General features: G+C 59.0%; 89 protein-coding genes, 3 tRNA genes, 4 rRNA genes and 2 pseudogenes (2 of these 98 only partly in view). 46 read left to right on the top strand and 52 right to left on the bottom strand.

Annotated features, from left to right (window positions below; all coding sequences use genetic code 11):
- On the bottom strand, positions 1–834 hold the 5' portion of the coding sequence (gene epsC / locus AB4N84_RS11950; RefSeq protein WP_074752534.1) for a serine O-acetyltransferase EpsC. It extends 111 nt beyond the left edge of the window; only the first 834 of its 945 coding nucleotides appear in the window; it begins with the start codon at positions 832–834; its stop codon lies off the left edge, out of view.
- A 217-nt stretch (positions 835–1,051) separates the two neighbouring features.
- Here epsC and AB4N84_RS11945 point away from each other — a divergent pair, with 217 nt between their 5' ends.
- From AB4N84_RS11945 to AB4N84_RS11905, 9 genes and pseudogenes are all read left to right on the top strand, one after another.
- Positions 1,052–2,053 (top strand): D-cysteine desulfhydrase, encoded by a 1,002-nt coding sequence (locus AB4N84_RS11945; protein ID WP_460046487.1) that lies wholly within the window; start codon positions 1,052–1,054, stop codon positions 2,051–2,053.
- Positions 2,054–2,279: 226 nt separating this feature from the next.
- Positions 2,280–3,077, top strand: a complete 798-nt coding sequence (gene tcyJ, locus AB4N84_RS11940; RefSeq protein WP_074752437.1) for a cystine ABC transporter substrate-binding protein — start codon at positions 2,280–2,282, stop codon at positions 3,075–3,077.
- Positions 3,074–3,742, top strand: a complete 669-nt coding sequence (tcyL, locus tag AB4N84_RS11935) for a cystine ABC transporter permease (RefSeq protein WP_074752438.1) — start codon at positions 3,074–3,076, stop codon at positions 3,740–3,742. Before tcyJ ends, tcyL begins: the two co-directional genes overlap by 4 nt.
- Positions 3,743–3,745: 3 nt before the next feature.
- Positions 3,746–4,489: an L-cystine ABC transporter ATP-binding protein TcyN gene (gene tcyN, locus AB4N84_RS11930; protein WP_460046485.1), complete on the top strand. Its 744-nt coding sequence runs from the start codon at positions 3,746–3,748 to the stop codon at positions 4,487–4,489.
- A gap of 568 nt (positions 4,490–5,057) precedes the next feature.
- On the top strand, positions 5,058–5,792 hold the full coding sequence (locus tag AB4N84_RS11925) for a hypothetical protein (protein ID WP_460046483.1): 735 nt from the start codon (positions 5,058–5,060) through the stop codon (positions 5,790–5,792).
- Positions 5,793–6,389: 597 nt separating this feature from the next.
- A pseudogene (locus tag AB4N84_RS11920) lies at positions 6,390–6,740 on the top strand (ABC transporter permease subunit); the annotation flags it as partial.
- Positions 6,741–7,418: 678 nt separating this feature from the next.
- Positions 7,419–7,673 carry an acyl carrier protein gene (locus tag AB4N84_RS11915; RefSeq protein ID WP_460046482.1) on the top strand — a complete coding sequence of 85 codons (255 nt, stop codon included), beginning with the start codon at positions 7,419–7,421 and terminating at the stop codon, positions 7,671–7,673.
- A gap of 761 nt (positions 7,674–8,434) precedes the next feature.
- Positions 8,435–9,061 (top strand): class I SAM-dependent methyltransferase, encoded by a 627-nt coding sequence (locus AB4N84_RS11910; protein ID WP_460047000.1) that lies wholly within the window; start codon positions 8,435–8,437, stop codon positions 9,059–9,061.
- 165 nt (positions 9,062–9,226) lie between these two features.
- Complete coding sequence (locus AB4N84_RS11905; RefSeq protein ID WP_460046480.1) at positions 9,227–9,712, top strand: hypothetical protein; 486 nt, start codon at positions 9,227–9,229, stop codon at positions 9,710–9,712.
- A gap of 48 nt (positions 9,713–9,760) precedes the next feature.
- Here the strand turns inward: AB4N84_RS11905 and AB4N84_RS11900 are convergent, their stop codons facing one another.
- From AB4N84_RS11900 to AB4N84_RS11890, 3 genes are read right to left on the bottom strand one after another with little or no spacing between them, the layout of a single operon-like run.
- Entirely contained in the window at positions 9,761–12,889 is a 3,129-nt protein-coding gene (locus AB4N84_RS11900; RefSeq protein ID WP_460046479.1) for an efflux RND transporter permease subunit, read from the bottom strand.
- Positions 12,886–13,953, bottom strand: coding sequence for an efflux RND transporter periplasmic adaptor subunit (locus AB4N84_RS11895; protein WP_460046477.1), 1,068 nt, complete (start codon positions 13,951–13,953; stop codon positions 12,886–12,888). Before AB4N84_RS11895 ends, AB4N84_RS11900 begins: the two co-directional genes overlap by 4 nt.
- Entirely contained in the window at positions 13,950–15,041 is a 1,092-nt protein-coding gene (locus AB4N84_RS11890) for an efflux RND transporter periplasmic adaptor subunit (protein WP_460046998.1), read from the bottom strand. Before AB4N84_RS11890 ends, AB4N84_RS11895 begins: the two co-directional genes overlap by 4 nt.
- A gap of 192 nt (positions 15,042–15,233) precedes the next feature.
- Here AB4N84_RS11890 and AB4N84_RS11885 point away from each other — a divergent pair, with 192 nt between their 5' ends.
- Entirely contained in the window at positions 15,234–16,400 is a 1,167-nt protein-coding gene (locus tag AB4N84_RS11885; RefSeq protein ID WP_460046476.1) for an AAA family ATPase, read from the top strand.
- A 267-nt stretch (positions 16,401–16,667) separates the two neighbouring features.
- Here AB4N84_RS11885 and AB4N84_RS11880 read toward each other — a convergent pair whose 3' ends face one another.
- The 4 genes from AB4N84_RS11880 to AB4N84_RS11865 form a co-directional block, all read right to left on the bottom strand.
- Positions 16,668–17,687: an ABC transporter substrate-binding protein gene (locus AB4N84_RS11880; RefSeq protein ID WP_460046475.1), complete on the bottom strand. Its 1,020-nt coding sequence runs from the start codon at positions 17,685–17,687 to the stop codon at positions 16,668–16,670.
- An 88-nt stretch (positions 17,688–17,775) separates the two neighbouring features.
- Positions 17,776–18,642, bottom strand: coding sequence for an ABC transporter permease (locus AB4N84_RS11875; RefSeq protein ID WP_074752449.1), 867 nt, complete (start codon positions 18,640–18,642; stop codon positions 17,776–17,778).
- A gap of 164 nt (positions 18,643–18,806) precedes the next feature.
- The gene (locus tag AB4N84_RS11870) at positions 18,807–19,688 is read right to left on the bottom strand and encodes an ABC transporter ATP-binding protein (RefSeq protein ID WP_074752450.1); all 882 of its coding nucleotides are present in this window, start codon (positions 19,686–19,688) and stop codon (positions 18,807–18,809) included.
- 47 nt (positions 19,689–19,735) lie between these two features.
- On the bottom strand, positions 19,736–20,632 hold the full coding sequence (locus tag AB4N84_RS11865) for a TauD/TfdA dioxygenase family protein (RefSeq protein WP_460046473.1): 897 nt from the start codon (positions 20,630–20,632) through the stop codon (positions 19,736–19,738).
- Positions 20,633–20,901: 269 nt separating this feature from the next.
- Here AB4N84_RS11865 and AB4N84_RS11860 point away from each other — a divergent pair, with 269 nt between their 5' ends.
- Complete coding sequence (locus tag AB4N84_RS11860; RefSeq protein WP_460046472.1) at positions 20,902–21,054, top strand: hypothetical protein; 153 nt, start codon at positions 20,902–20,904, stop codon at positions 21,052–21,054.
- 146 nt (positions 21,055–21,200) lie between these two features.
- Here the strand turns inward: AB4N84_RS11860 and AB4N84_RS11855 are convergent, their stop codons facing one another.
- From AB4N84_RS11855 to AB4N84_RS11840, 4 genes and pseudogenes are all read right to left on the bottom strand, one after another.
- Complete coding sequence (locus AB4N84_RS11855; RefSeq protein ID WP_460046470.1) at positions 21,201–21,983, bottom strand: MetQ/NlpA family ABC transporter substrate-binding protein; 783 nt, start codon at positions 21,981–21,983, stop codon at positions 21,201–21,203.
- 355 nt (positions 21,984–22,338) lie between these two features.
- A pseudogene (locus AB4N84_RS11850) lies at positions 22,339–23,166 on the bottom strand (sigma 54-interacting transcriptional regulator); the annotation flags it as partial.
- Positions 23,167–23,267: 101 nt separating this feature from the next.
- A complete protein-coding gene (locus AB4N84_RS11845) occupies positions 23,268–23,849 on the bottom strand; it encodes an alpha/beta hydrolase (protein WP_460046468.1) in 582 nt (193 codons plus the stop codon).
- 371 nt (positions 23,850–24,220) lie between these two features.
- Positions 24,221–25,297, bottom strand: a complete 1,077-nt coding sequence (locus AB4N84_RS11840) for a fatty acid desaturase (RefSeq protein ID WP_460046467.1) — start codon at positions 25,295–25,297, stop codon at positions 24,221–24,223.
- Between the two features lie 126 nt (positions 25,298–25,423).
- On the opposite strand from AB4N84_RS11840, the gene AB4N84_RS11835 reads away from it, so the two are divergent.
- The gene (locus AB4N84_RS11835; protein ID WP_460046465.1) at positions 25,424–26,431 is read left to right on the top strand and encodes an AraC family transcriptional regulator; all 1,008 of its coding nucleotides are present in this window, start codon (positions 25,424–25,426) and stop codon (positions 26,429–26,431) included.
- On the opposite strand, the gene AB4N84_RS11830 is transcribed toward AB4N84_RS11835, so the two are convergent.
- On the bottom strand, positions 26,432–27,142 hold the full coding sequence (locus AB4N84_RS11830) for a Crp/Fnr family transcriptional regulator (protein WP_460046464.1): 711 nt from the start codon (positions 27,140–27,142) through the stop codon (positions 26,432–26,434).
- Between the two features lie 104 nt (positions 27,143–27,246).
- On the opposite strand from AB4N84_RS11830, the gene AB4N84_RS11825 reads away from it, so the two are divergent.
- Entirely contained in the window at positions 27,247–27,783 is a 537-nt protein-coding gene (locus AB4N84_RS11825; protein WP_460046462.1) for an Mpo1 family 2-hydroxy fatty acid dioxygenase, read from the top strand.
- 43 nt (positions 27,784–27,826) lie between these two features.
- Here the strand turns inward: AB4N84_RS11825 and AB4N84_RS11820 are convergent, their stop codons facing one another.
- The 6 genes from AB4N84_RS11820 to dibA all read right to left on the bottom strand — a co-directional run bounded on the left by AB4N84_RS11820 (position 27,827) and on the right by dibA (position 34,300).
- Complete coding sequence (locus AB4N84_RS11820) at positions 27,827–28,816, bottom strand: sulfate/molybdate ABC transporter ATP-binding protein (protein ID WP_074752457.1); 990 nt, start codon at positions 28,814–28,816, stop codon at positions 27,827–27,829.
- Between the two features lie 3 nt (positions 28,817–28,819).
- A complete protein-coding gene (gene cysW, locus AB4N84_RS11815; RefSeq protein ID WP_460046460.1) occupies positions 28,820–29,692 on the bottom strand; it encodes a sulfate ABC transporter permease subunit CysW in 873 nt (290 codons plus the stop codon).
- A gap of 12 nt (positions 29,693–29,704) precedes the next feature.
- On the bottom strand, positions 29,705–30,526 hold the full coding sequence (gene cysT, locus AB4N84_RS11810) for a sulfate ABC transporter permease subunit CysT (protein ID WP_074752459.1): 822 nt from the start codon (positions 30,524–30,526) through the stop codon (positions 29,705–29,707).
- Positions 30,527–30,767: 241 nt separating this feature from the next.
- Positions 30,768–31,778 carry a sulfate ABC transporter substrate-binding protein gene (locus AB4N84_RS11805; RefSeq protein WP_074752460.1) on the bottom strand — a complete coding sequence of 337 codons (1,011 nt, stop codon included), beginning with the start codon at positions 31,776–31,778 and terminating at the stop codon, positions 30,768–30,770.
- Between the two features lie 129 nt (positions 31,779–31,907).
- Positions 31,908–32,090, bottom strand: a complete 183-nt coding sequence (gene oscA / locus AB4N84_RS11800) for a sulfur starvation response protein OscA (protein ID WP_074752461.1) — start codon at positions 32,088–32,090, stop codon at positions 31,908–31,910.
- Positions 32,091–32,377: 287 nt separating this feature from the next.
- Positions 32,378–34,300 (bottom strand): phosphodiesterase DibA, encoded by a 1,923-nt coding sequence (gene dibA, locus AB4N84_RS11795; RefSeq protein WP_460046458.1) that lies wholly within the window; start codon positions 34,298–34,300, stop codon positions 32,378–32,380.
- Positions 34,301–34,480: 180 nt separating this feature from the next.
- On the opposite strand from dibA, the gene desA reads away from it, so the two are divergent.
- A complete protein-coding gene (desA, locus tag AB4N84_RS11790; protein ID WP_074752463.1) occupies positions 34,481–35,665 on the top strand; it encodes a delta-9 fatty acid desaturase DesA in 1,185 nt (394 codons plus the stop codon).
- Positions 35,666–35,807: 142 nt separating this feature from the next.
- The gene (locus AB4N84_RS11785; protein ID WP_074752464.1) at positions 35,808–36,785 is read left to right on the top strand and encodes a GGDEF domain-containing protein; all 978 of its coding nucleotides are present in this window, start codon (positions 35,808–35,810) and stop codon (positions 36,783–36,785) included.
- A gap of 45 nt (positions 36,786–36,830) precedes the next feature.
- On the opposite strand, the gene AB4N84_RS11780 is transcribed toward AB4N84_RS11785, so the two are convergent.
- The 4 genes from AB4N84_RS11780 to gabD form a co-directional block, all read right to left on the bottom strand.
- A complete protein-coding gene (locus AB4N84_RS11780) occupies positions 36,831–37,271 on the bottom strand; it encodes a hypothetical protein (protein WP_460046457.1) in 441 nt (146 codons plus the stop codon).
- Between the two features lie 188 nt (positions 37,272–37,459).
- A complete protein-coding gene (locus AB4N84_RS11775) occupies positions 37,460–38,680 on the bottom strand; it encodes an HDOD domain-containing protein (protein WP_460046997.1) in 1,221 nt (406 codons plus the stop codon).
- 156 nt (positions 38,681–38,836) lie between these two features.
- Positions 38,837–40,117 carry a 4-aminobutyrate--2-oxoglutarate transaminase gene (gene gabT / locus AB4N84_RS11770; protein ID WP_074752467.1) on the bottom strand — a complete coding sequence of 427 codons (1,281 nt, stop codon included), beginning with the start codon at positions 40,115–40,117 and terminating at the stop codon, positions 38,837–38,839.
- A 298-nt stretch (positions 40,118–40,415) separates the two neighbouring features.
- The gene (gene gabD / locus AB4N84_RS11765; RefSeq protein WP_460046455.1) at positions 40,416–41,858 is read right to left on the bottom strand and encodes an NADP-dependent succinate-semialdehyde dehydrogenase; all 1,443 of its coding nucleotides are present in this window, start codon (positions 41,856–41,858) and stop codon (positions 40,416–40,418) included.
- Between the two features lie 340 nt (positions 41,859–42,198).
- Between gabD and AB4N84_RS11760 the strand changes: the two genes are divergently transcribed.
- Positions 42,199–42,275, top strand: a tRNA-Arg gene (locus AB4N84_RS11760).
- Positions 42,276–42,390: 115 nt separating this feature from the next.
- On the opposite strand, the gene AB4N84_RS11755 is transcribed toward AB4N84_RS11760, so the two are convergent.
- The 13 genes from AB4N84_RS11755 to tagH form a co-directional block, all read right to left on the bottom strand.
- A complete protein-coding gene (locus tag AB4N84_RS11755) occupies positions 42,391–43,116 on the bottom strand; it encodes a DUF4431 domain-containing protein (protein ID WP_460046454.1) in 726 nt (241 codons plus the stop codon).
- A 218-nt stretch (positions 43,117–43,334) separates the two neighbouring features.
- A complete protein-coding gene (gene tagQ / locus AB4N84_RS11750) occupies positions 43,335–44,264 on the bottom strand; it encodes a type VI secretion system-associated lipoprotein TagQ (RefSeq protein WP_074752470.1) in 930 nt (309 codons plus the stop codon).
- A gap of 83 nt (positions 44,265–44,347) precedes the next feature.
- The gene (locus AB4N84_RS11745) at positions 44,348–46,072 is read right to left on the bottom strand and encodes a formylglycine-generating enzyme family protein (RefSeq protein ID WP_460046453.1); all 1,725 of its coding nucleotides are present in this window, start codon (positions 46,070–46,072) and stop codon (positions 44,348–44,350) included.
- Entirely contained in the window at positions 46,065–47,267 is a 1,203-nt protein-coding gene (locus AB4N84_RS11740; RefSeq protein WP_460046452.1) for an ABC transporter permease family protein, read from the bottom strand. The genes AB4N84_RS11745 and AB4N84_RS11740 overlap by 8 nt, the downstream gene beginning before the upstream one ends.
- Positions 47,267–47,983, bottom strand: coding sequence for an ABC transporter ATP-binding protein (locus AB4N84_RS11735; RefSeq protein WP_460046451.1), 717 nt, complete (start codon positions 47,981–47,983; stop codon positions 47,267–47,269). The genes AB4N84_RS11740 and AB4N84_RS11735 overlap by 1 nt, the downstream gene beginning before the upstream one ends.
- Positions 47,983–51,075, bottom strand: coding sequence for a protein kinase domain-containing protein (locus tag AB4N84_RS11730; RefSeq protein ID WP_460046450.1), 3,093 nt, complete (start codon positions 51,073–51,075; stop codon positions 47,983–47,985). Before AB4N84_RS11730 ends, AB4N84_RS11735 begins: the two co-directional genes overlap by 1 nt.
- A gap of 11 nt (positions 51,076–51,086) precedes the next feature.
- The gene (locus AB4N84_RS11725) at positions 51,087–51,818 is read right to left on the bottom strand and encodes a PP2C family protein-serine/threonine phosphatase (RefSeq protein WP_460046448.1); all 732 of its coding nucleotides are present in this window, start codon (positions 51,816–51,818) and stop codon (positions 51,087–51,089) included.
- Positions 51,819–52,472 (bottom strand): type VI secretion system-associated protein TagF, encoded by a 654-nt coding sequence (gene tagF, locus AB4N84_RS11720; RefSeq protein ID WP_074752476.1) that lies wholly within the window; start codon positions 52,470–52,472, stop codon positions 51,819–51,821. It lies immediately after the preceding gene.
- Entirely contained in the window at positions 52,469–55,972 is a 3,504-nt protein-coding gene (gene tssM, locus AB4N84_RS11715) for a type VI secretion system membrane subunit TssM (protein WP_460046446.1), read from the bottom strand. Before tssM ends, tagF begins: the two co-directional genes overlap by 4 nt.
- A complete protein-coding gene (locus tag AB4N84_RS11710; protein ID WP_460046445.1) occupies positions 55,969–57,300 on the bottom strand; it encodes a DotU family type VI secretion system protein in 1,332 nt (443 codons plus the stop codon). The genes tssM and AB4N84_RS11710 overlap by 4 nt, the downstream gene beginning before the upstream one ends.
- A gap of 6 nt (positions 57,301–57,306) precedes the next feature.
- The gene (tssK, locus tag AB4N84_RS11705; RefSeq protein WP_460046444.1) at positions 57,307–58,641 is read right to left on the bottom strand and encodes a type VI secretion system baseplate subunit TssK; all 1,335 of its coding nucleotides are present in this window, start codon (positions 58,639–58,641) and stop codon (positions 57,307–57,309) included.
- A gap of 15 nt (positions 58,642–58,656) precedes the next feature.
- A complete protein-coding gene (gene tssJ, locus AB4N84_RS11700; protein ID WP_460046443.1) occupies positions 58,657–59,163 on the bottom strand; it encodes a type VI secretion system lipoprotein TssJ in 507 nt (168 codons plus the stop codon).
- A 56-nt stretch (positions 59,164–59,219) separates the two neighbouring features.
- A complete protein-coding gene (tagH, locus tag AB4N84_RS11695; RefSeq protein WP_460046995.1) occupies positions 59,220–60,584 on the bottom strand; it encodes a type VI secretion system-associated FHA domain protein TagH in 1,365 nt (454 codons plus the stop codon).
- Positions 60,585–61,054: 470 nt separating this feature from the next.
- Between tagH and tssA the strand changes: the two genes are divergently transcribed.
- The 9 genes from tssA (at position 61,055) to tssI (ending at position 73,024) form a co-directional block, all read left to right on the top strand.
- Positions 61,055–62,074: a type VI secretion system protein TssA gene (tssA, locus tag AB4N84_RS11690; protein WP_460046442.1), complete on the top strand. Its 1,020-nt coding sequence runs from the start codon at positions 61,055–61,057 to the stop codon at positions 62,072–62,074.
- A gap of 105 nt (positions 62,075–62,179) precedes the next feature.
- A complete protein-coding gene (gene tssB, locus AB4N84_RS11685; RefSeq protein ID WP_074752482.1) occupies positions 62,180–62,710 on the top strand; it encodes a type VI secretion system contractile sheath small subunit in 531 nt (176 codons plus the stop codon).
- 15 nt (positions 62,711–62,725) lie between these two features.
- Positions 62,726–64,219: a type VI secretion system contractile sheath large subunit gene (gene tssC / locus AB4N84_RS11680; RefSeq protein ID WP_074752483.1), complete on the top strand. Its 1,494-nt coding sequence runs from the start codon at positions 62,726–62,728 to the stop codon at positions 64,217–64,219.
- Positions 64,220–64,296: 77 nt separating this feature from the next.
- Positions 64,297–64,785, top strand: coding sequence for an Hcp family type VI secretion system effector (locus AB4N84_RS11675; RefSeq protein ID WP_460046441.1), 489 nt, complete (start codon positions 64,297–64,299; stop codon positions 64,783–64,785).
- 78 nt (positions 64,786–64,863) lie between these two features.
- On the top strand, positions 64,864–65,385 hold the full coding sequence (tssE, locus tag AB4N84_RS11670; RefSeq protein ID WP_460046440.1) for a type VI secretion system baseplate subunit TssE: 522 nt from the start codon (positions 64,864–64,866) through the stop codon (positions 65,383–65,385).
- Entirely contained in the window at positions 65,382–67,241 is a 1,860-nt protein-coding gene (gene tssF / locus AB4N84_RS11665; protein ID WP_460046439.1) for a type VI secretion system baseplate subunit TssF, read from the top strand. The genes tssE and tssF overlap by 4 nt, the downstream gene beginning before the upstream one ends.
- Positions 67,205–68,284: a type VI secretion system baseplate subunit TssG gene (gene tssG / locus AB4N84_RS11660; protein WP_460046438.1), complete on the top strand. Its 1,080-nt coding sequence runs from the start codon at positions 67,205–67,207 to the stop codon at positions 68,282–68,284. Before tssF ends, tssG begins: the two co-directional genes overlap by 37 nt.
- On the top strand, positions 68,277–70,955 hold the full coding sequence (tssH, locus tag AB4N84_RS11655) for a type VI secretion system ATPase TssH (RefSeq protein WP_460046437.1): 2,679 nt from the start codon (positions 68,277–68,279) through the stop codon (positions 70,953–70,955). The genes tssG and tssH overlap by 8 nt, the downstream gene beginning before the upstream one ends.
- A 131-nt stretch (positions 70,956–71,086) precedes the next feature.
- On the top strand, positions 71,087–73,024 hold the full coding sequence (gene tssI / locus AB4N84_RS11650; RefSeq protein ID WP_460046436.1) for a type VI secretion system tip protein TssI/VgrG: 1,938 nt from the start codon (positions 71,087–71,089) through the stop codon (positions 73,022–73,024).
- Between the two features lie 21 nt (positions 73,025–73,045).
- On the opposite strand, the gene AB4N84_RS11645 is transcribed toward tssI, so the two are convergent.
- Genes AB4N84_RS11645 through AB4N84_RS11630 form a run of 4 tightly spaced genes read right to left on the bottom strand, consistent with a single transcriptional unit; the run spans position 73,046 to position 75,531 of the window.
- Positions 73,046–73,471 carry a GTP pyrophosphokinase gene (locus AB4N84_RS11645; protein ID WP_460046435.1) on the bottom strand — a complete coding sequence of 142 codons (426 nt, stop codon included), beginning with the start codon at positions 73,469–73,471 and terminating at the stop codon, positions 73,046–73,048.
- Complete coding sequence (locus AB4N84_RS11640; RefSeq protein WP_460046994.1) at positions 73,468–73,662, bottom strand: hypothetical protein; 195 nt, start codon at positions 73,660–73,662, stop codon at positions 73,468–73,470. Before AB4N84_RS11640 ends, AB4N84_RS11645 begins: the two co-directional genes overlap by 4 nt.
- Positions 73,663–73,690: 28 nt before the next feature.
- Positions 73,691–75,052, bottom strand: a complete 1,362-nt coding sequence (locus tag AB4N84_RS11635; protein ID WP_460046434.1) for a PAAR domain-containing protein — start codon at positions 75,050–75,052, stop codon at positions 73,691–73,693.
- Positions 75,053–75,096: 44 nt separating this feature from the next.
- The gene (locus AB4N84_RS11630) at positions 75,097–75,531 is read right to left on the bottom strand and encodes a DUF1795 domain-containing protein (protein ID WP_460046992.1); all 435 of its coding nucleotides are present in this window, start codon (positions 75,529–75,531) and stop codon (positions 75,097–75,099) included.
- A gap of 350 nt (positions 75,532–75,881) precedes the next feature.
- Between AB4N84_RS11630 and AB4N84_RS11625 the strand changes: the two genes are divergently transcribed.
- From AB4N84_RS11625 to AB4N84_RS11605, 5 genes are all read left to right on the top strand, one after another.
- Positions 75,882–77,579, top strand: coding sequence for a molecular chaperone HscC (locus AB4N84_RS11625; protein ID WP_460046433.1), 1,698 nt, complete (start codon positions 75,882–75,884; stop codon positions 77,577–77,579).
- 20 nt (positions 77,580–77,599) lie between these two features.
- Positions 77,600–79,417: a hypothetical protein gene (locus AB4N84_RS11620; protein WP_460046432.1), complete on the top strand. Its 1,818-nt coding sequence runs from the start codon at positions 77,600–77,602 to the stop codon at positions 79,415–79,417.
- 214 nt (positions 79,418–79,631) lie between these two features.
- Entirely contained in the window at positions 79,632–80,330 is a 699-nt protein-coding gene (locus AB4N84_RS11615; RefSeq protein WP_460046991.1) for a sulfotransferase family 2 domain-containing protein, read from the top strand.
- Positions 80,323–80,982 (top strand): adenylyl-sulfate kinase, encoded by a 660-nt coding sequence (gene cysC, locus AB4N84_RS11610; RefSeq protein ID WP_460046431.1) that lies wholly within the window; start codon positions 80,323–80,325, stop codon positions 80,980–80,982. The genes AB4N84_RS11615 and cysC overlap by 8 nt, the downstream gene beginning before the upstream one ends.
- A gap of 108 nt (positions 80,983–81,090) precedes the next feature.
- Entirely contained in the window at positions 81,091–82,221 is a 1,131-nt protein-coding gene (locus AB4N84_RS11605; RefSeq protein WP_460046430.1) for a mechanosensitive ion channel family protein, read from the top strand.
- Positions 82,222–82,396: 175 nt separating this feature from the next.
- Here the strand turns inward: AB4N84_RS11605 and AB4N84_RS11600 are convergent, their stop codons facing one another.
- Complete coding sequence (locus tag AB4N84_RS11600) at positions 82,397–83,884, bottom strand: YdgA family protein (protein ID WP_460046428.1); 1,488 nt, start codon at positions 83,882–83,884, stop codon at positions 82,397–82,399.
- A gap of 217 nt (positions 83,885–84,101) precedes the next feature.
- Here AB4N84_RS11600 and AB4N84_RS11595 point away from each other — a divergent pair, with 217 nt between their 5' ends.
- Entirely contained in the window at positions 84,102–84,794 is a 693-nt protein-coding gene (locus AB4N84_RS11595) for an HAD-IA family hydrolase (RefSeq protein ID WP_074752501.1), read from the top strand.
- Between the two features lie 31 nt (positions 84,795–84,825).
- Here AB4N84_RS11595 and AB4N84_RS11590 read toward each other — a convergent pair whose 3' ends face one another.
- Complete coding sequence (locus AB4N84_RS11590) at positions 84,826–85,791, bottom strand: LysR family transcriptional regulator (RefSeq protein ID WP_460046426.1); 966 nt, start codon at positions 85,789–85,791, stop codon at positions 84,826–84,828.
- A 313-nt stretch (positions 85,792–86,104) separates the two neighbouring features.
- Here AB4N84_RS11590 and AB4N84_RS11585 point away from each other — a divergent pair, with 313 nt between their 5' ends.
- The 5 genes from AB4N84_RS11585 to AB4N84_RS11565 all read left to right on the top strand — a co-directional run bounded on the left by AB4N84_RS11585 (position 86,105) and on the right by AB4N84_RS11565 (position 91,156).
- Complete coding sequence (locus tag AB4N84_RS11585; RefSeq protein ID WP_460046424.1) at positions 86,105–86,983, top strand: amino acid ABC transporter permease; 879 nt, start codon at positions 86,105–86,107, stop codon at positions 86,981–86,983.
- Between the two features lie 20 nt (positions 86,984–87,003).
- A complete protein-coding gene (locus AB4N84_RS11580; RefSeq protein ID WP_074752505.1) occupies positions 87,004–87,768 on the top strand; it encodes an amino acid ABC transporter ATP-binding protein in 765 nt (254 codons plus the stop codon).
- Between the two features lie 22 nt (positions 87,769–87,790).
- Complete coding sequence (locus tag AB4N84_RS11575) at positions 87,791–88,612, top strand: ABC transporter substrate-binding protein (RefSeq protein ID WP_074752506.1); 822 nt, start codon at positions 87,791–87,793, stop codon at positions 88,610–88,612.
- 197 nt (positions 88,613–88,809) lie between these two features.
- Positions 88,810–89,994: an MFS transporter gene (locus AB4N84_RS11570; protein WP_460046423.1), complete on the top strand. Its 1,185-nt coding sequence runs from the start codon at positions 88,810–88,812 to the stop codon at positions 89,992–89,994.
- Positions 89,995–90,151: 157 nt separating this feature from the next.
- On the top strand, positions 90,152–91,156 hold the full coding sequence (locus AB4N84_RS11565; RefSeq protein WP_074752508.1) for an aldo/keto reductase: 1,005 nt from the start codon (positions 90,152–90,154) through the stop codon (positions 91,154–91,156).
- Between the two features lie 115 nt (positions 91,157–91,271).
- Here AB4N84_RS11565 and lapD read toward each other — a convergent pair whose 3' ends face one another.
- Together lapD and lapG are read right to left on the bottom strand one after the other, a co-directional pair.
- On the bottom strand, positions 91,272–93,215 hold the full coding sequence (gene lapD, locus AB4N84_RS11560; protein ID WP_460046421.1) for a cyclic di-GMP receptor LapD: 1,944 nt from the start codon (positions 93,213–93,215) through the stop codon (positions 91,272–91,274).
- Between the two features lie 27 nt (positions 93,216–93,242).
- Positions 93,243–93,953: a cysteine protease LapG gene (gene lapG, locus AB4N84_RS11555; RefSeq protein ID WP_460046420.1), complete on the bottom strand. Its 711-nt coding sequence runs from the start codon at positions 93,951–93,953 to the stop codon at positions 93,243–93,245.
- A 327-nt stretch (positions 93,954–94,280) separates the two neighbouring features.
- On the opposite strand from lapG, the gene AB4N84_RS11550 reads away from it, so the two are divergent.
- The 6 genes from AB4N84_RS11550 to AB4N84_RS11525 all read left to right on the top strand — a co-directional run bounded on the left by AB4N84_RS11550 (position 94,281) and on the right by AB4N84_RS11525 (position 102,395).
- Positions 94,281–95,024: a GntR family transcriptional regulator gene (locus tag AB4N84_RS11550; protein WP_460046419.1), complete on the top strand. Its 744-nt coding sequence runs from the start codon at positions 94,281–94,283 to the stop codon at positions 95,022–95,024.
- A gap of 184 nt (positions 95,025–95,208) precedes the next feature.
- The gene (locus tag AB4N84_RS11545) at positions 95,209–95,961 is read left to right on the top strand and encodes a thioesterase II family protein (protein WP_460046418.1); all 753 of its coding nucleotides are present in this window, start codon (positions 95,209–95,211) and stop codon (positions 95,959–95,961) included.
- 681 nt (positions 95,962–96,642) lie between these two features.
- On the top strand, positions 96,643–97,419 hold the full coding sequence (locus AB4N84_RS11540; protein WP_074752513.1) for a DUF3050 domain-containing protein: 777 nt from the start codon (positions 96,643–96,645) through the stop codon (positions 97,417–97,419).
- A gap of 49 nt (positions 97,420–97,468) precedes the next feature.
- Entirely contained in the window at positions 97,469–98,413 is a 945-nt protein-coding gene (locus AB4N84_RS11535; protein ID WP_460046417.1) for a diiron oxygenase, read from the top strand.
- A complete protein-coding gene (locus AB4N84_RS11530; protein ID WP_460046416.1) occupies positions 98,410–101,862 on the top strand; it encodes a thioester reductase domain-containing protein in 3,453 nt (1,150 codons plus the stop codon). The genes AB4N84_RS11535 and AB4N84_RS11530 overlap by 4 nt, the downstream gene beginning before the upstream one ends.
- A 41-nt stretch (positions 101,863–101,903) precedes the next feature.
- Positions 101,904–102,395, top strand: a complete 492-nt coding sequence (locus AB4N84_RS11525) for an SRPBCC family protein (protein ID WP_460046415.1) — start codon at positions 101,904–101,906, stop codon at positions 102,393–102,395.
- Between the two features lie 108 nt (positions 102,396–102,503).
- Here the strand turns inward: AB4N84_RS11525 and rrf (AB4N84_RS11520) are convergent.
- The 8 genes from rrf (AB4N84_RS11520) to AB4N84_RS11485 all read right to left on the bottom strand — a co-directional run bounded on the left by rrf (AB4N84_RS11520) (position 102,504) and on the right by AB4N84_RS11485 (position 110,930).
- Positions 102,504–102,619 (bottom strand): 5S ribosomal RNA (rrf, locus tag AB4N84_RS11520).
- Between the two features lie 106 nt (positions 102,620–102,725).
- A 5S ribosomal RNA gene (gene rrf / locus AB4N84_RS11515) occupies positions 102,726–102,841 on the bottom strand.
- A 155-nt stretch (positions 102,842–102,996) separates the two neighbouring features.
- Positions 102,997–105,889: ribosomal RNA gene (locus AB4N84_RS11510) — 23S ribosomal RNA — on the bottom strand.
- 248 nt (positions 105,890–106,137) lie between these two features.
- Positions 106,138–106,213, bottom strand: a tRNA-Ala gene (locus AB4N84_RS11505).
- A gap of 26 nt (positions 106,214–106,239) precedes the next feature.
- Positions 106,240–106,316, bottom strand: a tRNA-Ile gene (locus AB4N84_RS11500).
- A 64-nt stretch (positions 106,317–106,380) separates the two neighbouring features.
- Positions 106,381–107,917: ribosomal RNA gene (locus AB4N84_RS11495) — 16S ribosomal RNA — on the bottom strand.
- The 16S, 23S and 5S rRNA genes sit together here with 2 tRNA genes alongside, the layout of an rRNA operon.
- Before the next feature lie 600 nt (positions 107,918–108,517).
- A complete protein-coding gene (locus AB4N84_RS11490; protein ID WP_460046413.1) occupies positions 108,518–109,738 on the bottom strand; it encodes a CaiB/BaiF CoA transferase family protein in 1,221 nt (406 codons plus the stop codon).
- 10 nt (positions 109,739–109,748) lie between these two features.
- Positions 109,749–110,930 (bottom strand): acyl-CoA dehydrogenase, encoded by a 1,182-nt coding sequence (locus tag AB4N84_RS11485; protein WP_460046412.1) that lies wholly within the window; start codon positions 110,928–110,930, stop codon positions 109,749–109,751.
- Positions 110,931–111,104: 174 nt separating this feature from the next.
- Between AB4N84_RS11485 and AB4N84_RS11480 the strand changes: the two genes are divergently transcribed.
- The 4 genes from AB4N84_RS11480 to AB4N84_RS11465 all read left to right on the top strand — a co-directional run.
- Positions 111,105–112,001 carry a LysR family transcriptional regulator gene (locus tag AB4N84_RS11480; RefSeq protein WP_460046410.1) on the top strand — a complete coding sequence of 299 codons (897 nt, stop codon included), beginning with the start codon at positions 111,105–111,107 and terminating at the stop codon, positions 111,999–112,001.
- 435 nt (positions 112,002–112,436) lie between these two features.
- Positions 112,437–113,558: a Re/Si-specific NAD(P)(+) transhydrogenase subunit alpha gene (locus AB4N84_RS11475; protein WP_460046409.1), complete on the top strand. Its 1,122-nt coding sequence runs from the start codon at positions 112,437–112,439 to the stop codon at positions 113,556–113,558.
- Between the two features lie 11 nt (positions 113,559–113,569).
- Entirely contained in the window at positions 113,570–113,905 is a 336-nt protein-coding gene (locus tag AB4N84_RS11470) for an NAD(P) transhydrogenase subunit alpha part 2 (RefSeq protein ID WP_074757614.1), read from the top strand.
- Positions 113,905–115,343 carry the 5' portion of an NAD(P)(+) transhydrogenase (Re/Si-specific) subunit beta gene (locus tag AB4N84_RS11465; protein ID WP_460046408.1) on the top strand. It continues 7 nt past the right edge of the window, so the window shows 1,439 of its 1,446 coding nt (coding positions 1–1,439); the start codon lies at positions 113,905–113,907; its stop codon lies beyond the right edge, outside the window. The genes AB4N84_RS11470 and AB4N84_RS11465 overlap by 1 nt, the downstream gene beginning before the upstream one ends.

The raw sequence follows: 115,343 nt of genomic DNA, 5'->3' as shown, positions 1-115,343 counted from the left end.
GATGATGCGTCCCAGGATGGTCGCGCCCGCATAGATCACCACGTCATCCTCGACGATCGGGTGACGCGCATGGCCTTTCTGCAATTGGCCGTCTTCGTCGGCCGGGAAGCGTTTCGCGCCAAGCGTCACGGCTTGATAGATACGCACCCGCTCGCCGATGATCGCGGTTTCACCAATGACGACACCTGTTCCGTGATCGATGAAGAAGCTGGGCCCGATCTTCGCGCCGGGATGAATGTCGATGCCGGTCGCCGAATGCGCCAGCTCCGAACTGATCCGCGCCAGCAGCGGCAGGCCGTTGTTGTACAAGTGGTGAGCAAGACGGTGATGGATCACCGCAAGAATTCCCGGGTAGCACAGCAGCACTTCATCAACACTGCGCGCGGCCGGGTCGCCGTGATACGCCGCCAGCACGTCGGTGTCGAGGATGCGGCGGATCTGCGGCAGTGCGCTCGCGAAATCCTGGATCAGTCGCTCGGCGTGTACATCGGCGCAACTGGCGTCCTCGCCACGCTGACGAGCGACGTACCGCAACTCAAGCCGCGCCTGAGCCAGCAGCGAGTTCAGCGCTACGTCCAGCGTGTGGCCGACATAGAAGTCCTCGCTCTCTTCACGCAGGTCTACCGGCCCGAGCCGCATCGGAAACAGCGCGCCACTCAAGGCTTCGAGAATGTCGCGAAGGGCTTCGCGGGAGGGCAACTCACGGCCTCCCTTCTCGCCGCTGACACGGCCGTTGCGGGTGCGCCAGTCATCGCGTGCAGCGCGCAACTCACCCACAATCCGCTGCAACTGCCAGTGGCCGGTCACGCCCTGGGCGCACGCCTCGGGAGACAATTCGGGAATAGTGCTCACGCAGGTTTCTCCTCATTTCGACGGCTCGTCAGGCTGGACATGGCCGAAGGTTGAGCCACTGTACGGCAAACATTTGGAGCAAAAAAATAACAATTTTAGTGAGGCTTTTGCCTGAGGGCCGTAGGAAATCGTCAGGTTGCCCTGTAGGTGTCGTCTGCCTATAGTCCAGCGACTCACTTTAAGACGTACCGATATCACCATGATCAAACAACAGCTCGACCGTTTTAACCGCCTCGAACTGCTCGGCGCGCCTACCCCCCTGGAGAAGCTCGAACGCCTGTCAACCTGGGCCGGACGCGACATCTATGTGAAACGCGACGACATCACGCCACTGGCCATGGGCGGCAACAAACTGCGCAAGCTGGAATATCTGGCGGCGGACGCACTGGCGCAGGGCGCCGACACGCTGATCACGGCGGGCGCGATTCAGTCCAACCATGTTCGCCAGACGGCCGCGCTGGCCGCAAAACTCGGCCTGGGGTGCGTCGCCTTGCTGGAAAACCCCATTGCCACCGAGGACAGCAACTACCTGGGCAACGGAAACCGGCTGCTGCTGGACCTGTTCGACGTCAAGGTCGAATTGGTCGAGAACCTCGACAACGCAGACGAGCAGTTGCAGGCGCTCGCGGCCCGGTTGCGCAACAGCGGCAAGAAACCGTATCTGGTGCCGATTGGCGGATCCAGCCCCATCGGTGCGCTGGGCTATGTCCGTGCCGGGTTCGAACTCGCTGAGCAGATTCGACAGAGCGGCGTCGAGTTTGCCGCCGTGGTGCTGGCCTCCGGCAGCGCCGGGACGCACAGCGGCCTGGGCCTGGCGCTGGCAGAAGCGCTGCCGCAACTGCCTGTGATTGGCGTTACCGTGTCTCGCCCGGAAGAAACCCAGGCACCGAAGGTTCAGGGATTGGCCGAGCGTACGGCTGAACTGCTGGGCGAGCCGTTGCCCTCTGCCTTCAACGTTCATTTATGGGACGAGTATTACGGCCCACGTTATGGCGAGCCCAACGCAGGCACGCTGTCGGCGATCAAGCTGGTGGCGAGCCAGGAAGGTCTGCTGCTGGATCCGGTCTACACCGGCAAGGCCATGGCCGGGCTGCTGGACGGTATCGGCCGGCAGCGCTTCGAAGATGGACCGATCATCTTCCTGCACACCGGCGGTGCGCCTGCGTTGTTTGCGTACCCGGGCGTTTTTTCGGGGCAATGACGAGTCTGGCGGTCCCGCACGAACACCAGACGCTGCATATGCACAAAATAAATAAGCGATTCGTTTTTAATTATTTTTAATCCTAAACCAGTGCTTCTATGATCGCGCCGAACCACCGTATGAATACCCGGCAGAGCACTGAAAAAGCTGGATAAAAGCGCGGTGCCAAAGTAGCTTCGTCAGGTCTGAAGCTTGCCTGACATTCCAATTAAAACAGGGGACTCACATGAACATGTCTGCAATCCGCCGCACCTTCCTGCTGTCGGCATTCAGCCTGGTGCTGGGCACCGGTCTGGTGACCCAGGCCGTCGCTGGCGAGCAATTGGCAACCATCAAAAAGAACGGCACCCTCAACGTCGGCCTGGAAGGCACTTACCCGCCGTTCAGCTTCGTGAGCGAAGACGGCAAGCTGACCGGTTTCGAAGTTGAGTTCTCCGAGGCGCTGGCCAAAGAACTGGGCGTCAAGGTCAAGCTGACCGCTACCCCATGGGCAGGCATTCTGGCCGCTCTGGATTCCGGGCGTCTGGACGTCGTGGTCAACCAGGTGACCATCTCCGACGAGCGCAAGAAGAAGTATGACTTCTCCGAACCGTACACCGTGTCGGGCATTCAAGCACTGGTGCAAACCAAGAACGCAGGCGTCATCAAGACCGCTGCCGATCTGAAAGGCAAAAAAGTCGGCGTAGGCCTGGGCACCAACTACGAAGAATGGCTCAAGGCCAACGTCCCGGACGCCATCGTCAAAACCTATGACGATGATCCGACCAAATACCAGGACCTGCGCGCAGGCCGCATCGACGCCATTCTGGTCGACCGTCTGGCTGCGCTGGAACTGGTCGCCAAGACCAAGGACCAGCTGGCCGTTTCCGGCGAACCATTCTCCCGTCAGGAAGCCGGCATCGCAGTGCGCAAGGGCGAACCAGAACTGCTGGACGCGCTCAACAAGGCCATCGACAAACTGCGCGCCGACGGCACGCTCGCCAAGCTGTCGCAAAAGTACTTCAAGGCTGACGTGACCAAATGATTCCAGAGAGCCTACAGCTCGCGCTGGACTCCGCGCCCTTTTTGCTCAAGGGTGCGTATTACACGGTGGGTCTGAGTCTGGGATCGATGTTTTTCGGATTGGTGCTGGGCTTCGGCCTGGCATTGATGCGTTTATCGAAGGTCTGGATCATCAGCGCCATCGCCAGGGTTTATGTGTCGTTCTTTCGCGGCACGCCCCTGCTGGTTCAGCTGTTCATGATTTATTACGGCCTGCCTGACCTCGGCATCGAACTCGATGCCATCAGTGCAGCCCTTATCGGTTTGTCGCTGAACATGGCCGCCTACGCCTGCGAGATCCTGCGCGCAGCGATTGGGGCCGTGGACAGAGGGCAGTGGGAAGCTGCCGCGAGCATCGGCATGACCCGCGCGCAGGCCATGCGCCGCGCGATCCTGCCGCAAGCCGCGCGCACCGCCTTGCCACCGTTGGGCAACAGCTTCATTTCGCTGGTCAAGGACACCGCCATGGCCGCCACCATCCAGGTACCGGAGGTGTTTCGCCAAGCGCAGCTGATTTCCTCGAGAACACTTGAGGTCTTCACCATGTATTTCACCGTCGCGGTGATCTACTGGGTGTTGTGCACGGTACTCGCGCACGTTCAGAACCGTCTGGAAGCACGGGCCAACCGCCACGACGTGGAGTCTTGAGGCATGATCACCGTTGAAAAACTGACCAAGGAATTCAAGGGCAACCAAGTCCTCAAGGGCATCGATTTGAACGTCGAGCCCGGCGAAGTGGTCGCCATTATCGGCCCCAGCGGGTCGGGCAAGACGACCTTTCTGCGCTGTCTGAATTTTCTGGAAGAACCCACCAGCGGGACCATCGTCGTTGGCGATATCAAGGTCGACAGCAGCAAACCGATCAGCCAGCAACAAGGGCTGATCCGACAACTGCGCCAGCACGTGGGCTTCGTGTTCCAGAACTTCAATCTGTTCCCGCATCGCACCGCGCTGGAAAACGTCATCGAAGGACCGATCGTGGTCAAGAAGATGCCCCGCGAGCAGGCCGTCGAGCTGGGGCGCACCCTGTTGGCCAAGGTCGGTCTGGCGGGCAAGGAAGATGCGTATCCGCGTCGTTTGTCCGGTGGGCAGCAGCAACGCGTGGCCATCGCCAGGGCGCTTGCCATGGAGCCAGAGGTGATCCTGTTCGACGAACCCACCTCGGCGCTGGACCCTGAGCTGGTGGGCGAAGTGCTCAATGCCATCCGGGCATTGGCAGAAGAAAACCGCACGATGGTCATCGTCACGCACGAGATGAGCTTCGCGCGTGACGTCGCCAACCGCGTGGTCTTCATCGACAAAGGCGTCATCGTCGAACAAGGCGAGGCCAAAGCGTTGTTTGCCAACCCGAAAGAAGAGCGAACTCGGCAGTTTCTGGAACGCAGCAGGAATTAGTCCTACATCACACGTATAAAAAGACGGCGCTAGTAAGCGCCGTTTTCTTTGCCCACAACATTTAGAAAAGTATGGACCTACCCAAACTCCCTCTAATACGCCCCTCTAATCGCGCCCATTCTTATCCATTACTTGAATGTATTGCACGCCGCGTAACCCCCTCTTCAAAGTCCCTGTAACACCCCACCAAATCTTTACAAATAACGCTGGCGTATGCCGTTGCACCCATGAGTCCTACATCCCGGCAGAACCGCCCGTTCCGAATAGGACGGTGCCCCGCCACTTGCCACTGACAAGCAGGATACTTCCGTAAGAAATGTCCTTTTCTCCGGTTCACACGCCGTTACGCCTTTTTTGCCGTTGACATAAACGCGGCAACACAATTACCTCGATAGCAACTTACATAGCGCTCTTGAACAAATAACAAGCCCGAATTTGGATCCGTTTGTAATGTTTGCCAACACCGTGCATCGAGCGTGTACTAATCGCATCGATTTCAAGTAGCTATTGCGATGACAAACATCGCGGCACGCCTTATTCAGGCTTCACATTCAATGAGTATTAAAAGATGATCCAGACCCCCGTCAGCTACACGCCTGTCACGCTCCTGGCCCCCTGCCTGCCGCAGTCCATCAAACAAGGCATCGGTGCGCTGGCAGCGACCAACCTGTTGGTACACATCAATCCCTATCCCGAAATGGAGTGCGGTGACCTTATCGAGCTGTTCTGGGGAGACTGTTACGTTGCGTCAACACTTCTATCGGCTTCCGACATCGGTCATACATCCGTCCTACATGTGCCGGAGAGTTTTCTAAGAAGCGGGAAGGTAAAGACCTATTACACAGTCACCAAAATAGGCGGCGAGCCCGTGAAATCGCCGTGCCACAAACTCTGGGTCAAACTGGAGACTCCTGGCGGTCATTTGGTCAGCCCGGACGGCGAGGAAAATCAGGGCCTGGCACCGGTGAGGTTTGCAGACGCCACCCTGTGTCAGGGCCTGGCGCCGGAACAGTTCAAAAACGGTGTAGATATTATACTTGAGCCCTATATGGCCATGGAGGTTCATGACGAGATCACCCTGCGCTGGGGAGACCTGCGGATGGATTTGCCTGCGCTCACCGAGAGCGAGGTGGGCCAGGAACTCACTGTTCACGTACCCGCTACCTTGATCAGCGAAGCAGAAGACGACCCACACCAAGAGATCACCTACTGCGTCATCGATCGGGTGGGTAACAATTCGCGATGGGCACCTGCGCGTTCAATCAAAGCACGTACAAGAGATTCGGACATTCCTGACGATTGAAACACCGCATCAACCGGTGGATCGCGGGACCGGTGCAGGGACCGCGATTCGCCGCTCGCTGGAAACGTGGCCCATTTCACAGATGTGAAGCGAAACGGAAAACTCCCACAGCATCGAGCAACCGATCCTACAGATACGCTCAGGTCGAGGGAAAACAGGGCTGCTAGCCTCGGAGAAACCCTTCAGGAGGCGTTCGCCATGCGCTGCAAACCTGTCGTCAAATACGTGATCCTCATGCTGGTTTTCAGCTCATGCCTGGCGTATGCGCAAACCGCGTGAACGGCCATCGAATCCGCCTCCAACCTTCTATGCTTATTCCTAAATGCTAGTTTATTTAATTTTTATACACGCTTAGGGTATATGCACCGGACCACCGGACCATCGCTAGTTATCTGCCGCCATTGCGGTTTTGATTCGAGGTTCGAATGGTCAAGCACCCCTATCCCCGTGCTCTCGCTCGTGCAGGTCACCACCATGACTGAACTGAGCGCTCTGCCTGTCCAGCACACCCTGGACATTGCTCCCCCGTTGCTGCCCGCCACCGTTCTGCGTAACGATGCCCAAGCGCTTGCTGCCGCCCAGGAACTCGCCGCCCTCGCGCGCATCGCTGAAGTCAGCTTGCGGGAAGTGGACCACGGCCTGATCGAAGCCGCCCAAGCCATGGGCTGCCGCCGCTGGCACATCGTCTGGCACGTGCTGTTGCCCGAAGCGCTGCCCGGGATTGTCGGCGGCTTCACCATCACCCTGGTGACCATGATCAACTCCTTGGCCATGGCAGGCGCCATCGGCGCAGGCGGCCTGGGTGACATCGCCTACCGCTATGGCTATCAACGTTTCGACACGCAAGTGATGCTCACGGTGATCGTGCTGCTGGTGGTGCTGGTGGTGCTGGTGGCTGTGATTCAGCTGGGCGGGGACAGGCTGGCGGTGCGGTTGAACAAGCGGTGATTGCGTAGGAATAATCAGCTCCCAAGGTAGGACCGCTCCATTTTGCTTCGAAGCAAAAAACAGTGACATCAAACCCGCTAGTCTCGGGCCACTTTTACTGGTTTAGTGACTGACAGATGGAAGAGAAGGATCTATCGGAGGCTGTTTTCAGTGAGTTTCACCAGCTGAAATCCAACGGAGTCGATCTAGGCTCACCTAGCTTGGTGAGGTTCAACCTCCAGAGCTCGATCATGACCTCCTGTCCGGTTACGTTGATATTGCCTCCACAATCCTGGGTAAACGGGGGCCCCGGGCTGGAAGTTATTAGCGGTATGCGCATTGCGGACACTACGCTTCCGGACACTACATTCGAAACGCTCTGGAATTGCACGAAAGAACACTATGGGCTTACGGTGGCTACGGCAATAGTCTCCACTGCGGGCATCCCGATCAGCAAAACAGCGGTCGGGGCTTGGGTCCACACCGGTTCTAGCAAGACGACCAACATCGCCAGCCTGGTCGGCATGCGCTTTTTTCCGCGTACTCTCATAAGGCAACCCACAGTCGCCAGAATGGCCAAAGCCACCTTCGGTACGGTAAGAGTCTTCGGTGTAATTGGAAGAGGAATTCCTTTCGTAGCGGCCGGATTAGCGGTATTTGATCTGGTGAGCATAGGACTGTGCGCGTATGAGGCTAAAAATGGACGCTGAAGCAAATCGAGACGAGCTGACCCAACGGATCATCGAACTCTTCGTCTCGATCATCGGCTTCATTCCACGCGAAGCGGTATCGGCTCAAACCAACTTCATCAAAGATTTCGACATCATAGATGACGACATCACCTGCTTCATGATGCAGGTGAAGTGGCGCTATAAGCTGGACCCACGTCTCGCAGACTGGGAGCAGATCGAAACCATCAATGAAGTCGTCGATCTGGTTCTTGCTAAGCGCTGAACATTACTCATTGCCCCCCGATCTGGCGCGCAGCGGCAGTAAACCCAGCCCCCTTGATCGTTCAGGCAAACCGCGTTGACCCAATCTGCTGCCGCTTCGCGCCAGATCGCGGGACAAGCCACGCTCCTACGCCCTGTGGGCAGAAGCGGGATCGCGGCCAACCCCACGGCCTTCGGACAGAAGCAGGGCCGCTGTAGACGCCGGATTTTTATCTGACGGTATACCGTCTGTTTTGATTCTGGCCGCAGGCCGTAGGAGCGACCGGGGTGGCGCTCCACCTTGCCCGCGATCTGGCGCGCAGCGGCAGTAAACCCAGCCTCCCTTGATCGTTCAGGCAAACCGCGTCGACCGATTCTGCTGCCGCTTCGCGCCAGATCGCGGGCAAGCGCGCTCCTACGCCCTCCGGGCACAAGCAGGATTGCGGCAAGACCTCGGGCTCTTGATTCTGGCCGCAGGCCGTAGGAGCGTCGCTTGCCCGCGATCTGGCGCGAAGCGGCAGTAAATCCAGACGCCGCGTTGTATCAGGAACACCTCGTTCTCCGGTTTTGCTGCCGGTTCCCGGCAGATCGCGGGACAAGCCACGCTCCTACATCCTGTGAGCAAAAGGGGGATCGCGGCCAACCCGCCTCCGGGCAGACGCAGGGTCGCGGTTAACCCCATGGCCTCCGTGCTGAAACGGGTTAGGGGTTTTTCTCCTGGGCGATTGCCCAGAACCTGAGCAGGGGTATATTGGCGGCTTTCCTCGCTCAAACGGCCGCATGATGAAACTCGACCCGCAGGACCTCGCCCAGATCACTACCACCACGCTGGGTAACTACAACGCCGTCGCCGAAGGCTTCCGCGAAGGGACGCGGGATCACGATGTCAGTCAGAACATCGATGCGCTGCTGCGTAATATTCAGGGTCTTGCGCCGTTTCAGATTCTGGATTTCGGGTGCGGGCCAGGCCGGGACTTGCAGACGCTCACGGCCATGGGACACATCGCAACCGGGCTAGATGGCTCGGAACGTTTCGCCGAGATGGCCCGCGCGGACAGCGGATGCGAGGTGTTGCACCAGAACTTTCTGGAACTCGACCTGCCTGCCGGACGCTTCGACGGCATCTTTGCCAACGCCTCGCTGTTTCATGTCCCGCGTCAGGAACTCCCGCGTGTGCTGCGCGAGTTGAGAGCCGCCTTGAAACCCGGCGGCGTGTTATTCAGCTCCAATCCGCGTGGCGATAATCAGGAAGGCTGGAAGGGGGAACGCTATGGCTCCTTTCACGACCTCGAATCATGGAGCGCGCTGCTGACCGACGCCGGATTTGTCGAAGTGGAGCATTACTACCGGCCTGAAGGGCTGCCACGGGAGCAGCAGCCGTGGTTGGCCAGTGTGTGGCGAAAGGCCTAAGGGTGATTAAAGCTGAAAAAGCGCAGCGCCCTTTATAACCTGAAGTCGTTGTGCTGACTTCGAAGAAGTCTAAGCAGTGTCAAAAGTGACAGTATCTCGGCGTGAGGCTTGATTTTATGCTCAGCGTTCTATTCAACGAATGAACATAAACAACGAGCGAAACTCATGGACACCCTCATCAGAAATGGAAATTTCATTCATGCGCAACTGCCGCCCTGGCAGTCTCAACCAGAAAAACCGCCGTCTCCCCCGCGCTACATCGGTCAGAACGATGGCAATAGCATCGTGCTGCCGGAAGGGCTTGGCATCATCCAGACCTTCGCGTACAAGCCTATGCCGCTGCGGGTTACCTTTAGGGTCAAGGCGCCGGACAACGCCACAAACCCGGAAGTCATGTGCGTGATCGGTATCGTCTGGCAAAACACGGAGGGTGGGCTAGACCCGACAATCAGTGGTGCATTTGTCTACACGACCGCAGAGTGGGTCACGCAGGAAATCATGTTTCCGGCGATCGCCGAGAAGAACATCGCATCGATCGCCTTTAGAGCAGCGACCCAAGCTGAAAAGGCGTTGAACCCCAAGTATCAGAACCCGAGCTTTGGCCCCGCTGAGTTTGCAGACTTCAAAGTGGTCTACGCGCCTGAAGAATAGCCCCAACGGCCGACGGTAGAGCGGGCCACACAGGGCCCGCTCATCCGTTCACTCCGCCGCAGGCTGCGCGTCTGAATCACCCTCGTCTTGCGTGTGCTTCTGCTTCTCGGCCTCAGCCTTCTCGCGCTGCTCCTGGGTCGGCTCCTTGATCTTGTACCAGGCCACGTACAGCGCAGGCAGAAACAGCAATGTCAGCAGCGTGGCGATGATGATCCCGCCGATCATGGCGTACGCCATCGGGCCCCAGAACACTTCTCGGGCAATCGGGATCATGCCCAGACTCGCCGCCGCCGCCGTGAGCAGAATCGGCCGACGACGATGTTCGGTGGCTTCGGCCACGGCGTCCCAAGGCAAATAGCCCGCCACTTCGTATTCGTGAATCTGCGTCACCAGGATCACCGAGTTGCGGATGATGATGCCGATCAGCGCGAGGATGCCGAGAATCGCCACGAAGCCCATGGGCGTTCCGGTCGGCACCAGCGCCAGCACGACGCCGATCAAGCCCAGCGGCGCGACGCTGGCGACGAGGAACATCTTCTGCACGCTGTGCAGCTGGATCATCAGGAACGTCGCCATCAGGAAGATCATCAATGGCACGACCTTGGCGATCGGGCCCTGGGCCTTGCCGCTTTCTTCCACCGTACCGCCAGTGGCGACCTTGTAGCCGACTGGCAGGCCGGCGGCGAACTTGTCGATTTCCGGCTTTAACTGTTTGACCAGATCGGTCGGCTGAATCTCGCCCTGCACTGCCGCCTTGAGCGTGATCGTCGGTTTGCGGTCCCGTCGCCAGACCAGCGGCTGCTCCAGCTCATACCGCACATTGGCGAACGCCAGCAGCGGAATCGAAGCGCCATTTTGCGTCACGATCTGCAGGTTCTGCAGGGTTTCCGGCGAGCCACGCTCGGCATCCACGGCCCGGCCGACGACGTTGATGAGGTAAATGTCATCGCGCACCTGGGTCACGTTGGCCCCGGTGACGATGCTGTTCATCAGTCGCGCCACGTCTTCCGACGACAACCCGAGCTGCCGGGCCTTGTCCTGATTGATGTCGATGCGCAGGACTTTGCCGGGCTCGTTCCAGTCGTAAATCATCTCGCCGATGTGCTGATTCTGATCAAGCAGCGTCGCCAGCTCGATGGCGTGCTGACGGACCTTGTCGATGTTGTCACCACTGACGCGGTATTGAATCGGTCGTCCCACCGGAGGCCCCATTTCCAGTGGTTGAAGGTAGGCGCTGATGCCGACGAAATCTTCACGCAGCCGCTTTCTCAAACGGTCGATCAGCGCACCCCGCTCCTCCAGCCCTTTGCTGACGATCACCAGTTGCGCGTAGTAAGGATTTTCCAGTTGTTGGTCCAGTGGCAGGTAGAAACGCACCGCACCCTGGCCGATGTACGTGCTCCAGCGAACGATGTCCGGGTCGTCCTTGATCATCGCCTCCAGCTTGTCCACCGCTTTGCGCGTCTCATTGATCGAGGCGTTCTGCGGCAGGTTGAGGTCCAGCAGGATTTCCGGCCGGTCCGACGACGGGAAGAACTGGTTCTGCACGAAGCGCATGCAAAACAGCGACACCGCAAACAGCGCAATGGTAATGCCGATCGCCAGCCAGCGATGCCGCATGGCCCAGAACATCGAACCGTTGAAGGCGCGAGCGATGCGCCCAGGCGGCTTCTGTTCGTGCTTTTTGATCTTGTCGCTGAGGATGTGCACGCCGATCACCGGCGCGAACAGCACCGCAACCACCCAAGACACCAGCATCGCCACGGCAATTACCGCAAACAGCGTGAAGGTGTATTCACCTGCCGAGCTGGCGTTGAGGCCGATGGGCACGAAACCCGCCACCGTTACCAGCGTACCGGTCAGCATCGGAAAGGCCGTCGACGTATAGGCAAAGGTCGCGGCCTGCTCTTTGGTGTCGCCCAGCTCCAGGCGCGACACCATCATCTCCACCGTGATCATCGCGTCATCTACCAAAAGACCCAGCGCGATGATCAGGGCGCCCAGCGAGATCCGCTGCATGGTGATGCCGCTGTATTCCATGAACACGAAGACCATCGCCAGCACCAGCGGAATCGAACAGGCGACCACCAGTCCGGCGCGCACACCCAGGCTGATGAAGCTGACGACCAGCACGATGATCACGGCCTCGAACAGCGCGCTGGTGAAGCCGCCAACGGCCTTCTCGACCACTTGCGCCTGATCCGAGACGTTGTGCACGCCCACGCCGACGGGCAGGTCTGCCGTGGCCTGATCCATCCGTGCGTGCAGGTCCTTACCGAACGCCTGGACGTTGCCGCCCTTCTTCATCGCAATGGCCAGACCGATCGCGGTTTTGCCGTTGAAACGGAACTCCGGTTTCGCCGGATCGACATAGCCGCGACTGATTTCGGCAATGTCGCTCAGCCGGTAGAAACGATCGTTGAGCCGCAGGTTGACGGCCTCGAGGTCTTTTTCAGACTGGAATTGTCCGGAGGTTCGTACGGAGATCCGCTCGGGCCCGGCCTCGATCACACCCGCAGGCGTCACCGCGTTCTGCGACTGCAGGCTCTGCACGACCTGACGCTGATCCAGCCCCAGTGCCGCCAGTTTGCGGGTGGAGAAATTCAGGTAGATCACTTCGTCCTGCTGGCCGATCATCTGGACCTTGCCCAGCCCCGGCACATCGCGGATCTGCACCCGGACCTGCTCGACGTAGTCACGCAGTTGCCGAAGCGTCAGGCCATCGGCAGTGAACGCGTAGATGGAGCCAAACACGTCACCGAATTCATCGTTGAACGCAGGCCCCTGAATCCCTTGGGGGAAGGTGCCGCGAATGTCGTCGATCTTCTTGCGCACCTGATACCAGATGTCCGGGATGGCCTCGGCGCTGGTGGTATCGCGCAGGTAGACGTACACCGTCGATTCGCCCGGTCGTGTGTAGCTCTTCACGTAATCGAGGGAATCCAGTTCTTCGAGTTTTTTCTCGATGCGGTCCGTGACCTGACTCAGGGTTTCATCGACCGTAGCGCCGGGCCAGCGGGTCTGAATCACCATGGTCTTGATGGTGAACGAAGGGTCTTCCTCACGCCCCAGGTTCATGTACGAAAACACGCCCATCAGCAGGCCGACGAACATCAGGTACCAGACAAAGGATTGATGCTTGAGCGCCCAATCGGAGAGGTTGAACGTCCCTTTCATCGTGGGCTGTCCTTATCGACTTTGACTTTCTGCCCCGGCTTGAGGCTGTTTACACCGGCGGTGACCACACGCTCGCCGCCCTTGACGCCAGAGACGACAAGGGTGTCGTCGCCTCGGCTGAGGACGTTGACGGGGTGCGGCGAGACCGTCTGGTTCTGCATGTCGACGATCCAGACCTGCGTCTTGCCGTCGACTTCCTGCAACGCGTTCGCCGGCAGTTCGATGCGTGGCTCGATCGCGGAGCTGAGCGTGACGCTGATGGCCGTGCCCAAACGGAACGCGGCGGGCGTGTCTGCCAGCGTCAGACGGGCGCGGCGAGTGCGGGTGGAGGCCTCGGCTTGAGGCTCCAGTTCACGCAGCGTCGCCGTGGTGTTGATGTCCGGCTCAAGCTGGCTGGCGACCTTGAACACCACATCCTGCGGCAGTTGCTCGGCCAAGGGCGCTGGCAGGTCGATGACGGCTTCCTTGATGTCCGGCCGCGCCAGCGTCACGACCTGCTGACCCGCGCTGACCACTTGGCCCGCTTCGGCCTTCCATTCGGTGACTACAGCCGCGTGATCGGTGCGCAATTCGCTGTAGCTCAACTGGTCCTGAGCCTGTTGCACCGAGGCCTTCGCCTGATTGAAGGATGACTGGGTGGTCTTCAGATCGGTGACCGCGACGTCGAGCGCTGCCTGCGCACCGACGCCTCGATCAAACAACTCCTGCTGGCGTCGGGCGTTGGCCTGCGCGTTGATGTACTGAGCCTCGACGCGCGCCAGGTCGCCCTGACTCGAGCGCAACTGGTTCTGCAGGTCGGTGGGATCGAGTGTCGCCAGTAACTGACCTTTCTCGACCTCGCTGCCGACATCGACGCTGCGCGACGCGATGCGCCCCGACACCCGAAAACCCAGCGTACTTTCGTAACGGGCAGCGATGTTGCCCGCGAAACGCCCGAGATTCTCAGTCGCCTGCGCTTTGACCTCCATGTACAGCACCGGGCGCACGGGCTCAGTTGGCGGCTCTTCCTTGCTGCAAGCGCCAAGCATCAGGCCCGAAAGCACCATCAGTGACAGGCGCTTCATTGCGAATCCCCCGTCAGGTTCTTATAGGCAACGACCCTTTCCACCTGCATGTCGGGGTGCAGCAGTTGAGTGCCCGCCACCACCACTTTTTCGCCAGCGTTCAGGCCATCGACAATGATCACTTTCCCCGTGAGATAACGCCCGACCGTGACGCCTCTCAAGCTGACCTTATTCTGATCATCGACCACCCACACAGCCGGTTTACCTAGCTGATCGCCCAGCCCTTTGGTGAGTGCGGACCACGGCAGCTCGACGCTCTGTTTCGCCGGGACGGTCAGCGCCGCGCTGACCACCGACCCCAGATCCATCCCTTCGGGCAACGAACTCAAGGCGATCTTCACTTGCAACGTCCCGGTCTGCGCCGAAACAGCGGGCGTCACCTCGCGCACCTTGCCGGTGGCTTTGATAGTCGGATTGTCCAGCAGCGTGACTTCCACCGGCTGGTCGGTCGGCGGCTGAACGAACAGTGACTCGTAGACGTTGAACACGGCGTCGCGCTCGCCGTCACGGGCCTGGCTGAAGATCGGCATGGTGGCCTGCACCACCTGACCGACCTCCGCCTGCCGCGCAGTAATGATCCCCGGCGCATCGGCGATCAACGAGGTGTATCCCAACTGCTCACGCGCGTTGGCCAGTTGCGCCTGAGCGGCTTTAAGTGCGCTCTGGCTGCTGCGCAATTGCGCTTGGGCCGAGTCGTATTCACTTTTGCTGGTATAGCCTTTAGGCAGGAGTTTTTGCTGGCGGACAAACGCGGCGGCGGTTTGTTTGACACGCGCCTGCTCGGCAGCTTCAGCCGCGATGGCCGAATCGACACTGGTCTGCAAATCCTTGGGGTCCAGTTTGGCGAGCACTTGTTTGGCGGTAATGCGATCACCGACATCGACCATCCGCTGAATGATCTTGCCGCCAACACGAAACGACAGCTGCGTCTGTACGCGAGCCTGGATATCGCCGGTCAGCGAGACGGCAGCGGCAAACTCGGCGGTTTTGACGTCTTGCACCTGCACGCGCGGGAGCGCCGGATCGGCGGGCTTTTCCTTCCCGCAGCCCAACAGCAGTGTCAGGCACAGACCAAGTCCTAGAGACATCAAGCGGTTATGAAGAACCAAGGGTTGAGCGGGCATGCAAGCTCCTTGTGCCAATGCCTTTGCCTACACCACGCTGCCGAGCGCCGTCATGATGTGATCATGCGACTGTGAGCGTAGATCAGGGTTCCTCACACCGCTAAACTCCTTCGAACCTGTTCATCGCCTGCATACGCACGCAGCAAGGGAAGCTCGATGCTCACCACTTTGGCCGTCGCCAACTACCGCTCGATCAACACGCTGGTCGTGCCCCTCGCACGCCTGAATCTGATCACCGGCCCCAACGGCAGCGGCAAATCCAATCTGTATCGGGCGCTGCGTTTGCTGGCGGAAACCGCTCAGGGTGGCGTCATCAGCGCGCTCGCCCGGGAAGGCGGGCTGAAATCCACCTTCTGGGCCGGCCCGGAAAGCATCAGCCGACGCATGCGCAATGGCGAGGTGGACATTCAAGGCGGTCCACGCAAAGAGGTCGTGCGATTGCGTCTGGGTTTTGCAGCGGCGGACTTCAGCTATGCCATCTCACTGGGACTGCCGCCACCCCCAACGGCCAACACGGCATTCGGCCTTGATCCAGAGATCAAGCGCGAGTGCATCTGGGCGGGCTCGCCGTATCGCCCGGCCAGCCTGCTGGTGGATCGCGCAGGCCCGATGATTCGTACGCGTGAAGGCCGCATTTGGGACGTCCTGGCGCAACACACTCCGACCTTCGACAGCCTGTTCGATCAAGTCGGCAACCTGCGCTCATCACCGGAAGTGCTGCAATTGCGCGAAAGCATTCGCGGCTGGCGATTTTATGATCACTTTCGCAGCGATGCCGACGCGCCGGCACGCAAGGCGCAACTGGGCACTCGCACGCCCGTGCTGCATCACGACGGCCGGGATCTTGCGGCCGCGCTGCAAACGATTCGTGAGATTGGTGAACCCGAAGCGCTGGATGCTGCAATCAGCGACGCCTTCCCCGGCGCGCGGGTGCAAATCAACGCGCAGGCCGGCGGGTTGTTCGCACTGGAGTTTTATCAACAGGGATTGCTGCGGCCGTTATCCGCTGCGGAGTTATCGGACGGTACGCTGCGCTATCTGTTACTGATTGCCGCGTTGCTGACCCCGCGTCCGCCGACCATGATGGTGCTCAACGAACCGGAAACCAGCCTGCACCCCGACCTGCTGCCCGCACTGGCCAGACTGATCATGCGTGCATCACAACGTTGTCAGGTGTGGGTCGTGTCCCACGCCAGCCGCCTGATCGCCGCTCTGGAGCAAGACCCCGAGTGCAACTGCATCGTGCTGGAGAAGACGCTGGGACAGACGGGCATCGTCGGACAGGGGATGCTGGATGAACCGGCGTGGCATTGGCCGGATTGAGCCCGAACACAGGACGATGGTCATGTAGGAGCGCATCCCGCGTCGAACGCGGATTCGTACTCGCCGTCGTATGTACGTCGGACACCGATCCGATGACCTCCACCAGATTTACGCCGGATGAAAATCCCCTGTAGGAGCTGCCGGAGGTTACGACGGTGGCGAATGCGGTGGGTCATTCAACATTGATATCGCTGAACCCACGCATTCGTCCAAACGCCCCCCGCACCAAACCGGCTCCACCTTCACGTTTTGCAGCAGGCCAATGGATCAGCTCCCCGCACCACCATGGGCTTCTTCAAAGAAGAAATCCTTCCAGCTGTCAGCCTTGTTCTTCAGCACGCCAATCTCATGCAGTTTCTCGGCATAGATGTAGGTGCGTTGCGGCACGACGGTGAAGTCGATTTCAGGATCGGACACGATCTTTTCCACCAACGGCAGCGGCAGCTTGGATTTCTCGACCTCGATGTACGTCTTCGCCGCTGCTGGTTTGTCGGCCTTGATGATCTTCTCGGCTTCGACCAGCGCGTCGTAGAAGGCTTTATAGGTCTTCGGGTTCTCGTCGTGGAATTTCTGCGTGGTGTAAAGCACGTTGAATGTCGCCTGACCGCCAAGCACGTCGTAAGAACTCAGCACCTTGTGCACGTTCGGGTTTTCCAGCTCCTGATACTGGAACGGCGGGCTCGAGAAGTGCGCGCTGATTTCTGAACCGCCCGCGATCAGCGCCGAGGTGGCGTCCGGATGCGGCAGGCTGACGGAGATGTTGTCGAATTTCTTGTAGTTGTCGTTCCCGAACAGCTTGGCCGTTTCGATCTGCAAGGTCCGCGACTGGAAGCCCACGCCTGCCGCAGGAACGGCAATGCGATCTTTATCGGTGAAGTCGTTGATCGTCTTCACGTCCGGTTTGTTGCTGAGCAGGTAGTTAGGCATCGAGCCCAGCGAGGCGATGGCTTTGACGTTCTGCTTGCCCTTGGTGCGGTCCCAGATGGTCAGCATCGGCGGCACGCCTGCCGACACCACGTCCAGCGCCCCGGCCAGCAGCGCTTCGTTCATGGCGGTGGCGCCCGAAATGCTGTTCCAGTCGACCTTGATGTCGATGCCCTGCTCTTTGCCGTGCTTCTCGATCAGCTTCTGCTGTTGCACCACATCGAGAATCAGATAACCGATCCCGAACTGTTGGGCGATGCTGATCTTGCCCTCGGCATGAGCGCCTGTGCTCAACAGCGCGCCGACCAGACCGACCGTGGCTGCCAGTGCGGTCAGCACCGGGTATTTGGATGAAGTCCCCATAGAATCCTCACAATAAACGCGAAAAGTGTTGGAAAGCTTCATGTCCGGCGGTCCGGTCCACTCAGCGAAATATTGTTCTGATGAGCGATCAGCGCTGCATGCCCCACCGTTTTACGGTCAGACGCTCGACATTGCTGAACAGCAGGTTTTCCACCAGCAGACCGATGATGATCACCGCTGCCAGGCCCGCGAACACCTTGTCGGTGTACAACTCATTGCGGTTCTGGAAGATGTACCACCCAAGCCCGCCTTTGCCCGACGACGCGCCGAAGACCAGTTCGGCGGCGATCAGGGTGCGCCAGGCAAACGCCCAGCCGATTTTCAGGCCCGCCAGAATCGACGGCAGTGCCGCCGGAATCAGGATGTACCAGACAAAGCGCAAGCCCTTGAGGCCGTAGTTGCGACCGGCCATGCGCTGGGTTTCCGAGACACCGAGAAATCCGGCGTAGGTGTTCAGCGCCAAGGCCCACAACACCGAATGCACCAGCACGAAGATCAGGCTGTTCTCGCCCAGGCCAAACCACAGCAGCGACAACGGCAACAGCGCGATAGCCGGCAACGGGTTGAACATCGCCGTCAGCGTGCCGAGCAGGTCGCGGCCCAACTGCGTGGACACCGCCAGCGTGGTCAGACCGAAGGCCAGAACGATGCCGATCAGGTAGCCCTTGACCAGCACGGTCAGGGAAATCCAGACCTTGGCCAGCAGCTCGCCTGAGACGACGCCGTCGGCAAAAGCCTGGGCGGTTTGCAGGAAGCTGGGCAGCAGCAAGTCGTTGCCCTGAATGCGCGCGGCAATTTCCCAGATCACCGCCAGGGCGATCAGAATCACGCTCTTTCGCACCCAGCTCAGTTGCCAGATGCGTTGTGCCAGAGGAATGTCGCGGGCCAGGTCTTCCTGAGTGAAAGGCTCCAGCGCGACTTCGTACTCCTCGCGGATTGGGGGTGAAAGGCTCATTTTGGAAATCTCTTTTTAAGTCGACCCACCCCCTGTAGGAGCGCGCTTGGTCTGGGCCGCATCCGGACGATTGGGTCGTGTCAGGCGACATCAAGGTCACAGAACCGCCGCAATCGCCCGGATGCGGCCCAGACCAAGCGCGCTCCTACAAGGGGGCGCATGTGCTAATACGCGATACGAATATCCTGAAACCGCAGATCCTGCTCGACCGCAGGCACGTCACCCTCGTCGAACAACAGGTTGTGGATGCGTTGTGCCGAGCGCTGGAAATCCACGCCGCCCAGGCTTTTCAGGTCGTACTGATGGCTGTTGATCTCGGCGCGGACACGCCCCGGATGTGGCGACAGCAGCAAAATCCGGTTGCCCACCACCAGCGCCTCTTCGATGGAGTGGGTGACGAACAGCAGCGTGAAACGCACCTCTTCCCACAGCTCCAGCAACTCTTCCTGCATCTTGCGACGGGTGAGTGCGTCGAGGGCCGCGAACGGCTCGTCCATCAGCAGAATTTTCGGTTGCATCGCCAGGGCGCGGGCAATCGCGACACGGGCTTTCATACCCCCCGACAACGTGTGCGGATAGGCGTTGGCGAAGGCACTCAAACCCACCTTTTCCAGGTAATGCCGCGCGCGCTCTTCGGCTTCACGGCGCTTGAGCGTGCGTGAGGCCAGCAGCGGAAACATGACGTTCTCGATCACCGTCTTCCACGGCGGAAGCTGGTCGAACTCCTGAAACACCACGATGCGGTCCGGACCCGGTTCCTTGACCTGCTGACCGGCCAGACGAATCTGCCCTTCGCTGGGCTGAATAAAACCCGCAACCGCTTTGAGCAGGGTCGACTTGCCGCACCCCGAAGGGCCGAGCAACACGAAACGATCAGCAGGATCGATTTCGAAACTGACTTGATGAGTGGCCCGCACTACGCGTTCCGGCGTGCGGTATTCAAGGCTTACGCCCTGGACTTGCAACAGCGCTTCAGCGGTAGGCTGATTGGCCTGTTGCGCATTCAAGCGATCGCTAGCCGTGTGGCTTTGCAGAACAGCGTTCATGGAACGGGGCTCCTGAATAAGGGCTGCCGGAATCGAGGCGGCGTGAATCAGAACGGCGCATCGCCCTGGATGGTGGTGCGGTGCAGTCGGCGGCGCAGGTGATCGGGTGTACCGCCGGCTAGGTGAATCAGCGAACGGTTGTCCCAGAACACCATGTCGTTTTCCTGCCACGTGTGGCGGTAGACGCCTTCGGGACGAACGCTGTGCGCGTAGAGCTCATTAAGTATCTGCTGACTCTCGTCCTCGGGCAGACCGACGATGTGGGTGGTGAAACCCTCGCTGACGAACAGCGCCTTGCGCCCGTTTTCCGGGTGGGTCCGCACAATCGGGTGGCTGACGACGGCCACTTGCGCCAGCTGCTCGGCGCTGAGCGTCGGACGCCAGTTTTCGGCGTTACGGCCATCGCGATAACGGGAGGTGTAACTGTGGACCGCGCTACGCCCTTCGACCGCTTTACGCAGGTGCTCAGGCAAGGTGTCCCACGCCAGGTGCATGTCGGCGAACAGCGTGTCGCCGCCTTCGCTTGGCAGCTCCTGGGCATAAAGCATCGAACCGAGGCTTGGCAGCTCCTTGTAGGACAGATCCGAGTGCCAGTATTTTCCGGCATCACCCAAACCCACCGGCTCACCGTTCTCGACGATGTTGGAGACGATCAGGATTTCCGGGTGGTTGGCGAGGAGGAACTGCTTGAGGACGTGAATCTGCAGCACGCCGAAACGGCGACTGAAATCGATCTGTTGCTGCGGGGTGATCTGCTGATCGCGGAACACCACGACGTGGTAATCCAGATGCGCACGGTGCACGCGGGCAAAGTCGGCGTCATTCAGCGGGCGGGACAGGTCCAGGCCGACGATTTCCGCGCCCACCTTTTCGGCGAATGGACGCACATCGAACTGTTGATCCGGCACTTGGGCGGACAAGGAAGCTTGGGAGGCTGCTGGCATGAGAACTCCGACTCCAGAAATGGCATAGGGCTTAGGTGTCGGAACTTTATAGCTATAAGAACAGAAATTTAAATATCGTTAGAGCATATGGATAGCGCTGAAAGAACTAGGGCCAGCTCAATGCCATTATCCGTAACCGGACCGATACCAAATTCTTATCATTGGGCGAGAACCCGAAGTGCATGCTTGCTGTCTATTCCGCATCTCGCAGCAAGGCACTGCCTGCGAACGAACCGATGTCAGGGATGAGAAGCAAGAGAGGATTCGCCATGCCAGTACGCGGCAACGATAACGACCATTCGCATGAAAAAGCGCATGAAGACAACGTGAAACTGCTCATCGCTCTGCGCCGCGCCCTAGGCACCCATGCAAAAACGCCGACGCAGGTACAAGCCGTCGGCGTGAGAAACGTGGGTCGCTGATCCCGGACGCTGCAATAACTGTGGAAGCGAATTTATTCGCGAGAGGTTAGTCAGGCCGGTACATTCCGATGGCCCTGCCCACTTTTCGCGAATGAATTCGCTCCCAAAGGTTACTCGTCAATCCTGGATCACATCGATCCCTTCAATCAGAACGCTGGCAATACCGCGCCGTCATACTTCTTGTTGATGAAGTCTTTGACTTGCTGGCTGGTCAGCGCCTTCGACAGCTTCTCGATCGCGTCGGTGTGGGCGTTGTCGGTACGGGTCACCAGGTAGTTCACGTACGGCGAGTCCGAACCTTCCAGAATCAGAGCGTCCTTTTTCGGGCTCAGCTTGGCTTCCAGCGCGTAGTTGGTGTTGATCATGTCCAGATCGACCTGATCCAGAACGCGCGGCAGTACTGCCGATTCCAGTTCGCGGAATTTGAATTTCTTGGGGTTGGTGGCGATGTCTTTCGGGGTCGCCAGCGCATCGGTCGGGTTCTTCAGGGTGATCAGACCGGCTTTCTGCAACAGCAACAGCGCACGACCGGCGTTGCTGCCTTCGTTAGGAATGGCAATGGTTGCGCCTTCTGGCAGCTCAGCCAGCGAGTTGTACTTCTTCGAGTAACCGCCGAACGGTTCGACGTGTACGCCAACGCCAGTCACCAGCGTTGCGCCTTTACCCTTGTTGAAGCCATCCAGATACGGCTTGGTCTGGAAGTAGTTGGCGTCCAGACGTTTCTCGTTCAATTGAACGTTGGGCTGCACGTAGTCGGTGAAGACTTTGATTTCCAGGTCCACGCCTTCTTTGGCCAGCTCAGGTTTGATCAGCTCGAGGATCTCAGCGTGCGGGACCGGAGTGGCACCGACTACGAGTTTCTCGCCGGCGTGCGCCGCGCCGATGGAGAGGGCAGCCGCCAGTGCGGTGAACAACAACGTCTTTTTCATGCGATTTCCTTAGGAAAAATCCGGTCGCCTTGTGGGCAACTCTGTCTCGATAGTGCCGCGGGTACGACCCTTGGCAGGGTGGCGGCTGGAGCGGACATTACCGAGATTTTTTATTCCGAGACAATACTTTTTCGTCGGATGTTTATGCTTTTTGGTTCTCAGAAAGCATTTTGCCAGCAGCCTACCCCGGAATAGGCGTCTAGATTGCGGCTTTCACCCCCGGTACAAGCCTTTGTAGGCGCGCGCTTGCCCGCGATTGCGGTATGGCAGTGACATTTATGTGGCTGAAATACGGCAATCGTCTGGATGCGGCCCACAACAAGCGCGCGCCTACAAAAGCGGCTCAGCGTTTTCCTGGCAAATTCAGGTGTTCAGGAAGGATTTCCGCCCCGCTGCTCACCAGCAAGGCGAAGTGAATAACGTTCTCCAGCTCTCGCGTGTTGCCGGGCCAGTAGTGCGCTTCCAGCACCTGCTGCGCCGCCTCGCTGATCAGCGGCATGTCGAAGTCCAGACGCTGGCTGTAGATCCCAAGAAAATACTCCGCCAACGGCAAGATGTTGCCCGGTTGCTCACGCAGTGACGGCAAGTCCAGTCGCCCCTCGCTGAGGTAGCGATACAGCCTTTCGTGAAACTTACCGGCGGCCACGGCCAGGCTGAGGTCGATGCTGGTCGCGGCCACGAGTCTCACGTCTACGGGAGTTGGCTGCTGCGCCCCTACCCGCGTGACTTCATGGTTTTCCAGCGCAGACAGCAACTTGATCTGGATCGACAGCGCAAGGTCCGCGATTTCGTCCAGATACAACGTCCCGCCCGTCGCGGAACCGAACCAGCCGGCTCGGCTGCTGACCGACCCACTGTGAGCGCCCGCGGCATAACCAAAGAGCTCGGCATCGGCGTAGGTCGGACTGATTGCCCCGCAGTTCACGGACACGAACAAGCCGGAACGGTCGCTGCCTCGGTGGATGTGCCGCGCCAACAGTTCCTTACCCGTACCCGGCTCGCCCCGAATCAACACCGGCAAATCCAGTGGCGCCAACTGCTCCATTTCTTCGCGCAATCGGCGGGAGCGAGGATCGATGAACACCAAGGCCTTGGCGCGGATGCTCAAAGGGCTTTTTTCAGCGTCGGGGAAGGTCAGCAGCGACTGAGTCGGTGTTTGATTCAAAGGGGTGGAATGGCTCATGGCAGTCTCCCGCCCAAGGCTTCCATCGACCTGAGCGTTAAAAAAAAGGCCGCAGCGCCTGTGCGTTCGCTGCGGCCAAAAAAGCGGTGATGAACAGGTGTTCAGGCACGACGCCGGGCCGATTGCTCGATACGACCTTGCAAGCGGTACAGGTAAGCAAAACCTTGCTCCCAGCGTTGGTGCCCGGACTTGACGTTGATGTGCCCGGCACCGCTGAGAATGCCGATTTCGGCGCCCCAGTTACGGGCCATCTCCATGGCACGCAAGGCGCTGACGGCGGAGTCATTGTCGGAGCTGACCACTTGGCTCGGGAACGGCAACAGGTGCTCGGGCACCGGCGCAAAGTTGCGAAGGGCAGGCGGGCAGTTCGCACGCTCGACATCGGCAGGCGCCACCAGCAACGCGCCGCGCACCTGACGCAGGGTGTCCAGTGGAGCCAGCTGAGCCCAATGCGCGACGGTCACGCAGCCCAGACTGTGGGCGATCAGAATCACCGGGGAGCTGTCGGCCGCGATCACGCGTTGCAGCTCGCCAACCCAGTCCTCACGGCGGGGTTTAAGCCAGTCAGCCTGTTCCACGCGCACGCTGTTGGGCAGGCTGTTCTGCCAGTGCGTTTGCCAATGGTCGTCGGCAGATCCTTGCCAGCCTGGCACGATCAGGTAACGGATCGATTCGTTATGCATGGCCTTCGCCTCCTGCATTTTTGCGTTCATGGCGGCGAGTATAGGGAAGGGACATATATTCGAAAAAGAATAAGAAGATATTTATTAATAACCGAAAATCATATGCCGCACTCTCAGTGCGACAGCGCTGCAAAAAAAGAGGGCCACCCCCTGCCTTAAGGAGTAGCCCTGAGAAATCACGCTGTCTGCCCCCAGCTCGCCGGGGATGAGTGGAGAATACGAGAGGGTTGTTACAGAAATTTTTATGGTGGAAAAGTTTCGCAGCCGAGCACCTCGCCCTGTGGGAGCGAATTCATTCCCGAGACGCCGGTGCATCCGATAAACGTCTATCGGCCGTCACACCTTTCGCGAATGAATTCGCTCCTACAGGTTCAACCGCGTACGGGCTTGAGTGCGTTTTTTCCTTCTGCTGCATGGAGCGTCGCAAACCGGTTCGCCCGACCGAACGTCCCGAAGTCATTGAACCGCACCCCCATCTCGGCCATCACCTTGTGCGCCACGGGCACGGTCATCTGGCGGATATAGAACGGCTCCTTCACCACGAAGTGATGAATGCCGTGGGTACTGCCGAAGTTGAAGCAGAACGCCTGAAGCGGCCACAGCCACCAAGGGTTGAGCACTTGGGTCTGCTGCATCACGTTGCCGGACTCAACATCGCCGTAGTAGTGCATGTTCGAACTGACGAAATGCAGACAGAAGGTTCTCAGCACGTTGGGCCCGACGATCACGACCACCGCGATGTCGATCACCTGCATGACCGCGAGGGTGTTGGCCGACCAGTCGACGGACGTACCCATCAGGCTGGCGATCCCGTTGGCCGCGTGAAACCCGAGAAACACATACCACGCGCCCCAATTGAGCAACGCCAGCGGTGCGTACACCCGCAACGTGCGTTTCAGAATGCTGAACTTATGCGCCCAGGTTTTCGCCCGCAGCATTCGAATCAGCGACGACATCACGTTATCGCCCACCATCAGCAGCCGCGCGATGCCCCAAGGCTCGCCGTTGGTGATGGCGCGCTCCTCCATGTCGGCCTCGGTGCCGGACACTTTGTGGTGGTTGAGGTGCAAATGCCGACGAATCCAGGGATTGATGGTGCTCGGCCGCGCCATCCACACCAGCGCCAGCATCAGGTTGTGCGGCACACGCTGTTTGCGGAAATACATGCTGTGGATCAGGTCGTGCTCAAGCTCGTGGGTCAGCGAGGCGAAGAATGCGTTGAGCAGCAGGCACACCCACCAGGCCATGTAGCCGCCGAGATAGAGCGCTGCGCTGCCGAGCATGCCCGCCAGTGCAAAGACCAGAATGCCGGCTCCGATTGCGTCTTGATGGGCGAGGATCGGGTAGCGCTCGCGCAGGGCGTTGCCATGCGCCATCACCACCGCGCGAATATGCGCTGATCGCTGCTGCGCATTCAGTCCGGCAGCACTTGCAGAAGTGTTGTGCATGCTTCCATTCTCCGGTTTTATTATTGAAATATGTTTCAACGTGAAACCACTGCTTCACTGTGCCGTACGCGGCGTGAAGCCGCCCGGCCGTGAACGCCAACCTGTTGACCGGAAGCGCCAATCTGTATGCCTGAGCCGAGTATTCTCGCCAGCTGGACCCGCGCCCTGCGCAAGCAACTCGACGCCCTCGGCCTCGACAGTCTCGCGTTGAGTCAGGCTGCGGGCCTCGATCCGCAATTGATGGACGATCCAAACGCGCGCTACCCGGTCACCGTCACCACGCGTTTGTGGCAACTGGCGGTGCAGGCCAGTGGCGACCCGGCCTTGGGCTTGCGGGTGTCGCGCTTCGTCAGTCCGACGACCTTTCACGCACTCGGCTACGCGCTGGTGGCCAGCGGCTCGCTTCGAGAAGTGTTCGAGCGCATCGTGCGTTATCACCCGGTGGTGAGCGACGCGCTGGACCTGAGTTTTGAGCGCGTGGGCGACCGTTATGAGTTTCGCTTCCGCGTGCCGGAAGGCGGACCGATGCCGGCCAATGAGGCCATGGACGCCTTTGCAGCGATCTACGTGCGCACCTGTCGAAACCGATTGGGGCGTCATTACGCACCGCTCGCCGTGCATCTGGTGCGGCCAGAACCGGCAGACCCGAAACCCTGGCATGACGTGTTTCGCGCGCCACTGTTTTTCGGCGCACCGGAAAACCTGCTGGAGTTCGCCTGCGCCGATTTCGACAGCCACTTGGACGACGCCAACCCTGAACTGGCTGAGCACAACGAAGCCGTGCTCGACCGCGCCCTCGAAAAACTCAACCCACTGACGTGGGAACGCAAGGTGCGCGGCGCTATCGAGACACAACTCCCGGAAGGCGAGCCGTCGGCGGAACGCATCGCCCAGCACCTTCATCTGAGCCTGCGCAGCTTGCAGCGACACCTTGCGGACGAAGGCTGCAGCTACGACCTGCTGCTCAATCAGTGCCGACAGAATCTGGCGCTGCAGCACATGCGCGATCCCGGCAGCTCACTGGGCGAAATCGCCTACCTGCTGGGGTTTGCCGATACCAGCAGTTTCAGTCGGGCGTTCAAGCGCTGGACCGGCATGACACCCAGTCAGTACCGCGACAGCATGATTCGCTGATCAGGCGAGCAAGGGTGTGAGACGGTGCAACGCCGCCTTGCGCAGCCGGTCGGTATCGAGGATGCAGATGGAGTCGTGATCCCGCCGCAGAATGCCGCGCTCGGCAAACTGCGCAATCACCCGGTCGACCACCTCAGGCGCCAGCCCCAACCGACGCCTGGACAGCACGTCGCGAATCGAGACGACGCGCACGGATCGATTCATGTCGCCGTACCCTTCGGTGAGCAGCAGCAGACGGAACGCGACGCGCTCGTCGGTCGGCATCAGCGTCACCTCATCGGGATGCGGCACCGCCAGCCCCAACTTGCGCCCCAGCAACTGGCTGAACCCGCGCCAGTGATGCGGATGGGCCTGCAGCAACGCCTCAAGCGGAGCCTGAGGGATGTGCAACAGGATGATCTGGTCTTCGGCGTAGGCATCGTGCTGACGGGGCAGGTCGTCGAACAGCGAAACTTCGCCGAACCAGTAAGGCCGTACCGGCGTTGGCTGAGGTCGCCATTGTTGTTGGCTATCAGGGTCGTTGAAGCGGATTGAACCGTCGAGCAACGCGTACAACCCGCAGGCCGGGGCGCCGGATTCGAAAACCCGCTTGCCGGGCGTCACGCGCCGCTGCCGCATGACGGTCAGCAGGCTATCCTGCAAGGAGCCGGGCAACCCGCTGAACCATTTGTCGTTGTCTAACCATGAGCGCCATTGGGTTCCATTCGTCATGTGAATCTCCTTTTTCTCACTGGCGTTTTATTGCAGGCTGAGCCTTCAGGTGGCCCGGCCGGAAAAATCAGCGGCATGATCCACGCATCAAGGGAGGAATAACAATGAAAAACCTCGTCGATCACCTCAGCCAGTACGCGGCGTACCACCGTGATACGCGAAATATCCTCACCCACTTCGTCGGCGTCCCGCTGATTGTTCTGGCGGTGACCGTGCTGTTGTCACGGCCGGGCTGGAGCAGCTGGTCGCTGGGCGAGCTGTGGCTATCACCCGCCTTGTTGGCCACCGTGGCGGCCACGTTGTTCTACCTGCGGCTGGACAGACCGTTTGGCGTTGCCATGGGCGTCGTGCTGGCGCTGTTTCTGTGGATTGGCGCGCACCTGGCGCAACAGAGCACGCTGGTCTGGCTCAGCTCCGGCGTCGGTCTGTTCGTGGTCGGCTGGGTGATCCAGTTCGTGGGACATTATTACGAAGGTCGCAAACCCGCGTTCGTCGACGACATCACAGGGTTGATCATCGGCCCGCTGTTCGTGGTGGCCGAAGCCGCCTTTCTGATGGGGATGCGCAAGAAGTTGCAGAACAACATCGAAGGGAAGGTGGGGCGCACTCACAAACGGAATTTGAAGAAGGCGGCTGTGTAGCAAACACAGCCTTTTTGTAGGAGCGCGCTCGGCCAGAACCGACTTAGATACTCTCGACCTTCTGCCAGACCTTCGGCTTGAAGAACAACGTCTCCCCGCGGGCCAGTCCGATCAGGCTGTCGTGGTCCTTCACCACTTCCGCTTCGATCAGGTCCGGTTGCCCCTCGACCTTCAGCGTCACGCGTGTTGTCGCACCCAAGGGCCGAATGTCGCGCACTTCGGCCGCGTGATGCCCTTCCACTTCATGACGCGACAACGATACCTCGTGCGGGCGGAACAGCACGTGGTTGTCTTCGCCCAGGTGCAGACGGTTGGAGTCACCCAAAAAGTGATAGACGAAATCGCTGGCCGGGTTCTCGTAGACCTCGCCCGGCGAGCCGATCTGCTCGATCACGCCCTTGTTCATCACCACGATCCGGTCGGCGACTTCCATGGCCTCTTCCTGGTCGTGGGTCACGAACACCGACGTCAGGTTGATGTCTTCGTGAAGACGCGCCAGCCAGCGGCGCAGTTCTTTACGCACCTTGGCGTCCAGCGCGCCGAACGGCTCATCCAGCAGCAACACCTTTGGCTCCACGGCCAGTGCGCGTGCCAGCGCAATACGTTGACGCTGACCGCCGGACAGCTGCTCCGGATAGCGATCCGACAACCAGTCCAGTTGCACCATGTTGAGCAGCTCATGGACCTTGGCGGCGATCTGGCTTTCGGTCGGGCGCTGGTTTTTCGGCTTCATCCGCAGGCCGAACGCGACGTTATCGAACACCGTCATGTGGCGGAACAACGCGTAGTGCTGGAACACAAAACCGACGTTGCGATCACGGACATCGTGACCGGATACGTCTTCGCCGTGGAAGACGATGCTGCCCTGATCCGGCGTTTCCAGCCCGGCAATAATGCGCAACAGCGTGGTCTTGCCACAGCCGGACGGACCCAGCAACGCCACCAGCTCGCCACTCTGGATATCCAGATTGATGCTGTTGAGGGCCTTGAAGGCGTTGAAGTTCTTGCTGACGTTACGGACTTCGATCGACATGAATTATTCCTCCGCCGCGCTTTGGCGCAGACGGCTAATGCGCGCTTCGCTCCACTGCTTGAGCAGCAGGATGAACAACGCAAGGATCAGTAACAGGCTCGCCACGGCAAATGCAGCCACGTGGTTGTACTCGTTGTAGAGAATCTCGACATGCAGCGGCAGGGTGTTGGTCACGCCGCGAATGTGGCCGGACACTACCGACACCGCGCCAAACTCGCCCATCGCCCGCGCGGTACACAGCACCACGCCGTAGATCAGGCCCCATTTGATGTTGGGCACGGTCACGTGCCAGAACATCTGCCAACCGTTGGCACCCAACAGCCGTGCCGCCTCTTCTTCCTGCGTGCCTTGTTGCTGCATCAGCGGGATCAGCTCGCGCGCCACGAACGGCACGGTCACGAAGATGGTCGCCAGCACAATGCCTGGCAAGGCAAAGACGATTTGAATGTCGTGATCCTGCAGCCAGGGGCCGAAGATGCCCCGGGCGCCGAACATCAGGATGTAGACCAGACCGGCGATGACCGGCGAAACCGAGAACGGCAAATCGATCAGCGTGACCAGAATCGCTTTGCCGCGAAACGAGTACTTGCTCACGCACCAAGCGGCCGCGACACCGAATACCACGTTCAGCGGCACGGAAATCAACACGGCATAGACCGTGAGCTTGAGCGCCGAGAGCGCATCCGGCTCAAGAATCGCCGTGAAAAATCCGCCCAGACCGTTTTTCAGGCCCTGACTGACGACCACGAACAGCGGCAACAACAAAAACAACGCAAAGACCAGCCAGGCAAGGCCAATCAGAATGCGCCGCGACACCGCGCTGCCACGACGGGCAGCATTGGCGGAGGAAGCGGCAATAAGCGATGGACCGGACATACGTGCGCCTCCTCAGTTAGGGGTTTCGATGCGTCGCTGCAGCAGGTTGATCAGCAGCAACAGAATGAAGGACACCACCAGCATCAGCACACCGATGGACGTTGCGCCGGCGTAGTCGTATTGATCGAGCTTGACCATGATCAGCAGCGGCAGGATTTCGGTCTTCATCGGCATGTTGCCCGCGATGAAAATCACCGAGCCGTACTCGCCCACACCTCGCGCGAACGCCAGCGCAAAGCCGGTCAGCCAGGCAGGCAGCAACGCCGGCACGAGAATGTAGCGAAACACCTGGATCGGGCGCGCGCCCAGACAGGCTGCGGCCTCCTCGACTTCGCGGGGAATATCGGCCAGCACCGGCTGCACTGTACGCACCACGAAGGGCAGCGTGACGAAGGTCAGGGCCAGGGTAATGCCGAGCGGCGTGTAGGCGATCTTGAAGCCCAGATCGGCGGCAAACTGGCCCACCAGACCGGTCGGGGTGTACAGCGCGGTCAGCGCAATACCGGCAACGGCGGTAGGCAGCGCAAACGGCAGGTCGATCATCGCGTCGATTATCTTGCGCCCCGGGAAGGTGTAGCGAACCAGCACCCAGGCCAGCAGCGTACCGATGATGCCGTTGATGATTGCGGCATAGAACGCGGTGCCGAAGCTCAGCTTGAGGGCGGCCAGCACGCGCGGTGCGGTCACGATGTTCCAGAATTGGGCGGCGCTCAGTTGAGAGGCATGAATGAACATGGCCGCCAGCGGTATCAGCACAATCAAGCTGAGATACACCAAGGTGTAGCCCAGCGTCAGCCCGAAGCCGGGTATGACGGGGGATATGCGTCGAGACATAAGTGTCCTTGGTTAACACACGTTACCCGGAACGGGTCCGGGTCGTTTGATTCCGATGTAGGCGCGCGGCGGAAAATCTATCAGAAAACTCATTGTCCGCCACGGCATCTCCTGTAGGACTGAGCTTGGTCTGGGCCACATCCGGAAGATAGCAGCGAGTCAGTCACCCAGGCCGCGTCGCAGAGGACGCCTTCGCCAGCAAGCCGGCTCCTACAAGAGCGCTACGCCCAGCCCGCCCCTCTTACTGCGGGATGTAGATCTGGTCGAAAATCCCGCCATCGTCGAAGAATTTCGGTTGAGCCGATTTCCAGCCGCCGAAGTCCTTGTCGATGGTCAGCAGGTTCAGTTTAGGGAACTGCTTCTCATACTTGGCGGCCACTTCCTTGTCACGTGGACGGTAGAAGTTCTTCGCCGCGATTTCCTGACCTTCCTTGCTGTACAGGTGCTTGAGGTACTCGGTCGCGATTTCGGTGGTGCCATGCTTCTCGGCATTCTTCTCGACGACGGCGACCGGAGGCTCGGCCAGAATCGACAGCGAAGGCACGACGATGTCGAACTTGTCCGCACCGCCGTCTTCTTTCAGCGCCAAGAATGCTTCGTTTTCCCACGCCAGCAGCACGTCGCCCTGACCGTTGTTGACGAAGGTAATGGTCGAACCGCGCGCACCGGTGTCCAGCACAGGCACATGCTTGAACAGTTTGCCGATGTATTCCTTGGCCTTGGCTTCATCGCCACCGCCGGATTTCAGGCCATAGCCGTAGGCCGCGAGGAAGTTCCAACGTGCACCGCCCGAGGTTTTAGGGTTCGGTGTGATGACCGACACGCCATCCTTGATCAGGTCGCCCCAGTCGTGAATGCCCTTAGGGTTGCCCTTGCGCACCAGGAACACGATGGTCGAGGTGTACGGCGTGCTGGCGTCCGGCAGCTTGGTCTGCCAGTCAGCCGGAAGGGTCTTGCCCAGCTTGGCGATCTCATCGATGTCACCGGCCAGGGCCAGCGTTACCACGTCAGCAGGCGAGCCATCGATGACCGAACGGCCTTGCTTGCCCGAGCCACCGTGGGACTGGTTGATCTTGACGGTGTCGTCCGGGTGGGATTTTTTCCAGAAGTTGATGAATTCGGCGTTGTAGTCCTGATACAGCTCGCGGGTCGGGTCATAGGACACGTTCAGCAGCGTGAAATCCTTGGCAACGGCGGAACCGGCAAACACGGCACTGGCGAGAGCGGCCAGCGCGTAACGGCGAATGGACATGAATCAAGCTCCTGGAAATTGTGTGTTGTTGGCTTTTTCTAGTTTTAGGTATTGCGATGCATATCTTGTAGGAGCGTGGCTTGTCTCTGGGCCGCATGAAACGGGCGATACGCATGTTTTGCAGGTGCATCAGCTGGGTTTGTTACCCGGGTTCTGCAGACGGAATTTTTCCTTGCGCTCGATCTGGACCACTTGTGCGTTGTGCACGGTGATTTCAACCGCGCCAAAACGCAGGTCACGTAGCGCGCTCTGAATTTCTCGCAGAATGCTTGCTTCGTCCTGGCCGTCAACGCTACGTAGAGATGCGCTCATGATCGTGCTCCTTGATGGGTTGCCCGCAGCGGCGTGGGGAAGGCGGCTGCTTGTGGCGTGGGAGCGATAGTAGAAGGGCGGGGTTATTCTTAAAAATACTATTTAAGAATGCAGATATAACCAAAAGGCATTTGATGGATTTTCGACTCATTGGAGCCTGTTGCCCCTCAATGAGCACACCACAAATCGCTGCAGGCGCGCGCTTGCCCGCTAAGAACGCGTCGCGGTCTATCAGCATTGCGCGTTATCGTTTATCGCGGGCAAGCGCGCTACTACAGTCGAGACGGTCAGGCCAACGAGAACACCGGCGCATGCTGCCAGTCGATCTGCTCGGCAGGCATCGGTCGGGCAAACCAGTAGCCCTGGCCCAGCTCGCACTGGTTATTCAGCAGAAAATGCGCCTGCTCGGCTTGCTCGATGCCTTCAGCCAGCACCCGCATGCCCATCGCCTGAGCGAGCGCGATGATTGCGCGGACGATAGCAATATCGTCCTCATCGTCCGGCAGGCCCGCCACAAACCCCTGATCGATCTTCAGTGTCTGCACGGGCATGCGCTTGAGCCGCAGCAGCGAGGAATACCCCGTGCCGAAGTCATCGATCGACAGTTTCAGGCCCAACTCACGCAGGCGGTGCATCTGCTCGATGGCCTGCTCGGGATCCTCCATGACCGCGCTTTCAGTGACTTCCAGCTCCAGGCAGTGCGGCGCCAGCCCTGTTTCACTCAGCACCTGCGCCACGCGGCGATCCAGATCTCCCCGGCCAAACAACCGGCTCGACACGTTGACCGCCACGAACGACAACCCGATACCGTCTTCGAGCCATCGCCGCATCTGCCGACACGCCTCGGTCAGCACCCAGTTATCAATGTCGGCGATCAAGCCGCTTTGCTCGGCGATCGGAATGAATTCGCCCGGAGAGACCATACCGCGCTGAGGATGCTGCCAGCGCACCAGCGCTTCGACCCCTTCGATGCGGCGGGTCTGCAGGTTATGGATCGGCTGATAGAACACGCGCAATTCGTTCTGCACGATGGCGCGACGCAACTCGCCGGTCAGCTCCACGCGGCGCTGGGCATGGGCCGTCAATTCTTCGGTGTACAACGCATAACTTTCCCGGCCCTGACTCTTGGCCTGAAACAACGCAGCGTCGGCGTTGCGCAACAGCTGTTCGGCACTCAATGCATCGTTGGGAAAAATGCTGATGCCGATGCTCGCCGTGAGGAACAGCGCTTGAGCGTCGATCAGGAACGGTTCGCGCAACCCGTCCAACACGCCCTGCGCCAGCTCAGCAGCCTGCACGGCCTGCTGAGGATTCTCGAGGAGCACGGCGAACTCGTCGCCACCGAGCCGAGCCAGCGTCACGCCCTTCTCCATCAATTGCGCGAGTCGCTCGCTGACGGCCTTCAACACCTCATCGCCGATGTTGTGACCCAGGCTGTCGTTGATGTGCTTGAAATGGTCGAGGTCGATCAGCAGCAGCGCCAGATTCTGTTTGTTGCGCCGGGCATGGGTCTGCGCTTGCTCCGCACGGTCGGTGAACAGCAGCCGGTTGGGCAAGCCGGTCAGCGCGTCGAAATGGGCCAGATGAGCCAGTTCGCGTTCGGAATGCTTGATACTGGTGATGTCCGAGAACACGGCGACAAAATGGGTGATCGAGCCGCGGTCATCTTTGATCGAGCGAATGCTCTGCCATTGCGGATAGATTTCGCCGTTCTTGCGTCGATTCCAGATCTCGCCGCTCCACTGCCCGGCGGCGAGAATGGTCTTGTACATGCGCTCGTAGAAATCCGGGCCGTGGCGCCCGGATTTGAATTTGCTCGGGCGCATGCCAAGCACTTCGTCCTGCTGGTAACCTGTGATCGACATGAACGCCCGGTTCACGTGCACGATCACGCCGCCCGAATCGGTGACCAGTACGCCTTCCAGCGTGCTGTCAAACACGGCCGCGGCCAGACGCAGATGCTGCAGATCCCGATCCTGCTGTTTCCGCGCGTCGATGCCGATGAAGCGGAGCAATCGGGAACGGGCAAGGTAGATCGAGCCCGCGCTGAGTGCCAGCCAGGCATAACCGCTCATCAGTTGGGCACGCGCCAGCTGAATCGAATCTTCGATCAGGAACGGCAGCACGTAGTCGCTGAACATTAGCCAGAAAATGGACAGCAGCCCATACATCAGTGCGGTTTTCAGCGCATCTCGGGTGATAGATGACATAGAAAAGTCAAAAACCTTACGAAAGTACGGGATTATAGAGTAAGAAACATCCTGCGACGCTTATCTAAAACAGCGACTGGTTTTATCTGGTGGCTAAGTGATAATGCGCGCTGCTGTAGGGGTCTGTACACACAACGACCTCCTCACCTGTTCACGTTACAACCGAGGGCAACTCAGCCTATGTGGAACAACGGTCTGCTCGACCTTTCCGTCTGGCAATTGGTCGCAGTCACCCTGGCGATGACACATATCACCATTGTCAGCGTCACGGTCTATCTCCATCGCTATTCAGCTCACCGCTCGCTCGAACTCAACGCCGGGCTCAAGCACTTTTTCCGTTTCTGGCTGTGGCTCACCACGGCGCAGAACACCCGCGAGTGGACCGCTATTCACCGCAAGCATCACGCCAAATGCGAAACCGCCGATGACCCGCACAGCCCGGTCGTCAAAGGGTTGTCTACCGTGCTGCGCAAAGGCGCCGAGCTGTATCGCGCCGAAGCGGAGAACCCGGAGACGCTGCGCATCTACGGCAAAAACTGCCCGGAAGACTGGATCGAGCGCAACCTGTACTCGCGCTACCCGCGCCTGGGCGTGATGATCATGGGCGTGATCGACCTGGCGCTGTTCGGGGTCATCGGCATCACCGTCTGGGCCATTCAGATGATGTGGATTCCGGTCTGGGCGGCTGGCGTGGTCAACGGTCTGGGCCATGCGGTCGGCTATCGCAACTTCGAGTGCCGCGATGCGGCGACCAATCTGGTGCCGTGGGGCATCCTGATCGGCGGCGAAGAGCTGCACAACAATCATCACACCTACCCCAACTCGGCCAAACTGTCGGTCAAGCGCTGGGAGTTCGACATGGGCTGGGCGTGGATCAAGCTGTTCTGCTGGCTGCGACTGGCCAAAGTGCAGCGGGTCGCACCGATCGCGCATCGCGTCGAAGGCAAGGGCCATGTCGACATGGACACGGCCATGGCGATCCTCAACAACCGTTTCCAGATCATGGCGCAGTACCGAAAGCTGGTGATCGCTCCGTTGGTGGCGCAAGAGCTGGCCAAGGCCGATGCCTCCGTCCGCCATCAGTTCCGCCGTGCAAAACGGCTGCTGTCGCGTGAAACCAGTCTGTTGGACGACAAGCATCAAGTGCGTATCCAGAGCATGCTCGAGCACAGTCAGGCGCTGAAGGTGATCTACGAGAAGCGTCTGGCGCTGCAGCAGATCTGGGCCCGCACCAGCAGTAATGGCCACGACATGCTCGCGGCCATCAAAGAATGGGTCCACGAAGCCGAAGCCAGCGGTATTCAGTCCCTGCGCGACTTCGCCGACCAGCTGAAAACCTACTCCTTGCGCCCTCAGCACGCCTGATGCCGTTGATCGGCGCACATCCGTCCGGATGTGCGCCTGTCGGAACTTCATGCCACTAAATCTATCTGACTAGCACCTTCGCACTATGCTGTGTGGAGATGTTGTGGCTGTGCGCCGCACCTTATTTTGAGATGCAGTGCTCATGGACAATCAGACACCCCCTAACGCCATCCCCGCAGCAGCAGAAACCCTGTTGGCGCTGATGCACGCCCAGGCGGAAGTGGCGCGCTTGAGCGAGCGCGAACAGCTCTTCAGTTCATTGCTGGTCAGCGTCAACGCCGTGCTGTGGGCGTTCGATTGGCAGACCCAGCGCATGATCTACGTCAGCCCCGCCTACGAGCGTATCTTTGGCCGTTCGGCCGGGTTGCTGCTGGCCGATTTCGGCGAATGGCGCGACAGCATCTATCCGGACGACCTTGATTACGCGGAGCGCAGCCTCAGTGAAGTGCTGGAAAAGGGCTCCATCGAGGACCGCGAGTACCGCATCATCCGGGCCGACGGCCAGGTGCGCTGGCTGAGCGATAAATGCTTTGTCAGTCATCAGGCCGAGCACGGGCAGCGCCTGATCGTGGTCGGCATCGCCGAAGACATCACCGAAAAGAAGCAGCTCGAAGACGAACTCCAGCGTCTGGCGACCACCGACGTGCTCACCCAGAGCAGCAACCGCCGACACTTCTTCGAGTGCGCACAGCGCGAATTCGAACAGGCCCGTCTGCAAGGCACGCCAATGGCGTTCCTTCTTCTGGATGTGGATGACTTCAAACTCGTCAACGACACGTACGGTCACCAGGAAGGCGACATCGTGCTGCAGCGCATTGCAGAGTGCGGACGAAAGACGTTGCGCCGTGGCGATCTGTTCGGACGTATTGGCGGGGAGGAGTTTGCGGCGGTGTTCCCGGGCTGCGCGCCGGACATGGCCAAGCAGATTGCCGAGCGCCTGCAACGGGAAATTCAGCGACTGTCATTCCAGCGTGACGACAAAAGCTTCGGCATCACGGCCAGCCAGGGTCTGACCAATCTGGGCAATCAGGACCAGAGCCTGGAAGCCCTCTTCGCTCGTGCGGATGCGGCGATGTATCAGGCCAAGCGTCAGGGCAAGAATCAGATCGTATTGGTGTAAAGCGGGCGGTGATTGCTGTCCACACCACCGCCTGCCGTCCAGCCGTTATCGAATGCTCTTGATGCTGCCTTTGTTGCCGGTGACCTTGACGTTCACCTGCTTGAAGATGAAGTAGTCGTTGACGGTGACTTCATAGCGAGGGGCGACGAGCAGATCCGCACCTGAAGACTTCACAGCCTTGTAAGCCGCAGCGGCCTTGGCGTTCGACACCGGATCAGGCAGTGGCAGGCCCATGGCGGAGCCGCCGGCTGCACCATAGGTCACGCCGTCTGCGAACTGGTTATCGCCGCCCAACGCCAGCCAGCCAAACAGAATGTTGGTGGACGATTCGCCGCTGATGGCTTCGCCCACTTTCACGTCGGCTTTAAGGTCGGTTTTGACTTCGCCCGAAAGCGGCGCTGCGGGCTGGCTTACGTTGTAGCTCACGCAGCCACTGGTGGTCGCGATCAATGTGGCGACTGCCGCCAACGTCCATATTTTCTTCATGTGGATCTCCCCTCGTTCTTGATCAGATAGTTGCAGCGACGCAACTATAGGGAGGAGATCAGCTGATAAAAGTCAGGCATTTCCGAAAGAAAAGTCAGACGTGCCAACTGACAGCAGATGGAAATTTCACACACAAAACGCTCGCGAACGAGTTTTCTGCCGAAACGGATGAGCGATCTGTCGTCGCATCAAGCCACCAGCTTACTGCGTACCCTCTCAAGATCCGACACGTTGATCTTCAGCAGCCGCGCAGACTTGCTCTTGGCGAGTGCTTCTAGCGGGTCTTCTTCTCCCAACCGCCCCATCTGCCCGGCCAGGTTCATCGCCAACACTTCGCGGGTATAGACGCCGGTGTTGTATTGATAGACCGCTGCGATCAGTTCGCGTAGCTCCAAGGGCAGGCGCCATCGCGTGCGCAGCGCCGAACCGAACGCCGCCGCGTACTGCTCCAGCGCATGCGCAATGGTGGCATCATCCAGCGTGCCGCCGGCATGAACCCACTCTTGCAGACAGCGGATCACGGACAGATCCCCCAGCCCTCTCAGCAGCCCTGCGCAATAGCAGCGCTCGTGGTCCAGGTCCAGGGTGCGGGCCAGTATCCGCGCGTAACCGGCCGTTCGATGCGAGACATCCCAGATCTGACTCGCCTGAAGGATCAGCGCGGGGTCGGTCAATATCGCGCCGCGCTTGAGCGCCAGCCCTTGAACCAGGTTCGCGCTTTGCGTTGCCCCTAACGTCGCCAACGCTTGTGCCAATGTCTGCTGCGGTTTGCCCTGATGCTGCGAAGCGCTGTTAGCGGCCGCGATCAAAACAGCCGTTACGTGCGGGTCATTGATCAGCTCCAGCTCCAGCTTTTTGAGGTCGACGCCTGCCGATGTGCGGCTGCGTGCAATGACGTCGCGCACATCGACGTACAACGGGCCGCCGTCGGCCAGCTCACGGCGCTTGTCCAGAAACGCATCCAGACCCATGCCCGGCGCCAGTGCGGGCACCGCGCAGGCGACGTGCGCGCCGTCGGGCGAGAGCAGGACCGTCAGGCGCTGGCGCAGGCTGTCCATGTTCAGCGGTTTGGTCAAATAGGCGGTGGGCGCCAGTTGCACGGCTTCGCGCACACTGGCGCTGTCGTTGCGACTGCTCAACAGAATGAAACGCACGGGAGGCTGACGTTTGAGCATTCGCACGCCACGCAGCAGGGTCAGGCCATCGACGCCTGGCAGTTCGCGAGAGGCGATCACCAGATCGGGAATGAAACCGCGCATGAGCTCGACCGCCTGCTTACCTTCCAGGCACACATCCAGTTGTGCATCGCAACGCACATCCAGCACCAACTCGCTAAGCATCTCGCGAGTCCATGGGTCCGCTTCGGCAATTAACACGCGAGGTACAGCAGGTGCCTCTACGACGGTCATCATGACTCTCCAGCATCGGTCTCCGTACATTAGTCAAAGACCGGCGCCTGAGACAGACGAAAAGCGAATTTTCTGACGTCAATAAACGAAAAAACCTGCCGAAGCAGGTTTTTTCTAACGATTGGTCACATTTTGATCAATCGTGACCCCAGCGATTTAGGCGATTTCAGCGAAGCATTCTTCGATGATCTTCAGGCCTTTGTCCAACTGCTCGTCTGGCGAGGTCAGTGGAACCAGCACGCGCAGAACGTTGCCGTAGGTGCCGCAGGACAGCAGGATCAGACCCTTGTCACGCGCCTTGGCAACCACTTGAGCCACTGCCGCAGCGTTTGGCTTGTGGGTGTCGCCGTTTTCGAAGCACTCGAGCGCGATCATGGCGCCCAATGCACGCACTTCGCCGATGACAGGGTATTTCGCCTGAATGGCGCGCAGACCGGTGACCAGACGCTCGCCGACAGCCTTGCAACGGTCCAGCAGGTGCTCTTCTTCGAACACTTCCATGACCGCCAACGCAGCGGCGCACGCAATCGGGCTACCCGCGTAGGTGCCGCCCAGACCGCCCGGAGCAATGGCGTCCATGTACTCGGCCTTGCCACACACACCGGCCAGCGGGAAGCCGCCAGCGATGGATTTGGCGAACGTGGTCAGGTCGGCAGCAACGCCCATCTGCTCCATCGCGAAGAAGGTGCCGGTACGGCCAGCGCCGGTCTGCACTTCGTCAGCGATCAGCAGGATGCCGTGCTTGTCACACAGTTCGCGCAGGCGAGCCATGAATGCTTTCGGCGCCACGTAGAAACCACCTTCGCCCTGAACAGGCTCGATGATGATGGCCGCGATGTCTTTCGGCTCGGCGTCGTTCTTGAAGATGCGTTCGATGCTGGCGATGGAGTCGTCAACGCTCACACCGTGCAGCTCGTTCGGGTACAGCGCGCGGAAGATGCCGCCTGGCATCAGGCCCATGCCTGCGGAGTAAGGCACGACTTTACCGGTCAGGCCCAGGGTCATCATGGTGCGACCGTGGTAAGCGCCGGTGAAAGCAATCACACCAGCACGGCCAGTGGCTGCGCGAGCGATCTTGACGGCGTTCTCGACCGCTTCGGAACCGGTGGTGACCAGCAGGGTTTTCTTGTCGAAATTGCCCGGGACCTTGGCGTTAACCTTTTCGCACAGCTCAACGTACGGCTCGTAAGCCAGCACCTGGAAGCACGTGTGGGTCAGCTTGGTCAGTTGCTCTTGCACGGCAGCGACGATTTTCGGGTGCAGGTGACCGGTGTTCAGTACCGCGATACCACCGGCGAAGTCGATGAACTCACGGCCTTCAACGTCGGTAACGGTAGCGTTCTTCGCGTGATCGGCGAAGATCGGGTGAATCTGACCAACGCCACGCGGAACAGCGGCTTCACGGCGTTTCATCAAGGATGCGTTTGTTTTGCTCATGGTTTCCTCATTCACCGCTCATCGGGCGGCGTGGTTCAAGGATCAAGCAGCGGGGGTCAACAGCGGCAGCATACGATGATCGACTGTCGCGGCCTCCCGGCCACCAAATGGGTTTTGGTGCTACAAACACCTGCGGGACGTCGCTCTCGCGCCCCGCAGGTTGAATATCTTCCGTCACTTTGAAGCGTAGCGAGCGACGGTCAGGCAAGGCGGCAAGGTTCGAAAAAGACGGAGTTGGCTCCAGCCAATGAGTATTTTTTCGAACCTTGCCAACACAGCCTCACCGAGCGCAGTAGCTTCAAACAGAGAGGCAGAGGTATTTGATTTCCAGGTAGTCTTCGATGCCGTATTTGGAGCCTTCACGGCCCAGGCCCGACGCCTTGACACCGCCAAACGGCGCGACTTCGTTGGAGATCAGGCCGGTGTTGATACCCACCATGCCGTACTCCAGCGCTTCGGCCACACGGAATACACGGCTCATGTTCTGCGCGTAGAAATACGACGCCAGACCGAACTCGGTGTCGTTGGCCATCGCGATCACTTCAGCTTCATCTTTGAAGCGGAACAGAGGCGCCAACGGACCGAACGTCTCTTCCTTGGCAACGGCTGCGTCTTTGGGCACGTTAACCAGAATAGTCGGTTCGAAGAAGTTACCTTCCATGCTGTTGCCACCGCTCAGCACTTTCGCGCCTTTGCTCAGCGCATCAGCAATGTGTTCCTTGACCTTGGCGACCGCTTTTTCGTCGATCAGCGGGCCTGTGGTGGTGCCTTCGGTCATGCCGTCGCCGACTTTCAGCTTGGCCACAGCGGCCTGCAATTTTTCGGCGAATGCGTCGTAGACCGAATCCTGCACATAGATGCGGTTGGCGCAAACGCAGGTCTGACCGTTGTTGCGGTACTTGGAGATGATCGCCCCTTCAACGGCCTTATCCAGGTCCGCATCGTCGAACACGATGAACGGCGCGTTGCCGCCCAGCTCCAGCGACACTTTCTTGATGTCGTGAGCACATTCAGCCATCAGCTGACGGCCGATCTCGGTCGAGCCAGTGAACGACAATTTGCGCACGATCGGGTTGCTGGTGAGCTCGGAGCCGATGTCGCCCGCGCTGCCAGTCACCACGCTGAACACGCCTGCCGGGATGCCCGCGCGCTCGGCCAGTTCAGCCAGCGCGAGTGCAGAGTAAGGGGTTTGCGACGCGGGTTTGAGGACCATGGTGCAACCGGCAGCCAGCGCAGGACCGGCTTTACGGGTGATCATCGCAGCCGGGAAGTTCCACGGGGTGATCGCGGCGGTCACGCCGATGGGTTGCTTCAGGACGATCAGGCGCTTGTCCGGCTGATGACCAGGAATCACGTCGCCATAGACGCGCTTGGCTTCTTCAGAGAACCACTCAATAAAGGAAGCGGCGTAAGCGATCTCGCCTTTGGCTTCGGCCAGCGGCTTGCCCTGCTCCAGGGTCATCAGTTGACCGAGGTCATCCTGGTTTTCAATCATCAGCTCGAACCAGCGACGCAGCTTGCTGCCGCGCTCTTTGGCGGTCAGCGCACGCCAGGCGGGCAAGGCTTTATCAGCGGCTTCGATGGCACGGCGGGTTTCGGCTGCGCCCATCTTGGGGACGGTGCCCAGAATCTCGTTGTTCGACGGGTTGTTGACCTTGATGGTCTGGCCGCTGTCGGCATCGGCCCAGGCGCCATTGATGTACGCCTGCTGGCGGAACAACTTCGAATCTTTGAGCTGCATGTCGGCCTCCTAAACAGCACCGCGCAAGGCGGAGCGAATTATTGATTATTCAAAGGCGCCTCAGCCGAGGCTGCCGTCAGGAAAACATTCGCCGGGCCCCGCACGCACGGATCGCGAAAAGCGCGGGTGATCGAACGGGAGCGTTTGAAATCTCAAACGAATCCTAGGGACTACAGGGGTAAAGGACAATAGTCCGTTCGAAAAAAAGAACGCAAACCGTCGCATCGGCGAAAAATTCGGATCAACGCCCCCTCCAACATCCAGAAACGTGTGAAATCGACAACAGTGACTCGCCAGCATGGACGCACGCAGGCCAGATGAGTATCATGGCGCCCGCGTTGCACCTGTAGCTCAGCTGGATAGAGTACTGCCCTCCGAAGGCAGGGGTCGTGGGTTCGAATCCCGCCAGGTGCGCCATTTTTGATTTCAGGTCGTCAGAGACGTTCTGAGAATCTGCCCGATATAAAGAAGCCCGCCGATGTGCGGGCTTTTTTGTTTCTGCGGTGCGGCGGTGCGGCGTGCGCTGAAAACACTATTCCTCCGCATCACCCAACCCCAACACCACCTGCGCCTGATCCAGCCACACCGACTGGGGCTTTCCTCCCTCGGCCGTGTATTGAGCAAGCACCCAGCCGCCGTTGGCGATCACGGTCACGCTGACCGGCGTGCCTTGGGCGAGAAATTCCCGTTTGCTCGTGCACGTCGGGTTGGGTGCCTGATAGATCCAGGCCTTGCCGCCGATGATCTTGCCCTGCAGCGAGGGGCTGTAGGTTTCTTCGTGCATGCCGACTTTCTGGTTGAGCAGCTCGCAGTCGACCGGCGCGCCGGCCATGCCGCTCATGAGTTGCACTTGCTGCATCAAGACCTGCGTGTGGTGAAAGCCCGTGACGGCGCCGAACAGTGTGCCTTTGAGTACGACGGGCTGGTCGAGGTACGGACGCAGGTTGTCGTAATCGGTGGGTTGGAGGACCAGTTGCACCAGCGTCTCGTTGTCTTCGACGTCGATGTCGGCCTCGTTTTCGTTGCCTTTCATGCACAGCGGCTCGGCCAGCGACAGATAGAAACCCACTTGCGGCTCATCACCGGTCACCACGTCTTCAAATCCCGGAGGGCCGGGAAACACCTGACGGGTCAGGGTGCCGCTTAGGGTTGCATCGGCGGGTTCGTATTGATTGCAGGTGGCGGCCTGGGCCACGGAAAAAGGCGACAGGCAAACGACAAGGAACGGCAGAGCACGAAGACATGGGGTGACAGTCATAGAGGCAGCGTCCGGCAATACGCGAAGATTCATGCTCGTAGGTTAGAGAACTCTCCGACACTCGCCAGCTTTCCCGAGCAAGATTACAGGACAGGCACAGACGCCCACCCCGTTTGGGTCAATTCCTTGCGGTAATTGCTGGGCCCGGCCTTCACACGCCCTGTCAAACAGGCCCTGCTCACCAAGCGGGGCCTGTAGTGAAGCACTGACTCGCTATATCAAACGTTCGGGCAAGGCACTGGGGCCCAGTCGCCGAGGTCCGGGTTCTTGCACATGGCGTTGACTTGCGACTGACCGGTCGCTGCAACCTGCTGGCTGACAGCCTGCTTGGTTTTGGCGTCTTGCAACGTCTTCTCGGTGCTGACCGCCTCCTGAGGCACCTTCGGCAGTTTCTTCTTCACGGGGGCCTTCTTCTTGCTGCTCTTGGTGGTCACAGACGTTGTATCCGCAGCCGCGACGGTGGCGACGTCAGTACGCTGAACGCCGACGTTCTGCAGGTCTTTTTCATAGGCTTGGGTGTAGTTGCTGAGGTCTTCACCCGCGCGGCCGTTTACCGCCGTGATGAGGTCGTTGGACTCTTTCAGACCGGCGACGATTTCAGCCAGACGCTTGCGGCCTTCGGTGTCGTCCATGGTCTTGGCCTTGCGCGCCGAGAGCAGCTGGGTGAATTCGTTCTGATAGCACGACTGCGATGCCTTGGCGTACGCCGTGCTGCGGTCGATGTCGGCAGCGCTCTTGTTGATATCGGTCGCGTAGGAGCCAATACGCTGGTTGTCGTCGGCAATCTGCTTCTGCTTTTCGGTGTAGTAGCCGGCGGCACCACCGACCAGGGCGCCGCCTGCCGCGCCAATGGCGGCATTGCGTGCGCGATCCTCGGAACTGCCCACCAGCGCACCGGCCAACGCACCGCCCAAAGCGCCGACCGCCGCGCCACCGAAGACCGACTTGGTCGTGTCCGAATCAGTGTCGCGCAAGTGTTGCACCGGCTCGTAGCAGCTTGGGTAATAAGCGACTTTGGTGCTGGCGCCGACCTTGGAGACGGGCGAACTGGCACATCCCGTCATCAGTACGAAGCCAAATCCAGCGGCCACCAACAACAGCCCACGGCACTTGGGGGTCGAAATAACGGGTTTACGGGATAACTGCATGGTGATGCTCTCTTTTTTAGTTTTACAACGCCGGCGCGGCAAAGACCGTCCGGACTCCCTTTACGCTCGCTGAACGGCGGCCGTCATGGCTGAGCGGCCGACGCGAGCAACTCCTTCAAAATCGTCTGTGGGTCCGCGCGCCTCTGCTGGCGGTGACGCCCCACGTGACGAACGAATAATGTGGCGCGGGCCACCAGGCTCTTCCCCAGTACGGGCTTGCGATTGAGCTCTTCTTTCACGCGCTGGAACTGCGCCTGGATCACCGCGTCGGTGTAGCGGGTTCCGGTGGCAAGGTTGTCGATGTAGATGGCCACGGCGCCATCGAGCGCGCTGCTGCCGTTTTCGAGGGCCACGGCAAAAAGCCTGGCGCTGGCTTCGTCCTTGGCGTCGACGGCCTGCTTCCGGCTGTTTCTGAGGTTGGTCAGGCGGATGTTGTAGTTGTTGATGGTTTCAGCCACCAACGCCGACGACTGAATCAGGTTGCCCGCCGCCTCTTCACGCTGCTGAGCGATCAGCGACACATTGCGCTTGAGCTCTTCGTTGACCAGACCCAGCTCGGCTTGCAGCCGGGCATCAGTACTCTTGGAAATAATGCTGTCCAGACGTTGGGTCGGGTCTTGAGCATCGTCGATGGCATCGGTCAACGAGGCCAGACGCCCCTCTTTCTGCCATTGCTCGAAAAGCTCCTTGTAGCGTGAGCGAGGTGCGGAAAGTGCGCCAAGGGCGACTCGAAACCCCGTCGTTGCGTTGCGCTGCTCCGTACCATCGGCCGCGAACAGCGGGTACTCGCGCCGCATGCCAGTGAACAGCGTGCCCTCGCCTTCCAGGTAATTGCCGCCCTTGGCGACAAAGCCCCCATACGCCCCCTGCCGCCGCCCCGCATGCACCAGCTGAAAAGACTCCTGGACCATTTCGGCGGCGTTGCCAATGACGTCGAACAGGCCGATCGGGTTGGGCCGTTTCGTACCCACGGGCATCAACCGGGCCGCCTGTCCCGTACCGCCCGCGACCTGATTGAACACCGCCCAGTCGCCCAGCGGCCCGTCCTCTTCGCTGCCTTCGACCCGACGCGGGAACAAACGCCCTTCCAGCTCCTGGCGACTGACGGCCTGGCCGCCACGCGCTGCGTACTCCCATTCGACTTCGGTCGGCAGCCGCACAAAGGCGACGCCGCCATCGTCATCGTTTTTTGCGCGCCCGCTCACGGGCAATAGCTCGCGGCGGTGTTTCATCAACCAGGCGCTGTACACCGCCGAAAAACGCTCGGCCTCGAAGCGCGACAGCCTGACCTTGGGCAAGCGTCCGACCATGCCCTCGGGCGCTTCGCAGGTGGAAGCTGGCTCGCCACTGGCGAGCGATTGGGCCTGAGACATGACCTGTGCATATTGGCGTGCCGTGACCTCATACTTGCCGATGAAATACAGCATTGGTTTGAGCGGTGTCGCCGCGTCGGTTTTGGGTAACTGAGGACGGATGGTTTTGCGCCAGTCGGCAGACAGATCGTTGAGCGTGAACTGGCCGTTGATGAAGTCCCGACGATAGCCGGCAATGAACGACTGTTTATAGCCCGCTTCGCCTTCGCTGAACGGGTAACCCAGGCTGATCTCACGGTCATCCAGCGTGCCTTGGGCCAGGACATAGACGTAGCGAAAGACCATCTCACCGTCGCACGGCAGCGGCAGAACGACGTCATCTGCCAGCGGTTTCGGGTTATCCAGCGTGTCGCCGTCAGCCGCCATCGTCAGGGATGACAAGCCCAGGGCGGCACCGCACGCCAGTACAATGAACGTCCGTCGTAACTCAAACATCTCTGATTCCTTCCGACGCTTCGATACGCGCCACCTGCCAGCCACCCAGTGCCGCCGCCAGCGCGCTGGCACTGAGCACGGCGAATGCAGTCACGCAGTAATGACGTGCCTGCAAATGGCTGGCGTATTCACCCGGTATCTGCACGAACAGTGTGTTGATGCCCTGCTCGGCAAGACCGTAAAGCCCCATGCTGACCACCGTTGCCAACCCCCCGCTGTAGAACGCTTGCAGGACCACGAACAGCAGCAATGATCCGGTGCTGAAGCCCAGCAGCCGCAACACCGACAGCTCACGCCGTTTGCGCTCCACCGCCGCCAAAGCCCCCGCGAACACAGCCGCCACGGCCCCCGCCATCGCCAGCGCGGCGATGATCCAGAAGACGATGGACAAGTTGCGACTCAAGGACTTCACCTGAGCGATGGGGGACGCTTGAGTCGACACGAGCAGGTGGTTTTCGGCGAAATAAACCCGCAGCGGTTCGACGTCATCAAGGCTGCGGGCGTAGAGACGAAATGCGGGAAAGATGCGTTGTCCATCGACGGCAGGGGCATTGCCCGACCAACCAAAGGCCTCCACCGCGCGCCCGTCGCGGTAATCTTCCACGGCCTCCAGCAGCGCCATCGGGGCGAAGATTGCGTCGCGCGCGAATGCCTCCAGCGGCAGCACCGAAGTGATGTACAGCCGAGTCCGTTGCGCTTGGCGCTGGCCTGAAAGCTGACGGCTAAACGTCGCTTCGACCACGTCGCCAGGCTTGGCCCGCAGTTTCTCGGCAGCGGTCTGGCTGAGCGCCACCCGATCCAGTCCCGCCGGCGCCGCCACCTGACCGAGTAACGGATCACCTATCGCTGTGGGAATCATCTCGACGCCTACCACTTGAGCCTGTGTCGGCATCGACAGGTCGGCCGTGGCGGCAATCTGGCGGGTACGAGGGATGGCAAACGCCACGTCTGGTCTGCGTGCCAGCGCCTCAACAAAAGCGGCATTGAAACGCCCGCCGCCCATGGGAATCACTTCACGCACCTGCGGGTCACGCTCAAGGCGCTCCGTCAGGCTGCCCACCAATCCGGATTTCAACCCGAACAACACCAGCAGCGGCGCAATCACCGCCACCAGTGCCAAGACCGTGCACGCCGACAACCGGGCATCGGCGACGTAATCCTGCCAGGCGAGAGAAGCCACCAATGCGATTCGCATCAGAGATCACCTTCCAGCGTGGCGGTAATGCCGCCGTCATCGTCGCGAACGCAGGTGATCTGCAGCCTGTGCAAATCGGCTTGCTGAGCCAGATGCTCATCGTGAGTCGCGATCACGCAGCAGGCGTTTTGGGCACGAGCCTGATTTAACAACAAGCGCATGACACGTGACGCGTTCAATGGGTCGAGGGCAGCGGTGGGTTCGTCTGCCAGCAACAATCGAGGCTTATGTGCCAAAGCTCGCGCACAGCTCACGCGTTGACGCTGCCCCACCGACAGCGCCTGAGGCTTTTTGTCGAGTTGCTCACTGACTTCCAGCTGTGTCGCCAGCCGCTCGACGCTGCCGTCATCCTTCATCCCTAACAACTTGCGGGACAGGTCGATGTTGGCGCGAACGTCCAGATAGCCCAGCAGACCGCCGGTTTGCAGCACATAGCCGATCCGCCGACTGCGCAATTCGGCGAGACGATTTTGTTTCGCCTTGCGCCAAAGAGCGGCGATATCGACCGGGTGCTCTTCGCCAAAAAAGTCGAAGCGTTCTGAGTGATCCGGTGAAAGCACCAGCGCCAACAAATCCAGCAGCGTACTTTTGCCGCAACCGCTCGGGCCCACCAACGCCAGTTGCCGACCCGCAGCCAGCTCCAGTCGCGGAATTACCAGACTGTAACGCTGGCTGCCCTCGCCTCGCGTTTTGCGCACTCCTCGCAGGCTCAACATCACGGCAGCGTCGACAGCGGCACGCGATACAGCGCATCACCCGGCTCGGCATCGCCGAAACGGACCCAGTTAGCGAGGTCGTTGTGAAAGGTCTCATAGAGACGAATCTTCGAATCCAGCTCGTCGATGAAGTCTTCCTGTTCGGCCACGCTCAACGACAACCACAGATCCTGCGTCATGCTCAGCGATTTGCTGCGATACGGCAGCCCTTCCAGGTATTCGCCCAGCACACCGCTTTGTGCAAGGTTGCCGCCTTTGCGCAACCCCGACGGATCGCGGCTCATGTAGGCGCTGGCGCTGGCGACTTCCTGGAAGAAATCCTTGGGCGAACTTTGTGTCTTGCGCGCAGCGTCAACGATCAGCTTCAGCGATTGCTGCAAGTCGTTGAGCTGCAATTTGCTCAGCATTACGCACACCTGAAACGCAGGAAGCGCGGGATTTGTGAGGTCGCGGTCGGCGGTCCAGGCACTGACCAGCTGCGGCGCTCGTACGCCGGACTGCTGACCGAGGAAATCCATGCGCATGGCGTAACCAATCGCGGCTGATTTATCGGCCACCGACGGCGCGGCGGGTAATGACGGAGTAGCTTGCGGTTGATTGCTGCGCACCTGTTGAACCAGATCGGCGAACACCGAGCCGATCTCGGACACGCGCTCACCGAACTTCTGCACATCGCCACCCGGCACCGGCACGTAGAGATCGCCAATCTGTGGGTTCGCGTCCGCGGTCAACGTGCGGTACTGCTGCTCGGCGAATGCGTGGTTCCTGATGCCGGCGTCGGTTTTCAGATGCAGCGCATAAATCTTGATCTGCTTGCCCAGCGCGGCTTGACGCACCTCGGCCTCATTCATCTGAGTGCTGCTGTGAGGGTCGTTCTTGCGCAACGACCCCGCATCGCTCACCAGCAGGATCAAACGACCGCCATAGCCAGACCAGTCCATGCCGTTCACGGCCTGCATCACGCCCGCAAAAGCGTCTTCGTTAAACGAATGGCTGGAGACACGGGTGGCCTTGACCTTGCTAGCCAGCTCAAGAAAGCGCTTGGGATCACGGCCTTGGTCCAGCGTAATGAGCGTTTTGCTGATGTACTCCAGACCCGGCGTCTGGCTGACGTTATTGCGAAAGCCCACGAGACCGAAGCTGACGTTGTCCAGCTCGCCCCGCTTGGCGATCTGGTTTTGCAGCTCGGCGATGACGTCTCGGACCTGATCGATGTACGGCTGCATCGAGACCGATGTGTCAACGACCAGCACCACGCCTGTGCGGAACACGTCCTTACCTGCGGACGCCTTGATACGCTCGCCGGACGCGTTCCTTTGCGGGGCGGTCCCTGGATCTATGGAGGCCACGTTCAGCAGTTGAACGGGCTGTCCGTTCTGGTCAAAGGTCTCTTTGGCGTCGAAGATCGGCAAGAGGTAAAACTGACGTTGCGGAACCGCCTTGGCTACGGGCTCCAGGGCCAGGACCTGATGCGTGTCGTCTGCGTTTTTTTGCGCATTGAGCAACAGCTTTTTCGCAGCAGAAGGATCGGTTAACAGCCGCTCCAACTGACTGGGCTCACGCAGAAACATCGCTGGAGAGCGGCCCGATCGCTCGCTGAATGTCAGCACCAGACTCTGCTTCCACTCGCTGACCTGCTCCGCTGGCAACCACCCCTCGCTACGCCCGTCGCTGGCGGCCCCGACGCGCAGCCATGGAACGCCGTTGACGTTTTTGCGCTGGTAGACATAGAGCACCGAGAACGCCGGAAGCGACGACTCGCCCGCCAAGGCCCCTGCGTCGGAAGAAAGACGCGCGTCAGGCTTGCTCAAGACGCGTTGAAACAGTGTTTTCTTGTTCGCCATCAGCAGCGGGCGATCGCCTCCATCGGCATCCGGACCGGATGAATAAGTAGCCGTAGCGGGCGATCCAGCGGACGACGTGTTGTATGGGGGCACCACGCCGGGGATCAGAGCGACCGGCGTGTCAGCGACAACCGATTGGCTCGGCGTGACCGAAGCCGTTGGTAACACAGCCGGATTGTCGGCACTCAACCACCCGTAACCACCCGCTCCCAAACCCAATGCAGCGACCACGGCAACAGCGAGCAGTGCGATGACCGGCCCCTTGCGCTGCTCGGACGTATTTGAAGATACGCGCACGGGCTCTGGGTGTACCAACGGATCCGGGGCCCCGGAGGAAGTCGCCGGAATGTCGATAGACACAGGCGTCAAGCCACCCAGCTCGTCCGTGGACGGCCGACCAGGCATGTCGGTCGACGGCGACGGCAGCGAGCGCACCATGGTCGCGTCCGGGTTTTCCGGAGGCAGATGGTCCAGCGCGGCAATCAGCCCGGCCGCATCGGCAAACCGGTCTTCACGATCCTTGGCCAGGAGTCGAGCGAGAATGTGCTGGTAGCGTCCATGGTGAATCGGCAGCTCGGGCAGCGGCTCGGTCAAGTGTGCGAGCGCCGTGGAAAGAGCGTCGGTGCCGTTGTAAGGCAGTTTGCCGACCAGCATTTCGTAGAGCACGACACCCAGCGCATACAAATCTGCGCGTCCATCTATCTCAAGGCCACGTGCCTGTTCCGGGCTCATGTAGCTCGGCGTACCCACGGCAAAACCGGCCTGCGTGAACTGCGTTCGATCATCCAGCGATTTGGCGATACCGAAGTCCGACAGCACGGCCGAACCGTTGGCGCGAAACAGAATGTTGGCCGGTTTCACATCTCGGTGGACCAACCCTTGCGCATGGGCATAACCCAGTGCCGAGGCGATCTGGCGCACGTAGGTCAGGCTCTGGTCGGTACTCATGCCCGCAGCGATTCGCTCTTTCAGCGTGCCGTTGGGCAGGTACTCCATGGCCATGTAATAGAGATCGCCAACATTGCCGATGTCATGAATGGTCACGGTATGCGGGTGCGACAGCCTTGCCAGCATCTTGCCCTCACGCAGAAAGCGCTCGCAGAACGTAGGGTCGGCAGCCAGCGTCGCAGCCATGATTTTCAGCGCGACCTTGCGCTCAAGCGAGCGCTGCGTGGCGAGATAAACGGTGGCCATGGCGCCTTCGCCAACCTCGCCGTCTATGTCGAATCCAGGGATCAATATGTCCATAGCGTGGGTCTTCAAGAAGCTTTCACGACGATGGCCGTGATGTTGTCGGGGGCACCCCGAGTCAGTCCCAGATGCACAAGGCTGCGGACCACTTGATAGGGGTCGGCATGTCCCAACACATCGCAAATTTCGCGATCTTCTGCGGTCTTGTTGAGGCCATCGCTGCACAGCAGATAGGTGTCGCCAGGCTGAACGTCGAGATTGACCATCGCCAGGTCCAGCGTGTCTTCGACGCCGATGGCACGGGTGACGATGTTCGCGCGCGGATGCACGCGGGCTTCGGCTTCGCTGAGCAGACCGCTGTCCTGCAGCTCCTGCACATAGCTGTGATCCCGGGAAATGCCCTGCAATTTGCCATCGCGCAGCCGATACAGGCGGCTGTCACCCGCCCATAGGCAAACACCCTGATTAGACTGGGCCGCCAGCACCACCACGGTGCTGCCCATCAGGGTGACTTCGCGCCTCAGGGTTTCTTCTCGCACCGCCGCGTTCACTTGGATCAGTGCGGTACGCAGTGCACAGGTGTAAATCGCCAACGATTCCGATGGCGAAACGTGACGCAGGCTGTCGACGATCAGACTCGCGACATAATCCCCCGCTGCATGCCCGCCCATGCCGTCGGCGATGGCCCACACGCCGTTTTCAGGTAATTCCAGAAACGCGTCTTCATTGATCTGGCGCACCAGGCCGACATGGCTATAGCTGGCAGAGCGGTAACGGATACTTTCAGGCAGTGCGGACATCTAGATTGATGCTCCTTGTCCCAGCAAATAACTGCCGAACTCGGCGGCATCAGGCAGCCCCGGGCAGCGCATAAGTCCGGGAGCAATACGTTCGCAGCCCCTGCCCCACCAAAGGCTGGCCCCCACGCATGCGGTTTCGGCAAGCGCCCGGTGACGTGCTTGTGGGTCACTCGCGCCAGTGCGCTGCAGCCCCGCGAAAAGATGGATGGGCTCACAGGCAGTCGTCGGCAGAAAACCGAGCACGGAAACACTGTCGTCGAAGGCTGAAAAATCGGTGTCCTCTTCCAGCGTCGCCAGCATCAGGGCTTCGACCTGCTCGAACCAGCATTCAGGCGCACTGACCAACGCCGCGAGGGACTGGTCAGGCTCAATGGTCTGCGCGATGGTCAGCGGAAAATAACGCCCGACCCGGTCGATGCTTGGCATCAACACACCCACTACGGCTTGCGGGCCGCACACATCGGGCGCCAACACAAAACGCCACAGAGGGCTCACCAGATAAGCGTCGAGCCAGTCCGCGCCGAGCTGTTGTTGGCTGACATGCAATCCGGCCGCAAGCCACGCGTCCCAAGGTTCAACAAAACTCTGCGGCAAGCCGCGACTGACAAAGTCGCCGCGACTGGCCAACTTGCCGTAAAAACCAAGCGTCGTCATAACCGCTCCGGCAGACTGAAGCCGCTCAACACACGGCTTTTGAACGGATTGAAAGCGCTGTTGGCACGTAGCTCGTAGGAAATACTGGCGTTGTCGACGCGCAGCCGCAGGTTGAAGCGATCAGGCGACCCGCCGCTGACCAGATCTGATCGCTCCAGCAAACGGAACCAGGCCCATGGGCCATCCAGGGTGATACCCGAACGACCGCTGGCGGCAGGTGGTGAAATCGACAGGCGTACGACGCCGATACTGTCAGGGTTAGGCCACTGCATCGCGACCGGACGACTTGGCCCGTGGTCGTAGCTGATCTGCTGGCCGTCAAGATCGAGCAGAAATTGCGTGATCGAAGCGTCCATCGCCACCGGCTTGAGCTCGAATCGTACGGTCGGCTGTACCCCGCCAGAGCGGAAGAACGCATCGCGGATAGCGGCCGCGCGCTGGAACGTCTGCAGCACCGAAGCATTGATCCCCAGCTTTTGTGCGGCACCCGGCTGCCATCGCCAGGCTGAGGCAGACGTATCGACGTAGCTTTGCAGGTACTTGCGGAAGTAATTGTCCATCACACCGCCGACGCCGAAAAACTGGCCGAAGTCGTCGAGTGTGGCATCACGTGCGCTATCCGGCGCCAGGGGGTACCGGCCACTCAGCGATTGGCGATAAACGCTCACCACATCGCTGACCCATGCTGCGTTCAGCTGATTGCGAACCCCGCCCATCATGGTATTGGTCGTCGAGCTGACAACCGATTTGATCAACCCTCGCACCGCAGGCGGTTGTCGGTCGGCATTCAGGTTTACCCGAGTGGCCGCTGCGCTCGCCGAGTTCTTTGCCTCGCCCAGCAACGCCTCGCCGCTGGCACCGACCATCGCACTGACCTGCACGTACAAGGCGTTCATGTCAGCCAGCAAACCATCAATAGCAGCGGGCTCACCCTCGCCTTGGCTGACAAAAGCGTTGAGCTCGGCAAAGTGTGAGGAGAAAGGGTCATCGACACTGGCAGGCGTTGCGAAAGCGCTCGCGTGCTCCTGTCCCAGTATCGAACCCAGTCGTTGCTTGAGCTGATCGACTCCGCCCTCAACCTTTTTGCCTTGCTCGGCCAGCAGCTTGTCTTCCTGCTGCAGGTTGGTTTCTTTGGCGACCGCCACCAACAGTTTTTTCAGCGGAGACGCGGGGCCTGAGATCACCCGTAGCACGTCGGCAGCCTGCGCCACGCTGGTGATCGGCACGAAATCGACGTCAGCCAATAACGCATCCCAGTGACGCTGGTAATCCTGGAAGTACAAGCGACGTACATCGCCTGCGAGGCTTACGGCATTCTGTTGATCCGCACGATCCAGTCCTAACACCCATTGCTCTTCCGCCAATGTTCCGGCCTGACTCAGGCTCGCCGCCAGAAACACTTCGCGATAACCCTTGGCCGTGAAGAAACCACTTAACGGGTCACCCAAGGGCTTGCCGCTCTTGCGTGCGAACACCAGCGCGGCGTCACGCCCGCCGGCGTCGGTCATTCGGAAAGCCGGGACACTCTCCGGCAGTTTCTGCCGCTTCACCCGGTCATACACCCGCTGCGCAACCGGCAATTGTTGCAACTGCCGACGCAAGTCATCGATCAGCCGCTGATCCAGACGCGCAGTCGGCGGGTGGCGCTCGAAAAGCGCCTGCAAATGCTCGCCCAATGGCTGACGCTGATCAGGCGGCAGATCACGGGGCAGACTCTGATCCCAGTCCAGCGCGACCCAGGCCTTGATGAAATCGGCGTCGTAGTGATCGCGGTCAGCAAGCATCAGGTAGGCCTTCAGCCCTTCATAAAGGAAATCCGAACTGCCACCGCTGCGCAGTTGCTCTTCCACGCGTGTAACCAGACGCGGGGCGAACACGGCGATCAGCAGCTTTCGATACACGCTGCCGGATTCGGCCTCCAGCATGGCGCCCTGATACAGCCCCAGGCCCCGCGACATTCCCGGCGGGTCGCCTGCCAGACTGCGCACGGCGTTCAGCAAAGGCAGTACGGCCAGAACGTCACGCTGAGCCGGACTCAGGCTCTCCACGCTCAGCCCCAGCGGCGCGACTTTCTCATTGACCTGAGTGATGTAAGCCTGGTTGGCGCGATAGCTGATCACCCAGAGCGTGCCGACCAGCAGTACCGCCGCGACGGTCATCGCCAATGCGGAGCGGGCGAGCCATTTGCGTCGGCGCTCGACTTTCGGATTCACGCCTACCAGCCCACGCTCTGCGAACGCCACCGCAGTAAACAGTTTTTCAATGAAGTAGCTGCGTCCGGTTCCGGTCTGCCGCGCCAAATGCTGGCGGTCCAGATTCATGCTCTGCGCCATCGCACCGATCAAACGGTCAATCGGGCTGCCTTCCTGAGTGCCGCTGGTGAAGTAAACGCCTCGCAGCAACGCGCGGTCTTCAAACGCATTGGGCTGGAACACACCGTCGAGGAAGGTCTTCAGGGTCTCTTTGAGTGCACCGAATTGCTGCAGGAACCCATAGATCAGATCCCGCCGAGCCGGATCGCGCTCTTGCTGCAAGCGCTCCACCAGACGCGCACTCAGCCGCTGTTCTAGCATCGCAAACTCGCTGAGAAAGTCCGCAAGCGGGCCATCGGCATGCTTGCCGTCATCAAGGGCGAACGTCATGCCCCAGACCTGCTTACGTTCCTCCTTGCTCAGGGCGTCGAAGAATTCCATGAAGCCAGGCACCAGATCGAGCTTGGTGAGCATCACGTAGATCGGGAAACGCACGCCAAGCTGGCTGTACAGCTCTTGTATCCGCGCCCGAATAGCCACGGCGTGTGTGGTGCGCTCAGCCTCACTGCCCAGCAAAAGGTCGGACAGGCTGATGGCAATGAAGGCCCCATCGACAGGTCGCCGCGAGCGTTGGGTTTTCAATAAGTCGAGAAACCCTAGCCAGGCCGCTTTGTCGACCGGGGCATGGCTGTCCTGTGTGGTGTAACGCCCGGCGGTGTCGAGCAGCACGGCTTGATCGGTGAACCACCAGTCACAATTACGCGTACCACCGACCCCGCGAATAGCGCCCGCACCCATCTGCGCCGCCAGCGGAAAGTGCAGGCCGGAATTGATCAACGCGGTGGTTTTACCCGAACCCGGCGGGCCGATGATCACGTACCACGGCAACTCATAGAGATTGCGTCGTTCGTCACCGCCCAGTTGGGCTTTTTTCAACAATTTGAGCGCGTCGTCCATTCGCTGGCGCAAGGTCGCAAGCTCTTCAGCAGTGGCGATACTGGCAGGGTCGGGTGCTGCTTCTGCGGCCAGACTTTCCAGCACTTTTGCCGCATGAAGTCGGGCCTGAACAATGCGAAAGACTCGCCAGACGATCCATGCTACGAACAGCACAACGATCAACGCCCAACGCCGGCCTTCTGGCACCAGCACGTCAAGCAGCGGACCGACGAACCAGATGATCAGACTCAGCGCGATCAGGCCGAGAACCGGCACGACCCAGCGAAGGAAAAAACCAAAAAACGCCTTCACTCGACGCCCTCCGCCATTACAGTGATTTCAACCCGGCGATTCTTTGCGCGCCCTTCGGCTGTGGTGTTAGGCGCGAGCGGTTCGGTATCGCTGCGCCCCTCGGCGGAGAAACGCTCCGGCTGGCCCGTCTTGGCGGAGAGCATCTGTAGAACCTGCTCGGCCCGCGCCTGGGAAAGCGCCCAGTTGGAGGGAAATCGAAGGGTGGCGATGGGACGGTTGTCACTGTGGCCGGTGATCCGTACCTGACCTTTGACTTTGCGGATCGCGTCGGCGATGCGCAGCATCAGCGGTTGAAAGTCGTCGACGATGGTCGCGCTGCCGGACGAGAAAATCTCATCGCCTCGAATAGTCACCACCGATCGGTCGACGGCGTCTTCAACCACCACGCGGTTAGCCTTGATGTCTTCGACCAGAAACCCTGCCAAACGAGGCCGCTCGACGACCCTGGGCTGCACCACTGCAGGCGTGATGGCTTGCACGGGAATCTCGCCCAGCGCATGAATGCGTTTGAACACCGGCTCCGCATCGGCAGCCAGCTTGAGACGTAACCCAAACAACAGCAGTAACAGCAGCGCCAACCCGATTGCCACGCCGACCCAGGGCGGCATGAACTGCGACAAGCGATCTCGTACCACTGCCAACCCGCGCCAATGCGGCGACAGTTCACGTTCGAACTCGCCGCGAGCCCTGCGAATCGCTGCGCTGGTGCGCTCACGCAGGGCTTCCAGCTGGCTGCGGCCATCGTTCATGACGCGATAGCGGCCTTCGAAACCCAGGCACATGCACAAGTACAACAGCTCAAGCAGATACAGGCGTTCACGTGGGCTTTGCAAGCAATGCTCCAACAGCTTAAACACCTTCTCGCCGCCCCATGCTTCGTTGTGGACGGTAATCAACAGGCTCTGCTTGCCCCACTCACTGCTGCTGCCCCATGGCGTGCTGAGTACGGCCTCATCGAGAGCTGCACACAAGGCATAACGCGCGAGCATCACTTCATTGCGCACCACGCCCGTCGCTTCGGCGCGTTCTTCAAACTGGCGCAGATACGCGAGCAACTGGGCGCGCAAGCTGGCGGGGGCCGGGTGCGCGATGGTGCTCCGCAGTCGGGTGAGCAATGCGAGCAATGGAGCCGCAGCGGCTTCCAGTGGATTCAAACCTTTCCCCTGCCCGGTGGGTAAAGGCGCAGCAGGCATCGACAACGGTGGTGGCGGCGGTGAGGAATCAGCGCGACCGGCAGACTGCGGAGCGCGTCCACCCGGTCGCGGCATAAACTGGGTGCGATCGCTCGCCGGCAACGGAGGGTTGAAGGGTTCGTCGTGGGAAGGCATCTCGCTTTATCCTCGGATGGCCCAGAAGGCCAGGTTCAAGCCGGGGAACTCGCCCGCGATGTGAAACGCAAACCCACCGGAAGTCGCAAACTGCGCCCAGCACTCACTGCCACGATCGAGCTCGTAATAGGTAGAGCCCGCGTGAAACGGAATCTGCCGCGGGGCCACCGGCAACGGCAAGAGGTTCACGCCGGGGAGCTGCAGGTTGACCAGATCACGGATTTTCTCCACTGAACCGATCTTGCTCTGTTGAGCAAAACGCCCGCGCAACGTCTCACTGGGCATGTCGGCACGGACGACGAGGACGAAACTGGCGTTGTCGATCAACGTGCGGTCCGCAAGCATCGCAACATGAACGCCATAGGCTTTTTCGACGATGGGAATCGGCGTGGCCTTGCTGTCAATCAGCATCGAGAGTGCCTCACGCAGCGCCTGCATGACGGGAGCAAAGCTCGCAGCGAGATCGTCGTGCTGGTAGCGCAAGAACTCTTCCGGCCTGCGCCCCGACGTAGAAAAGGTCGCGAACTCGCCTGCCAGGCTCACCAGTTCGCTGTAAAAACGTTCCGGGTGCAATGGACTCAGCTGAGTCAGGTGGCTGACTAAGGGTTCGGCTCGATTGACCAGTTGCAAAAGCATGAAGTCCGCGATTTCCGAGGCACCGCCAGCGCCCGAGGCGACCACCCGCCCTGCCAACGCCTCGCCACGCTGGTGCAGCAAACCCAAAATCTCGCTGCGAAAAGCGGTCAGCGGTTTGGAGACCGTCACATCGAGGATGGGCGGGATGTAACTCTCGTCGACAACCAGCGCCCGATCCGCGCGTTTTTCCTTGATACTGACCAAACCGATCGCGGCGTAATCGCCAAGCCCGTCCTTGTCGGTCAACAAACGCAGGGCTCGCGCGCCGACGGCCACCGGTGCACGGTTCTCAAACGGAGCGTTATCGTCCCGAACTTCGCGGACCTGACTGACAAAGCGTGCGCCGCCAGGCGTCTCACCCTCATCGACCGTGTCGCGCTGCCCGGCGCGCTTGAGCGGCAAGGCCAGATACACCAGACCGTCGCGCAGGTCGTCGTCGATGTTCAGCGGGCTCGGGGCCAGATCGTCCTGGGGAATGTTGAACGGCGTGCCATCCGGCAACAATCCGCGCGCCGTCACGATGGCCAGCTTGCCTTGAGCCAGCAGACCTTGATCCAGCAACAGCTCGGAAAAGCCCCATGCTCCGGCCGACAACGGACGGCTGCGGGCGTCGATGAGATTTTCGAGGTAACGGTCATGCTGCTGAAAGTGCTGTGTTCCGATGAACATGCCTTCCGACCAGACCACACGATTGTTCCAGGACATGGATTCTCCAATTGCCTACTGGGCGGGGCGAGTTGGGTGGGTGTTGGAGTCGCTGCCGACGGCGCGTATGCCGAGCCCGATCCGGAATTCGCGGGCCTGCCGCGGCTCGACCACCAGAACGGTGCGCCAGTGGGCCTGATCGATTTCGCGGTAGCCCACCACTAGACCGATCTGACGTGTCGCGCTGTTGAGACTGCGATCCAGACTGAGCTGCTGGCCCGGCTGAACGAGTACTTCGTCTTGATCAATCAGATCGGCGCCCAGCGTGGTCTGCGCCCGCTCGGCCAGCGCGAAATAGTCGGCCCGGGCAAAACTGGCGGTGTTTTTCAACTCATAGATACGCACGCGAACAGGCGAAGGCTGGCCATTTGCGCCGGGATTAAGGCCAGCTACGGCGTCGAAATGCAGCGCGACAGTGGTCGCATCAGAGGGTTTTTCAACCGGCTGTGGCGATTTCGCGTTTTTGGCACAGGCAACCAGTAGCAGCGCCATGGCGGCTACCGACATAACTCTTCGAAACATCCTTCGTCCTCATGACGCACTGACTGTCTATCCGTTTTTTCCGTGGGCCGCGTCTCTCAGGAGCGGCTTAACCGTGCGCTGTGCTCTTCGTAGGCACGGCCAAATTCGCGACCGAACAAAACTTGAAAGTCCTCTTCTGCCTCGCGGGAAATCTGTGCGTAGCGTTCAGTGAACTGCTGCCAGTTCTGCGCCTGTTGTGAACCAAACAGGTTTGAAAATGCGCCGGACTTGCCCATGCGAGCTTCCAGCTCTGCGGGTTCGAAGCGCTTGAGCAATGCCTTGATCGCAGCCTCGACGCCGGCCATGACCGCCAACTGGTGTGCGCGCAAATCATCGAAGCTGTCCGCAATGGCCTGGTCCGGCGGCATGAACGCCCGATTGCCATGTCGCAGCAGCAACAGGAGCGCCTCATCGACATTCGGAGCGAATTTCAGAGGGTTGTTTTCCACAGGCCGAATCATCGTCTGCTGCAGACGAAACTCGCCTTTCAGGCTGCTGCGTGCGCGCAACACATCGATCAAGCCCTCGATCATCAGCCGGTAACTGCGACCGATGGACTCCATTTGCGCCTGTACCTGAGCAGGCTCGATACGCAGCTGATCGAGTCCGGCGCCGCGCAAAAACGCCGTGAGTAAATCGGGTTGATCACTGTTCGCTTGGTTTATGCACTGCTCCACCGCTGGCATGGACGGTGAGGCGCGGGACGGTTCGGGCCCCTGCTCCGGCGTTGGCGGGAGGACCGGCGATGTAGACATCGGCGTGGGCGCATCCGCGAAAAGGTCCCAGTCCTCCGGAATGACCCCGGGTGTCGACACAGGAACTGGCTGGGCAACCGGCTCCGGCGATGTGGCAGAAACGGGTGGACGGAAGTCGTGACGGTCCACCGGAGCGTGATCGGAGCGCGTCGCCGGGGGCACGTTTGACGGCGAAAGAAAATCAAACAAATCGGGAAACGTATCCTGTGCCGCGCCCCCTTGAAAATGCGCCGCAGACAGTGCTTCCAGCGGCGCCGGGGCAGCGCTGTTCTGGCGCCCCATCAGCGCCTCAAAATTGTTGGATGAATCCATACCCGCCAGACTCGAATCCGAGAGTTTTATTTCAAAATTTATTCGCGCACGGATCTCGTAGTCACCAATACGGATAACCTCGCCATCTTCAAGGGGTTCGCTGTTTCCGCGACGCAGGCGAACACCCGCGTTCACCAGCTCCACGCCATTAGTGCTGTGATCCGTCAGATAGTAGCGACCGTCTTTATATTGAATGACGCAATGCCTTGAAGAAACAAGACGTTCCGGATCTGGAAGAACCCAGTCATTTTCTTTTCCGCGGCCAATTGCCATTTCCCCGTTAACCATCGATTTTTCGGGGACTTGGCCGGGGGTTATCTTTTGATAACTGATGATAGTCAGACAGAGCGGCACGGCGTCTCCTTTCTTAAACTTCAAGTCCTTCGTGCCAGACTCGGAATTCTGTTCGCGGCAGTTGAATATCGTGCAAAAAAAGCTAAAAACCCCAGAATCATGGACCCCATGACTGGATTTTTCTGATTCTACACAGAGTCTCGCGACAACACTCATGGATGTATCCGGATAGTCCTGAGGGTTGTTACCGACATCACAACTGCCGCCGGCGGAGCATAGCTTACCTTGACAACCGATAACTTCCACAACAAAAATGCACAACTTCAAAAATACACGTGATGCCTCAGAGCCATTACAAACGATGCAAATAAGGATCTTTCTCTAGTTGCTGTAGGAAATTTCTCTGATAACTATATGATTTGTTCTGCAACGCCACGATCAGCATAGATATAAGGCTATTCCGTGATTAGCGTAGGAAGTTTCTCCGCTAACTATCTGACTTTCCCTCACCGATAAGGAGATCGACTTTGGTGGACGTTACTTTTTTGCTCGCCCCAGTTTCAGTCGATTCTCCCTGTGGTGATGACCTGGAATACGACGCGGACTTTCTGCAGCTGGAGCGCGACGCCCTAGGCAAGCCAGAGCGCACAATGGGCGACTCGGTCCAACCCGCAGAACCACCGCAGTGGCGCCAAATCGAACAATCCACCACCGATCTTCTGCAGCGCAGCAAAGACCTGCGCATCACTCATTTCCTTCTGCAAAGTGCTTTGGCCCTGAACGGGTTTTCCGGACTGGCCAACGCACTGACGCTGATCAACGGTCTGCTGGTCCGATACTGGCCTTCGCTTTACCCGCAGCTCGACGCCGATGACGATAACGACTCCACCGTGCGTATCAACGCACTCTCCGGCATCGCCTGCGATATGAACATTCGACTCCTGCGGGAGAGTTTGTTGACCCGTTCGCGGACCTTCGGACCGGTGAGCCTGCGCGCCGCGCTGAACGCCAGCGGCTTGCAAAGCTTCTCTGACGAACAACTCACCCCCGAGAAGTTGGCAGGCGCCTTGCGCGACACGGATCCCGAACAGCTGTCCGCCGTAAGCTCCGCTTTGCAGGAAGCCCATGACGCGGCCGACGCCATCGAACGTTACGTTTCCGAGCAGGTGGGTTCAGCTCAGGGCGTGGACCTTTGCGCCTTGAAGCTGCCGCTTAAGCAAGCGCTGCACATCCTGGCCGAATACACCCCAGACGGTGTTGGGACAAACAAGCCCGTCGAAGGATCGGGGGAAGAAACCGCCGCCGAGAGCGCTTCGATTGCCATCGTTTCGCCCCGTGCCTCCGGAGACATCGCCCATCGTGACGATGTGGTGCGCAACCTCGACCGGATTCTCGACTACTACGCCCGACACGAGCCATCGAGTCCGTTGCCCGTGCTGTTGAGCCGCGCCAAAAACCTGGTGCACGCCGACTTCGCGGCCATTGTGCGCAACCTGATTCCCGACGGTATTTCCCAGTTCGAAAACCTGCGCGGCCCGGACGCCGAGTAACTCAGTCCGCTTTTGCAGGCTGTCTCAGGCAAGGATCACGCAACCCCGTTACCGGCCAACACCGATGACGCCATTCACGTCGCAGCAGCGACCAGGAGGAGCAACGTGGCGAACACCAGTTCTCAGAAATTCATTGCGCGCAACCGCGCCCCACGGGTTCAGATCGAGTACGACGTTGAGCTGTACGGCGCCGAGAAGAAGGTCCAGTTGCCCTTCGTGATGGGCGTAATGGCGGATCTGGCGGGCAAACCTGCCGAGCCTCTGGCAGCTGTAGCGGATCGAAAATTTCTGGAAATCGACGTCGATAACTTCGATTCCCGCCTGAAGGCAATGCAGCCTCGAGTGGCTTTTCACGTGCCAAACGAGCTGACAGGCGAAGGCAACCTGAGCCTGGATATCACTTTCGAGAGCATGGAGGACTTCAGCCCTGCGGCCGTGGCACGCAACGTCGATTCGCTGAAACAGCTGCTCGAAGCACGCACTCAACTGGCCAACCTGCTGACCTACATGGACGGCAAGACCGGTGCCGAAGACATCATCATGAAAGCGATCAAGGACCCGGCTCTGCTGCAGGCGCTGGCCAGTGCGCCAAAACCACAGGGTGCTGATTCACAAAGCACTGAGCCCAAGGCTTAATCAGGACGAACAATCATGACCGAATTGCTGCGTGATAATCAGCCCCAAACCAGCCTCAGCGAAGACGCCAACGCGTTTGCGTCGCTGCTGCTGCAAGAATTCAAACCCAAGACCGAGCGTGCCCGTGAAGCGGTTGAAACCGCCGTTCGAACACTGGCCGAACAAGCACTCGCGCAGACCGATCTGGTGTCCAGTGACGCCATCACTTCGATCGAGTCGATCATTGCCGCTATCGACGCCAAGCTCACCGCGCAAGTGAACCAGGTGATCCATCATCCGGAGTTCCAGCAACTGGAAAGCGCTTGGCGTGGCCTGCACTACTTGGTCAACAACACCGAAAGCGATGAACATCTGAAGATTCGGGTGTTGAACATCGCCAAGCCGGAACTGCACAAGACCCTGAAGAAATTCAAAGGTACGGCGTGGGACCAGAGCCCCCTCTTCAAGAAGATGTATGAAGAAGAGTATGGCCAGTTCGGCGGCGAACCTTATGGCTGCCTGGTCGGCGATTACTACTTCGACCAATCACCGCAAGACGTCGAACTGTTGAGCGAGCTGTCCAAGACCTGCGCAGCGATGCATGCCCCGTTCATTGCCGCCGCATCGCCCACCGTGATGGGCATGGGATCCTGGCAAGAGCTGTCCAACCCACGCGATCTGACCAAGATTTTCACCACCCCTGAATACGCAGGCTGGCGATCTTTGCGTGAGTCCGAAGACTCCCGCTACATCGGCCTGACCATGCCGCGTTTCCTGGCGCGCCTACCCTATGGTGCCAAGACCGACCCGGTAGAAGCCTTCGCGTTCGAAGAAGACACCGACGGCGCCGACAGCGCCAAATACACCTGGGCCAATGCGGCGTATGCCATGGCGGTGAACATCAACCGCTCGTTCAAGCACTACGGCTGGTGCTCGCGGATTCGCGGGGTTGAATCCGGCGGCGAAGTGCAGAACCTGCCAGCGCACACCTTCCCGACCGATGACGGCGGCGTGGACATGAAGTGCCCGACCGAGATCGCGATCTCCGATCGCCGTGAAGCGGAACTGGCAAAAAACGGCTTCATGCCGCTGCTGCACAAGAAAAACACTGACTTCGCTGCGTTCATTGGCGCTCAGTCCTTGCAGAAACCCGCCGAATACGACGACCCGGATGCGACCGCCAACGCCAACCTGGCGGCGCGTTTGCCCTACCTGTTCGCCACCTGCCGTTTCGCTCATTACCTGAAGTGCATCGTGCGCGACAAGATCGGCTCCTTCAAAGAGAAGGACGAGATGCAGCGGTGGTTGCAAGACTGGATTCTGAACTACGTCGACGGCGACCCTGCTCACTCCACCGAAACCACCAAGGCCCAGCATCCACTGGCCGCAGCCGAGGTCGTTGTCGAGGACGTCGAAGGCAATCCGGGTTACTACAACTCGAAATTCTTCCTGCGCCCGCACTACCAACTGGAGGGCCTGACCGTTTCATTGCGTCTGGTTTCCAAGCTGCCGTCGGCCAAAGGCGCCTGATCTGACAACGAATCGAGCCGCGCTAACGCCGGCTCTGATTTAAAAACACCGCGGTGAAGACCTCGCGAGGAGAGAACATGGCTGTTGATATCTTCATCAAGATCGGCGACATCAAGGGCGAGTCCATGGACAAGGCCCATAAGGACGAAATCGACGTGTCGGCCTGGAGCTGGGGCATGTCCCAGTCGGGCAACATGCATGTCGGCGGTGGCGGCGGTGCTGGCAAGGTCAACATTCAGGACATCTCGCTGACCAAGTATGTCGACAAGGCAACACCGAACCTGATGATGCATTGCTCCATCGGCAAGCACGTCGACAAGGTGACGCTGACCGTGCGCAAGGCGGGCGGCGAAAGTCAGGTCGAGTACCTGATCATCAACCTGGAAGAAGTGCTTGTCACCTCGCTGACCACTGGCGGGTCGGGTGGCGACGACCGCCTGACCGAAACCATCACCCTCAACTTCGCGCAGGTGCTGGTCGATTATCAGCCACAGAAAGCCGACGGCACCAAGGATGGCGGCCCGATCAAGTACGGCTGGAACATCCGCTCCAACACCAAGCGTTGATGTGCAACGCCCCAGAGCCAGAAGCCAAGGGGCGTTTGCTTTCCATTCGAATTCGAACCTGTACCCGGTGCCTGAAGTATGGCCTTGCCTTCCAACCTGACCTCTCGCGACCGTCTGCAACCTTCGTTGCTTGACCGGTTGACCGACGAAGAGCCTGGCAATCTTCAGGAAAGCGCCGACAAACGCGTGCTCTCTTTGAATCAGCTGAAGGCCTCTGTCTTGCGTGACCTCACCTGGCTGCTCAACACCACCTCGTTGCTGACTGCCGATGCCACGCAGCACACGCCAGCCGGTACATCGGTCATCAATTACGGCCTGCCCGCGCTGGCCGGAAACAGCGTCTCGAGTATCGATGTGAGCATTCTGGAAAGTCTGATTCATCAAGCTATCGCGACGTTCGAGCCACGGATTCTGCGAAACACCCTGCGCGTGCGAGCGCAAACACTGCCGGACCAGATGAACCACAACGCTTTGAGTTTCGAGATCGAGGGCGATCTGTGGGCTCAGCCAGTGGCGCTGCCGTTGTTGCTGCGAACGGATCTGGATCTGGAATCAGGTCACGTGCAGGTCGTACCTGCCGAACAACGGAGGCGCGCATGAATCCGCGTCTGCTGGAGCTGTACAACCAGGAGCTGCAACACGTGCGCGAAAGCGCGGCAGAGTTTGCCAAGGAATACCCGAAGATCGCCGGCCGCCTGACGCTGTCCGGGATCGACTGTGCAGATCCTTACGTCGAACGGCTGCTGGAAGGTTTTGCCTATCTGACCGCCCGCGTCCAGCTCAAGCTCGATGCCGAGTACCCGACGTTCACTCACAACCTGCTGGAGATCGCCTATCCGCACTACCTGGCGCCCACGCCGTCAATGACGGTCGTCCAGATGCAGATCAACCCGGACGAAGGCTCGTTGAGCGGCGGGTTTACCCTGCCTCGCGACACCGAGCTGCGCGCGACGTTGGGCCGTGATTCGCAAACCCCCTGCGAATATCGAAGCGCACACCCAGTGACATTGTGGCCCCTGAGCGTCAGTCAGGCCGACTACTTCGGCAATCCCACAACCGTGCTGGGACGGCTCGCGGCCAGCGAACCGAAGGCCAAAGCGGGTTTACGCATCACCTTGCGCAGTGGCGCCGAACTGCCGTTCAACACCCTGAGCCTGGATAACCTGCCGCTGTACCTCAATGGCGGGGACGAGCTTCCGTTTCGTCTGTACGAGCAGCTGCTCGGTAATGCCTGCGCAGTATTCGCACGCCAACCCGGCGCCGAGTGGGTCGAACGGCTCCCGAACGACGCGTTGAAATCCTGCGGTTTCGATGACCGGGAAGCCGCGATGCCTGTGGTTCCTCAGGCGTTCCAGGGTTACCGCCTGCTTCAGGAATATTTTGCTTTGCCTCAGCGTTACCTGTTCATTGACTTCAGCCAGCTTGGCAGAGCCGTTCAGCGGTGCACCGGACAAGACCTGGAACTGATCGTGTTATTCGACCGCTTCGACAAAAGTCTTGAAGGGAGCGTTGGATCCGAGCAGTTCGTGCCGTTCTGCACCCCTGCAATCAACTTGTTCCCTCGGCGGGTCGACCGGATTCACTTGTCTGATCGCGTCAATGAGCATCACGTGATCGCTGACCGGACTCGCCCGATGGATTTCGAAATCCATTCGCTGACCGGCGTGACCGGTTACGGGACAGGCCCAGAGCAAACCTTCCTGCCCTTCTATGCCGTACGTGACCCCTCGCGTTATGGCCGCGACAACGCCTATTACTCCCTGCGACGCGAGCCTCGCGTGTTGTCCAGCGAGCAGCGTCGAACCGGCACGCGCTCGACCTACGTGGGCAGCGAAACCTTCGTCAGCCTGGTGGACAGCCAGCAGGCGCCCTACCGCCATGACCTGCGCCAACTGGGGGTGAGCGCCCTGTGCACGAACCGTGATTTGCCGTTGTTCATGAGCACGGGCAGTGGCAAGACCGATTTTACGCTGGCGGACAGCGCGCCCGTTTCGTCGATTCGCTGCCTTGCCGGCCCCAGCCGTCCTCGCGCCAGCCACGCCCACGACCACAAGGCATGGCGTCTCATCAGCCAGTTGTCGCTGAACTACCTGTCACTCAGTGAACAAGGCCAAGGCGCTGCCGCGTTGCGCGAACTGCTTCGTCTGTATGGCGACAGCAACGATGCAGCGCTGCAGTTGCAAATCGAAGGCCTGCGCCACGTCAGCAGCACGCCTTGTACGCGGCGCCTCCCGATGCCGGGGCCCATCGTCTTCGGACGTGGTCTGGAAATTACGCTGGAGTTCGACGAAAACGCCTTCCGAGGCACCGGCGTTTTTCTGCTGGGTGCAGTGCTTGAGCGCTTCCTGGCGCGGTACGTCTCTATCAACAGCTTTACCGAAACCGTGATTCGTACCAGCGAGCGCGGCGAGATCATGCGATGGAAAGCCAAGCCCGGTCGGCGTCCGACCCTGTGAGCACGCTCACTGACATGCACAAAGAGCCTTGGGAGTACGACTTCTTCCACGCGCTGCGCCGTATTGAAAGTGAATCGCCGCAACTGCCACGATTGGGCCATTCGATGCGTCTGGCAGATGATCCAGTGCGACTGGGGCAGCAGCCCGACTGCGCCTTCGCACCGTCGACACTGGCCGCACTGAACCCCGGCGACGATGGCAAACCGGCGCGACTTGAACAGTTTTTCTTCGGCCTTGGCGGTCCGAACGGCCCGCTGCCTCTGCACTTGACCGAGTATGTGCGTGAGCGTCAGCGCAACCATGCAGACAGCACCAGCAAGCGTTTTCTCGACGTTTTTCACCATCGCCTGCTCTGTCTGTTTTACCGCGCCTGGGCGCAGGCACGCCCGACGGTCAGCCACGACCGACCCGAGGACGATTACTGGTCGGCGCGACTCGCCGCATTCAGCGGCCGCGGCATGCCGAGCCTGCTCAATCACGGCGTGATTCCCGATACGGCCAAGCTGCATTTCAGCGGCCATCTCTCGGCGCAAACCCGCTACCCGGATGGGCTCAAGGCGATTATCGAAGACTACTTCGGCCTGCCGGCGGCAATCGAAGAATACATCGGCCAATGGCTTGAACTGCCGGAACGCAGCCGTGTCGCGGTCAGCGCCAATCGGCTGGGCGTCGACTTCTGTCTGGGGAGTCATGTCTGGGACCGCCAGCACAAATTCCGCATCCACCTCGGCCCGCTCAAGCTCGACGAATACATGGGCATGTTGCCCGATGGCGAGCCGTTCAAACATCTCGTGGCGTGGGTCGCCGAGTATCTGGGCCACGAACTGGATTGGGACCTGAACCTGATTCTGGAGCAGTCTCAGGTCCCTAGACTGCAACTCAACGGCCAGTTTCGACTGGGTTTCAACACATGGCTGGGGCAACCGGCGCAAGACGCCGACGAGTTGATTCTAGCCAGGCACTACGCCGATCACGCGGGCCCGGCAGAGCCATCATCACAACCCTCTCAACACCACCTCGCAGGGAGCACAGAACATGGGTGAGATCAGTCGCACCGCGCTGTTCGGCAAGTTAAACAGCATCGGCTACAAGGCCATTGAAGCCGCAACCGTATTCTGCAAGCTACGGGGCAACCCGTATGTGGAGCTGGCCCACTGGTTTCATCAGTTGCTGCAAATACAGGACTCGGACCTGCACCGCATCGTCGGGAAGTTCAATGTCGAACCTGCCCGCCTGGCGCGCGATTTGACCGAAGCACTGGATCGCCTGCCACGCGGATCGACGTCGATGACCGATCTGTCCTCCCACGTTGAGGAAGCGGTTGAGCGAGGTTGGGTGTATGGCAGCCTGATGTTCGGTGAAAGCCAGGTGCGCACGGGCTATCTGCTGATCGGTATTCTGAAAACACCGAGTCTGCGCCATGGGTTACTGGCGCTGTCGTCTGAATTCGACAAGGTCAAAGTTGAAACCCTGAGCGAGCGCTTCGACGAATACGTCAGCGACTCTCCGGAAAACGCTCTGCGCGCCTGCGATGGTTTCAACGCGGGCGCGACACCCGGCGAGGCCAGCGGCGCCATCGCACCCAGCGCCATGGGCAAGCAGGAAGCCCTCAAGCGCTTTACCGTGGACATGACCGAGCAGGCGCGCAGCGGCAAACTCGACCCCATCGTCGGGCGCGATGAGGAGATTCGGCAGATGGTCGATATCCTCATGCGACGTCGTCAGAACAACCCGATTCTCACCGGCGAAGCAGGCGTCGGCAAAACGGCCGTCGTTGAAGGCTTCGCCCTGCGCATCGTCGCGGGGGACGTCCCGCCAGCGCTGAAAGACGTCGAGCTGCGCAGCCTTGATGTCGGTCTCCTGCAGGCCGGGGCAAGCATGAAGGGCGAGTTCGAACAGCGTCTGCGCCAGGTTATCGAGGATGTTCAAGCCTCGCCAAAACCGATCATTCTGTTCATCGACGAAGCCCATACCCTTGTCGGCGCGGGCGGTGCTGCCGGCACCGGCGATGCCGCAAACCTGCTGAAGCCGGCGCTGGCTCGCGGCACCTTGCGCACCGTCGCCGCCACAACATGGGCTGAATACAAGAAGCACATCGAGAAAGACCCGGCCCTGACCCGGCGTTTCCAGGTCGTTCAAGTGGGTGAGCCTTCAGAAGACAAAGCCTTGCTGATGATGCGCGGCGTGGCGTCGACGATGGAAAAACACCATCAGGTGCAGATCCTCGACGAAGCGCTGCAAGCGTCGGTCAAGCTGTCTCACCGCTACATTCCGGCGCGCCAGTTGCCCGACAAATCCGTCAGCCTGCTGGACACCGCCTGCGCGCGGGTCGCGGTCAGCCTGCATGCCGTACCCGCCGAAGTGGACGACAGTCGTCGGCGCATCGAAGCCCTTGAAACGGAATTGCAGATCATTGCCCGAGAGCACGCGATCGGGATCGCTACCGGCGCTCGTCGGGCTAACAGCGAAGCACTGCTTAGCGATGAACGCCAACGTCTGATCGAGCTTGAACGCCGTTGGAGCGAAGAGAAATCACTGGTCGACGAGCTGCTTTGCACACGTGCCGAGTTGCGCGAAATCGCAGGCGTCGTCGATAAGGAAACGGGCGGTGAGCAAAATCATGCGCTGCGGGAAAAACTGGTCAACCTGCAGGCCCGACTCAGCGGTTTACAGGGCGAACATCCACTGATTCTGCCGACCGTGGATTATCAGGCCGTAGCCTCGGTGGTCGCCGACTGGACCGGCATTCCCGTGGGGCGTATGGCCCGCAATGAACTGGAAACCGTACTCAACCTCGATCAGCACCTGAAGAAACGCATCATTGGTCAGGATCACGCCCTGCAAATGATCGCCAAGCGCATCCAGACCTCACGCGCCGGCCTGGATAACCCCAGCAAACCCATCGGCGTGTTCATGCTGGCGGGCACTTCCGGCGTGGGCAAGACCGAAACCGCGTTGGCGCTGGCCGAGGCCATGTACGGCGGCGAGCAAAACGTCATCACCATCAACATGAGCGAGTTCCAGGAAGCCCACACCGTCTCGACACTCAAAGGCGCTCCGCCTGGCTACGTCGGCTACGGCGAAGGCGGCGTGCTCACCGAAGCGGTGAGGCGCAAACCCTACAGTGTCGTACTGCTGGACGAAGTGGAAAAGGCGCACCCTGATGTGCACGAAATCTTTTTCCAGGTGTTCGACAAAGGCGTGATGGAGGATGGCGAAGGCCGCGTCATCGACTTCAAGAACACGCTCATTCTGCTGACCACCAATGCAGGCACAGAGTTGATTTCGCATGTGTGCAAAGACGCGCAGAACGTCCCTGCACCTGAAGACATTGCCAAAGCCTTGCGCCAGCCGCTGCTGGAGATTTTCCCGCCTGCGCTGCTAGGCCGTCTGGTGACCATTCCGTATTACCCGCTCAGCGACACGATGCTCAAGACGATTACCCGCTTGCAGCTCAATCGCATCAAGAAACGCGTGGAAAGTACGCACAACGTCGCCTTCGACTACGACGATTCAGTGATCGATCTGATCGTCTCGCGGTGTACCGAAACCGAAAGCGGCGGCCGGATGATCGACGCATTGCTGACCAACACCTTGTTGCCGGACATGAGCCGCGAATTCCTGACGCGCATGCTCGAAGGCAAGGCGATGGCGAGTGTGCGCATCGGCGTGCGGGATCACCAGCTGGATTATCAGTTCAGCGATGTCGGTTGAGCACCCTTAATCCCTGAAGGATCGCGCTTGCCCGCGAATGCGCTCGGTCTGAGACGAATGCATCAGCCGACCCAATGCATTCGCGCGCAAGCGCGCTCCTGCTAAAGCCATAAAAGCTATTGAGATAACCCATGCAATTCACGCAACTCACGCGCCTGGCGCAAGTCAGCAGCCCGCTGGGCCCGGACGTTCTGATCCTGAAAAACATGAGTGGCGGCGACGAGCTGGGGCGCCTGTTCGAATACGAATTGCAACTGACCTCGAAGGACGAGTCGATCGATCTCAACCAACTGCTCGGCAAGCCCGTAAGCCTGTCGCTGCAACTGAGCGCCGGCAGCCGCTACTTCCACGGCGTGGTTTCACGCTGCAGCCAGAACGTCGACACCGGTCAGTTCGCACGTTATCAGGTCACGTTGCGCCCTTGGCTGTGGCTGTTGACACGGACCACCGACTGCAAGATTTTTCAACACCTGACCATCCCGCAGATCATCAAGCAGGTCTTCCGGGACCTCGGATTTTCTGACTTCGAAGACGCGCTCTCCCGGCCCTACCGCGAGTGGGAATACTGCGTGCAATACCGCGAAAGCAGCTTCGACTTTGTCAGCCGTTTGATGGAGCAGGAAGGCATCTACTACTTCTTCCGCCATGAGAAAGACCGCCATGTGCTGGTGATGGCCGACGCCTATGGTGCTCACCACCCTGCGCCTGGTTACGACTCGGTGCCGTTCTATCCACCGGACGGCCAGCATCGCGAGCGCGATCACATCAGTGACTGGCGACTCGCACAGGCTGTGCAGCCCGGTTCGGTCGAGCTCAACGACTATGACTTTCAGCGACCTGGCGCGCGTATCGACGTGCGCTCGGCGATGCGCCGCCCCCATACGGCAGGCGACTATCCGCTCTACGACTATCCCGGCACCTACGTACAAAGCGGGGACGGCGAGCACTACGCTCGTACCCGCATCGAGGCGATCCAGAGTCAGCACGAGCGCGTTGAACTCAGCGGCAATGCCCGCGGCCTGGGCTCCGGCCATCTTTTCAGCATGAGCGGCTTCAGCCGCCAGGATCAGAACCGCGAATACCTGATCGTCAGCACCCGCTACCTGATCGCTCAGGAAAGTCTTGAAACCGGCAGCGCCTCCGCCGGCCTGCAATTTGAAAGCGCGCTGGGTTGCATCGCTGCGCAACAAAGCTTTCGCCCGTTGCCGATCACACCGCGGCCCATCGTCAAGGGCCCGCAGACCGCCATCGTCGTTGGCCCAAGCGGCGAAGAAATCTGGACCGACCAGTTCGGCCGGGTGAAGGTGCACTTCTACTGGGACCGTCATGACCAATCCAACGAAAACAGCTCGTGCTGGATTCGCGTATCACAGGCCTGGGCAGGCAAGAACTGGGGCTCGATGCAAATCCCACGCATCGGGCAAGAAGTCATCGTCAGTTTTCTGGAAGGCGATCCGGACAGGCCAATCATTACCGGCCGGGTCTACAACGCAGAACAAACCGTCCCCTACGACTTGCCCGCCAATGCGACGCAAAGCGGCATGAAAAGCCGTTCGAGCAAAGGCGGCACACCGGCGAACTTCAACGAAATCCGCATGGAAGACAAGAAAGGCGCCGAACAGCTGTACATCCACGCCGAGCGTAATCAGGACATCGTGGTGGAGGTGGATGAGAGCCATTCGGTGGGGCATGACCGGAATAAAAGCGTTGGGCATAACGAGACGGTGACGATTGGTCTGGACCGATTGCGCGCGGTCCTACGCAACGACACGTTGCACGTTGGCGGCGCTAAGTCGGATAGCGTCAGCACCGGATATTTGATTGAGGCGGGCTCACAAATTCGATTGGTATGCGGTAAGAGCGTGTTGGAGCTCAACGCCAGCGGCGAAATTAATATTTCGGGCTCATCGTTCAAACTCTATGCCAGCGGTAAAGGGGACATTGATACGGGTGGACGGCTGGATTTGAACTCAGGCGGCGCGGGAGAAGTGGACGCCAAGGGCAAAGGCATCAAGAGCGTCATTGATGCAGCAGTAAAAGCCTTTTTCACGGGAAAGCCGAACGCGTGAGGTCGAGCGTCGAGATACAGGTCAAAGATTGTCGGAGAGGCGTCGTAACGCTTGGTGGTATTTAGCGACCCTCAGCAGATCCTTTTCGCTCAAGGTCGACAACCTGGTGAGATCAAGGTTGTCCTCGATATCGGCGATCTTGACCTTCCTGGCCAACTCGTTAGGAATGATCCTTGAAATGAAATCGTTGTACTGCTCACCCGGGCGTTTAGAGAGGCAATCAATAGCTTCAATGGCATCCTCAGAAATGCCCAGCGCTCGCAGGTCCTCCAACGTGGTGTCACTGTCCTCGACTACATCGTGGAGCACACTGACGACCTGCGCATCCTGGTCGTCGAATTTCAGCATTAAACGCAGCGGATGCAGGATATAAGGCTTACCAGACTTGTCCACTTGCCCTGCATGAACCCGACAAGCTAATGCGATAGCCGCATCTATGATATTCATCGACGAAGAAAACCTTTTTCGTAATCTTCTCGGGTAATTTCTCGCCCATAGAGGAGAGTATCGTTGTACAGACGATTGTCTGAAGGTACCGGTTTCGCGCCTTCTTCAGCACCGTAAAACTTCGAATATATCGTCCGGGTCTGGTGATCCCAACGATAGGTAACCTCCTCGAAGTCATAGTCCAGATACACATCCCGAGAAGAAAATGCGCTTAGATCTTTAATTCCCACCACCACCTCTCACGGCCTCGTAGTAGGCCTTGCTCTTGTCTGCTATCGCTTGCGCCTCAGGGCTGGACTTGTCCGAGACTCTGAAGTCTTCGTAATACTTGTGCCCTAGACCGCCAGGAACGTCCGTCTTGGCTGCCACGGCATTATAGGTTTCGTCACCCAAAAGGACACGCGCGAGTGCTTCAGGCTCTTTTGCATAGATCATCTCGGGTGAGTTGACTTGGATTTCTCCTGGGATACCGGCACGCATTTGTATCGTCGAATTTACACCGCTGTAGCCCATTTCGTTGGTAGCTCCGTCGATTATTTTGACGTTAGCTCCTCGACTACTGAGTTCGGCAGCGACCGTGAGCAACTGATCCGATTCGACGATGATGGTATTCCGTGCAAGGTCTTTGATTCGAGTCGGATCACCGTCGTAGTCATTGTTGATTTTCTCGATAGCACGCGCCTGAGATTTGATTGGCGCTTTTGCCACCTTCCCACCGTATTGGGCTGCAATTTCATCGGCAAGAGCATCTATCTCCGCCTTGGCGGCGGGCGCCTTTGCATACACTTCTTCGAACGTCTTGTGCGTCGTCGGCTTACCGAGCCTCGCCACCTTCGGCCCTATACCCAATAGCGCCATGCCGGCCACGCCCTGCAAAAGATCGCGATAGCCTGGCCCAAGCCGATCACCCAAATCTGCAAGTAGCGCCATTCCGCCCAGGACCACGCCGCCGATAACGACGAACCCGGCGAGTGCAGCTGCACCCGCCATTGCCGCAAGCACAAGCGCACCACCTGCGGCCAGCAGGCCCAGTGCTTCAAGGCCTGTGTGCATCCAGCCTTCGATGTCGAGAACGAAGGCAACCGATACCGTCGGGCCTCCGATAAATGTGTTCTCACTGCCACTTTTGATGTGCGCGCCACAGGTCATTTTGCTGTGGAGACGCGCGGCGGGCTTACCGTTGATGTAGACGGTCGCGCTGCCCTCAGCAATAAGCACAGGGAAAGGCCAATAAGGATGGCTGAGCGGAAGGCCGCTGCACGAGGAAGAGGCATCTTCATCCGCGCGCATGGCATTGCGGCTGTTGATATACACGTCGAGACTGCCGCGTATGAGCGTCCCGGTCGTGGGCTCCGGCAGATTGAAAATCGTGCTCAGACCTTTGACGATCTGGAAAGTCGACAAGCCGCCAGCGGCGATGGATCCGGCCATGATCGCGAGCGCCACACCACCGGTCGCCACGGTCGCAGCGACCACCGCTGCACCGATGAATGCGCCCGCTACGGCACCACCAATCATTGCGCCAACCCCAAAGCCGTGAGCTATCTCGTCTCCTAGACGTGCTGCGGCCTGTGCATCCATAGCGCTACCAACATCCTTGATTAATTGACGTGATCGTTGCCTGGCTACACGGCCGCAGATCTAGGCGTAAGCGTCGCCATTGCTTGCTTCCACGCCCGCTCGTGATGAATCAGATCGCCGGGGGTTGTGGTCAATGTAGTAATCAGCACTGCCGGCTTATGCTCCACAAATACTTGCCGCAACATCAACTCACGCCCCTCACGCGTCCAGCTGTAATCCAACAGGGTGGCGGCGTGACCATGCAACACAAAATCCCAGGTCTGAATGAGCTTGAATGCAGGCAATTGCTGCTCAGCGCTTTTCAACTGGTTAGCAACATACTCGGCGAATGAATCATTGCCTTGGCCAGCGTCACGGCTGATGACGAAACTGGCTTCATTGGCCCCGTTTACTGCGGGCAATTTAAAAATGTTGATACTTTGGTCTTGCCAAGACTCAGGAATTTCGAGTTCAGCTTCTTGTGTCCGATAGAGAGTCATAATGCGTGTACTTTCCATCTAGGCGGGTGAACCAGCGAACGCGAAGATTTCAAGCAGTACTCCTCAACAAACTGGCGATGTGAGGGGATCATTCCACTTTCCGGGCAGCAAACATGAGAGAAAGCGGATGCTTAATCTGTAGTTTATTTCCGAAATTCCCGTGGGCACGCGGTTTGTGCTTCAACGCATGGCCAACTCAAATTGGCTGCCGAGTATTCGTTGAGTTAACCGGGGTACCCGCCCAAAAAACTCAAGGTAAGCAAGCCAAGGCCGATACGGACTAATTACACCTTCCCTTTCCCGTCTACCCAGCACAGACACACGGCAGTCCCGCAAGGAGCACGTTCGGCATGATCGTCGGTATAGATCTTGGTACCACCCACAGTCTGGTCGCCGTTTGGCGCGATGGGGCTACTCAATTGGTCAGTAATGCGTTGGGCGAGTGGTTGACGCCGAGTGTCGTGGGGCTGGATGACGATGGGCATGTGCTGGTGGGCAAGGCCGCGCGTGAGCGGTTGCAGACGCATCCGGGCAGTACGACGGCATTGTTCAAACGCCACATGGGCAGTGCGCATGAGGTGAAACTCGGTTCGCGCAGTTATCGCCCGGAAGAGCTGTCGGCGTTGGTGCTCAAGAGCCTGAAAGCCGACGTTGAGCGGGCGTTTGGCGAACCGGTGACCGAAGCGGTGATCAGCGTGCCGGCGTACTTCAGCGATGCCCAGCGCAAGGCTACGCGGGTGGCCGGTGAGCTGGCGGGGTTGAAGGTCGAGAAGCTGATCAACGAGCCGACGGCTGCGGCGCTTGCCTATGGTCTGCATCAGAAGGTAGGCGAGACGTCGTTTCTGGTGTTCGATCTGGGCGGTGGCACGTTCGATGTGTCGATCCTCGAGCTGTTCGACGGGGTGATGGAAGTTCGCGCCAGCGCTGGGGATAACTTCCTGGGCGGCGAGGATTTCGATCAGCTGTTGCTGGAGCACTTCGTGACGCTGCACCGGAACGAGAGCGGGTTTCCGTCGGCTGTCGCAGTGAAACAGTCTCTGCGTCGCGAAGCGGAGCGCGTTCGCAAGGCGCTGGGACAGGACGCGAGCGCCGAGTTCGTGTTGCGTCATGCTGACCGCGAATGGCGCAAGACGGTGACGCAGGATCAGTTGATCGAGTTGTATGCACCGTTGCTGGATCGTCTGCGCGCGCCGATCGAACGTGCGCTGCGCGATGCGCGTATCCGGGTCGCGGACTTGGACGAGATTCTCCTGGTGGGCGGAACGACGCGCATGCCGTTGATCCGCAAGCTCGCCGCCAGCCTGTTTGGTCGCTTCCCGTCCATCAGCCTCAACCCTGACGAGGTGGTCGCTCACGGCGCGGCAATTCAGGCGGCCTTGAAGGCTCGGGATGCGGCGCTTGATGAGGTCGTGCTGACCGACGTCTGCCCGTACACCTTGGGCATCGAAACGATGCACCGTGTGGGTGATAACCGCTTTGAAGGCGGCCACTACCTGCCGATCATCGAGCGCAATACCGTGGTTCCGGTGAGCCGCGTTAAAACCGTTAACACTGTCAACGATCAGCAGCAGTACGTGGTGGTGAAGATTTTTCAGGGTGAAAGCCGCAAAGTGAAGGACAACGTGGCCTTGGGTGAACTGGAAATCGCGGTACCTCGCCGCCCTGCCGGCGAGGTTGAGATCGACGTACGTTTCACCTACGACAACAACGGCATTCTGGAGGCCGACGTACGTATTCCGTTAACGGGAGAAGCGCACACACTGGTAATCGAGAACAATCCTGGCGTGCTGACGCCTACTGAGATTCAAGAGCGGCTGAAGGCGCTCGACTCGCTGAAGATCCATCCGCGCGACCAGCAAGTGAACACACACATGACGGCCCAGCTTGAACGGCTGTATCAGGAGTACCTGGGCGATGCCCGGGAGCTTGTGGGGTCTTGGGCCAGCCAGTTCCAGCGTGTGCTGGAAACTCAGGACGAGCGAAAGATCAGTGAGGTGCGCCGACAACTCGCCGAGCAGGTCGAACGCTTCGAACGAGGGGATTGGTGAGCAGTATGAATCCTTGGACTTTGCTGGGCCTGGACGATGACGCCGATGAACGCGCCATCAAACGCCAATACGCCAAACTGCTGAAGATTACGCGCCCGGATGATGATCCTGAGGGTTTCCAGCGCCTTCGGGAGGCCTATGAACGCGCTCTGAGTTGGGCACGCAACCGTGCTGATGATGAGGACGATTTCAGTACGCCCACCACCACAGTTGAGCGCCTGTCAGACGCTTTCGCCGGGGCTGCACCAGTAGCCAAGCAACCGATACCGGGTGACACATTCATCATTGATCGGGCGGCCCCTGATCGGATTGCAGAGTCCATCGTGCATCAGACTGCGCGCGAGTTGCTGGAGCAAACCACCGCGCAGAATCTTCAGCAGCAACACCAAAACGCAGTGACACAGAACTGCGATCTGCTATTCCAGCAGTGCCTGCTGGAGCGCTGTCTGGAGGGCGACCCATCGGACCTCGACCTCCTGACAGTTGCCGTGATCCATTTGCGTTGGCTGACGCCTTGGCAAAGCATGCGTATCAGCGCGGACCATGAAGTTCAGCTGACGCATATGTTGCTGGAAAACGAAAGCGCCAGGCTTGAGCAGATGCTCGCTGACGACCAAGAGCCCGCTTTCCTGGCGGCACTGGAGCAACTGGCCCAGCGCCCTTGGCTGGCAGCCCTTGAGCGTCGCGACCAGTTCCAGCGCTGGGCAATGTTTTTTCTGCACAATCACAAAGGCTGGACCGCCGCCCTGTTTGACAGAGTTTGCACGCTGTTCGGTTGGGACGACGGCAAAGGGGTGTTCCCAGAACCTGAGTTCATCTGGCGACACTTGATCGAGCGGTGTGAGAAATACGCTTACATTGAGCACTTGCAGAAGCTGATCAACAACGCCAATACCGACAATGCTGAGGGCAAGGCCGCCCGGATGGTTCTCAACCCGGGCCGCAAAGTAGAACGTCTGCGCTTGGCACGCTTCTTCGGCGCAGACGATTGGATCGCCTGTGAACGCTTGTGCTCGACTCTCAAAAACCGCTACCCGGACGTGGTAGCGGAATTCCCCAACGCCGATTTGGAAAGCTGGCGTAGCCTGCAGGTTGCCCCAATGATCCCGGCCCTTTGGACTTGGTTCGGCTGGCTGTTGTTTTCATTGTTTTTCATGGTGCCCGACGCGATCATGTCCGGAAAAAAACTGGATGGCATCGGTGCGACATTTATTCTGCTGATATTTCCCCTCACTGCGGCAGTTGTGTGCCGACTACTGGCAGGAATATGGGCTCACGTGGTGAAGGTGCTTCAAACCACTGATGAATGGCTAAGCGACCGCCTGCTTCCAGAGTGGTTGCACTGGCCGGCATCTCAGGCACTTCTTTTGCGCCATGGCACTCCGCTGATATTGGTCGGCGCAACGGTAAGTTTGCAAGGTCCCGCCGCTCTGCTGTGCTACACACTGCTAATGCTGGCCTGGATATTCCTGTCGCCCTATCGCCACCCTCAGATTTATGCGCCAGCCAGAGAAGCGATCAAGACGTTCCTGCATTTCAATCAAGGCAAGATCCTTCTTTCGGTCGCCGTGATCGCTGCGTCCATAATATTGGTCAGCATCTACCCGCCTCAGCGCCATGACTTGCGTATCCCAAACGCAGGACAAACCGCATCGGCTGCCAGTACGCTTGATTGCAGCAGTGATCAGGCCATGGAATTGATGGACAAGGAGTGCAAGAACTCACTGATGCCTGAGCGCTGTGCCAAGAACACCCGTGAGCAGAAGATCAGCCAGTGCTGGCGGATCAGGGCACGCTTGCAGGGCAGCCTGGACGGTCAGCACGCAACCCATCCCTAAAAGCAACAATGCTGTTTACGGCAGAGCATACAATGCCGTAAACAGCCCAACGACTTACGCATCATTATAAACAGTCTGAAAAGTACCAAACTTCCTACAAAAATCTACAATCGCTTACATCAAAATCTTCAGCGTAAAGTATTTGCAAAGTTTCGCTCATGTGTTTTTACTACCTGTAATCTGAACGTCGCTTCATACTTCGTTACAGGCCACCCTGATGAATCATTTACTCTGGAAGTTATTCCCCAAGCAGCATCGTGAGTTTTTGCTGGAGCGGCTGTCGGTCGTGGATCGTCAGGTGATCAACAAGACGCTGTCGCGCAAGGCCCGGTTCCCCGAGGCTTTTGACCATTTCGAGTGCATTTTCATTCATGTGCCGAAATGCGCAGGCAGCAGCGTGGCGATGTCGATCTTCGGTGACACACCCACCGGCCATCTGCCGCTGTATTGGTATGAAAAACAATTCAAAGAGCGTTATGAGCAATACTTCAAGTTTGGCTTTGTACGTGATCCATTACATCGAGCACTGTCGGCTTATCGTTATTTATTGCAGAACCCGCAGCAGCGGGATAGAGCCGCTTTCGAACTGGTCAGCCGTTATTCGCGGTTCGATACGTTCGTCGATGGCTGGTTGCACCCGGAGAATGTATCGAAGCAAATACACTTCGCGCCGCAATACCAGTTCCTGCAAAACAGCATGGGGCAGATTGCGGTGGATTTCATTGGCCGTCAGGAACATCTGGAAGCGGATTTCACCGCATTGTGCGAACACCTCGACATCAACGTTCAGTTGCGCCACCTCAACCGTTCTCCCGGGCCACGCTATCAAACAGCCGGGTTGTGTTCAGACGCCTCGCGCAAACGGATCCGCGAGGTTTACGCCCGAGACTACGAGTTGTTTTCCTATGACTGATACCCGCACAGAACCCTGCCCAATGATCGTCGCCTCGCCCTTGTCGGTGCCCCAGGCTGATCGTGAATCGCTCAAGCGCCAGCGCGCATGCTGTATCTGGTTCACGGGGTTGTCCGGCGCCGGCAAAACCACGCTGGGCAATCACCTCGACCAGACGTTGGTCGCCCACGGGCTGCACAGTTACTTGCTCGACGGTGACCGTCTGCGCAGGGGCCTGTGTCAGGATTTAGGGATGAGCGAAGAAAGTCGACGGGAAAACGTGAGGCGCATCGGCGAGGTCGCCAGACTGATGGTGGACGCCGGGCTGATCGTGATTGTCTCGGCGATCTCGCCTTATCGGGAGGACCGCGACGCCTGCCGGCAGCATTTCGCCGAAGGGCAGTTCATCGAAGTGCACGTCAGTACACCGTTAAGCGAATGCATGCGCCGAGACGCTAAAGGCTTGTACAAGGCCGTGCGCGAGGGGCGGATCCGTAACTTCACCGGCATCGACAGCCCTTACGAAGCGCCTATGGAGCCTGAGTACGTGGTCGACACCAGCGTCGATCACGGCAGCCAGTTCATTGACCAGTTACTCGCGCAGTTGCTGGAGACCCGCCCACGGAGCGGCGCCTATAGCGCCTTTACCGGCTCGCACGCTCTGGCACGCTGATCTCGGGAGGGATGACATTCGGGCAATTGTCCCGCGAACGGGGAACGATGAGGAACTGAGGGGTTCACACTCCTTGTCTTTGAACCGTCTTCCTCACGAGTGACCTGTATGGAACGCGTACTCCCGGACGCCTGGCTCAATGCCCTGCCGTTGCCTTGGCTCAATACCCTGATCGCGGCGACCGTTGCCGTGTGCATCGCACTGGTGGTGCGCTGGATTGCGCTGGTGATACTTCGACGCGTCGCCAAATCGTTCGTCTTCGCACAACAACTTATCCACCGCGCAGAACCGCCTACGCTCTGGCTTATCCCGCTACTAGCGCTGCAGACCGTATGGACGTCTGCGCCCGATGATCTGTTGCTGATCAATGGCGTGCGCCATCTCAACGGCATGCTGGTTGTGGCGGCGTTCACCTGGTTGGCACTGGGTTGTGTAAAGGCCATCGGTGAAGCCGTGGCGATCCGCAACCCGCTGGACATTGAGGACAACCTTCAAGCGCGACGCATCCAGACGCAGGTGCGGGTGCTGGTGCGCTGTCTGAATGTGCTGGTGTTGCTGTTCGGCACCGGTCTGATCCTGATGAGTTTTCCGCCAGTGCGACAGATCGGCACCAGTTTGCTGGCTTCCGCCGGGCTTGCAGGCCTGGCGGCGGGTTTCGCGGCCAAACCGGTGCTGGGCAATCTGATCGCCGGGTTGCAGATCGCTATTTCACAGCCGATCCGGCTGGACGACGTGGTGATCGTCGAGGGCGAATGGGGACGCATCGAGGAGATCAGCGGCACCTATGTCGTGCTGAAGATCTGGGATGAGCGGCGGATGGTGATTCCGCTGCAATATTTCATCGAGAAGCCGTTCCAGAACTGGACCCGCAGCACGTCGAGCCTGATCGGGTCGGTGTTTCTGTGGGTGGATTATTCGCTGCCGCTGGAAGAGCTTCGGGCCGAGACGGAGCGCATCTGCAAAGACATTCCGCACCTGTGGGATGGTCGAGTTTGCGTGCTGCAGGTCACTGATACAACGGACAGGGCGATGCAGTTGAGGGTGCTGTTGAGTTCGGTGGATTCGTCGCGCAGCTGGGATGCCCGCTGCCACATGCGCGAGCGGTTGATCAGCTTCGTCGCCAAGCAATACCCGCAATGCCTGCCACAGCTGCGGGCGGAGATGTCGTCACGTAACGTGAAGCCTGAGCGAGACGCTCATGAGCCGCCAACCGAGATCGCGCGTCAGCCACCGGTGTAACAGGCGTCGCTTGGAAGCCTTGGCCCTACAAGATCAAATGTAGGAGCCGGCGTGCTGGCGAATGCACGGTGTCAATCAGCAGAGTCATTACTGATCGACCGCGTTCGCCAGCAAGCCGGCTCCTACAGATTCTGTCGCCTGTGCGCAGTAAAAGACTGCACCAGACGACCTGACCTCACTGCGCCTGATTGAACATCACTACTTTGCCCATCATGGCGGCGGCAAACTGTTGGGCACTCATTTTCACGCCGTTGAAGTCCACCACGTCGTTGGCGTAGTGCAGGCTGGAAGTGATGTTGTCACCTTCGACTTTGCCCACTTGCAACATGATCGCCATACCGCCAACCGACTCGGCAGCGCCTTTGGCCTGTTCGGCGATGGCGGCGTGGTCGGTCTGTCCGTCCGACAGCGCCTGCAAGCTGGCCAGATCCTGAATCATCGGTTTGGACAGCAGCAGTTTGGCGTCCAGCTGAGTCACCAGCTGTTTGAGCAGCGCGGCGCCCGGCTGATCAAGCGAGGTCGGGTTGCTCAGGTCCATCGACAGGCTGAAATGACTCTCGCCATTGGCGGTTTTCAGCGACAGCTTTTCCAGCTCGATGTGCGGCTTGGCTGACAGCAACTTGCCGACTTCAGCCTGCACCAGAGCCTGATCCGCCGGGCTCAGGTGTGGCGTGTAGGACTCACCCATGGCCGCCGCGGCTTGGGCCTGTGGCTGGACTTTTTCCTGATAGATCTGCAACAGGGCCTTGGTCGACGCGATGTCGAAGTTGGCGAACTTCCAGACCATCTGCGATGAGCCGATGGCCTTGCCGTCGAACGTGATGTTGCCGATGTCGTAGGTGACTTGCGCGTTCAGGTTGCCCTCGACTTCCTGCAACAGACTGGTGTTGACGAAGTCCTTGAACTGCACCGGCGGACGACCTGCGGCCTGGAATGTCGCCGAGCTCACTTTGGCGTCGCTGTGACCCAGGTAGAAACCCGACTTGCCCTTGGTTCCGCCGGTGTTGAACGTCAGATCACGCAGGGACAGGCTGACCGGTCCCTCTTCGGAGGTCGCGGTGACGTCCAGGCTGCCCAGCACGCCGTTGGCTTCCAGCTTCTCGCCGTTGGCGCTGCCCGATGCGTTGAGGGTGAAACCCGAGAATTTGAATGAGCCGTTCTGATCGTCGAACTGGAATGGCAAGAATTCGATGCGGCCCAACGCAGCGCGATCGTAGCCCATGCTGAAGTGCCCGGTCAGTGGCGCTTGATCATGGGTCATGGCGAACCACTTCTCGGAAAACACGTTCTTTTCGAGCGCCATGTTGCTGGCCGCCATGACCGGCATCAGATTCAGCGACTTCACGCGGCTCCACGGAAAAGGGCCGTGCTCGATGTTATCCACAAACAGCAGCTCCACCGGCTGACCGCCATTGAGCTTGGGGTTCTGGACGATGAATTTGTAATGCGCGGTGCTGGTGAAGAAGTGGCGATCCAACGACAGCAACTCGACGCTCGCACTGCCTTCGTGGCCAACGAACGCGGCCTGAATTTGCTGATTACCTTGCTGGACAGCATCACCGAGCACGCCTTCCAGGCGAGTCCCCGTGTACCACGCACCGGCAGTGATGAGTGCGCCTGCAACCACGACGACGCCTACGGCAATGTTGACTGATTTTTTCATGTGTCGACTCGAAGATGTCCGTTCTTGAAGAGAGGTCGTGTCTTCCCTGACCCCGAAAGGGTTTCGGCGTTGCGATGCAAGCGCCGAGCAGCACCTTGCGCTGCCGAGAGCCCGGCGAGATTAGCATCTGCCGAGGGTATTTTGCAGGTGTTGCGCCTAGCCACGGCCTTCGCCAAGGCGTTAGGCTGGGCATCAATCTGCAAACGGGATCGATGAGATGAGCAACGTGCAAAAGCCAAAGGGGCCGATCAAGGCGGTGATTTTCGACATGGACGGCCTGTTGCTGGACACAGAAGGCATCTATACCGAAGTCACCAATACCATCGCCAACTGGCACGGCAAGACGTTTGACTGGGCCGTGAAACAGCATTCCATCGGGCGTGGATCGCAGGATTTCGCGGAGTACGTGATCAGCGCGCTTGAGCTGCCGATGTCCCCGGAAGAATTCCTCACCGTCCGCCAACCGATGCTCGACGAGCGTTTCCCGCACGCCCAGCCGATGCACGGCGCCGAAGCGCTGGTGCGTCATCTCGCGAAACACAATATCCCGATTGCCGTGGGCACCAGCTCCTCGCTGCATTACTTCCACGCGAAGACGAGCAATCACCGCTCCTGGTTCGAGCTGTTCAAGCACGTGGTCACCGCTGACCACAAGGACGTGAAGGCCGCCAAGCCGGCGCCGGATATCTTCCTGACCGCTGCACGCCTGCTGGGCGTCGATCCGAAGGAGTGTGTGGTGTTCGAGGACTCGCCGTTCGGAGTGACCGCCGCCAAAACCGCAGGCATGTACGCCGTGGCCGTGCCGGACTCGCACATGCCGGTGGCTCAATATGCACATGCTGATCTGATGTTGGGTTCGTTGGCGGAGTTTGCGTTGGAAGACTGGGGTTTGCCGGGTTATCACGCCTAACGCGAGTCTGCTCGCTCCCGCCGTGCGCCCTTCAGACCACGCGCTTCAAATCCACACCCAACGCCTGCGCAAAGGCTTTCACGAGCGGGCTGCGCGGGGCGCTCTGGCGCAGGATGAGGTTGAAGGGCGTGCTCAGGTGAATGAGGTCTGGGCGCAAAGCCCGTAGCTGGCCGTCACGCACCAGATTGCGGGCGTAGTGCTCCGGCAGGAAGCCGATGAACCGTCCGGTCAGGATCAGGATCGCCACGGCTTCGACCTGCGAAGCCGATGCCGACTGGCTGTCGTAGTTGACGAAACTGGCCTTGTCCCGATGAATGGCGTAGCGGTGGTTTATCACTTGGTAGTGCCGAAGGCTGTCGATGTCCAGATCGCGCTCGGCCACGTCGAACAACGGGTGCCCTTCGGCGCAGTAAGCGTGGGAAAGCTCCTCGTACAGCTCGAAATAATCGAACTCCTCACGACGCTGGTAGACCGGAACGATGCCCACACTCAAGCGCCCTTCCACGACACCGCGTTCGATGTCGTCGAGTTGCGAGGCATGCAAGCGCAGCCTTACTTTGGGCGCTTCATCGTGCATTGTTCTGAGCGAGGCAATTAACGGCGAACTTTTATCGGGCATCGTGTTATCGATAACGCCAATACTCAGGTCGCCGATGAGTTCATTTTGCGCCGAACTAATCCGGTCTCTGAAAGTGTCCACCGAGGCAAATAGTTCGATGGTTGCTTGATAGACCAGCTTGCCCTCTTCGGTCAGATGAAATCCTTCCCGTCCTCGCGTACACAGTCGCATACCGATGCGGATTTCGAGGTCGGAAATCTGCTTGCTGATCGCCGCAAGGCCTACGTTCAGCTCGTTCTGCGCAGCACTGAAACCGCCCGCCTCGACCACGGCCTGAAAGACCCGAAGCAGCTTGAAGTCCATTCCACTGAGGGATAAAGGCGGTCGAATCCCCGGTTTTGGCGGCACGTTTCCAGAAGTGGAAAGTGGAGTTTCCATAATGCTTATTTACCTCGCCCGTTAGATTCAACAGGCTTTGACCCACAACAAAAACATGCCCGATTGATAATAATGAACACAGAAAATGGCGATTGGCAACCATACACACGGCGCCCCGATCAGTGACCCGCCCGCTGATTTAAAGACGATAAAACCTGACACTTTGATCAGGACTTGCAACTTGAAACTGCCCTCAACTCTCAGCGAATACCCCCACACCCCGACGCGTGTACACGCCGTGATCGACCAGGTTGGAAGGGCTGTTCGCTGGCATCGAATACGCGCGGCCTGAACACAGCGTCGGAGAAACACCATGAACCAGAACCAGGCAGAGCAGCTGCAAGCCGAACGCAAGAAGTCCGAGAATGCGTTCGACATCACTCAGTACGAGCACGTGCCCCGGCGCTATTACGGGCGGATCTTCTTTGCGAGCGTGATTGTGATTGCACTGGCGGGCCTGGCGCGCGCATTCGCCAACGGGCAGATCGAGTGGGCTTACATTGGCCAGTTCCTGACCTCCGAAGCCATCTTGTGGGGCTTGCTCAACACCATCGTCATGTCGATTCTGGCGATGATCCTCGGCGTGGTGATTGGTGTGATCACGGCCATCATGCGCATGTCGGCAAACCCGATCCTGCGCTACGTAGCGATCATTTACACCTGGCTGTTTCGCGGCACGCCGTTGATTCTGCAACTGCTGCTGTGGTTCAACCTGGCCCTGATCTTCCCGGTGATCGGCATCCCCGGCGTGTTTCAGCTCGACACCGTCACGCTGATGACCCCCTTCGTCGCCGCGCTGCTGGGCCTGAGCATCAATCAGGGCGCGTATACCGCAGAGGTGGTTCGGGCGGGCCTGCTGTCGGTGGACACCGGTCAGTACGAAGCCGCCAAATCCATCGGCATGCCGCGCCTTCAGGCGCTGCGTCGGGTCATCCTGCCGCAGGCCATGCGCGTGATCATTCCGCCCGTTGGTAACGAATTCATCAGCATGGTGAAGATGACCAGTCTCGCCAGCGTGATCCAGTACTCGGAGCTGCTGCACAACGCGCAGAACATTTACTACGCCAACGCCCGCGTCATGGAGCTGCTCATCGTCGCCGGCATCTGGTACCTGGCGGTGGTCACCGTTCTGTCGTTCGGTCAAAGCCGTCTGGAACTGCGTTTCGCACGCGGCGCCGGCAAGCGTTCGTAATTCAGGCCCTGGAGATTCGTATGAGAAGCATCGTCAAAGCCGTCGGCCTGAACAAATACTACGACCAGTTCCACGCCCTCAAAGACGTCAGCATCGAGGTCGAGCAAGGCGAAGTGCTGTGCATCATCGGGCCTTCGGGCTCGGGCAAGAGCACGCTGCTGCGTTGCGTCAATCAGCTGGAAAAGATCGACAAGGGCGGCCTGTGGGTCGATGGCGAACTGGTGGGATACCGCATCGTCGGCAACAAGCTCCACGAGCTGAACGAAAGCCAGGTCGCGCGCCAGCGACTGAGCACCGGCATGGTGTTCCAGCGCTTCAACCTGTTTCCGCACATGACCGCGTTGCAGAACGTCATTGAAGGCCCGATCCAGGTGCTCAAGCGTTCGCCCAAGGAAGCCAACGAAGAGGCGATCGAACTGCTCGCCCGCGTGGGCCTGGCAGACAAGCGTCATTCCTATCCCATTGAGCTGTCTGGCGGCCAGCAGCAGCGCGTGGCGATTGCTCGTGCGCTGGCCATGCGCCCCAAGCTGATGCTGTTCGACGAACCCACTTCTGCCCTCGACCCGGAGTTGGTCGGCGAAGTGTTGTCGGTGATGCGCGACCTCGCGCACAGCGGCATGACCATGATCGTTGTGACCCATGAGCTGGGCTTCGCGCGCGAAGTCTCCAACCGCATGGTGTTCATGGACGGCGGCCAGATTGTGGAGGCCGGCACCCCGGAAGACATTCTAATAAGCCCACAAAACCCAAGAACCCAAAGCTTCATTTCTGCCGTTCGCACCTAAACCAGAACAAACGAGAACGACCATGAAAAAAATGATCCTCCCCACCTTGCTCGCCGGCCTGATGGTCTCCGCTTCGGTCTTGGCTGCCGTGCCCGCCAGCCTCAAGGAGAAAGGCGAAATCACAGCCGCCATCGTGCCGAACTATCCGCCGATGGACTTCAAGGACACCGCCACCAACACCCTGACCGGCCTGGACGTCGATCTGGGTAACGCACTGGCCGAACGTCTGGGCGTGAAAATCAGCTGGCAGGAAACCGCGTTTGAGCAGATGGTCAGCGGCCTGGTGACCAAGCGTTTCGACATCATTCTGTCGGGCATGACCGACACCGCCGAGCGTCAGAAATCGGTGACCTTCATCGACTACTTCACCAGCGGCCCGCAGTTGTACACACTGACCAAGAACACCGAGCTGAATCAACTGACCGACCTGTGCGGCAAGAAAGTCGGCACCAGCCGCCGCACCACCTGGCCTGCGGAAATCGCGGCATGGAGCAAGGAAAACTGCGAAGCAGCCGGTAAGCCGGCCATTATCGTGACCGGCTCCGAAGGCTCCGCTGATGCGCGCGCGCAACTGCGTCAGGGCCGTCTGGACGCGGCCATGCAAGGCAGCGAAACCATTCCTTACCTGATGTCGCAGGAGAAGGACACTTACAAGCCAATCGGCCTGGCGATCTCCAAGCAGTTCACTGGCCTGGGCGTGAACAAGTCCAACCCTGAGCTGGCTAAAGCCATCGCCGAAGCGATGCAGGCCATGGTCGATGACGGCACCTACGGCAAGATCCTCAAGAAGTGGGACCTGGAGCAAGGTGCCGTGACCAAGATCGGGATGGATCAGGGCAAGTAAGCGCGCGAGCCTGCACGGACGATCCCGCAACACGATTCTGTAGGAGCGCGCTTGCCCGCGATTGCGATCTATCTGTGCCGCTTTTTGCGACTGACACAACGCCTTCGCGGGCAAGCGCGCTCCTACAGTAGATCGCGGTGCGCCAGCAGCATCTGCGGCATCTGCGGCCAAGAAACAACAAGGACATAACAACACCCGTGGCCACCTACTCCCTCGTCATTCGCCGCCTGATGGTCTGCTCACTGACCATCGTCATGAGCCGGGCGATGACCAGCCCGTTGCTGACGCTGTTCCTGAGCACCAGACTGGGGCTGAATCAGCAAGATGTCGGCTTGTTGATGGGGATCGCGGTGTTCATCGCCACACTGTTGGGTCTGTACGGCGGCTACATCATCGACCGTCTGGAAAAGCGCAAGCTGCTGATCCTGGCGATGCTGTCCAGCGCTATCGGTTTCACCCTGCTGACCTTCGCCCAGAACGTCTACCTCACCACCTTGACCCTGGTGATCACCGAGACCGCGTCAGCGCTTTTTCTGATCGGCTCCAAGGCGATCATCAGTGAGAACCTGCCCATCGGCGAGCGCGCCAAGGTGTTCTCCCTACGCTATACCCTGACCAACATCGGCTACGCCACCGGCCCGATGCTTGGCGTATTGATTGCCGGACAGTTGCCGCTGGCGCCGTTTCTGATCGCCAGCGCCATCGCGTTCGGCAGCCTGTTTCTGATGATTGGCATCCCGCCCACCGTGTCTGATCGCGAACATCAACCCCGCAGTTTTCTCGACACCCTGGCGACACTCAAAAGCGACCGAACGCTGATCCTGTTCACCGGCGGCAGCCTGCTCAGCACCATCGTGCATGGCCGCTACACGCTGTACCTCTCTCAGTTTCTGCTGGTGACTCACACCTCGGCACAGGCGCTGAAAATCCTGTCGGCGGTCCTGGCCTGCAACGCGGTGACGGTGATCCTGATGCAGTACCAGATCGGTCGCTTTCTCAAGCGCGAGCAGTTGCCGTACTGGATATGCCTGGGCACTGCGCTGTTCGCCGTTGGCCTCTTCGGGTTCAGCTTTGCCCAGAGCACTTTGGGCTGGTGCGCGGCGATGTTCGTCTTCACCTTGGGCGAGATGATCATTTATCCGGCCGAGTATCTGTTCGTCGACACCATCGCGCCCGAGCATCTGCGCGGGAGTTACCTGGGCGCACAAAACCTGGCGGCGTTCGGCGGAGCGATGAGCCCGGTGATTTGTGGCTATTTATTGATCAACACACCCGCGCCGACGATGTTCTATGTGTTGGCGTGTCTGACGGCGATGGGTGGGACGTTGTGCTTTCTTAGCGGGCGACGCGCGAAACTCACTCACCCGGATATCCCCTTGTAGAAGTGTGCCTCCAAACCAAATTGTCACTTTTCAAATCCGCCATAAACAGGCGAGTATGTCCGGCCTAGAGCTGTCGGTCTGACGGGCCTTTTCCAGAGCCTGGAGCCTGCCCAGACTGTCCTGATTTCCACTTCCCTGACGAAAAGGACATCGAGCAATGATCTACCGCACGCTTGGCCAATCCGGCCTCAAGGTTTCAACGCTGACCCTGGGCTCCATGATGTTCGGTGTGCAGACCGGCACCGAAGAGTCGTTGCGCATCATCGACAAAGCCTGGGATCAAGGCGTGAATTTCATCGACACGGCCAACGTCTACAACGCCGGTCGATCAGAAGAAATCGTTGGCGAGGCCATTGCCAAACACCGCAGCGAATGGGTGTTGGCGACCAAGGTCGGCAGCAGCTCCGGCAACACCGCGCCGAACACCAGCGGTCTGAACCGCAAGCACATTTTCAACGAGATCGAGTCAAGCCTGCGTCGCCTGGACACCGACTACATCGATATCCATTACCTGCACAAGGAAGACCACAGCACGCCACTTGAAGTGACGGTGTCGGCCATCGGCGATCTGATTCGCGAGGGCAAGATCCGTTACTGGGGCGTCTCGAACTTCCGCGGCTGGCGCATTGCTGAAGTGGTCAACGTCGCGCAGCGTCTGGGCGTCGACAAGCCGGTGATCAGCCAGCCGTTGTACAACATCGTCAACCGTCAGGCGGAACTGGAGCAGATCACTGCCGCCAGGTTCTACGGCTTGGGCGTGGTGCCTTACAGCCCGCTGGCTCGCGGCGTGCTCAGCGGCAAATACGCGCCAGACGTCACACCCGACAGCAGCACCCGCGCAGGCCGTCAGGACAAGCGCATTCTGGAAACGGAATGGCGGACGGAGTCGCTGCACATCGCGCAGAAACTGCAGGCGTATACGAAGGACAAAGGTGTCGGCCTTGTCGAGTTCGCCATTGCCTGGGTGCTGAACAACCAGGCGGTGACCTCGGCCATCGTCGGCCCTCGGACCGAAGACCAGTGGGACAGCTACACCAAGGCGCTGAGCGTGAAGATCACGGCGGAAGACGAGGCCTTTATCGACTCGCTGGTGACACCGGGTCATGCCTCGACGCCCGGCTTCAATGACGTGCAGCACTTTGTGACAGGCCGTTATGTGTAAGACAGGCCGATAACGATAAGGGTGGCTGGCGAACGCACTGTAAAGCCGTGGAATGTACTGACTGACACTGCGCATTCGCCAGCAAGCCGGCTCCTGCAGCGTTGTGCAATAACCGCTACTCCCAAGGCGCAGGGTCACCGAATAACTGGCCCTGCACGCCTTGAATCCCCATCTCCCGCAGTACCTCAAATTCACCTTGCGTCTCGACCCGCTCGGCAATCAGCGGCAGGTCGATACTGTGTGCCGCGCGCTGAATCGCTTTGATGAACAAACGTTTGTGCCGCTCCCGGTCGATGGCGCGGATGTAGCTGCCTTCGATTTTCAGGTACGCCAGCCCCAGACTCGACAGGTTGCCGATCATGCTGAAGCGTCCGCCAAAATGCTGCAGCGCAAGTGAATAACCCAAGTCCTTGAGCCGGCGCGTCAGGTCCTCCAGCGCCTGCTGATCGGGCACCTGCTCCTCGCCGATTTCCAGGATCAACCTCGACGCCAGGTGCGCATGCCTTCGCAATAGATCGAACATCTCGTTCAGCGCGCCGGGATCCCCCAACGTGGCCGCCGACAGGTTCAGCGCCAGCTTCTGGTCGTGACGAGTGAGTTGTTCGAAGACGGTTTCCAGCATCACTCGATCGTGTCGGGCCGACCAGCCGAAGCGCTCGATCCAGGGCAAGAAACGCCCGGCGGGCAATGTCTGGGAGTCCTCGTCGATTACCCGGGACAGCACTTTGAAATGCAGCACGCGACTGATGTCACTCGCATCCATCACCGGTTGAAAGAACAGCTGAAATCGACGCTCCGACAACGCCTGATCGAGCAGTTCGTACCACGCGTGATGATCGTCTTCCAGGCTGTCTACCGCGCCGTGCTCGATGCAGTACCAGATGTGCTGGGTCTGGGTTTCTGCCTGAGACAAGGCCTGGTCCGCCAGCCCCAACAAGGTTTGCGCCGAATCTCCGGGGGTGTAAGGCGCCAAGCCAACAAACGCTGCGGGGCTGACGTCCGACGCGCCCGTACCGCGCAGGCTGCTCAACGCGGTTTCCAGCTCATGAGCCAGTTGCAGCGCCTCTTCCTTGACCAGCCCCGGCGCCAGCACCGCGAACTCGCCGCCCCGAATGCGGCTGATCAAATGCCGGGCTTCGGTATGGTTGAAACACTGACGCACCAGCACATCGCTGACCGCGACCAGCAGTGCATCGGCCTTTTGGCCACCCATGCGCTCGTTCAGCCCGGCCAGGTCATTCACGCGCATTACCAACAAGTAACCCGAACGGGCATCCTCGACCTGACTGACGTGCTCGTTCAGCCGCATGTCGAAATAACGCCGGTTGGCGAGGCCCGTCAGGCTGTCTTCATAGGACTCGATACGCAGCTTTTCGGTGCGCTCGGCCTGTTCGTGAAAGAGCGCCTTGAGCTTGTCGACCATCTGATTCATCGCCAGCACCACCCGACGCAACTCGGGGGTGGCGGGTAATTCCGACACGCTCAGAAACTCGCGACGACCGATGGCGTGGGATTGTTCGACCAGGTAGTCCAGCGGCCGAAGTTGTCGGCGCAAGAGCCACGCGCCGAGCAGGAAGCTGAGCGCACCGCACAGCAAGAGCCAACCCAGATTCCCCAGCGCCGCTTGCCAGAGCTTGCCGATGGCAAACATCGGATGGCTGACCACTTCGACCTTGGCCGCTGGACGCCAGCCACGGCTGACAATCGCACTGGCGCCGGCAGGTTCGAGGGCAATCAGATCGATGAACCAGTCAGGCGCCGTGGCCGCAGGCGTGGCGTTACGCTCGACGATGACCTTGCCGGTGGTGAGATTGACGACCCGGATTCGGGCGTAATAACCGCTGTCGAAAATCGAGCTGACCACCAGTTCCATCATCGTCGGATCGTCCACTGACGGTTTCAATGACAGCGCCAGCGCAGTGGCGGCATCTTGCGCGTGGGATCGCAGTTGGTTGACGTATTGGGTGCGCGAGCTTTCCAGGCTGACCATGAATCCGCCGCTGAAGGCGACGATCATGAATAGACAGATGGCGATCAACAGCTGTTTGAACAGGGTCATAGGCCAATCCTTGTTCTGTCGGATAGATCAGGGCGTGTTGCCCTCGACCGGAAAACCTTCGGCTTTCATCTTGTTCAGCACGTTTTGCCAGCGAGACAACTGCTTGATGTCTCCCGCTATGCTGCTGCTCCCTATGGTGGTATCCGTCGCGTCTGGCAACCACACGCCCTCACCGTTGAAGGCGTACACCGGCAGCAGGTCCTTGCGTGCGTCCGCGGGTTCAATCGTATCGACCAGACTGTCGAGCACCAGCGGCTCACCATCTGCGTCGGGGTAATACGTGAGCACCATGTGCGCACGCTCCGGGTTAAGCACCTTGACGTAGGTGATCAACAATTTGTCTGCGGGCATACCCCATTGCCGCAGGCTGAAGTACTTGGCGATGGCAAAATCTTCGCAGTCACCGGCACCTTTCCACAACGACTGAACAGGCGTGGCCCAGTAGTCATCCACCTTCCACAGGTCGATGTCCTCGACGTAGCGCAACTCCTGATTGAAAAACTGGTTGACCCGCTGTAACAGCTCCAGATCGTTGGCGGGTCTGTCGCCGTTGAGCAGGGCTCTCCAGGCATCGACGCGGTGTCGCCCTTCCACCGATGGACCGTACAACGTGCTGGCGCGCCGCGTGATCAGCGAAAAGTCCCAACCGGCATACGCCAGACTCGCCAACACGACGCCCGTCAGCAATAGCTGACAGAGCCTGCGTGCAAGCCGGTCAACAGCGAAACGGGTCGCCAATGCGCTCAATCCATGGATCGACCGGAGGTACTCGCTGGCGAGCCTCCAACCGGGGAAAATAATGGCATCTGGCGATCATTGGCTTGCAATTCAATGACTTCGATTGTGTGCCGACGTGAGCGTTGAAATGCCGCGTCCAGGCGACCGTTTTTCCGACGCCTCGTATCGTTAAAAGGATAGAACACGGTAGGCACATCATCGCCACAAAGCCTTGTAGAATGCGGTCCGCCGTAACAAACGGGACGAAGGTCCAGGTTTGACAAGCCGGGTTATGGCCTCTAGTGTTCCATTGGATCCAATCTCTGATCAGTGAAGAAGAAGTCATCGATGCGCAGGACTGACAAAGAACAATTTCTGCGAGAAGTGCTCGGCAACGAGCAACCGCCTGCGCACCTCGCACGCGCGGTGATCGAAGAAAAACTGCGCGCAGCGATTCTCGACGGACGCCTGCCCGCGGGTGTCGCATTGCGCCAGCAAGAACTGGCCACACTGTTCGGTGTGAGCCGCATGCCGGTGCGTGAAGCCTTGCGCCAGCTTGAGGCGCAATCGCTGCTGCGTGTCGAGACCCACAAGGGCGCTGTCGTCGCCCCACTGATCAACGAAGACGCGACCGATGCCTATGCACTGCGCATCCTGCTGGAATCCGAGGCCCTGCGGCAGTCGATACCGTTGCTGACGGCCGACGACATCGAGCTGGCCGGCAGTTACATCGAGCAACTGGAGGTTGAAACCGACTACTCGAAGATCGGCACGCTCAACCGAATGTTCCACATGACCCTATACTCCCGGGCAAAGAACAAACGCCTGCTCAAGCTGGTCGAAGACGGTCTGAATGAGGAGGAGCGCTTTCTGAGGTTCAACCTCAAGTACATGGGACTGGGCAAGCTGTCACAGAACGACCACAGGGAATTGTTAAAGATGGCCGAGGCTGGCGCCGTCGACGAGACGGTCCACGCCCTCGCTCACCACTTGAACCGTGGTGTCGAGGCCATCAACACCTATCTGAAAAGCCGTCCAGCGGAAGTCGCCAAACCCGCCACGGCGTCAAGGAAGCGCGCCCTCGCCCAATGAGGGCTCGACGATCGTGAGCGGCGACTATGCTCATGTCCAGCAGTTCGCACCCCTGCCTGCAGTTGCCGCACGCAACCGGATGAGGCAAGGGGTTCAAAGAGCACCGGTTGTTGTGGTGCCAGCGCCGAAGGACCCGGCCCCACGGTTGTGATAAGCCTGCACAAACAGGCTTGGGGAAACCTGAGTGAACGCCAAAAACAAATGGCTGATGGTTGTCAATTCAGGACAGCCCATCAGGACGCGCCTGATCTGCTTCCCGCACGCGGGCGGCGATCCGGAGCAGTTCCGTGACTGGTCGGACGGCCTTGCGGATCACATCGAACTGGTGACGCTGCGCCTGCCGGGCCACGGCAGTCGGCTCAAGGAAACGCCTTACGATCAATGGGCGCCGCTGCTGGAGGACACCTTCTTCGCGTTGCAGCCCTACCTGACCGAACCGCACGCCTTTTACGGCCACAGCTTCGGTGGCCGCGTGGCTTACGAAATGGCCCGGTTGGCGCAAGCGCAGTATCCCGGTTTTACCCGACACCTGTTCATCTCCGGTTGTCGCAGCCCCGACAGCCAACAGCCTCAACCCTACCTGCATACGCTGCCCAAAGACGACTTCATCGAGGCGCTGATCAAACTCGGCGCAGCGCCCGAGTCGATGCTTCACGACAAGAAGCTGATGCGCCTGTTCGAACCGGTCATGCGCAGCGACCTGAAGCTGGCCGAGTTGTGGTCGCATTGTCCCGACGGCGGTCTGAACATACCGCTGACCGCCCTTTACGGCAGCGACGATCCCCTCGATACCGCCGCCAGCATGATGAACTGGCGCGAGTTCACACGTCGCGAATTCGAACTGATCGAAGTACGCGGTGATCATTATTTCCCCAGAGCGCAGCGCGACCGTCTGCTGCACATCATCAACACCCACCTGGGGCTGCTGGGCGTCTGACAGAACACGCAGCCACCTTCTCTCCTGTCGGGGGAGCTTGCTCACCCCGATACGGTCGCCCGCCTGCTCACCTATCGTGAAATCTCCCAGCCTCGACACAGCGCATTTCTGTGTTTCAGGCACACTCGGGTGACGAAATCGCCTGCAGTCGATTTTGTAAACGGATGTCATGGAGCAAAAAAAGGAGCAGTGCACGGGCGGAGACGTCATGAGGGATGCCCTTCAACGTCGCCCACACAAAATTCTTTCGAAACCGATTATTCAGTTAACGCGCAACGCTGAACGAGGCATTCGTTCATTATTATCAATTCTGACTTTATTGAGTTGGAAGGGTTGCGCTCGCCTCAATAAAACTTAAATTAAATGTTTTATCGATACTCTATTGGCGTCGAATTTATTCAATTTAAAATTTATGAAAAAGTATTTGCCCTCGTCTTAAAAAGTGCTTTAACGTTTTCCCGTCGCCCTTCACCCTCCCGGAAAGCCTTGCAGCTCCGGCTTCTTAAAAGGGTGCGACGCGAGGCACGCACTGCCTGGCTTATAAACCGTGATGATTAAACGAAGTATCTGTTCGAGGACTTCGCTCGCCCGGCCATCGTGAAAAACGAGCCAACGCTTATAAGCTTTCGGCAACTAAATCGCGCAACTACTACAGAAAACTCTATTCTCAAGGACGTGTTCATGAATACTCAGAAGCAACTATTGAACCGCAAGAAATCGGAACTCAGTGCCCACCCGATCTTCTCTGAAATTGATTCACTGGATGTGCTCCGACGGTTTATGGAGGCTCATGTCTTCGCGGTCTGGGACTTCATGTCCCTGACCAAACGCCTGCAACGCGAGCTCAGTTGCACTCAACTGCCGTGGCTCCCGCCAAAAGACGCCAAAGCCGCGCGTCTGATCAATGAAATCGTCTTGGGCGAGGAATCCGACGACCGCCTTGATCACGGCCATTACAGCCACTTCGAGCTGTACCTGGACGCCATGCGGGAAGTCGGCGCCAGCACCGCTCGCGTCGAGCGCTTCGTTGCGCTGCAGAAGGAAGGCGTGCATTACGAAACCGCGCTGGAGAGCGTCAACGCGGAAAAGGCCGCCGCCCGGTTCGTTCGGGACACCCTCGACACCGCCATCAATGCTCCCGCCCACAGCGTCGCCGCGGCCTTTCTCCACGGACGTGAAAGCGTCATCCCACAGATGTTCCAACGCATCCTCGACGACTGGGGAATCACGGCCAGCCAGGCGCCTACTTTTCGCTACTACCTGGAGCGGCACATCGAGGTGGATTCCGAGGACCACGGTCCAGCCGCCGAATCTTTGCTCGCACGCCTGGTGGACGGCGATGCGCAACGCGAACACGAAGTTTACGAGGCCGCCATTGCCGCCGTGGAAAGCCGCATCGCCCTGTGGGATGCGCTGCGCGTGAGCATGCGCGAACCAGCGCTGGAAGCCAGCGCATGACCCGCTCGCTGCTTGCGAACACTTCAGTTACCTACACAGGGACGACATCATGAAAGCCGAAGACTACCTGTCATTCGTCGACGCCTGGGAAGGCCGTGCAACCATCCGCACGCGTCCACGCCGCATCGTGGAAAACGACGAAAAACTCATCTATCCCCTGAGCCGGCAACCGCTGGTACTCAGTGAAACCTTCAGCCGCGAGTGCCCGCACCTGCGTGACTTCGCGTTGATCCAGAGCCTGTACAAGTTCATCAATGACGTGGTGATCTTCGAGACCGAGATCGTCGACAAGACCGCGCGCAGTATCGCCAAGGATAACTTTGCGATCCGCTTTCCGTTCGCGTGCCGATACGACGCCATGACAGTGGTTGTGGATGAGGACTACCACGCCTTGGTGGCGATGGACTTCATGCAGCAAACCATCGCACTGACGGGCATTCAGCCCATTGAGCTGCCACTTGAAATCGAATTGAGCCGGGCGATTCCGGCCGCGTTGGCCCTCGCCCCCGATCACCTGCGCAGCGCGGTCGAACTCATCTGTGTCGCTGTCGCAGAGAACACCGTGACCAACGACGTCGCGGCGTTCGCGAAGGACGACACGGTCAAGCAATCGATCAAGGGGCTGATGGCAGACCATCTGCTCGATGAAGGTCGACACTCGGGCTTCTGGGCGCGATTGGTGCGCATCTATTGGCATGCCGCCACGGAGATGGATCGGGAAACCATCGCCCGCATCATGCCGGTATTCATTGCTCAATATTTGACCAATGACATCCAGAAGTCCTTCGACTTTGTGCTGATCGACAACCTCCCGGTCACCGAGTCCATCAAGCAAGCGCTCATAGACGAAACCCAGGCCATGAGCTTTCCAATCAATCGCCATCACCCGCTGGTGGGTAACATCGTGCGCTTCTTCAAGGCCAGCTCGATGCTCGACTCCACCTGCGTGCAACACGCGCTCGCCGACTATTTGCCGGCAGGAGGCACGCAATGAAGCGCCTGGAGATTGTGCTCATCGGTCACAGTCGGGCTTTGGGCGAACTCGCTATCGAACTGGAGGCCCATGGGCATCTGACTCATCAACTTCCGGACGCGCACGCGCTGGAACACAGCCAGGTATACGGCCCTTCGTTGATCATCGACGATGGCACGCTGGCGCTGACCAGCATGCGGCTCGCTGCTTTCAAAACCGACGCGCAGCTTGGTTTGCGTATCGGGCTGATCCCTGACGCCCAAGGCGCGCTACCCCGGCTGGAATTGCTGTGCTGGTATGGTTCGGCCGTCGCGCTGAAGCTAATAGCGCGTCGCATCCTGCCGGCTGAACCTTCGGGCAACGGTCGAGTGCTACGCGACAGTGCCATTACAACGCTCGTCGACGATGTCGCCTTGCTGGTCAGCCGCCTCTCGCGGGACGCCGGCTTCCTTGCACAGGTCGAGCGTGTCGAACCGCCTCAGAGTGAATGGCAAGAAGGTCTGCTTACACTGGATCGACTGGCGTTCGAGCACCGTTACAACCAGACCGCACAACCTCACCTGCTGAGCATCGCACAGCAACCGATGGTCACGCGCCTGGATCAGAGCTTCGCAACCTTTGCTGATCGGTATGCCTTGAATGTCGGTGGTCAACGCGTCCGTTATGACGCGTTGCGCGAGCACAGCGTGGCCATCCAGGCGCACATGCGGCCTCTGCTCGCACGCTCCTCAGACGAGCCACTGGTGATCGGCATCTGTCTGCCAAAGTGCGCAGCCTTGTTCGCAGGGGTCGTCGCGATTCTCGGCTATGGCGCCGTGTACCTGCCGCTCGATCCCAGCCAGCCGCTGCAACGGCAGCAGTACATACTGGAAAACGCCAAGGCCGTATTGCTGCTGCATGACGGTCAGCACCCGCTCGCCGGTCAGAGCGTACCGGGCCTGGACATCAGTGCTGTCCAGATCACGGCTACGGATGAGTCATTCTTGTGTGTTCGCCCTGGGACTGAAGCCCCGTGCATGGCGCTGTACACCTCGGGCACAACCGGTCACCCCAAGGGTGTGATGCTCAGCCAGCGCAACCTGAGCCACTTCACTGCGTGGTACGCCGAGTACGTCGCGCTGTCGGAACGCAGCCGCGTTCTGCAATTTTCGACGTTGAGTTTCGATTCGTCAGTGATCGACATCTTTCCGACGTTGTTGAGCGGCGCCGAACTGGTGGTCGCCAGCGAAGACCAACGCCGGGATCCGCTGCAGCTTATGGAGCTGCTTGAGCAGAACCTGAGCCATGCCTTTCTACCACCTGCGTTGCTCAGCATTCTGCCAGCGGAGCGTCCCCTGAAGCTTGAGCATCTCTGCACGGGCGGCGATGTCTGCGAGCCCTACGTGATCGAGCGGCTGGCGGGGAACTGTCAGTTCCACAACCTGTACGGACCCACCGAGGCCACGGTGCTGATCACCGCAGGACAGTTCCAGCCGGGCAGTAGCAATCGCAACCTGGGGCGGCCTATCGCCAACAGTCAGTTGTTGATTCTCGACGAGCAGATGCAGCCGGTTGCCGAGCAGATGCCGGGCGAGTTGTACATCGTTGGGCCGGGCGTCGGTCTGGGTTACATCCACAATCCGGCACTGACTGACGAGCGTTACGTGCGAATCGCCCTCGGCGGCGGAGAAAGCGTGCGCGCCTACCGCACGGGTGATATCGGTAAGTGGAGCGACGATGGGGTGGCGTTGTCCGGGCGGCGGGACAATCAAGTCAAGATCCGGGGTTTCCGGGTTGAACCGGAAGAAATCGAGCATTGCCTGCGCGACAGCCAACTGTACCGACAGGTCGCAGTGGTGATCGATGATCAGCGCCGGATTCTGGCGTTTCTCGCGCAACCACACGGTGTCGAGCCCGATGTCGCACGGCATCTGCTCAAAGCCCACATTGAACGGTTATTGCCCGACTACATGCGCCCGGCCTCCTACACCGAGCTGGCAACGATGCCTTTCGCCAATAACGGCAAGATTGATCGCAAGGCGTTACTGCAGTTGCCGGTCAACCTGACGGAGCAGGCGCCGCGCCGTCCGCCGGAAAGCGAGAATGAGCGAATCCTGCAGAAACTGTGGGCCGACCTGCTGGAGCTTCCACCGGGGGATATTTCGACCGATGAAAGCTTTTTCAACCTCGGCGGTCACTCGATTTTGCTGTCGCAGATGCTGCTGGGCATTCGCGAGCGATTCGGCCGCAGTATTCCCATCAACCGCTTCATCGAAGCCCCCACGTTAATCAACCTCGCATCATTGATCGACAGTGACGGCGCTTCGTCCTGGACGGTCAGTCCGCAAGCGCTCAAAGACGCCTCAACACCCATCCAACTGCCGATCCTGCCTGTCGGCAAACTCGGCGATGTGCACAAGATCATCGTGACCGGGGCCAATGGCTTTCTCGGCGTTCACCTCGTCGAGGCACTTTTGGGGTGGGGCGCGACAGAGGTGGCGTGCCTGGTGCGTGAGGGCGGCGGCATGACGGCGCAGGATCGGTTTGTCGAAGCCTTGCGCGAAAACCGGTTGGAGCATCTGGACTTGAGCCGGGTGCGCGTCTATGCCGCCGACGTTACCCGGCCGCAACTCGGCCTGGCTGACGATGTTTACGAGCGACTGGATCATGAGTTCGGCGCACTCATCCACAATGCGGCCAACGTTAATCATGTTCAGGATTACGAGACACTCACCAAGGACAACGTCACGCCCATTTTCGAGTGCCTCAGGTTGTGCGAAGGCCGCAGCAAGAAGGTCTTCAACTTCGTCTCGACCCTCTCCGCCTCCAGCGCCATAGACGCCAACGGCAGCGTTCTGGAAGCCCCTGCTGCAGAGACCCCGCCGATCTATATCAAGAACGGCTACAACCTCTCCAAATGGGTCGCTGAACGCATCCTGCAGCAAGCGCGCGAACAGGGCGCATGGGTCAACATTTATCGCCCGGGAAACATCGCCTTCAACAGCATCACGGGCGTCTGTCAGCCGCACAAGAACCGCTTGATGCTGATGCTCAAGGGCTCGATGCAGTTGGGTCAGGTGCCCGACTTCTCGATGACCTTTGACCTGATGCCCGTGGACTTCCTCGCCCGCTTCATCGGTTTTCACAGCAGCCGCTATCAGCCCACACGTGCGGTATTCAACCTGCACAACCCCGAACCCTTGAGCTGGACCGGTTACGTCGACGCGTTTCGCGAAGCTGGTCGCGAGTTCGAGATGGTCAGCGTCGCGCACTGGCAGACCCAGCTTAACCGGGTCGACAGCCAGAACGCCCTGTTCGGCGTGTTGGGGTTCTACCTCGACGGTTTTGAGGAAGACATCGGCGACATCTCTACGATCGCATACCAGAACGCGCTAGCCGGCGTGCAGCGGATGGGCGAACGCTACCCTCAGAAAACCCCGGCGTTGCTGCGTAAAGGCTGCGACTACCTGAAAGAGATCGACTTCATCTGACTGACCCAAAGGCAACACTCACGTACGTAATGGAGAACGACATGAACGCAATCAACACGATCTACAACCTGACACCCGACACCTTGATCAGCAACCCTGCAGGCACGCCGGTCGTGTCGACAGTTTCAATTACTGCCGACGCGCAGGCAGTCTGGGATGTCGTGGGTGATTTCGGCGGTTTTGCGAAATTCATTCCGGCGCTGGCCAGCATTGAGGTAGTCGGAACCGGTCCCGGGTCAGTTCGTTACAAGCAGTTCAAGGAAGGCGGTTTGGTGGTGGTCGAGCAGTTGAACTCACGAGACGACCGCGCGCTTTCCATGACATGGACAACGATCTATAACAATCTGGGTATCCGCAACCTCTGGGCGTCGATGACGGTGGTTCCTGCCAGCGAGCGCCTCTGCAACGCCACCTGGACCATCATCGCAGAACCTGCCGAGGGCAATCCCGCCAGCCCTGTAGAGTTCCACAACTTCCTTCAAGGCTTCGCCGATGACGCCATGAACAACGTGCAAAAGCTGTTCGCTTCGTAAACGTCCTTCGGCCAGGCCCGCTTCGTTCAGGCCTGAGCGGGCTTGTGTCGTGGCCCCGAAACGACAAAACCCCTGTCTGCGTTAGCAGACAGGGGTTTCGGAATTGAATCTTGACGATGACCTACTCTCACATGGGGAAACCCCACACTACCATCGGCGATGCACCGTTTCACTGCTGAGTTCGGGATGGGATCAGGTGGTTCCAGCACTCTATGGTCGTCAAGAAATTCTGTTGTTGATCCGTTACGAAGTAACGAGTCAACGAAAATTGGTGACCTTCACTTAAAACAAAACCCCATCTGCTTTCGCAAATGGGGTTTCGGAATTTAATCTTGACGATGACCTACTCTCACATGGGGAAACCCCACACTACCATCGGCGATGCATCGTTTCACTGCTGAGTTCGGGATGGGATCAGGTGGTTCCAACGCTCTATGGTCGTCAAGAAATTCGGGTACTGACTCGTGACCGTATGGCCTCGCTTCAGCAAATCGGGTATGTGATCAGGTGTCTTGCCTGTGTCCTGCAAACTTTCGGTGCGTGTCGTCTTCACAGTCACCGCAATCTGTGCTCATCGAGTCGCAGATTGCTTGGGTGTTATATGGTCAAGCCTCACGGGCAATTAGTATTGGTTAGCTCAACGCCTCACAGCGCTTACACACCCAACCTATCAACGTCGTAGTCTTCGACGGCCCTTCAGGGAACTCAAGGTTCCAGTGAGATCTCATCTTGAGGCAAGTTTCCCGCTTAGATGCTTTCAGCGGTTATCTTTTCCGAACATAGCTACCCGGCAATGCCACTGGCGTGACAACCGGAACACCAGAGGTTCGTCCACTCCGGTCCTCTCGTACTAGGAGCAGCCCCTCTCAAATCTCAAACGTCCACGGCAGATAGGGACCGAACTGTCTCACGACGTTCTAAACCCAGCTCGCGTACCACTTTAAATGGCGAACAGCCATACCCTTGGGACCGGCTTCAGCCCCAGGATGTGATGAGCCGACATCGAGGTGCCAAACACCGCCGTCGATATGAACTCTTGGGCGGTATCAGCCTGTTATCCCCGGAGTACCTTTTATCCGTTGAGCGATGGCCCTTCCATACAGAACCACCGGATCACTAAGACCTACTTTCGTACCTGCTCGACGTGTCTGTCTCGCAGTCAAGCGCGCTTTTGCCTTTATACTCTACGACCGATTTCCGACCGGTCTGAGCGCACCTTCGTACTCCTCCGTTACTCTTTAGGAGGAGACCGCCCCAGTCAAACTACCCACCATACACTGTCCTCGATCCGGATAACGGACCTGAGTTAGAACCTCAAAGTTGCCAGGGTGGTATTTCAAGGATGGCTCCACGCGAACTGGCGTCCACGCTTCAAAGCCTCCCACCTATCCTACACAAGCAAATTCAAAGTCCAGTGCAAAGCTATAGTAAAGGTTCACGGGGTCTTTCCGTCTAGCCGCGGATACACTGCATCTTCACAGCGATTTCAATTTCACTGAGTCTCGGGTGGAGACAGCGCCGCCATCGTTACGCCATTCGTGCAGGTCGGAACTTACCCGACAAGGAATTTCGCTACCTTAGGACCGTTATAGTTACGGCCGCCGTTTACCGGGGCTTCGATCAAGAGCTTCGCGTTAGCTAACCCCATCAATTAACCTTCCGGCACCGGGCAGGCGTCACACCCTATACGTCCACTTTCGTGTTTGCAGAGTGCTGTGTTTTTAATAAACAGTCGCAGCGGCCTGGTATCTTCGACCGGCATGAGCTTACGGAGCAAGTCCTTCACCCTCACCGGCGCACCTTCTCCCGAAGTTACGGTGCCATTTTGCCTAGTTCCTTCACCCGAGTTCTCTCAAGCGCCTTGGTATTCTCTACCCAACCACCTGTGTCGGTTTGGGGTACGGTTCCTGGTTACCTGAAGCTTAGAAGCTTTTCTTGGAAGCATGGCATCAACCACTTCGTGTTCTAAAGAACACTCGTCATCAGCTCTCGGCCTTAGAATCCCGGATTTACCTAAGATTCCAGCCTACCACCTTAAACCTGGACAACCAACGCCAGGCTGGCCTAGCCTTCTCCGTCCCTCCATCGCAATAACCAGAAGTACAGGAATATTAACCTGTTTTCCATCGACTACGCTTTTCAGCCTCGCCTTAGGGACCGACTAACCCTGCGTCGATTAACGTTGCGCAGGAAACCTTGGTCTTTCGGCGTGGGTGTTTTTCACACCCATTGTCGTTACTCATGTCAGCATTCGCACTTCTGATACCTCCAGCAAGCTTCTCAACTCACCTTCACAGGCTTACAGAACGCTCCTCTACCGCATCATCAAAAGATGATACCCGTAGCTTCGGTGCATGGTTTGAGCCCCGTTACATCTTCCGCGCAGGCCGACTCGACTAGTGAGCTATTACGCTTTCTTTAAAGGGTGGCTGCTTCTAAGCCAACCTCCTAGCTGTCTAAGCCTTCCCACATCGTTTCCCACTTAACCATGACTTTGGGACCTTAGCTGACGGTCTGGGTTGTTTCCCTTTTCACGACGGACGTTAGCACCCGCCGTGTGTCTCCCATGCTCGGCACTTGTAGGTATTCGGAGTTTGCATCGGTTTGGTAAGTCGGGATGACCCCCTAGCCGAAACAGTGCTCTACCCCCTACAGTGATACATGAGGCGCTACCTAAATAGCTTTCGAGGAGAACCAGCTATCTCCGAGCTTGATTAGCCTTTCACTCCGATCCACAGGTCATCCGCTAACTTTTCAACGGTAGTCGGTTCGGTCCTCCAGTCAGTGTTACCTAACCTTCAACCTGCCCATGGATAGATCGCCCGGTTTCGGGTCTATTCCCAGCGACTAGACGCCCTATTAAGACTCGCTTTCGCTACGCCTCCCCTATTCGGTTAAGCTCGCCACTGAAAATAAGTCGCTGACCCATTATACAAAAGGTACGCAGTCACCCAACAAAGTGGGCTCCCACTGCTTGTACGCATACGGTTTCAGGATCTATTTCACTCCGCTCTCCGCGGTTCTTTTCGCCTTTCCCTCACGGTACTGGTTCACTATCGGTCAGTCAGTAGTATTTAGCCTTGGAGGATGGTCCCCCCATGTTCAGACAAGGTTTCTCGTGCCCCGTCCTACTCGATTTCATTGACAAGAGATTTTCGCGTACAGGGCTATCACCCACTATGGCCGCACTTTCCAGAGCGTTCCGCTAATCTCAAATCAACTTAAGGGCTGGTCCCCGTTCGCTCGCCACTACTAAGGGAATCTCGGTTGATTTCTTTTCCTCAGGGTACTTAGATGTTTCAGTTCCCCTGGTTCGCCTCTTACGCCTATGTATTCAGCGTAAGATAACTGTCTTATGACAGCTGGGTTCCCCCATTCAGACATCTCCGGATCACAGTCTGTTTGCCGACTCCCCGAAGCTTTTCGCAGGCTACCACGTCTTTCATCGCCTCTGACTGCCAAGGCATCCACCGTATGCGCTTCTTCACTTGACCATATAACCCCAAGCAATCTGGTTATACTGTGAAGACGACATTCGCCGAAAGTTTGCATTTCACAAACTTTACCTTAGCCTGAATGAACACCAGTGAAAGTGCCATCCAGTCTATCTTTCTATCACATACCCAAATTTTTAAAGAACGATTCTGACAAAGATCAGAAATCAACATTTAGCCTTCAACCGAAGGAAATGCTCATTTCTAAGCTTTCGCGGACAACTGCCTGTACCCAACTACTGCGGTAATGGTGGAGCCAAGCGGGATCGAACCGCTGACCTCCTGCGTGCAAGGCAGGCGCTCTCCCAGCTGAGCTATGGCCCCGTATCGCTACAGGGTGCACCGGTAATTGGTGGGTCTGGGCAGATTCGAACTGCCGACCTCACCCTTATCAGGGGTGCGCTCTAACCAACTGAGCTACAGACCCAATCGTCTTCTTCAATGAATCAAGCAATTCGTGTGGGAACTTGCGAAGAAGCTGAGTCTTCGATTAAGGAGGTGATCCAGCCGCAGGTTCCCCTACGGCTACCTTGTTACGACTTCACCCCAGTCATGAATCACACCGTGGTAACCGTCCCCCCGAAGGTTAGACTAGCTACTTCTGGTGCAACCCACTCCCATGGTGTGACGGGCGGTGTGTACAAGGCCCGGGAACGTATTCACCGCGACATTCTGATTCGCGATTACTAGCGATTCCGACTTCACGCAGTCGAGTTGCAGACTGCGATCCGGACTACGATCGGTTTTGTGGGATTAGCTCCACCTCGCGGCTTGGCAACCCTCTGTACCGACCATTGTAGCACGTGTGTAGCCCAGGCCGTAAGGGCCATGATGACTTGACGTCATCCCCACCTTCCTCCGGTTTGTCACCGGCAGTCTCCTTAGAGTGCCCACCATAACGTGCTGGTAACTAAGGACAAGGGTTGCGCTCGTTACGGGACTTAACCCAACATCTCACGACACGAGCTGACGACAGCCATGCAGCACCTGTCTCAATGTTCCCGAAGGCACCCATCCATCTCTGGAAAGTTCATTGGATGTCAAGGCCTGGTAAGGTTCTTCGCGTTGCTTCGAATTAAACCACATGCTCCACCGCTTGTGCGGGCCCCCGTCAATTCATTTGAGTTTTAACCTTGCGGCCGTACTCCCCAGGCGGTCAACTTAATGCGTTAGCTGCGCCACTAAGAGTTCAAGACTCCCAACGGCTAGTTGACATCGTTTACGGCGTGGACTACCAGGGTATCTAATCCTGTTTGCTCCCCACGCTTTCGCACCTCAGTGTCAGTATGAGCCCAGGTGGTCGCCTTCGCCACTGGTGTTCCTTCCTATATCTACGCATTTCACCGCTACACAGGAAATTCCACCACCCTCTGCCCTACTCTAGCTTGCCAGTTTTGGATGCAGTTCCCAGGTTGAGCCCGGGGATTTCACATTCAACTTAACAAACCACCTACGCGCGCTTTACGCCCAGTAATTCCGATTAACGCTTGCACCCTCTGTATTACCGCGGCTGCTGGCACAGAGTTAGCCGGTGCTTATTCTGTCGGTAACGTCAAAACACTAACGTATTAGGTTAATGCCCTTCCTCCCAACTTAAAGTGCTTTACAATCCGAAGACCTTCTTCACACACGCGGCATGGCTGGATCAGGCTTTCGCCCATTGTCCAATATTCCCCACTGCTGCCTCCCGTAGGAGTCTGGACCGTGTCTCAGTTCCAGTGTGACTGATCATCCTCTCAGACCAGTTACGGATCGTCGCCTTGGTGAGCCATTACCTCACCAACTAGCTAATCCGACCTAGGCTCATCTGATAGCGTGAGGTCCGAAGATCCCCCACTTTCTCCCGTAGGACGTATGCGGTATTAGCGTCCCTTTCGAGACGTTGTCCCCCACTACCAGGCAGATTCCTAGGCATTACTCACCCGTCCGCCGCTGAATCAGGAAGCAAGCTCCCTTCATCCGCTCGACTTGCATGTGTTAGGCCTGCCGCCAGCGTTCAATCTGAGCCATGATCAAACTCTTCAGTTCAATACTGCAATTAGGTTTTGAGAAAACCTTATAAACTTGGCTCAGCAATCGTTGGTTAAACCATGATTTCTCGTGGAGTAACTTGCGATGCTGATAATCAGTTGACTTCAGTCTTACAGCGCAAGCACCCACACGAATTGCTTGATTCAGTTGTTAAAGAGCGGTTGGTTAAGAGCTTTTCGTCTCAACCGAGGCGCGCATTCTACAGCGTCCTCTGTATCTGTCAAGCGGTTATTTTAAGAAGTTTTCAAAGTTTCCTTTGCAACTTCAACCACTTGCGCTTCGTTCGACTTACCGTCTCACGTCAGCGGGAGGCGAATTCTACAGCGTTACAACCTGCTGTCAACTCCTTTCTCACCGCTGTCGATTCAAGCATCTGAACCGAAGCGCTTCCTCGCTGCTTACTTCGTCCAACTCGTTGATTATCAAGGAGTTTTCCGTTTCGTCTGCGCCGGAAGTGGGGCGAATTATAGAGACATTCAGAGGGGCGTCAACACTTAATTTGAAGTTTCCATCAAAAAGCCAAAACCTCATGAAAATCAGTCAGTTCCTTCTGTTTATATAGGGATCCGCTTTCGCGGCTTCCTATAAAGAAGAGACCTAGAGCACTCCCGCTTCGCGCAACGCCATCACTGCGTCGTCCGAAAGCCCCAGAACACCGGTCAAGACCTCCAGCGTATGCTCGCCCAGCAATGGAGGCGCTCGACGATACTCCACCGGTGTCTGCGACAACCTGATGGGGCTGGCAACCTGTGGCACCGTTCCGCCGAGCGCATGAGGCAGCTCGACTTTCAAGCCACGCGCCTGGACATGGGGATCGGCAAATACCTGAGCGACATCATTGATCGGGCCGCATGGCACGCCCGCCAACTCCAACGCTGTCACCCACTCAGCCGTAGTCTTGAAAACAGTGGCCTGACGAATCAGCGGAATCAGCTCGCCTCGATGCGCAACACGCTGCTTATTAGTAGCGAACCTTGGGTCGTCCGCCCAATGCGATTGACCCGCGACTTCCGCGAACTTGCGAAACTGGCTGTCGTTGCCCACCGTCAGGATGAAATCACCATCTGCCGTAGGAAAGTCCTGATAGGGCACGATGTTCGGGTGAGCGTTGCCCAGCCGCCTTGGCGATACACCTGTCGTCAGGTAATTCATCGCCTGGTTCGCCAGACACGCGACCTGCACATCCAGCAGCGCCATGTCGATATGCTGACCCATACCGCCTTGATCGCGGTGCGCCAACGCAGCGAGAATGGCAGACGTCGAATAAAGCCCCGTGAGGATATCGGTCAGCGCCACCCCTACCTTTACCGGCCCGGCGCCGTCCTCCCCTTCAGGGCGACCGGTCAGGCTCATCAAGCCGCCCAACCCCTGAATCATGAAGTCATAACCCGCCCGCTTGGCATACGGACCCGTCTGACCAAAGCCGGTGATCGAGCAATAGATCAGCCGGGGGTTCTCTGCCTGCAGGGACTCGTAATCAAGACCGTAAGCCTTGAGCCCGCCCACCTTGAAATTCTCGATCACAATGTCGGACTTCGCGGCCAACTCCCGCACCAGCTTCTGACCTTCAGGCCGAGTGAAGTCGATCGTGACGGATTGCTTGTTCCTGTTGGCAGAAAGGTAATACGCCGCCTCGGAGGTATTCTCGCCCCGAGGATCCTTCAGGAACGGCGGCCCCCAGGCGCGGGTGTCGTCGCCATTGCCTGGGCGCTCGATCTTGATCACGTCAGCGCCGAGGTCGGCGAGAATCTGCCCCGCCCAAGGTCCGGCAAGAACCCTGGACAAGTCCAGCACACGCAAATGCGATAGCGCGCCCATGGCCGGCTCCTTAATAGAACGCCTGAATGCCCGTCTGCGCACGGCCCAGAATCAACGCATGAACGTCATGCGTGCCTTCGTAGGTATTCACAACTTCCAGGTTGACCAGATGACGGGCAATGCCGAACTCGTCCGAAATCCCGTTACCACCGAGCATGTCACGGGCCATCCGCGCAATGTCCAGCGACTTGCCACAGGAGTTACGCTTCATGATCGAGGTGATTTCTACCGCCGCCGTACCTTCATCTTTCATTCGGCCCAAGCGCAGGCAGCCTTGCAGTGCCAGAGTGATTTCTGTCTGCATGTCGGCCAGTTTCTTCTGGATCAACTGATTGGCCGCCAAAGGCCTGCCGAATTGCTGGCGATCCAGGGTGTACTGACGCGCGGTGTGCCAGCAGAACTCGGCTGCACCCAACGCACCCCAGGAGATGCCATAACGCGCCGAGTTCAGGCAGGTGAACGGACCTTTCAGACCTCGCACTTCCGGGAAGATGTTCTCCTCTGGCACAAAGACGTTATCCATCACGATTTCGCCTGTAATGGAAGCGCGCAGGCCGACCTTGCCATGAATGGCCGGCGCGCTCAGGCCCTGCCATCCTTTCTCCAGCACGAAGCCGCGGATGTCGCCAGCATCGTCTTTCGCCCACACCACGAACACATCCGCGATCGGACTGTTGGTGATCCACATTTTGCTGCCACTTAAGCGATAACCGCCGTCGACCTTCCTGGCGCGAGTAATCATGGCGCCCGGGTCTGAGCCGTGGTTCGGCTCGGTGAGGCCAAAGCATCCAATCCACTCACCAGAGGCAAGCTTGGGGAGATACTTCTGCTTCTGCGCTTCGGTACCGAATTCATTAATCGGAACCATGACCAACGACGACTGGACGCTCATCATCGAGCGATAGCCGGAGTCGACACGCTCCACTTCGCGGGCAATCAGGCCATAGCAGACATAGTTCAAACCGCTGCCACCGTATTGCTCAGGGATCGTCGCGCCCAGCAGGCCGACCTCACCCATTTCACGGAAAATCGCAGGATCGGTCTGCTCGTGACGAAAGGCCTCAAGAACGCGAGGCGCCAACTTGTCCTGGGCGAACTGCTCGGCGCTGTCACGAACCATGCGCTCTTCTTCAGTGAGCTGCTGATCCAGCAACAGTGGATCGATCCAATTGAAGCTTGCCTTACCGCCCATGACTGTCTCCTCGCTGAATGATGTTCTCGGGCGCTGCCGAGAAAAGTCGTGGATAGATCCTAGGCGTGGATTTGTCCTACAGCAAACGAGGATTTCGCATAGTGTTGTGCTAATTTCTCACTCCGAGAACGCGCGAGCAGCGAGATCCAGAGTTTACGAGTGAGGTTGACGTACATGAGACGCAAGATCCCCAGTACTACAGCGCTGGTCAGCTTTGAAGCCGCCGCTCGTCATGAAAGCTTTACCAAGGCGGCTGACGAACTGTCCCTCACGCAAGGTGCAATTTGCCGTCAGATTGCCAGCCTTGAAGAGTTCCTCAACGTCGAGTTATTCCGACGTTCTAGAAGAGGTGTGAAGCTGACAGAGGCAGGGCTTTCCTACAGTCGTCGCGTGGCCACCCAACTCGACGCCGTCGAGCGCGACACACTCTCCGTGATGGGCCATCAAGGCGCCAATGTGATTGAACTGGCCGTGGTCCCGACCTTCGGCACCCAATGGCTATTACCGCGGCTCAAAGACTTCCAGCATCAGCACCCGGATGTGACGATTAACCTGACCAACCGAACCCGACCTTTTCTGTTTGCTGATACCGAGTTCGATGCAGCGATCTATTTCGGCGACGCAGACTGGCCAGGCACAGAGTCGCATCGGCTGATGAGCGAAAACCCGATGCCGGTGTGCAGCCCGGCGCTGCTCAATAACAGCAAGCAGCTCAGCGCCGGGGATCTGGCTGACATGCCGCTGCTCCAACAAACCACCCGGCCTTATGCCTGGCGCCAGTGGTTCAGCGCATTGGGCATAAGTGTCGTACGCGACATGACAGGTCCAAGATACGAGCTATTCTCCATGCTCGCCCAGGCGGCCATGCATGACATGGGCGTCGCGCTGATCCCGCCGTTCCTGATTCAGCGCGAGCTGTCGGAGAACCGTTTGGTCATCGCCAATCCCCATGCTTTATCGAGTCTTAAGGCGTATCACCTGATGATTCCAGAACGCAAAGTCGAGTCAGCGTCCCTGAAAGCGTTCCGAGACTGGCTGGTGCATCAGGCTGAAACGTACGCAATGCCTTGATCTGTCTATCTAACCACTAATTACTGACCCTGTAGTCAAAAATTTGAAAAGCCTACAGATGTCTTGATATGTCGCATTTAAGAAACACTTGTGTTCGTTATTGAAAACAGGCTGTAAGCGTTATGTGACGGGGCCTACAGGCTGATTTGCCACCATTCTCGTGATAGATAGAAAAAAAATTTCCAACACCTCATATTCAGCTACAGACCATGAAATACAAGGTCTGTAGCGTTTTGTTGCGTCAAACGGTCACAGGGTGACTTGTAGTTAAAGATATGTCGCGTTACAGAATTCCTTGATGCCCCCTTCTGACACCTGCAAAATGCCGCGCCCCGCCTTGTCTTGCGGGGACATGGTGATCGCTGCCCCAGACGCGCCATCCGCAGTGCGCTGGCCTATTTTTAAAAGATAAAAAGATCACGCAGGAGATTTGACGTGCACATTGGTGTCCCTCTCGAAACCCAGTCCGGTGAAACTCGGGTTGCTGCAACGCCGGAAACCATCAAGAAGCTCATTGGCCAGGGTCATAAGGTCACCGTCCAGTCAGGCGCCGGCATTACCGCCAGCGTCACGGACAGCGCCTATGAAGCGGCAGGCGCTTCGATTGGCAGCGCTGCCGATGCCTTCGGCGCCGAGCTGATCCTCAAGGTCGTCGCACCCAGCGACAGCGAACTGGCTCTGATCAAGACCGGGACGGTTGTCATCGGGATGCTTAACCCCTTCAACAACGAGATCATCGCAAAGATGGCCGAATGCGGGATCACCGCGTTTGCCCTCGAAGCGGCCCCGCGCACCTCTCGCGCACAAAGCCTCGACGTGCTGTCTTCGCAGGCCAACATTGCCGGTTACAAATCGGTGCTGCTGGCCGCGCATCACTATCCGCGCTTCATGCCGATGCTGATGACTGCTGCCGGTACAGTAAAGGCGGCTCGAGTATTAATCCTCGGCGCCGGTGTTGCCGGTCTGCAAGCCATCGCCACAGCCAAACGTCTGGGCGCCGTGATCGAGGCTTCCGACGTTCGCCCTGCGGTGAAGGAACAGATCGAGTCGCTCGGCGCCAAGTTTGTCGATGTGCCGTACGAGACCGATGAGGAGCGTGAAGCAGCGGTCGGTGTCGGCGGTTACGCGCGTCCGATGCCTGCCAGCTGGATGCAGCGCCAGGCTGTGGCCGTTCACGAGCGCGCCAAGCAGGCGGACATCGTGATCACCACCGCGCTGATCCCGGGCCGCAAGGCGCCGGTCTTGCTGAGCGCAGAAACCGTGTCGCAAATGAAACCGGGCTCGGTGGTCATTGACCTTGCTGCAGCCCAGGGCGGCAACTGCCCGCTGACCGTGGCTGACCAGGTAGTGATCGAGCATGGCGTGACCATCGTCGGTCATACCAACCTGCCCGCATTGGTCGCTGCCGATGCTTCTGCTCTTTATGCACGCAACCTGCTGGACTTCCTGAAGCTGGTCTTTACCAAGGAAGGACAGTTCGAGATCAACCTCGAAGACGACATCGTCGCCGCGTGCCTGATGTGCCGCGATGGCCAGATCGTCCGCAAGAACGGCTGAGGATAAAAACAATGGAAGACATGCTGATCTCTCACGGCGTCTACAACCTGATCATCTTCGTGCTGGCGATTTACGTCGGTTACCACGTGGTCTGGAACGTCACCCCTGCCTTGCACACGCCTTTGATGGCCGTAACCAACGCCATCTCGGCCATCGTGATTGTGGGCGCCATGCTGGCTGCCGCACTGACGGTAACCCCGCTGGGCAAAACCATGGGCACGCTGGCCGTGGCGCTGGCCGCCGTCAACGTGTTCGGTGGCTTTCTGGTCACCCGCCGCATGCTGGAAATGTTCAAGAAGAAGGCTGCTCCTGTTAAAAGCACAGCCAAAACTGAGGTGCCGAAGTAATGAGCATGAACCTCGTCACCCTGTTGTACCTCGTTTCGGCGATCTGTTTTATTCAGGCCCTTAAAGGCCTGTCGCACCCGACGACTTCCCGTCGCGGCAACCTGTTCGGCATGCTCGGCATGGCGCTTGCGGTTCTGACCACGATCGGCCTGGTGTTCAAACTCGCTGCACTATCCACTGACGGCGCCAGCGCGGGCATCGGCTATATCATCGTGGGCTTGCTGGTTGGCGGCACGGCCGGGTCGATCATGGCCAAGCGCGTCGAGATGACCAAAATGCCGGAGCTGGTCGCTTTCATGCACAGCATGATCGGTCTGGCCGCGGTGTTCATTGCGATTGCCGCTGTGGTTGAACCGCAGTCGCTGGGTATCGTGGCGCACCTGGGCGATTCGATCCCGACCGGCAACCGTCTGGAGCTGTTCCTGGGTGCCGCCATCGGTGCGATCACCTTCTCGGGTTCGGTCATCGCCTTCGGCAAGCTGTCCGGCAAGTACAAGTTCCGCCTGTTTCAGGGCGCGCCGGTACAGTTCGCAGGTCAGCACAAGCTCAACCTGCTCCTGGGCCTGGCCACGCTGTTCTTCGGCCTGACGTTCATGTTCACCGGCAGCCTGTTCGCCTTCAGCGTCATGCTGATCCTCGCGTTTGTCATCGGCGTGCTGCTGATTATCCCGATTGGCGGCGCGGACATGCCCGTGGTTGTGTCGATGCTCAACAGCTATTCGGGCTGGGCGGCGGCCGGTATCGGCTTCTCGCTGAACAACTCGATGCTGATCATCGCAGGCTCTCTGGTAGGTTCCTCCGGCGCGATCCTGTCGTACATCATGTGCAAGGCCATGAACCGCTCGTTCTTCAACGTGATCGGCGGTGGTTTCGGCGGCGCGGCGGATGTAGGCGCAGCGGCAGGCTCGAAAGAAGCACGCCCGGTCAAATCCGGGTCGGCTGACGACGCCACCTTCCTGCTGACCAATGCCGACACCGTGATCATCGTACCGGGCTATGGCCTGGCGGTGGCTCGTGCCCAGCATGCCCTCAAGGAACTCACCGAAAAGCTGACCCACCGCGGCGTGACTGTGAAGTACGCGATCCACCCGGTGGCCGGTCGTATGCCAGGCCATATGAACGTCCTGCTGGCTGAGGCCGAGGTGCCTTACGATCAGGTGTTCGAGATGGAAGACATCAACTCCGAGTTCGGCCAGGCCGACGTGGTGCTGGTGCTCGGCGCCAACGACGTGGTCAACCCGGCTGCGAAGAACGATCCCAAGTCGCCGATCGCGGGCATGCCGATTCTGGAAGCCTTCAAGGCCAAGACGATCATCGTCAACAAACGCTCGATGGCCAGCGGCTATGCCGGCCTGGACAACGAGCTGTTCTACCTCGACAAGACCATGATGGTTTTCGGCGACGCCAAGAAAGTCATCGAAGACATGGTCAAAGCGGT

This window comes from Pseudomonas sp. S2_H01 (assembly GCF_054668305.1).
Note: the sequence above shows the minus strand (reverse complement) of the source record. Positions and strands in the feature narration are given on the sequence as shown.

Coding starts and splice junctions, on each gene's coding strand:
- AB4N84_RS11675 (WP_460046441.1), top strand. CDS start 64,297: ATGGCTGTTGATATCTTCATCAAGATCGGCGACATCAAGGGCGAGTCC.
- AB4N84_RS11595 (WP_074752501.1), top strand. CDS start 84,102: ATGAGCAACGTGCAAAAGCCAAAGGGGCCGATCAAGGCGGTGATTTTC.
- gabT (WP_074752467.1), bottom strand. CDS start 40,117: ATGAGCAAAACAAACGCATCCTTGATGAAACGCCGTGAAGCCGCTGTT.
- AB4N84_RS11905 (WP_460046480.1), top strand. CDS start 9,227: ATGGACACCCTCATCAGAAATGGAAATTTCATTCATGCGCAACTGCCG.
- AB4N84_RS11845 (WP_460046468.1), bottom strand. CDS start 23,849: ATGCATAACGAATCGATCCGTTACCTGATCGTGCCAGGCTGGCAAGGA.
- AB4N84_RS11945 (WP_460046487.1), top strand. CDS start 1,052: ATGATCAAACAACAGCTCGACCGTTTTAACCGCCTCGAACTGCTCGGC.
- tssH (WP_460046437.1), top strand. CDS start 68,277: ATGGGTGAGATCAGTCGCACCGCGCTGTTCGGCAAGTTAAACAGCATC.
- AB4N84_RS11535 (WP_460046417.1), top strand. CDS start 97,469: ATGAAAGCCGAAGACTACCTGTCATTCGTCGACGCCTGGGAAGGCCGT.
- AB4N84_RS11840 (WP_460046467.1), bottom strand. CDS start 25,297: ATGCACAACACTTCTGCAAGTGCTGCCGGACTGAATGCGCAGCAGCGA.
- AB4N84_RS11490 (WP_460046413.1), bottom strand. CDS start 109,738: ATGGGCGCGCTATCGCATTTGCGTGTGCTGGACTTGTCCAGGGTTCTT.
- AB4N84_RS11755 (WP_460046454.1), bottom strand. CDS start 43,116: ATGACTGTCACCCCATGTCTTCGTGCTCTGCCGTTCCTTGTCGTTTGC.
- AB4N84_RS11590 (WP_460046426.1), bottom strand. CDS start 85,791: ATGGAAACTCCACTTTCCACTTCTGGAAACGTGCCGCCAAAACCGGGG.
- tcyN (WP_460046485.1), top strand. CDS start 3,746: ATGATCACCGTTGAAAAACTGACCAAGGAATTCAAGGGCAACCAAGTC.
- AB4N84_RS11895 (WP_460046477.1), bottom strand. CDS start 13,953: ATGAAGCGCCTGTCACTGATGGTGCTTTCGGGCCTGATGCTTGGCGCT.
- AB4N84_RS11730 (WP_460046450.1), bottom strand. CDS start 51,075: ATGGACATATTGATCCCTGGATTCGACATAGACGGCGAGGTTGGCGAA.
- tssF (WP_460046439.1), top strand. CDS start 65,382: ATGAATCCGCGTCTGCTGGAGCTGTACAACCAGGAGCTGCAACACGTG.
- cysW (WP_460046460.1), bottom strand. CDS start 29,692: ATGTCCGGTCCATCGCTTATTGCCGCTTCCTCCGCCAATGCTGCCCGT.
- AB4N84_RS11915 (WP_460046482.1), top strand. CDS start 7,419: ATGGACGCTGAAGCAAATCGAGACGAGCTGACCCAACGGATCATCGAA.
- tssG (WP_460046438.1), top strand. CDS start 67,205: ATGGAAAGCCAAGCCCGGTCGGCGTCCGACCCTGTGAGCACGCTCACT.
- AB4N84_RS11785 (WP_074752464.1), top strand. CDS start 35,808: ATGGACAATCAGACACCCCCTAACGCCATCCCCGCAGCAGCAGAAACC.
- AB4N84_RS11805 (WP_074752460.1), bottom strand. CDS start 31,778: ATGTCCATTCGCCGTTACGCGCTGGCCGCTCTCGCCAGTGCCGTGTTT.
- AB4N84_RS11825 (WP_460046462.1), top strand. CDS start 27,247: ATGAAAAACCTCGTCGATCACCTCAGCCAGTACGCGGCGTACCACCGT.
- AB4N84_RS11600 (WP_460046428.1), bottom strand. CDS start 83,884: ATGAAAAAATCAGTCAACATTGCCGTAGGCGTCGTCGTGGTTGCAGGC.
- AB4N84_RS11470 (WP_074757614.1), top strand. CDS start 113,570: ATGGAAGACATGCTGATCTCTCACGGCGTCTACAACCTGATCATCTTC.
- AB4N84_RS11745 (WP_460046453.1), bottom strand. CDS start 46,072: ATGTTTGAGTTACGACGGACGTTCATTGTACTGGCGTGCGGTGCCGCC.
- tagQ (WP_074752470.1), bottom strand. CDS start 44,264: ATGCAGTTATCCCGTAAACCCGTTATTTCGACCCCCAAGTGCCGTGGG.
- tagF (WP_074752476.1), bottom strand. CDS start 52,472: ATGACGACGCTTGGTTTTTACGGCAAGTTGGCCAGTCGCGGCGACTTT.
- AB4N84_RS11645 (WP_460046435.1), bottom strand. CDS start 73,471: ATGAATATCATAGATGCGGCTATCGCATTAGCTTGTCGGGTTCATGCA.
- AB4N84_RS11635 (WP_460046434.1), bottom strand. CDS start 75,052: ATGGATGCACAGGCCGCAGCACGTCTAGGAGACGAGATAGCTCACGGC.
- AB4N84_RS11885 (WP_460046476.1), top strand. CDS start 15,234: ATGCTCACCACTTTGGCCGTCGCCAACTACCGCTCGATCAACACGCTG.
- tssI (WP_460046436.1), top strand. CDS start 71,087: ATGCAATTCACGCAACTCACGCGCCTGGCGCAAGTCAGCAGCCCGCTG.
- AB4N84_RS11480 (WP_460046410.1), top strand. CDS start 111,105: ATGAGACGCAAGATCCCCAGTACTACAGCGCTGGTCAGCTTTGAAGCC.
- lapD (WP_460046421.1), bottom strand. CDS start 93,215: ATGACCCTGTTCAAACAGCTGTTGATCGCCATCTGTCTATTCATGATC.
- AB4N84_RS11710 (WP_460046445.1), bottom strand. CDS start 57,300: ATGCCTTCCCACGACGAACCCTTCAACCCTCCGTTGCCGGCGAGCGAT.
- AB4N84_RS11735 (WP_460046451.1), bottom strand. CDS start 47,983: ATGTTGAGCCTGCGAGGAGTGCGCAAAACGCGAGGCGAGGGCAGCCAG.
- AB4N84_RS11855 (WP_460046470.1), bottom strand. CDS start 21,983: ATGAAAAAGACGTTGTTGTTCACCGCACTGGCGGCTGCCCTCTCCATC.
- AB4N84_RS11835 (WP_460046465.1), top strand. CDS start 25,424: ATGCCTGAGCCGAGTATTCTCGCCAGCTGGACCCGCGCCCTGCGCAAG.
- AB4N84_RS11585 (WP_460046424.1), top strand. CDS start 86,105: ATGAACCAGAACCAGGCAGAGCAGCTGCAAGCCGAACGCAAGAAGTCC.
- AB4N84_RS11725 (WP_460046448.1), bottom strand. CDS start 51,818: ATGTCCGCACTGCCTGAAAGTATCCGTTACCGCTCTGCCAGCTATAGC.
- AB4N84_RS11820 (WP_074752457.1), bottom strand. CDS start 28,816: ATGTCGATCGAAGTCCGTAACGTCAGCAAGAACTTCAACGCCTTCAAG.
- AB4N84_RS11630 (WP_460046992.1), bottom strand. CDS start 75,531: ATGACTCTCTATCGGACACAAGAAGCTGAACTCGAAATTCCTGAGTCT.
- AB4N84_RS11740 (WP_460046452.1), bottom strand. CDS start 47,267: ATGCGAATCGCATTGGTGGCTTCTCTCGCCTGGCAGGATTACGTCGCC.
- AB4N84_RS11775 (WP_460046997.1), bottom strand. CDS start 38,680: ATGACCGTCGTAGAGGCACCTGCTGTACCTCGCGTGTTAATTGCCGAA.
- AB4N84_RS11875 (WP_074752449.1), bottom strand. CDS start 18,642: ATGAGCCTTTCACCCCCAATCCGCGAGGAGTACGAAGTCGCGCTGGAG.
- gabD (WP_460046455.1), bottom strand. CDS start 41,858: ATGCAGCTCAAAGATTCGAAGTTGTTCCGCCAGCAGGCGTACATCAAT.
- tcyL (WP_074752438.1), top strand. CDS start 3,074: ATGATTCCAGAGAGCCTACAGCTCGCGCTGGACTCCGCGCCCTTTTTG.
- tssE (WP_460046440.1), top strand. CDS start 64,864: ATGGCCTTGCCTTCCAACCTGACCTCTCGCGACCGTCTGCAACCTTCG.
- AB4N84_RS11540 (WP_074752513.1), top strand. CDS start 96,643: ATGAATACTCAGAAGCAACTATTGAACCGCAAGAAATCGGAACTCAGT.
- oscA (WP_074752461.1), bottom strand. CDS start 32,090: ATGAGCGCATCTCTACGTAGCGTTGACGGCCAGGACGAAGCAAGCATT.
- AB4N84_RS11830 (WP_460046464.1), bottom strand. CDS start 27,142: ATGACGAATGGAACCCAATGGCGCTCATGGTTAGACAACGACAAATGG.
- tcyJ (WP_074752437.1), top strand. CDS start 2,280: ATGAACATGTCTGCAATCCGCCGCACCTTCCTGCTGTCGGCATTCAGC.
- AB4N84_RS11780 (WP_460046457.1), bottom strand. CDS start 37,271: ATGAAGAAAATATGGACGTTGGCGGCAGTCGCCACATTGATCGCGACC.
- AB4N84_RS11625 (WP_460046433.1), top strand. CDS start 75,882: ATGATCGTCGGTATAGATCTTGGTACCACCCACAGTCTGGTCGCCGTT.
- dibA (WP_460046458.1), bottom strand. CDS start 34,300: ATGTCATCTATCACCCGAGATGCGCTGAAAACCGCACTGATGTATGGG.
- AB4N84_RS11910 (WP_460047000.1), top strand. CDS start 8,435: ATGAAACTCGACCCGCAGGACCTCGCCCAGATCACTACCACCACGCTG.
- AB4N84_RS11925 (WP_460046483.1), top strand. CDS start 5,058: ATGATCCAGACCCCCGTCAGCTACACGCCTGTCACGCTCCTGGCCCCC.
- desA (WP_074752463.1), top strand. CDS start 34,481: ATGTGGAACAACGGTCTGCTCGACCTTTCCGTCTGGCAATTGGTCGCA.
- AB4N84_RS11605 (WP_460046430.1), top strand. CDS start 81,091: ATGGAACGCGTACTCCCGGACGCCTGGCTCAATGCCCTGCCGTTGCCT.
- AB4N84_RS11485 (WP_460046412.1), bottom strand. CDS start 110,930: ATGGGCGGTAAGGCAAGCTTCAATTGGATCGATCCACTGTTGCTGGAT.
- tssK (WP_460046444.1), bottom strand. CDS start 58,641: ATGTCCTGGAACAATCGTGTGGTCTGGTCGGAAGGCATGTTCATCGGA.
- tssC (WP_074752483.1), top strand. CDS start 62,726: ATGACCGAATTGCTGCGTGATAATCAGCCCCAAACCAGCCTCAGCGAA.
- AB4N84_RS11890 (WP_460046998.1), bottom strand. CDS start 15,041: ATGTCTCTAGGACTTGGTCTGTGCCTGACACTGCTGTTGGGCTGCGGG.
- AB4N84_RS11860 (WP_460046472.1), top strand. CDS start 20,902: ATGCCAGTACGCGGCAACGATAACGACCATTCGCATGAAAAAGCGCAT.
- AB4N84_RS11580 (WP_074752505.1), top strand. CDS start 87,004: ATGAGAAGCATCGTCAAAGCCGTCGGCCTGAACAAATACTACGACCAG.
- cysT (WP_074752459.1), bottom strand. CDS start 30,526: ATGTCTCGACGCATATCCCCCGTCATACCCGGCTTCGGGCTGACGCTG.
- tssJ (WP_460046443.1), bottom strand. CDS start 59,163: ATGTTTCGAAGAGTTATGTCGGTAGCCGCCATGGCGCTGCTACTGGTT.
- AB4N84_RS11565 (WP_074752508.1), top strand. CDS start 90,152: ATGATCTACCGCACGCTTGGCCAATCCGGCCTCAAGGTTTCAACGCTG.
- AB4N84_RS11530 (WP_460046416.1), top strand. CDS start 98,410: ATGAAGCGCCTGGAGATTGTGCTCATCGGTCACAGTCGGGCTTTGGGC.
- AB4N84_RS11900 (WP_460046479.1), bottom strand. CDS start 12,889: ATGAAAGGGACGTTCAACCTCTCCGATTGGGCGCTCAAGCATCAATCC.
- AB4N84_RS11550 (WP_460046419.1), top strand. CDS start 94,281: ATGCGCAGGACTGACAAAGAACAATTTCTGCGAGAAGTGCTCGGCAAC.
- AB4N84_RS11870 (WP_074752450.1), bottom strand. CDS start 19,688: ATGAACGCTGTTCTGCAAAGCCACACGGCTAGCGATCGCTTGAATGCG.
- AB4N84_RS11880 (WP_460046475.1), bottom strand. CDS start 17,687: ATGGGGACTTCATCCAAATACCCGGTGCTGACCGCACTGGCAGCCACG.
- AB4N84_RS11575 (WP_074752506.1), top strand. CDS start 87,791: ATGAAAAAAATGATCCTCCCCACCTTGCTCGCCGGCCTGATGGTCTCC.
- AB4N84_RS11865 (WP_460046473.1), bottom strand. CDS start 20,632: ATGCCAGCAGCCTCCCAAGCTTCCTTGTCCGCCCAAGTGCCGGATCAA.
- cysC (WP_460046431.1), top strand. CDS start 80,323: ATGACTGATACCCGCACAGAACCCTGCCCAATGATCGTCGCCTCGCCC.
- AB4N84_RS11525 (WP_460046415.1), top strand. CDS start 101,904: ATGAACGCAATCAACACGATCTACAACCTGACACCCGACACCTTGATC.